Here is a 115343-nt window from a genome sequence, read left to right as displayed (position 1 = left end):
CGATAGCAAATGCTCGGCGGCCATCTGTCCGATCGAACTATCGTCGTCCCGAACCACGTACGCGTCGGACGTCACTGGCTCCGCGTGCGTATAAACCGTCGGAATATGCAGTTCGGAGATCTCTCCCTGCATCTGGGTGTCGGTCGATCCCAACACCACGCACCCGTGACCCTCGAAGTCGGCCAGCCGGTGGACCGGGGCATGACCGAACCACACGTTCGAGAAGATCTCGACATCGCTGCGTCGGCTGAACACCTTCAGGACGCCAGACAGCGCCTCCCATGGCACCCGCCCGACCGGCATGAAGACCGCAATACGCTTTGATGAGCTATTGGGTATCACAACAGTCCAGTATCACGAGGTTTAACGACCGCCTGCCGCACGCCAGCCGCCGCGGCCCAGGCAGCCGGTTTCGCATAGGCGCAATTAGTTTGCGCGGAATCGTATAGTTCCACAAGTTGTACGGGGTATTCTTCCCTCGTCATCAATTTCACATCTAGCGGAGGCGGATTCATGTCAGACGCAGGGAAAAAGCACTTGATCGGGCTGCTATGCGCGGGAATCACACTTGCTCTCGGGACCGCAGCCAACGCCACGGTCATCGCACAGGCGGAGTTCACAGACGGAAACGGGACGTCGAGCGCCGATCAATGGACCGGTGTGGCGGGTGGCGGGTGGTCTACTGCGTGGGCCGTGCCCGTCAACCAAGATAACCCCGCCCCCATGATGTCAGCCACGATTGTCAACGGCGCGCCCTTGAACGGGGGTGGAAACTACCTGTCCGTCGCCAACCAGCCTGGAGCCGCGCTGACTGGTCCTAAACAGTCGCACGTGACGCGAGGGGTCGACTTCGCATCAGTGGAAAACTCCGCCGCGGTGACCGGCGTCTCGTTTACCGTCCGTTTTGATGAGTTCGCGGGCGGCGCCGACTGGCTGGCCTTCTACGACGTGACCGGCAGCACGTACCTCAATGCGCCGCAAACCTCTTGGAAGGTCACGATGGACAATGGCTTCTGGGGTGCGTTTTACGCATCGGCCTCGAACGCCCGCACGGCATCGAACGTCGCGCTGATCCTTGGCGATACCTACACCGTAGACATAACGCTGGACTATGCCGACGGGACGTACGCCACGACCTTCACCAACCTCGATTGGGAGACCGGCGACGCGGGGACAGCCAGCGCCACCCTGAGCGACCTCACCCTCACGTCCTCGACCGGGTTCGGTGAGAAGTTCGCCATCGGCGCTCGCGTGGCGGCCAGTGCCACTGCCTTCGAGGCGCTGAACTACAGCCTTGACGCGATCGAGATCAGCACGGCGGCGGTGCCCGAGCCGGGGACCGGACTGCTGGCGCTAGCCGGCATTCTAACGATGGCGGCGCGGCGTCGGCGGCCAGCGCGCTGAGTTCGACGAACCGACCGCCGTGCCGCGGAACGACAAGTGATGGGTTGCCCGATCGCAAATAGATCGCCGCAACCCGTTTGAATCGACGACGCCACCGACGATGTGGCCCCTGCAAGGAGACGGTCATGAACGCTCGCCCAACCGTGCGCAACGGATTCACGCTGGTCGAACTGCTCGTCGTCATCGGGATCATCGCGCTGCTGATCTCCATTTTGCTGCCGGCGCTGAACAAGGCGCGCGACGCGGCCCAACGGGTGACGTGTGCCAGCAACATGCGCCAGCTCGCCATGGTGGCGAAGATGTACGAGGTGGAATACAGGGGGTGGCTGCCGGCGCAAGCGTGCAAGGCCGACGGCAGCAGCGACAACGCGCTGCGGGTTGATAATCGGTCGGCCGTCACGCAGATCATCGCCCACTACAACCGGCAGGTGGACGTCGATCCGGGCCTCGAGAAGAAGCCCAAGTTCCTGTTCTGCCCTGCGGATCGGGATCCGGCTCACTGGACCACCAACAGCGATCCCCGCCAGATCAGCTACTCCTACAACGCCAAGGCTTGGGATGCCGCCGTCCCGCGCAACCCGGACAATACGGCGAACCTGCTCCGGGCGGCGCGCGTGTCCAAAATGCAGCCGCGGAGCAAGCCCCGGATGCCATCGAGCGAGATGATCTTCTTCGGCGAGGTCTGGCGCGACGGTGGCGGGCTCCTGCACTACACTGGGATCCTCGATCCCAAGCCGCACGGACGCAACGTCCAATGGACGTTCTTCTTCCGGCACGGCAAGGACAACGTCAAGAATCTCGCCTTCATGGATGGCCACGTCGAGCAGGCGGAATACGTCAATCAGGCCGTCTTCAACAGCCCCACCTACAGCGGGCCGCTCGCCAGCGCGAAGCTGTCGAACTGGTAAGCGTGCTCCCTGCAACCATATGGGGCCGACCCGGACTCGCCGATTGCCCGTGGATCACGGCGCGTCGCGCGCGTCCGCTGGGGTGGCATGTCACGTGCGGCGACTGCGTACTTTATCGAACCATACAACACGAGACCCTCGCATGACCAATCTTCTTCAACCGGTTCACCGCGTCCTGCTACTTCTAATCGTCCTGCTGACAACGGCGGGATCGGCGGCCGCCCAGGAGGGGAAGTCGATCCTGGTGCCGGAACTGGATGGGCCGTGGATCCAGATTGCCCCCAACGCGCCGGACGTCGGTGAATACAAGACCGGCAAGGAAAACGCGTGCGACTTCACCATCTTCAAGAGCGATGACGGCAAGTGGCACTGCATCTCGTGCATCCGCGGCACGTCGCACTTTGGGCAGCGCCTGTTCTACCACTGGACCACCGATCACTTGGCATCCCCCGATTGGACTCCCGTGGGGATGTTCGAGAACATTGAGCGCGGCACGGTAGGCAAGGGGGGGGCCACCGTATCCGTTCAGGCACCGCACCACGTCAAGCACGGCGACAAGCACTACCTGTTCTACAACTCGTATTACGCATACTGCCTGATCAGCGACGACGGCACAAACTGGAGCCAGCACAAGGACGTGAAGGGCGACACCGCGTTCTTCCGGATGGGCCGCGACATCTACGTGATGCACGACGAGGACCGGAAGCGATGGATAGCTTACTACACTGGCGCATACAAGGACGCCGACGGGAAACGCCACGACGGGATGGTCGCGCGCACGGCACCGACGCCGGAGGGCCCTTGGTCGGAAGACATCATACCGGTGCGCACCAAGGGCAACCCCGAGAGCCCGTTCGTGGTAAAGCACGACGGTCGCTTCTACCTGTGGCAGCAGATGTCGGTATACGTCAGCGATGATCCGCTCGACTTCAACGACGACGAATCGCTGATCGCGCACATGACCGGAAAGTGGTTCGACGGCAAGTACGCGCCCGAGGTGATCCGCGACGGCGACGACTGGTACGTCACGGGGTATTCGCGGGGCATTCACTTGGCGAAGATGAGGTGGGTCAGCAAGCCCGAGTCGGAACTGGCAGCATGGCGGCCGAAGTGGAGCGCCTACCTCGCCGAGCAAGCCAGGTTGCGGGAGTCGCAAGCACCGGCAACGACATCCCCCACCCAGTAGCTTGAGCAGGGGTCGCCACAACGACCTCAGCGGAGCATGATGGACTGCCCCGGTCCTCTTACAGTGGCGTCACGACGGTAGGCGATGATCGAACTTCTCATTCGCGGCGACGATAGCGGTGGAAGCGTTAGCGCGAATCGAGCGGTCGTCGAATGTCATCGCCACGGCGTCCTGAACAACGCGTCCGTGATGGCCGTCGGTGGTGATGCCGCGTTGCGCGACGCCGTGCAACGGTTCGCGGGGCTGCCAGCGCTGTGCATCGGCCTGCACCTGACCTTGAACTCCGAGTGGACGGTTCCTCGCTTCAGGCCCTGCCTTCCTCCCGAGCAGGTCCGGAGTCTGCTCGACGGCGACGGCACGTTCCTGCCGTCGCCGAGCCACATTGCCGAGCGCGGCGTCGACCTGGACGAGATGATGAAAGAGACGCGCGCCCAACTGAGTTGCCTTCGCGCTGCGGGCTTGTCGCCAACCTACCTGGACGAACACATGGGGGTCGGTTGGTTGCCGGGCCTTGCCGACCGACTGGCGAGGATGTGCGAGGTGGAAGGCTTGGTCTGGGCCCGCGACCACGCAGCGGCCCTGCCTCACGCCGAGCCGTCCGCAAAGCCTCACGCGAACCCCGGTCGTGCGGAGGGGTGGCTCCGGCGCCTCGAGGCGGCGCTGCCGGGCCGGTACGTGCTGGTGACGCATCCGCTTGTCGATGACTCGGAGGCCCGCGCGATCCACCGGCCGGCGGACCCACCGGGTGCCATCGCCGCCGATCGCGATATGGACCGGCAGGCACTGCTCAATCCCAACTTCAACGCGTTCTGCCGATCTGGACGAGTCCGTCTACAGCGATACGACGACTGAGACGACAGGTCGTCGCGCGACGCGCCAACGGGTGGCGCATTGGCGACCGCTCCGGGAAATTCCTATTTACCTCAACCAGGGTGAACACCATGGATAAGCTGTCTCACAAGATCGTATCTCGTCGCGGGTTTCGCGCTGCCCTGCTGCTGGCGCTGTTCGCTGCGCCGGGGATGATGTTCGGCCAGGCAGCGACGCGCCTCACGGTCACCGATCGCGTGCTTCGCAAGGCGGTGGACGTCGAGCCGCTCGGGCTCAACGGCTTCGGCGACGTTGGGGGGACCAAGCACAGCGCGGGCAACATTATCTTCAATTCCGGCTTCGAACCGGTCACGATGCGCAACCTCTACCGCGTCATCGATAGTGGGCAGGACAAGGGGCGATATTGGGTCACGCTCGACGGGCCGGGCACAAGCAACTACCTGCTGTATGCCACCGGCACCTACAGTGGCGCCGCCTTTCGCGCTTACCGGTTCGTCGACGCCGAAGGCAAACCGCTCCCCTACGAGGACGCAGCGTGGGCCCAAGGTGGGAAGGTGCTCGACACGTCTAAGGGCACCCGTTGCCTCCCGTTGTTTCGCACGACGGTCACGGCCAAAGGTGCGACGCGCGAACTGCCCGGCGGTGGCTGGACCGCCGACGGCGTACCCGACGATTTCGCCGCTTGGACGGCCCTGTCCAAGCCCGAGCAGGAAAAGATCGCCCAAGGCTGGCGCGTCTACTATGAAGGCGGCGAATTGCTGCGAATGGACGACGTCGTGATGGTCCAACGCACCTTCGCGTGGCCTGACCCCGCCGAGTTCCACCCGCGTGTCGGTAAGGGTGGCGTGCGATCCAACTGGGATGTCGTCGCCGGCGCCGTGCGCCAGGTGCCGCTTGCATCCGATGTCCCGATCGATATGAACGGCGATCATGGCGCGCTCGAACTTACGCCGGAAGGTGGCGTCGCCCAGGTCTGGAACAAGCTGTTCGGCGGCACCGGACGCGAGGACTCGTTCTGGTATAGCACGCTGGATGCTGGAGTAACCCATCGCTACGAAGCGTGGGTGAAGCGAGACGGTGGATCGACGGGCAAGGTCACGCTCGGCTTTGGTGGGAACGGACCCAACGCGCTCGACAGGGGATACTTTGGCCAACCCATCGCGCGCGAGTTCGACGTCACCGAACAGTGGCAGCGAGTCGGCTTCGAGTTCACCGCGCCCGACGTGCCCGCCGACGGTGGCATCGAAGGGGCCGTGATCCGGTATGCCGGTGACGGCAAACTGCTGCTCGACAACGTGAAACTGCAACCGGTATACGAGCCCGGCGACGCCGACAAACCGTTTGTCGTCCACCGCAAGCTGTTCGACGAACTGATGAGCACGCAGCCCACCACCGGCCGAAAGGGCGCGGTGCGCATCTGGGCGGGCCTTTCCCAGGGAACCATGGAAGCGCTGTGCAGTTGGACGCCCGACACGACGGTGAAGGTGAGCAGCACCATCAACGTTCAGAACAATCAGGCGACCACGCTGCCGAAAGCGCTCACCATCCTCGAGCGCACCGGTGACGCGCCGGAGAACCGTGCGGTGCCGTGGATCATGACGCAGATCACGCACACCGAGGATGAGTACCGTCAGTTGATCGAGTACCTATGCGCGCCCTACGACGCCGCTCAGGACACGCCGCAGGCGAAACCGTTCGCGTTCAAGCGATTCCAACAGCGCGGACACGGGCGGCCCTGGACGAGCGACTTCCGCGAGATCATCATCGAGTTCGGCAACGAGAACTGGCACAACCGCGCGATGGACGACTGGATCGGCCTTGGTCGCCGCAACACCGTAAACCGGGCCGGGCGCGATTTTGGCTTGTGGGGCAAGTACATGATCGAACAGATGCAGCAGAGCCCCCACCTCGATCGCGCCGTGATCAAGTTCTGCTTCGGTGGCAACTACAGCGCCGGCGTGACGGCGGACGGGTCCGTCACCGGCTACGGCCAGGAGGCCACCGTCGCCGCCGGTGGAGCCAACGATTACCACAGCCACGCCACCTACATCGGCCCCCGCTGGGAAACCGGTGAGGCCAGCCAGACCAGCATCGACGACGCCGGCGTGCAGAAGACGCTTCTGTCCTATCGCCTGGATAAGGAGGAGGAGTGGGCCCGACAGGCCAAGGCCCACCAGCGCCTCCGCAAGATGGGGTTCAACGTCCGCATGAGCGCCTACGAAGGCGGGCCGTCCGGTTTCGGGCTGCGGGCCAAGTCGAAGGAGGAGGACCGCGCCGGCGAGTACTACGGCAAGTCCCGCGCCATGGGCGTCGCGATCCTCGACGCCTGGCTCGACGCTTGGGGCAAAGGCTGGACCTACCAGTGCTACCTCAGCTTCGGGCAGGGTCGCTGGTGGAACAGCCACACCTCGTTCGCCAACGGCTTCCGACCCAGCCCGGGCTTCCTGGCCCAGACATTGATCAACCGCACGATGGCCAACGCCGACCTGGTCGAGGTGACCGTGAGCGGAAGCCCATCGATGGAGATGGACCTGCCCCGGTCGCAAGCCGACCTTCGCCGGAACACGCCGCCGAAGAAGCGGTCGACGCAACTCATCCGCGCCCACGCCGCCGTTGGCGGTGATCAGACGGCGGTCGCGGTGGTGAACCTCGACCTGCGGTCGGCCCACGAGGTGCAACTCGTCGCCCCCTTCGCTGCGACATCGATCACGCGCTACGGCTTAACCGGTGACCCGCGCGACACCAACCTCGACGAAGAGAAGGTAAAGCACCACGAGGCCCTGGTCGATTTGGCCTCGCTCGCCAACGGCACGCTCACGTTGACGCTAGAACCGGGCGATGTCGCCATAATCGTTTTCCACAAGTGACGGCCGGCGATACAAGTTTGGAATAGGCGCCTGCTGGTGGAGGCGGGGAACGTGACGGCCGTCTTCGCCGGGCACATCCACCGCATGCGATACGACGCGAAGGACGGCATCGAGTACGTTACGCTCGCGTCGACCGGCAGTGGCCAGAACGGCGCGGTCCCCGAGGCAGGGTGGCTTCATCACTATCACGTCGTGACTGTGCGCAAAGCCCAAGTGGCGATGGCCGCGTTCCCGGTCGGCACCGCGATGGACGTGCGCGAGATCACCGGCGAGCTTACGGAGCAGACGCTGCGCCTAAGCCGGGCCGAGCCCAAGCTCGACGCGCCGATCGCGATGGGGCCGGACGGATCGGCCCAGCAACTCGTGAAGGTGCGCATCGTCAATCCCACGACCCGATCGGTCGAATATACGATCGTCCCGGAGAGCGACGATAGCCGCTGGGGCGCGGCGCCGGATCACGAGCATGTGACCTTGGCTGCCGGTGGCGAGGCGACGGTCCCGTTTCGCGTCCGCCGTGTGGCGTCCCCGTTGGATGACAGCACGTTGAGGGCGTTGGAGTTCGTCGTTGATGCCGATTATCTCGCGCCGAGCCACCGCTACGCGGTGCCAACCCGGCGCGTGCCGTTGCCGATGGAATTCGACGCGGCCGTTGCTCAACCGAACGCGTTGGACTTGAGCGGCAACGCTGCCCTTCCAGTGCCGCCGACGATGATGAGGCTGCCCGGCAAGCAGTTCACCTTGGAGACCCACTTCCTGGCCCGCTCGTACAAGGATCGACAGGGCCTGCTGAGCAAGATGCAGAACAGCGGGTACGGCATCTTCGTGAACAATGGCCGTCCCACCGCGAGCGCATTCATTGGCGACAGGTGTTTGACCGTTCGGGCCCCGCGACGCTGCGCCTGGACACCAACTGCTGGTACCACGTCGCATCGGTCTTCGACGGTCACGAGCTGCGACTGTACGTCGATGGGCGCCTCGTCGCGCGTGGGAACCGTGAGGGTGAACTGAAGGACAACGAGCTTCCGCTGATCGTCGGCGGCGACGTTGGCCGCGGTGGGTCGGCGGTTGACGCACTCGACGGACAACTGGATAGCGTGCGCATCAGTTCGATCGCACGGTACGCGAGCGAGTCGTTCGAACCCGAAGCCCGCCCCGCCGCGGATGATCAAACGATGCTGCTGCTGAACTTCGACCGAAGGGTGGGGCCGTATGTGTTAGACGAATCGCCACACCGGCATTTCTTGTCGACGGAAAAGGAACTGACGTTAACTCCGACCGGTCGCACGCAGTAAGCGCCCGGCAGGCCTCAATCGCGACGCGACGTACGCCGCCGTCGCTGCTCGACCGGACAAACGTTTTCTGGCTGCTGTTAACAGAATCGGACAAATCATGGATGGTTTACGGAATGTCGTGATCTGTAACAAGGGCACCGTTAGCCGCAAGTCGTTCCTGCGATACGTGGGCGGCGGCACCACCGGTGCGTTTGCAGCAAGCGTAGTTGCCCGGTTGGGTTAAGTGGTCAACCACGCGGCCACCCCGATCACGCCCGCCGCACAGGCCGGGCTGTCGTGGATGGACGCGACGGGTGCGCCACATTGGGCGCCCGTCCTGCTCTGTCTTGTATCTTAAATACGCACCGTAAATCTGGTTCAATGGTTTCCGGTGCGTCGCCAGCGGACGAGCCAACCGAGTCGCTGGCGGCACGCCCGCCGACGGCAGATCGAGCCTGTCTGGGCCGCGAGGCCGTGGTCGAGCCGGATCGTCGTCGGCGTCGTGGTCCAAGCCCGAACAGCCGCCAGAACGCGGGACGCCTCGCGGCGGCGGTCCGCAGTTCGCATCTGCAAGGCAGGGATGTTTCCATGACCGATCCTTCATCACCGGTATTTGTCGGCGTCGACGTCTCTAAGGACACGCTCGACGTCCACCTACGCGTCGGGCCGTCACGCCAGGCGGACCCGACGCTCTCTTTGCCCAACTCCGAGGAGGGAATCGACGCCCTGTTGCGCCAACTCAAGCCCCACGCGGTCCGCCTCGTGGTCGTCGAGTCCACCGGCGGCTACGAACGCCGGGTCGCCGTCGGGTTGCTGACGGCGGGCGTCGCGGTGGCGGTCGTCAACCCGACGCGCGTCCGACGCTTCGCCCAGGCGATGGGCACGCTCGCCAAGACCGACCGCATCGACGCACGCGTCCTCGCGGAGTTCGCCATGCGCCTGGAGCCGCGGCCCAGCGAGGTCCCGTCCGCGCAGCAGGTTCTGCTCGACGAACTATTAACGCGTCGACGCCAGCTCGTCGCCATGCGCACGATGGAGGTCAACCGTGCCCAACGGGCCGTCGGCGCTTTGGCCGTGCGGCAGGTCAGGCAGCACCTCAAGCACCTGGACAAACAGGTCGCGCAGATCGACGCGGCGCTCGAGTCGCTGATCGACAACGACCCGCAATGGAAGGAGCGCGTCGCGTTGATCGACGGCGTGCCGGGCATCGGCAAGACCATCGCCTTCCGCCTGGTCGCGGACCTGCCCGAACTGGGCAAGCTCAACCGGGAGCAGGTCGCGTCCCTGGCCGGCGTCGCGCCGATGAACCACGATTCCGGCAAGCAGCATGGGAAACGCATGATCCGCGGCGGCCGGCGGGACGCCCGCAGCGCGTTGTTCATGGCCGCGTGGGTGGCCAAGCGTCACAACCCGACGATCAAGGCCTACGCCGACCGGCTGACCGCCGCCGGCAAGGCATTCAAGGTGGTCATGGTCGCGTGCATGCGAAAGATCCTGATCATCCTCAATGTGATGCTCAAAACCAAAACCGCGTGGAACGAAAATCTTGTTCTCGGAGCTTGACGATGAAGACAGCCGCTCGACCCTCCGCCAGCAGCATGATGTTGTGCGTCAGCACGCGGAGCAGCAGCTCGTGTCGCCTGCCGACCGCGCTGCGGGCACGCATGGCCGAGCCGAGGTTGCGTTTGATCATGCTGTTGGCCGTCTCGGCCTGCCAGCGTTGGCCGTACGCGCGGGCGTCGGCCTTGCGTTTGAAGCGGTGGTACATGTTCCGCCGCATCGGTTCCGTCGGCAAGTTCGCCGTCGGGCGGCCGGCCTTGGCGGGATGATCGAACGCACGCCCATGTCCCGCCGCGCGATCCGGTGGTTGTCCTCCGAGTCGTAACCCGCGTCGGCCACCACGCACCGCACGCGGCCTTCGGTCCGCCGCCACGCGTGAAACAGCAGTCCGTTCAGGTACGGCTGGTCGCCGCCGGCCCCGGTGCTGGCGATCGCGGCGAGCACGACGTGCGACGCGGCGTCGACGGCCAGCGACAGCTTCGGCAGCCGACGCACGACCGTCCGCCGCCGTCGGTTCACCGGCCGGCCCCACGAACCGCCCCTTTTTTACGAGGGTTCGGCGACGTCTTCGACTTCGTCGACCGACGCTTGCCGTCCTGCTGACGCCGCTCGAAGTGCCGGCTGACGTGCCGGCTCTCGAACATGCTCGAGTCGAGCGTCAACGGCTTGAGCCCGTCGCCCCGCAACAGCTTGCGGCTGGCGGCGAGCTTCGCCGTCAGGTCGAGCATCGACTCGGCCAGGCCCGGCGTGACGAACGCGTTGAACGCGCGCGACAGCGTGTTGTGGTCCGGGGCCTTCGTCAAACCAATGTCCGCCAGCCACTGCGGTGAGTCGACCAGCAACGCCTCTATGCCGCGGAAGCTCTTTCGCTGATGTTCGCGCAGGACGAGGCACGCGAACAACTGCGGCTTGGTGAACCCGTCGTGCCGGCTGAACGGGCTGAAGTACGAGGGCAGCACGTCGAGCCCCAGCTCATAAGCCAACTTCAAGACCTTCCGCGGCGATTTGCTGGTGACCATCCCTTAGGATGTAACCGCCGCGAAGCGGCCGCGCCACCGAACGAGCGCCGAACATCGAGGGGGTTGAGACAGAGCATGTGCGTCCGCATTTCACGGCCCTAACGTGCCGCCTCAGCTTCCCTTTTGCCGCTTCCTGTTTGGCAGCGGGCGTTGTCGACTTCGTGTCGCCGACGGCGGGACGGATCTACCCACTCCTTTTGTTGCGACCAGCCGTAAACTCGTCATGGATCGCGCGGCAGGCATTGGCGACGAACTGAGGGTTGCGACGAACGCAGTGATCGCTGGCGCCGGGCAGCCGGAGACCGGCAAGCACGCGGGCTTGGTCCAAGCTGATGCGGCAGGCGACCGTAAAGCCGGCATCACGGATTCTGCCGAAGGTCACGTCCTCGGGCTGACCCGAATTTCCTCGATACTTGCGCCAAGCCTCAAGGACGCTGAATGTCGTGTAACTTCGCACTCGCGTGTTGAAGACATATTCGCCGGGCCGGTCCAGATTGTTCAAGGCTTCGACCGTCTCGGGCCAAAGGACGGCCACCCTGCTCACGCCGGTCTTCGTTCGACGGGCGACGATCTCGCCTCGGTCCAGGTCGATCTCCTGCCACTTCAACTTCGCGACCTCGCTGCTGTAAAACGCGCCGTTTAGAGCGGTCAACATGAGGGCGGCGAAGACCCGATCGCCGGCCCCCGCGGCGGCGTCGTAGATGGACCAAAACTGGTGGGGCGTAATCTGCCGCGGGTCGAGTGGCGTGTGGTCCCGCACTTCCAACATCGCGGTGATGTCGAGGGCCTTACGGCAATCCGCGACGGCCGTGCCGCGTTTGATCGCGTAGGCCAGGATCGTGCGGACTTTCCGGATCCGGTGCAGGATGCTCTTTGGTGCGTACGTGCCGCTCTGGATGACGCGTTCGTAGACGACGACCGCGTCGTGCGTGATGTCACTGATCCGCTCGGCTCCGGCGGCGCGGGTAAACTCTTTCGACATTAGCTTGGATCTGCTCGCCTCGTTGGCGCTCAGACCAACTTTAGCCGCGTAGAGGTCCCCGACCTTCTTCAATGTCTCAGAGGTGCGAGGCCTCTTCAGGTCTCGGATGTACCCAACCTGCTCGACGCCAACCTGCTCAGCGACCCACTGCGGCCGCTCGATGATCTGGTGCCTGAGCCAAGCCCACTGTTCGGGCGACAGCGTGTGGTCGGTCACCGCCCAGCCGCCGGTGCCTTCCCCCGCTAGCTTGACGGTCGCCGAGAGCGATCCGCCTGCGGCGTTGGTGCGGCGGGCGATGTCGATCATCGCCGCTTCGGCCGTCGCGTGGACCGCAAGCTGGCCGAGGTTCCCGCCCTGATGCTTTGCCTGCCATTGTCGGAAGCGGGCGACCGCGAGCATCTCGTCGGGTTCCACGAACGTCTGGCGGGTCGCCGAGATCTTCCAGCGGCCATCGGCCCGGCGTAGGAGGCCGTGGATTCGTTCGCCCGTGGTGGTCAAACGGTATGATGCCTGTGGCCGGCCGCGTTTCTTGATGGTCTTGAGCATGGTGCTTGGAGACTACCGGTTGAACCGGACCTGACCAATGGTTTCGGGCGCAATTTCGGGCGCCAATTCAGATACGGCTGATATTCTAAATAGTTTGGTAGTGGTTCGGCTCCCCTTGGGGGTACTGAAATGGCCCGTTTTTCGTGCCTTTTTCATGCGCTGAAAGCTCTATTTGTCGCAATTATTGTTGTGTTTTTTCGCTCGAATTCCGGGCCAAGCCGGGCTGCCAAGCTAGTTGCGCCCTTTCACGTTCCTTCGATGGCCCAGTCGCCGGTCGTACCATGCCGCGATGAGTTGCGCTCGGTGTATCGTAATTGGAGCGTCGGCTCGTGGCTTCGGTGTTGAAGGACTTGGTCCGTGTGTCGCCTAAGGATTTGCCCGCCACCGTCTTCGTCGTCCTGCACATTCCGCCGGTTGTCGCCAGCGCGTTACCGCAGATCCTGAGCTGGTGCGGGACGTTGCCAGCTGTCCACCCCCAAGATGGGACGCCCATCAAGGGGGGCACAATCTACGTCGCCCCGCCCGACCATCACCTGCTAATCGAGAAGAAGCACCTGACCGTGAAGAAGGGGCTGAAGGAGAACCGGTTTCGGCCGTCGATCGACGCGCGGTTTCGGTCGGCGGCGTAATCGTACGGCGAACACGCGATCGGCGTGATGTTCGCCGGTGTGCTGTCGACGTTCCTTCAGCACGTGATTGCGGTCGACCTTGGGCGCTCGGCCGGCGTATCGCTGGCGCAGGTGGGCGTGCGGCTGACGACGGCGAGGGGATCAGCTGACCGAGAGTCCCGCTAAGCTGGCTACAGCTGCCACCAGTTCGGTCGACTCGGTGGGCTTGGAGAGGTGTACGTTGTAGCCAGCCCGCATCGCCCGGGTGCGGTCTTCGGTCCGCGCAAACGCGGTCAGGGCAATAGCGGGCGTGCGACCGCCCTGAGTCGCGGGCAGCGACCGCACCTGGCGCATCAGCTCGTACCCGTCCGCGCCGGGCATGCCGATGTCGCTGACCAAAACGCGCGGCCGCCGCTCCCGCAGCAGGGCCATCGCCTCGTCGGCCGAGCCGGCGGTGACCACGGCAGCCCCGCAGGCCCCAAGGAACCGCCGCACCAGTTCCCGCGCGTCGGGCTCGTCGTCCACCACCAGCACGGTCACGCCCGCCAGGTCGGCCTCCTCGCATTCGACTTTGTCTGCCTCCGCGGTCGCCGGGTGGACCCGTGGCTCAGAGGGGCTGTCGCCGTTCTCGTGCAGGACCAGCAGCGGCAGCATGACCATGAAGGTCGAGCCCTTACCCTCGCCAGGGCTCTTGGCCCAGACCGTACCACCGTGCAGTTCGGCGATCTGCTTGACGATCGACAGCCCCAAGCCCAGCCCACCGTGGCGGCGGGTCGTGGACGCGTCGGCCTGACGAAAGCGGTCGAACACGTGCGGCAGGAACTCGGGCGGGACGCCTTCACCGGTGTCGCTGACGACGATCTCCAGGTGCGAGTTCACGCGCTCCAGGAACAGCTGCACGCGCCCGCCCCTAGGCGTGAACTTCACCGCGTTGCTGAGCAGGTTCCAGACGACCTGCTGCAGCCGGCTCGGATCGCCCTTGACCGGCCCGGCGATCGGGTCGAGCGTGACCTGGAGGCGGATGCCCTTGGCTTCGGACGCCGGCCGGATCGCCTCCACCGCCGCCTCGATGACCGGTTGCAGCTCCACCCGCTGCACGTCGAGCCGCACCTTGCCGGAGATGATCCGGCTCATGTCCAGCAGATCCTCGATCAGCTGCTTCTGGACCCGCGCGTTCCGCTCGATCACCTGAAGCCCGTTGCCGAGTTCGTCGGCCGGCGTGCGATCGTGCTGCAGCAGCTGCGCCCAGCCGAGGATCGCGTTCAGCGGCGTGCGCAGCTCGTGGCTCAGCGTTGCAAGGAACTCGTCCTTCATCCGGCTGTTCCGCTCGGCCTCCACGCGGGCCGCGCGTTCGCTCTGCAGCAGCTCGTCGCGTTGCTGTTCGGCCTTCCGGCGCTCCAGGACCTCGCGCGACAGGTCGGCGATCTTGCGGTTCAGCAGCACGAACTGGTCGGTGGCCTCGGCCTTCGGCCGGCAGCGGACGAACAACATGGCCGGCAAGGCGTCGGTGCGGGGCGCGATCACCACGCCGTCGCACCGCATCTCGAGCGGCTGGACGCGGCCGAGCCAGGTGAATGAGCCGGGGACGAACTGGCGGCTGCGGGCGCACAGGCGCAGGAAGTCCTGCACCTTCTGCTCCGGATCCGCCATCAGCGTCGCGAGCCGCGTGCCCTTCAGTGCCACCGCCTCGACGCCGGTCATCCCGGCTGCCGCCGCGTTGGCCAGCAGCACTTCGCCCGCGCCCGACACCAGGAAGCAGGGCTCGGGCAGCACCCGCACGAAATGTTCCAGTTCCGGGTGCATTCGCGGCTCAGCCCTTCACGTATTCGCGGCCGTCCGCCGCTTCGCTCTCCGGCGTCTGCTTCAGGTACACGACCACGCGGCACTCGCTCGCGCCACTGGCGATCGTCTGCTGCAGCTCGACCTTGGAATAGCCGAGGTTCCCGGCCGCGATGCTGCCGAAGACGTTCGACGTCATCATGCATAGCGAGGGCCGGCCCTCGACCTTGTCGGCGAAGGGGCAGGTGCGGTTGCCGAAGACGATCTTCTCGTCGCTCTCCTCGACGATGAAGAAGTCGCCCTGGATGCGCCGCTTCAGGTCCACCAGCACGTCGGCGACCTGTTCGCGGCTGAGGTTCGATACCTGCAGGGCCGTCTTGTACTGCCCGTCGATGTACTCCCCGACCCGCTGGCCGACCACGCTCACGAAGCCGGATGCCTCCTGCACGCCCACCACGTCCTGCAACGTCCCGGCCAGCTCGCGGATCAGCGTCCGAAGAAATACGTCCCGTTCCAGCGGTAGGTCCAGCACCGCGAGGTCTTTCCTCTCTGTCGTCGGCATCGTCGTCTCCTGTCCTGTGCCCCGAGTTGCCCGGCCCGCCGCAGGAATTCCAACACCTTGAACTTGTTCAGCCGGGGGGCGTGGTGACGTCGGGCAGCACCAAGCCCTGTCGTCCATCTCCACGTTTTCGGTGCGGCTGGCAAGGCCCGGTGTCTCTCGGCTTCTCCCCGCGGCCCGTTGGCATCATGGCATTCTACTAGCTCTGGGATCGAATGACATGGCTTGGGCGCATAGCGCGAACCGGCATCTAACAAATTATGCAAATGCCGCTGCCCTGGGTCGACCATCTCTGTATGCCACACACCAGCGATTAATTCCAGCGGATGTTTTAAGGTGATCGGCAAAGTTAGCCAGTTCGCGGTTATGGCCAGCGTTGTGGCGAGTCGAACGGCACTCGCTAAGATCGTGGCGCCCGGCGCACGCCGCTCTTCAGCGGCAGGGACGACGGCGCGGAGCTGCAATCGGATGAACTGTTCAAACTTCGCTCATTGCTGGCCACGCACCGCCTTCGTTCAACTGCTGCCCAGCATCGTGCTTTTGATTGCCACTGTCGGCTGTGCTGCCAGGACTGATCCTACTGCTGGCCCGAACGTCCTACAGCCTGCGGTCACGACTCCGGAGGCACGTACCGCGACACAGCCTACCGCCGCCGCCGCGCTGCGTGCCGGCATCGCGGTTTATGTGGGGGATGAACTGCTAAGCGACTACCGGCCGGACGCTGGACTCGTGACGAAGACAACCCGCGTCGACCGGCCAAAGTTTCCGGTGACGGACATCCACTGTCATTGGACGCTCAAGCAGGACCCGGCGCGCATGCTCCGCGCGATGGACGACCTCGGCCTGCGGCGGGCGGTGAACCTGAGCGGTGGCTGGGGTGATGGGCTCGACCAAATGCTGGCCAAGTTCCACGCCGTCGCGCCGGACCGCCTGCTGATCTTCTGCAATGTCGACTTCGACCAGATTGACGATCCGCGCTTCTCAGCCGACACGGTGCGCTTTCTGGAGGATGCACACCGCAAGGGCGTCGCGGGGCTGAAGATCTTTAAAGGGCTGGGGCTGACCACGAAGGACAACGCTGGCAAGACCATTCCGGTGGACGATCCGCGGCTCGATCCGATCTGGGACACCTGCGGTCGGCTGGGCATGCCCGTGTTGATCCACTCGAGCGACCCGGCGGCGTTCTTTCGGCCGGTCGACCGGCGCAACGAACGGTGGATGCAGCTGCGCCGCCACCCGGGCTGGAGCTTCGACGGCCCGGAGTTCCCCAGCTACGAAGAGGTGCTGGCGCAGCACCTCCGTGTGATCCAGCGGCACCCGCGAACGGTCTTCATCAGCGCCCATCTGGCCAACAGCGGCGAGGATTTGGCGAAGCTGTCGACGTGGTTGCGGCAATGCCCGAACCTGTACGTCGACATATCCGGCCGCGTGCCCGAGCTTGGCCGTCAACCGTACGCCGGACGTAAGTTCCTCATCGAGTTTCAGGACCGCGTGCTGTTCGGGACCGATCGCTTTCCTGGCCGCCCGGATCAGCCGCGCGAGCGGATCTACTATCGGTACCTCGAGACCGACGACGAGTACTTCGACTACTACGACAACCCGTTCCCCACGGAAGGCGAGTGGCGCATCTACGGCGCCTACCTGCCCGACGACGTGCTGCGGAAGGTTTACGACGGCAACGCCGACCGCGCGCTGCGCGGCCTGATGCCACTGGCCCCGAACGGTGGCGCCGCCGCGCCGGCCACCACGCGAGCAACCCGATGAACCACCCCGCGATGCACGCGATCCTGCTGGCGGCCGGCCTGCTCGCGATCGGGCTGCTGCTCCGCATGCGGCTGCGACTGCTCAAGTGGCTGTACATCCCCGCGGCGGTCGTGGCCGGGATACTGGGGTTCGCGCTGGCCCAAGTCTTCGTAAACACTGCATTCGCGGCTCAGGCACCCGGCGTGGCGGCATGGGGACAATCGGTGCTGGCTGAATGGCAGTCGTGGCCCGCGACGTTGATCGCGGTCGTCTTCGCCGGCCTGTTGATCGAACGGCCGCGCAACGCTGGTTCGCTGGCGTCGGCGGCACGGCGAGGGCTGCGGTCGGGCGTGTTGGCGTGGGTGATCATCCTGGGGCAACTGCTCATCGGGCTGGGCGTTTACGCGCTGGCGGTACGTCCCGTCAATCCAGACATCCCACCCACGTTCGGCCAGCTGCTCGAGATCAGCTGGGCCGGTGGGCACGGGTCGGCCGCCGGGATGGGCGCGATCTACTCGGCCGAGGGCTTTCCCCAGGGCCGAGATCTCGCGTTCTTCGCTGCAACGGTGGGACTGATCTACGGCGTCATCAGCGGGCTGGCATTCGTCAACCTCGCTATCCGCCGTGGATGGGTGGGGCAACAAAAGGATCAAAAGACCCATGATTCAGGCAGTGAATTAGCGGTTCCACAAATGGATCCGGATGCCGCGCCGACGGCCACGCCGATTCCCCCCGCCGTCGCGGAACCGCTCGTGGTGGCGGTGATCGCGCTGGCGGCTGCGGTGGCGGTCGGGCTGGGGCTGAAGCTGGCGTTCCTGGCGATCGTGGGGCTCGTGGTAAACGCCGACGATCCGATCATACGCAATCAGCCGATCGACTATGCCGACAACGTACCGCTGTTCCTGTTCACGCTACTGGGCGGGTGGATCGTCCGCCGGTTCGCCGAGTTGACGGGCACGGCACGGTATGTGGACGCGGTGGCAATCCAGCGGTTGGTTGGCGTGGCGATGGAATTCCTGATCATCGCGGGACTGGCGACGATGCGGATGGAGTCGATCAGCCAGTTCGGTTGGCCGCTCGTGTTAATGCTCGTGCTGGCCGCGGCCTGGTCGGCGTTCTGCCTGCTCGTGCTGGCCCGGGCGCTGTTGCCGCGTGCGTACTGGTTCGAGTTGGGGCTGCTGAACTACGGCTTCAGCACCGCCAACACACCGCAGGGGCTGATGCTGTTGCGAATCGTCGATCCAGACCTGCGCACCCGCGCCGCCGCCGACTACGCCATCGCCGCCCCGCTGTCGGCACCGTTCATCGGCGGCGGCATCGTGACGTTCCTCGTCATGCCATTGTTGCTCAACCGGATTGGCTTGGCGCCCGTGATGATCGTGGTCAGCTGCATCCTGCTGGCCCTTCTGGCCCTCGGCCGTGCACTAGCGCGGTCGCGGGACGAGTAAATTGAATTTGTTCACCCATCGGTTGCTAACGCGGGTCGCGCAGATCGCCGATGGGTACTCCATACCACCGCATGAGCGCCCCGGGGGCCTCGGAACCAGACGTTGAGTGGTGGTCAATCTGAGCAACTGACGCCGCGCGACGACGAGGAGGACGGCCATGGACTCGAAAGCGAACCTTGACACGATTTGGAAGCTGGCCGCCCTTGAGCAGGGACGCTCCGTCGGCACCGCCGCTGACCACTTCAGATCCCTCGCTAGCCGTCTGGCCTACCTCCATCGGAAGCGTGAAGCGGCCCCCAGCGACAAGGCGCGGGCGTACTACGGGCACGAAATCGACGCGCTGTTCTGGTTATTGGCGCAGCACGAGATCGCGTCCGGCCTGAACGTCCAGGCCCGCTTCCAGGTATTCAAGGCCGGGCATGCCATCGACTTCGCGCGGTACGACGTGATCCTCATGCAGGTGCGTGCCGCGATCGCACGCACGGCTCCGCGCATGATCGCTGCGTGACCGCGGTAATCAAGGTCCTCGCTACAAGCCTGCGGGCAAATCTTGAAGACGGCTGGGGCGGAAGCGCTGGCGGTACTCGGTGGGTGAACAGCCGTTAATCTTGCGGAAGACGATGCCGAGGCGGGTATAGGTCGCGAAGCCGCTGGCCTTGGCGACGGCCGGCATGGGTAGGTCGGTGGACACCAGCAATTGCGCCGCGCGCTCGACGCGCACGCGATGGATCTCGGTCAAAATCGATCGACCCAGCACCTTGCGGAATCGCTTTTCCAACGGCCGGCGCGACAGTGGCACCTCGGCCAGCACGTCGTCGACCGTGATGTCCGACGCCGCGTGTTCACGTATGAACCGGACGGCGGACGACACGTCGACATCCGGCAATGCCAGCACATCCGACGACGCCCGCGCCACCACGCCCAGCGGTGGCACGCGCACCGGCTCGGTCGGCGCGGGCTCACCGGCCATGATGCGCTCCAGCAATCGCGCCGCCTCGCGGCCGACGGACGTCGCGTTGGAATCGACGCTGGAGAGCGCGGGCGTGGTCATCAGCACGGTCATGTCGTCGTTGTCGACCCCCAGCACCGCCAGGTCTTCCGGTACGTGCCGACCGGCGGCGCGGGCGTCGTGCATCACGATCTCACCGATCGAGTCGTTGCCCGCCAGCAAGCCCGTGGACTTCGGCAGCCCCGCGAGCCAGCGCTGGATTGGATTGGTCTCCAGGGTTTCCCCTCGCTCGGCCAAGTTGTAGACGTCGTGCGGACAGTTCAGAACTTCGATTCCATGCTCGGCGGCCACGGTCGAGAACCCCTCGAGCCGCTCCAGCGACCAGCGCGAGGTGCGCAGTCCCACGTACGCCAGGCTGCGGATGCCGCGGTCGACGTAGTGCATTGCCGCCAACCGCCCGATCGTCTGGTTGTCGCAGACGGCCGACGGCCAGTCACCGTAGGCGTAGGAACTGGAGATGTTGACGGTCGGCACGCCCATCTGCTGCACGAACGCGGCCATGCCTTCATCGTGAATGGAGGCAATCAGCCCGTCCACCTGCCAACCGAGCATGTCGGGCAGCGCCTCGAAGAACCAGCCCGTGGGCTTTTGAAACTGCCACCCGCACCCCAGTCCGTACGCCACGATGCCGCGCAGGATGCCGCGCCCGTGGGCGTAAACGGGATCAACAATTACCCCGATCCGCGGTGGCCGCGGCCGCGTAGTAGTGGGAGTGGCACCCATTTGTGCCTTGGCATTGAGGACCATTGAGGCATCGTCCATATCCGTACCATATCACTGCCGACGACGAACGCAAATCGAAGCACGATAGACCCGAAATGGAGTGGCTGACGGTTTTTCTCGCTGTATGTTTCCACCATGAACGCGGCGACGTTAGCTGCGATCACACTTCAAACGGTCGCCCCAAAGGGAGTATCGATGGTCACCTTCATCTCCAACCGTGCCCGCCCCACCGGGTCATCCCGCCGATCCGCGTTCACCTTGGTCGAACTGCTGGTCGTCATCGGCATCATCGCGCTACTAATTAGCATTTTGCTGCCGTCCCTGAACGCAGCGCGACGTTCAGCGCAATCCGTCAAGTGTCTGTCGAATCTCCGGCAGATTGGGATTGGGCTGCAGATGTACATGACGAGCAACAAGGGCAAGCTCATGCCATCCCAGTACCAGGGTGGCGGTGGCTCGGCGTATAACACCACTTGGCCGGCGATCCTTGTCAGCCAGAAGTTGATTACGGCCCCACTCGACGGCACGCCGAACAGCGCCTTCATCTGCCCAACTGGCTCCATCGACGGCTCGTCGGTTCCGTTCAGCTTCACTCCCACGTCACGCACGCAAGACCTTGGTTTCGCCCTGTTCGACGGCATCACGCCGCCTGTCGGCTCGGAACCTGGCCAGAAGATCGCGGTCAATTACGCGGTCAACGGCATGGACTGGGGTGGTACTGCATGGTGGGCGCCGCGCCCCTACACCGAATGGTTTCCGTTCGTCCTCTACCACCGAACCAACGCTTTGAAGGCGGTGAGCGACAACATGTTTAAGGTGAAGCAATCGGTCCGTATCCCCCTCGTGTTCGATGGATTCTGGACGCATAGTCTGAACCCAAATAAGTTCACCCTCCGCCATGGCAAGACCAACGGTTCGGAAAAGGACCGTGCTTGCAACGTGGTATTCCTTGACGGCCACGCTGCTCCTCTCTACGGAAACGAACTGCCCCGGACCGGGGACAACCTGTACGACCGCCCCACGCTTAATACCGACGCTGCCGGACGGTGGCAGGTCACGCTGATCACGAAGCCGGTCCCGTAAGCGGGCCCGCCCCTCGCCCCCTCGCCCCGTTGTTCCTCAGGATCGCCGAGCCATATGCGGCTCGGCGATCCTGAGGAACGGAAGTGAACCCATTTTCAGCTTGCTGACCCAATGATCGGACCGGTGGTCCGCCCGCGGATTGGCACGCCCACGCTCATCGTCCACAGATCGCCCGCCCCGCCGGCAATGTGCCGTCGAGCGTTTGCGAGCGAAGCGAATCGAACTCGGAGAGGAAGAAATAGATGCAACGCAGCAGAATCTACACGATCGCCGCAGTCACCGTCGCCAGCCTGATGACGTCCTGGTCGAACGCGGCGACCGTTCTGATCAACCACGACTTCACCAATGCAGTTCGCAACGTCGGCGCGGGACCAACGTTCAGCGTCAATGGGATCGACATCGACGGCGTGACACCGCTGACCAACGACTACGTCATCTCAACCAATGGCAACGCGAACATGGCGACCGGTACGTCGGCCAGCAACGTCGGGCCAGGCATCAATGGCAATTCGCTGTTCGTTTTGAACGAGGCAAACGCTTTCAGCGTCACGGCTCGATTCGCCAACACGAGCCTGGCGGTGGGAGACAGCCTTTCGCTGACGGCCACCATCCGAACCTCGGGGGCCGCGCCAACGACAGGTGCGAGCGCGTTCCGGATCGGCTTGTTCGACCGGGGCACAATCGAGACCACGAACAACAGCAACGCGTTCGGTGGCGCTACGGGCGGTGCAACTTCAAACGGCTATTCGGACGACACCGGCTACGTAGCCAATTACTCGCCGACTGCAGGGTCGCCGGGATCGGTGTCCGTCAAGGCGCAGAAGCGTCCGGTGGCGGCAGGAAACCTCTTCGCGGGCGTGAGCGACATCCCCGGTGGAGCCGGGACATCATCCGCGAGCAATTTTGCGGCCGACGTGAATTATCCGGTCGTTTTCACGCTGACTCGCACTGCCTTGGGCTCGGTCAGCATTTCCAGCAGCGTGAATGGTGCAGTGCTGGCCACGTCCGATTCGACTTCGCCGTTCACGACATTCAATGAACTCGGACTGTTCTTCGGCAGCCAGTTTGGCAATGCCACGACCCCGCGAAGCAACTTCATCGATGACGTCGCCGTCACCTTCACCCCCGCCGCCGTCCCCGAACCGGCTGCCTTGGGCGTGCTGGCGCTGGGCGGACTGGCCGCCCTGCGTCGTCGGCGGATCTGATCGTGACCGAGCACCCGCGCACCCCGATCGCGACCCCCGCGAGTGGCCACGGCGCCCCCTGCCGGTATCCGCTCGACGTCGCGACGGGGGGCGGTGCACAGACGAAAGCGCGTGGGGCCGGCGCAACACCTTGGAGACCGCACCGATGAACAAGTCCCCACGCCCCTCACGCCCGCTGTTCGAAACGCTTGAGAACCGCTGTCTGCTCACGAGCTATTTCGTCGACGCCACGGCCCCGGCCGGTGGTACCGGCACCGCGATCGCACCCTTTCGCACCATCGGCGCCGCTGCGACGGTCGTGGCGGCGGGCGACGTGGTGAACGTGCTGGCTGGCACGTACTACGAAAAGGTGTCGGTCACCCGATCCGGCACCGCGGCGGCGCCGATCGTGTTCCAAGCCGTGGGGGGTGACGTAACGGTCACCAACAACACCGTCGCGCAGTGGAACGCCCTGATCGACATCCGCGCAAACCACATCAAGTTCGACGGCATCGACGTTCGCGACAGCGGCTGGTACGGCTACAAGGTCGAGGGCGCGTCGAACGCAAACCGCGCGACCAACGTCACCATCACCAACGCCCATACCCTCCGCACCAATGCCTCGGGCATCTTCGTTGCCCGCAGCGCCCAGGTGCTGCTGCTGAAAAACAAGGTGCAGGACGCCTGCATCTCGACCGTGGCGGGTCAGAGCGTTCACGAGTGCATCACGATCGGTGAGACCGACGGCTTCGAGGTCGCCGAGAACGAGGTGTGGAACAGCGTCGGTCATAACGGGCCGGCCAACGGTGGCGAGGGCATCGACGCCAAGGGCAGCAGCAAGAACGGCCTGATCCGCAACAACACGGTCCGCAACCTGTCGCGCATCGGCATCTACCTCGACGCCGGCAGCAAGCAGGGCACGGGGACCGTCGACGAGAACCCGATGTCCAACATCATCGTGACGCGCAACGTCGTGCGCAGCTGCAGCGACGGGATCGCCATCTGCAGCGAGTTGGGCGGGCTCGCCCACGGGCTGACGATCACCAACAACCTCATCCACGACAACAGGACGAACGGCATCACCGTGGCCGACTGGGCAGACGACGGCCCGCGGGCCAACATCCTGATCGCCCACAACACGGTGACGCGCAACGGGTTCGGCAACAGCCAATCGACCTGGGGCGGCGGCATCGACATCGCCACGACGAACTACACGGACATACGCATCATCAACAACGTCGCCAGCCACAACGAATCGTGGCAGATCGCGCGCACGCGCTCGGGCACCGTGCCGGCCGGGCAGATCGCCGCCAGTGGGAACGTGTCGTTCGGCACGGCGCTGAGCTACTGGAACCCGATCACCGGCACGCCCGGCCGCAATGCGGATCCGCGGTACGTCAACGCCGCCGCCAACGACTTCCGCCTGCAGCCGACCAGCCCGGCGATCGACTTCGGCACCGCGACCGAAGCGCCGACGACCGACTTCCTGAAGAACACGCGCGTGAACGCCCCCGACGCCGGCGCGTTCGAGTATCGCCCGGTGACGCTCTCGTCGGTTGTCAGCCGTAAGGTGCATGGGTCGGCTGGCACCTTCGACCTGACGCTGGCGATGGGTGGCGCCAACAGGACCGTAGAGCCGCGCCTTAACGGCGCCAGCCAGCTCGTCTTCACCTTCAGCGAGCCGGTGAAAGCTGTTGACGGCACGCTGAGCGGCAACGAGTTCTCAATCACCAACGCCACGTTCGCCTCGGCCAGCGTCAGTGGCAACACGCTCACGCTGAACCTGAGCAGCGTGGTCAACCAGCGCTATTCGGCCATCACCTTCTCGGGCCTGACCGGCCTATGGGGCAACCTGTTCAGTGGCGCGGCGACGCTGTCGGTCGGCAACCTTTTGGGCGACGTGAACGGCAACCGCAGCGTCACCGGATCCGACCAACTGCTGGTGAAAAACGGCCTGCTGCAACCGGTGACGAAGGCGAACTTCCTGATGGACCTGAACCTCAGCGGATCGATCACCGGGGCCGATCAACTGCTGGTCAAATCGCGATTGCTGGACCAGCTGCTCTGATCACCGAATGCCGCCACTGTTGGCTGCCTGTGCGAGAACATCATCATGGGAACGAGCGACATGAACGACACCCTTCGTCACCACAACTACCGTTCTCTGCTGTTCTGCTGTGCGCTGATCGCCGTGGCGGGCGCACCGGCGGCAGTGAACGCAGCGCCCGCGCTGACGATGACCGTCGCTGGCTCGGGGGCGACGAGCGCGACGATCACGCAGGGCACGGCGTCGATCACGCTCGGTCTGTCGGTGAACACGGACGGCTTACCAATCGGGTCGCTCCTGTACCACATCGAAACCGCACCCGCGGCCGCGGCTACCTATGCCTCCACGAGCCCGATCATCGCGCCCGGCACGCCCTTCACAGCCGCCGACCTTTTTCTCGGGCTAGCGCCCACGCCCGGCGCGTTGGTGCAGGCCGGCATCGCTGGTAGCACGCAGTGGGTCAAGTCCAGCGTCGGTGACTACGCAGCGTTCAACGGCGAGATCGCGTGGTACACCTTCGATACCTCGGCCATGACAAGCGACACTTACGTGTTCACTCCCGTTGGGCTTGAGTTTGCAAACGATGCGTCGGCGAGCGACCCGACCGAACTCTTCGCGGTGCCCGGCAGCTTCACGCTCACCGTGACGGCGGTGCCGGAACCGGCTACCGCCGCGACCGTCGTGCTGACGCTGGGTGCCATGGCCATGACGCGGTCACGGCGACGCCGGGCGACAGGTGTTTCGTAGTCGTGGCCCACGTAGACAGGAGGATCGAGTTCGTCATGTGTACCGAACGCGCCATTCCGCTCATCGAGGGACCCTACCTGCGGGACCTCCTGCTGCAGCCCGATAGCCTGCGCGCCGCGGTGGCCGGCGTGGCGAGCGCAACGAGCGCGGCGGCAGTGATGCGCGACGTACACAGGGGCCGGTTTAGCCGGGTCGTGCTCACCGGCATGGGCAGTTCGTTTTATGCGCTGTACCCGCTGCACCTGGCGCTCTCAGACATGGGCCTGCATTCGGTGTGGGTAGAGACGAGCGAGCTGCTACACGGCTTTATCGGCACCGGCAGTGGAGGCGACGACGCGCTGCTGGTGGCCGTCTCCCAGTCGGGCGAGAGTGCAGAGATTGTACAACTGACAAGCCGTGCCCGCCGATTCGGCCACGTGATTGGCATCTCGAATGATCCAAGCTCCACGCTTGGCCGCGCCGCCGACACGTTGTTGCCGCTGAACGCTGGGCCCGAGGCGACGGTGTCGTGCAAGACCTACATCGCAACGTTGGCCGTTCTTCATTGGCTGGCTCGGGCCATGGAGCATGATGATCTGACAGGCACATTGGCCGACCTGGAAACCGCTCGCATCGCAGTGGCCGGACACCTGGCCAACTGGCGCGACCACGTGGCGCAGTGGCGTCAGCTGGTGGACGGCGTAGACGCGGTCTTCGTCACCGGCCGTGGCGTGTCGCTGGCCACCGCAGGCACGGGTGGGCTGATCCTGAAGGAATCGACCGGCCGACCCGCCGAGGGCATGAGCTGCGCCGCGTTTCGCCATGGTCCACTGGAAATGGCGGGCAATCAGACTCTCGTTCTCATCTTCGCTGGCGATCCGATCACGGCACCGCTGAACGCAGCGCTGTACGACGACATCATTCGCGGCGGTGGGCACGCGGCACTCATCCATAGCGCTGCCGCCGACAACGACAACGGACAGACGTCACCGTTCCGCATTCCAGCCGTCGCGTCCGCATTGCGACCGTTGGTCGAGATCTTGCCCGTGCAGATGCTCTCGCTCGCGATCGCGGCACGCGATGGGCGCGAGGCAGGTCGTTTTACGCGCGCGTCGAAGATCACAACGGTGAACTAACTTTGAACAGGATCGACTGAGACTCGCGCAGCTTGCAAATTGCACCGATCCGACGCGGTGGTTTGTTAACGCCATGGATCAATGAGAGGTCAACCATGAACGAGCAGACGAAGATAACGCCCCCTCCGCGGCGCAGGCGCGGCGCGACGGTCGCAGCGCCGTTGCCGGCTGTCGACATGCTGGCTGCTGCCGAAGCACGCCCGCGGCTGTGCGCGTCGCCGCTTATTCTGGGCGGGCACTCGTTCATCGAACCGCTCGGCCGCGATCCTGAGCCGTCGTGTGAGCAGAAGCGTGCGATTGTGAGCGGATGTCTTCAGCGCGGGATGCGCCTGTTCGACACAACTTATGCGCCGGAACGCACCGAACTGGGTCGTTCGCTGAGCAGCGAGCCCGCGGAAGTGCGCGACGCCGCCTGCCCGATCATCTGGAACTTCTTTGGCCCCATGACCGACCCGCTGCCCGAGCCGTGCGCGTGGACGGAAGCGCGGTTGTCTGAAGCGACGGCCGACCTACGCCCATGGACGGGCCGGCCGATCGTGGTCATCCACGCACTGGGTGAGCCGGCGGCCGACCGACGGCAGTTCGAGGCGGTCTGCGGATGGAAGCGTGACGGGCGCGTCGCGGCCCTAGGGCTATGGCCGGGCGATCTGGACGGGTGGTCCGCTGAAGACGTATCGGCCTTGGATTTCATCGTGGCTCCCTGGAACTTCGCCAGCGTCGTCAAGACGCGGCCGCAATTCAAGTTGGCCCGGGCGCGCGGCCTCGTCACCGTCGGCGCATCGCCCTTCACCCGCGGGTGGGAGGTCGATCGGCTGGCAAAACGGTTGGCGGTGCTGGAACAACGTCCGGTAGCCGAGGCACGGATGCGCGTGGCCGATGCGTTGCTTCGCTTCGCGGCATTCTCGCCGGAAGTGGATCACCTGATCGTGGCGATGCGTGAGCCGGACTACGTGCGCGCGAACTTCGACTCGCTCTCACGGGGCCCGTTAACTCTGCGCGAGCAGCGGTGGATCGAAGGGCTCGGACGCACGATGTCGCTTAAGTACCAACGGTGAGGGGTCGCCGCACAGAGCGGGTAGGCGACGCGTGACGTACGATAGCGAACGAGGATGAAGCACCCATGACCAAACGATCGTTCATCTTGGCGGGCGTCACCCACGTCGATCTGGCGTGGAAGTGGGGCGCTGCCGAGATGACCGAAATGCTTGAGGTGGTCGCGGTGCGACTGCTGGACGCGTTGGATTCAGACCCCACCTTCAAGTACACGCTTGAGCAGGTGGCCCCATATCGCGTGCTGGCACGGTCGCGGCCCGACCTGGTGCGCCGGCTCGGCGAACACGTGCGCGCTGGCCGGTTGGAGATGGCCGGCTGTATGGCGTCCACGCTCGACACGAACGTGCCCAACGGCGAGTCGTACGTGCGCAACCAACTGCTAGGCATCCGCTGGGTGCGCGAGAACTGGGACGTCGAACCGCGCACCGGCTGGCTGATGGATACCTTCGGCATCAACGCGCAAGTGCCGCAGATCCTGCGCCAGTTCGGCCTTCGCCATCTGGTCGGCAGCCGATTCGGTGGCGACAAACGCCACGACGCGTTCACAGCCCGTGGTTTGGACGGTTCGCAGATCACCGTGATCGGCCGCGACGTCCACAGCCTGCAACTGCAGCCGCGGTACGGCGCTATTGCCTGCTGCCGCGATTGGCGTGACCTGGACGCGCTCTTCGCCGAGGCCGACGCGCTTCCAGGCGACGGCCCGTTCCTCGTGCAACCGCTGACCGAGAACGAACTGCTCATCAGTCTGCGACCATACCGTGATGCGGGAGCGCGGAACGTATCGCGCGACAACGAGATGTGGACCATCGGCACCTATGCCGACTTCTTCGAACAACTGGACCGATTGTCTCCCCGATTACCGATTGAGCACGCCGACCTCAACCCTGAGTTCACCGGCTGCTTCTCGCTTCGTCCCACGCTCCGTCTGCGCAACCGGCGAGCTGAAGCGCTGCTGATCGATGCGGAGAAGTGGGCGTGTTTTGCAGGGCCGATCGAGTTGCCGAACTTGGCCGACGCGTGGTGGGACATGTCGTTCGTGCAGTTTCACGACGTTTTTACCGGCTCGCATCCCACGCACGTATATCACGACGTGCTGGCGACGCTGGACCGGATCGACGATGCGGCCATGCAGGGTTTATTGATGGCGTCGCAATCGCTGCTCGCAAAGAACGCGGCCGACGATGTGAAGCCGGTCATCTCCGATGCAGGAACCGAAATGCTCCTGCTGTTCAACGGGTTGCCATGGCAGCGCCGCTCGCCGGTCGAGTTGACTGGCATCAAGGAGCCGCAGCATATCATCGACTTCACCGATTCGCGTGGGGAAGCGGTCGCATTCGAAATGCGAGGCGACGCACTCGTGGTGGCACCTGCCACGCCAGCCTGTGGCGCCGCAGCCTTACGGATACGACGCGCAGCGCCCCCCACCGCAGCGCCGGCCGCAACAGCTGTCGAGTCAACCGTGCTTGAGAACGAGTACCTCTCGGTACACCTGACTGCCGGTGGCGGCATCGAGCAGATCGTCTGGAAGCCCACGGGCCGCGTGCTGGTCGAGGCGGCCGGCGGTCTGCTGGTGGCTCAGCGGGACGATGGCAACTTTCAAATCGAATCCCCCAACGGATGCGAGGTGCCAGCTATCGCGGGTACGCTTACACTGCAACGCGTGGCCGACACGGCATTGGGTCGATGTGCAGTGCTGCAAGGAGCGTTTCCAAAGCTCGCCTGGGCGGGGCCGGACGCACTACTGCAGTGGTCCATCGAACTGTCGCTGCCCTTTGGCAGCCCCAGCCTGCGCGTCGATGTGCGCTTCGATTGGAAAGGCGAAGGCACGCGTGTGCGGCTTCGACTACCCACGACGATCGATTCGGCCGCTGCAATCTACGAGGTGCCGTTCGGCACGGTGTCGCGCAGACCTTACGGCGTCCGTGACACGGCGCGCGGCGAATGGCCGGCGCAGCGTTTTGTCCTGTTGCAGGACGGTTCGCACGGTGTCGCTCTTGCCAATAACGGGGCACCTGGAGTCGAGGTTCTCGGCGGCGCGATCATCACGTCGCTCGTGCGGGCGCCAAAAGCGGTCTACGCCGGCATGATGCCCGACGATACGTCATCAGGGCACGGCCGACACCGGTTCCAATTCGAAGTGGTGCCGTTCGAAGGAGACTGGGAAACGTCGGCGGTTCTGCGGGTGGCACAAGAGCTAAACGCACCGGCGCATGTCGTGGACAGCGATGCCAACGCTTGCCAATCTGACGTGCCGTCGCAACTGTCGTTGGAGCCGTCGACCGTCGTCCTGTCGACCGTAAAGCGGCCTGAGGACGGTGTCGCTCGCGCGGCCATCGTTCGGGTGTACGAATCGGTCGGCCGAGCGACCGACGTCGTCCTGCGAATTCCGGCGGCCACGTCGGCGCAGCGAACGGATCTGCGCGAGTGGCCTGGCGATGTGATCCCCATCGTCGAGGGCGCCATGCGTTTCCACATCAGGCCATTCGAAATCGTGACGCTGAGGGTTCGAATGTTCAGTTGAGCCCGTCGCGCTGCGAGGTAGAAGCCGTTTCCCGTTTTCCGAAGGAGTTTAATCATGCAGCTATCGTTCGCCTGTCTGCTTGCCGCCATCGGCGTCTTCGCCGTGGCCGCAAACCTTACCGTCGCTGCGCCACCGCCACCCGTTGCGTCGTTGGACGAGGCGCTGACGTCGAAAGCACCGATGAACCTGTTGCCCGACGACCTGCCGAAGGAGATGACGTTTCAGGATAGGGCCGAGTCGACCCCGTCACCGACGGCCGCCTGGTCCACGTCTCAGGGTTCAGCGCCCGTGCTGCGGGTGGAGTCGTTCAACCGGCCCAAGTGGACCGACCACGTGAGCGTGCGGTGGGCGAACCGCATGCCGATCAAGCGTGGCGACGTGATGCTGGCGCGGTTCCAGGTCCGGGCCGAGTACGCCCGTCAGGAATCGGGCGAGGCGCTGTTCGAGCTGGCGGTGCTGCAACGGACGCCTGAATACACGCCGCACATCGTACTGCCGTTGACGGCCGGACCCGACTGGGCGCTGATCGAGGTGCCGTTCTCCGCGGCGCGCGACGCCGACGCGGGCCAGTGCGAGATCCAGCTTCGCTTCGGCACGATCCCCCAGGCCGTCGAGATCGCCTCCTTCTCAGTGCTGAACTTCGGCGACCGCGCGACGATCGCCGAGTTGCCGCAGACGCGCTTCACCTATAAGGGCCGCGAGGAGGGCGCCGCGTGGCGTAAAGAAGCGCTGGCGCGCATCGAGAGGATCCGCACGGCGCCGCTCGACATCCGCGTGATCGACGCGACGGGCAAGCCCGTCCCCGACGCGGCGGTCGCGGTGCGGCTCGTACGCCCGGCGTTCATCTTCGGCAGCGAGGTCAGCGCCGGCACCATCGTCGAGGACAGTCCGGACGCCGAGCGCTATCGCCAGACCGCCTTGGAGATGTTCGACACGCTGGTGATCGGCAACGACATGAAATGGCACAAGTGGAGCGGCAGCGCCGCCGTCCGCGCGATGTCGCTGAAGGCGACTGGCTGGATCGAGTCGCAGGGGCTGCGCATGCGCGGCCACTGCCTGGTCTGGCCCGGCGACCGGTTCGCACCCAAGCGCATCGCGGCCATGCCGGCCCCGCGCGCCGAGATGTCCCCGTTGATCAAGGAACACATCCGCGACATCATGACCGCCACGCGCGGGCGCATCGTCGGTTGGGACGTCATCAACGAGATGGTCCACGAGCGCGACTTCTTCAAGTACGTCCCCGAGAGCGAGGCCGCCGAGTGGTTCAAGGTGGCTCGCGAGACCGACCCCCGCGCGAAGCTGTTCATCAACGACTACGGCATGCTCAACAGCCGCAAGAGCCCCGATACGATCGCGAAGTACGTCGACATCGTCCAGCGCCTGCTCGCCGCCGGCGCGCCGATCGACGGCATGGGCATTCAGGGCCACGTGGGGCGGCAGGTGCGCAATCCTGAAGACGTCCTGACCGATCTGGACCTGCTAGCTGTGCCGGGGTTGGAACTGCAGATCACCGAGTTCGAGATCAACACGACCGACGAGTCGCTGCAGGCCGACTACACGCGCGACTTCCTCATCGCGCTCTACAGTCACCCGGCCGTCACGGGCTTTACCAAATGGGGCTTCTGGGAAAGCCGGCACTGGAAGCCCGACGGCGCAATGTACCGAAAGGATTGGTCGGAGAAGCCCAACGCGGCGGTGTGGCGCGACCTCGTGCGCAACCAGTGGCGCACGAGCGCCGACGTCACGACCGACGCGCAGGGCAAGGCGCAGACGCGCGGCCACCTGGGCGACTACGAGTTCACCGTCACCTGGGGTGAGCGGACGGCCCGGCAGATGCGCACGCTCACGTCGAACGGCACGAGCCTGACCATCCAGTTTCCGTAATCGCGCGTCCCGTCGGCCGTGGATGTCTGTCTCGTCCGGTCGTCATCTTCATGGAGTTCAACATGCTCAAGTGTTTACATGCTAAGGTTCTTCTCGCCGCAACCACGATCGCGGCATCTCTGGGGTCGCCAGCGATCGGTGGCGTCATCTTCCGGTACGACTTCGAGGGGGCGAACCCCTGGATGTCCGCATCGTCAGACGTGATGCCGGCCACGCCGCTGCCCGTGGAACCGACGATCGAACACGCCCCCATTGGCACCATCGTTCAGGCCGGCACCGACAAGCCCTCCGGTGGGATCCTGCTCACGGCCGAGGTGGGCGAGGCAAACGGTGAATGGCACGCACTGTTCACCAGTGGCCTGCTGGCGGCGGCCAACACCGAGACGAACCTCGGCAAGCTCACTCTGTCGTTCGACCTGTCGACCTCTATCGCCCGACCCGTCACCGTGCGGTTCGAATCGTTCGATGCCAACAAACGCCGCACCGGCGGATTGGAAACGGTCGTCTACCCGGCGGCACCCGACTTTTACGTTCGCTCGGCGATTGACCTTTCAACCATGAAGCGCTCTGGCGAGGGCACGTTCAATCCGGCCGACCCGTTCGTGCAGATCTCCTACGTCATGTCCGGCCCGGCGTTCCCGGCGTCGGCGTCGCACTCACTGCGCATCGACAACGTCTGCTACGCCAGCCCGGCCTACTACGTGTCGCCCACCGGTTCCGACGACAACGACGGCCTAACCGAGAACACTCCCTTCAAGCTGCCGCAGAAGGCCGTCGACCTCGCCAAGCCCGGCGACATCGTCCTGCTGATGGACGGCGAGTACCACCGCACGGAGCCAAACACCGTCCAGGACGGCATCATGCACATCGAGTCGGCCGGCGAGCCCGACGCGTGGATCGTCGTGAAGAACTACCCCGGCCACACGCCCACGATCATCAACGTCGACTCGTGGTGCGCCATCCGCATCGGCGGCACCGTGCGGAACGAGAAGTACAAGGACACGCCGCCCGCCTACCTCGAGCTGCGCGGCCTGCACGTGCGCGGTCAGGCCGACCGGGTGATGGCCAACTATAAGGACGACATCGGCAAGCCGCTGCCCACCACCAATGGCAACGGCATCAGCGGCAACGGCCTGCGCGGCGGGAAGGGTCCCCATCACGTGCGCATCGCCGATTGCCTTGCCGAGTACTGCCCCGGCGGTGGCATCGGCCTCACCGACGCCGACTGGGTCACCTACGAGAACAACGTCAGCCGCTACAACAGCTGGTTCACGATCTACGCCACCTCGGGCATGGGCACGATGGGCACGTTCAACTTCGACACGACCAGCAACGTCTACAAGACGCTGCTGCGCAATAACCGCGTGAGCTGGAACCGCACGTACATAATGTGGAAGCACATCGGCAAGGTGTCGGACGGCAACGGCATCATCATCGACTCGATCGTCATGCCGACCCAGAACGCCGCCTACCTCGGCCGCACGCTCGTGCAGAACAACGTGGCGACCCACAACGGCGGGTCCGGCATTCACGCGTTTAAGGCGCACCAGTTGGACATCATCAACAACACCGCCTTCATGAACGGCGCCAGCCCGGAACTGCGATGGGGCCAGATCTTCCTGCAGCGCACGAACGATGCGCGCGTCATCAACAACGTGATGTGGGCGCGCGACGGCCAACCGGTGAACACGGTGAACAAGGATGGATCGGACAAGGGAAACACGAACATCACCCGCGCCAACAACGTCTACTTCGGTGGTGGCTTTCCGCCCATCATGGGCACCGACGACGTGGTGGCCGACCCGCTGTTCGTTGACCCTTGGCTGACCACTTGGCAGGAACCCTCGATGACCAACTTCCGCGTGAAGCCCGGCAGTCCGGCACTGGGCAAGGGTCGCTGGGAGCCAATCACGCCGCTAACCGATATAGACGGCAATCCGCGCCCGCTGAATGCGGCACCCGACGCCGGCGCGTTCCAGCATTAGTTCGCCAACCGGCACGATCAGGATCCGTTGAGGCCCCGCGAATCAGACTCGCGGGGCCCCATTTTTCGCCGCGGTCGCGACGGGGTCGGCGGCCGGTGGAAGCAGAAGCAAACGAGCGGCCAGCTCGATCGGGTGCAAGGCGTGTCGACCGGTGCCGTCCTTAATTTGATGACGGCAGCTGGTGCCAGGTGCGCAAATCACCGTATCCGGATCCGCCTTCCGCAGCGGTGGGAAGACCGACAGTTCGCCGATTGCCATCGACACGTCGTACTTGTCGGCGCCGTACCCGAAGCTGCCGGCCATGCCGCAGCAGCCGGAGTCCAACACTGTCACGCGTCCGCCGGTCAATCGCCGCAGCAGGCTGGCGCTGGTGCCGTCGCCCCATAGGGCCTTCTGGTGACAGTGCCCGTGCAGCACGATCGCCGGCGCATCGACCGGTATCGCGGGCTCGTTGGGGTGCGACGCCCAGAAGCGGTCGACAAAGTCCTCGATCAACATCGCCTTCGCGGCGACCCGCTTGCGGTCCGCCAGCGGCGTCGACAGCTTCAGTTGCAGCCAGTCATCCGTCATCGCGGATAAGCACGACGGCTCACCGACGACGATCGCCGCCACGTCATCGCGGTTGGCGTACGGGAGCAATGTCGCCATCGCGCGGTCGGACGAGGCGATCGCGTCGGGCAGCAGGCCGGTCGAGATCATCGCGCGACCACAACACGCCACCGGAGGCAGTTCGACCGCGTACCCCAGCGCTTCCAGCACCTGCACCGCCGCCCGGCCGATGTGCGGGTCGTTGTAGACCGTGAAGCAGTCGCCGTACAGCACCACCGTTGGCCGCCGCTGCCGCCCACCTGCCGCCACTGCCCCGCCGCCGTCGCGTTGCCGACGCTTGCCGAACCACCGGTACAGGCTTGGCCCAAACGCCGGCAGCGTGCGCTGTGGCGCGAGCTTCAGCACGCCGTTCATGATGCCGCGCACCGGCGGCAGGTTCGAGACGAAGTTGGCGACGGCGGGCGTGACGGATCCCAACCGGTTCAACCGCCGAACGTGGCCGAAGACCCAGGCGCGCAGCGGCGGCTTGCCGCGGGCGCGCCAACTCTGGGCGAGGTACTCGGCCTTCAGCCGCGCCACGTCGACGTTGCTCGGGCACTCGCTCTTGCACGCCTTGCAGCTGAGGCACAGGTCCAGCGTCTCGTGCGTGTCCGGGTCGTCCCACGCAGGCCGGCCGGCGGCACTTAGACGCCCGCGGATCGCCTCGCGCAGCGCGTTGCCGCGGCCGCGCGTGCTGTGGCGCTCGTCAAACGTGGCGCGATAGCTGGGGCACATCGTCCCGCCGGCGGTCTTTCGGCAGAAGCCGGCGCCGTTGCACTGCTCGACCGCGTGGTCGAAGTCGTCCTGATCGCCGTAGTCGAAGTACGTGTCCACCGGTGCCCGCGCGGTCGCAGCGCGCTCTGCGGTCCGCAGGTGATCGGTAATCGTCTCGACCGGGCCCGGGTCGACGAGGATGCCCGGGTTCAGAATGTTGACCGGATCGAACAGGCGCTTCACCTCGCCGAACGCCGCGACGAGTTCCGCCCCGAAGAACCGCTCGAGCAGCGGCCCACGCACCCGGCCGTCGCCATGCTCGCCACTCATCACGCCGCCGCAGTCGCGGGCCAGGTCGGCCACCTCCACGGCGATCGCGCGCATGCGTGCCAGGTCTGCGGGATCGTGCAGATCGAGCATCGGCCGCACGTGCAACACGCCCACGCTGGCGTGCGCCCAGTACGACGCCTGCGTGCCATGGCGGGCGACGATCTCACGGAATCGCCGCACGAATTCGGGCAAGCGCTCCACCGGCACGGCGTTGTCCTCGACGAACGTCTGGGGCTTTCGGCGGCCCGGCAGCCCGTGCAGCAGGGCCTCGCCGCTCTTGCGCAACACCCACGCCTTCAGCATCGCCGGCTTGTCGCGGTACGCGGCGATTGCCACGCCCGGCAGCGTCGTGGTCAACCGCGCCAGTCCTGCCTCCACGTCGGCGGCGTCGGCGCCCTGGTACTCGACGTACAACACGGCCGCCGGCTCGGCACCACCCGTGGTGCGTGGCAACAGGTCGACGTACGGCCGGCAGACCTCGTTACCCTTGGCGGCCCGCAGCACAACGTCGTCGAGCAGTTCGACGGCGCTGGGCCCAGTGGCCAGGATCGGGTTCACCGCGTCCATCGCCGCGTCCAGCGACGGGAACGACGCGATCGCCAGGGCGGTCGCGCGTGGCGCCGGGTGCAGCTTCAGCTTGGCGCCGACGATGATCGCCAGCGTGCCCTCGCTACCGCAGATCAGGCCCGACAGGTCGAGGTCGTCCACCGCCACGCCGCGGTCGAGCTGTTGCAGAACCATGTCCAAGCCGTAGCCCGCGTTGCGACGGATCGTCTTCGGGAAGCGCTCGCGGATCAGTTGGGCGTGGCGCACGCAGACGTCGGCGACGCCTTGCGCCAAGCGCTGCGCCACCGCGCTGCGTCGGCCGGCCCCAGGTTCGAGCCAGCATCGTTCGCCAGTGCTCAGCAGCACCTCGACGCCAGCAAGGTTCTCGCTGGTGCGGCCGTAGCGAATCGACCGCCCACCGGCGGCGTTGTTGCCGATCGTGCCGCCCACGGTTGCCTGCGCCACCGTGGCGGGGTCGGGCGCGTACAGCAGGCCCGGTGCGCGGGCCTCGAGTTGTCGGTTCAGCTCGTCGATCGCGATGCCAGGCTCGGCGTGGCATAAGCAGTTGGCGGCGTCGACGTCGAGCAGCCGCCGGCACAGCGACGACAGGTCGAGCACGACCGCCCGGTTCGTGCACTGGCCGGCGAGGCTTGTCCCACCGCCGCGCGGCAGCAGCGCGATGCGATGCTCGGCACAGTACCGCACGGCGGTGGCGACGTCGTCGATGTCCGCGGGGATCACCACGCCGATCGGTTCCACCTGGTACGGCGAGGCGTCGGTCGCATACAGTGCTCGATCGTGCCGGCCGAAGCGCACCTGGCCGCGCACCAGCCGGCGCAGATCGGTGGCGATCGCCTCCAGGTGCGGGTCGGTGCTGTCGCTGGGGCCGCTTGGCAGCACCGGCAACGAAGTGCTCGCGCGGCCACTGGATGGTGGCGTCGGTGGCGTCGGACGGGCGGGATCGGCGTAGGTCGTCATGCGATGTCTTATCGTTAAGGCGCGGCGCGATTGGTCACTGCGGAGCCGAAGAGTCGCTGAGGAAGTTTAGGTTAACTTGAGCCTTGGCGACCGTGCGGCGTCCAGCACGCAGGATGATGCCACCGTCGCCATCGTCGGCCTCAACCGCTGTTACCGGCGCGCACCCGCGTGGCACGGGAGCGACGGCCATGATCGAGTTTACCACCGTCGGCCAGCGGGGCGACAAACGCAGCGTCGTCGGCCAACCGGCGCGGCTGAACGGGTTGGGCGACGCCGATGCCGCCAGCCCTTCATGGAAGTAGCTGGTGACGTCCTCGATGCCCATCACGTCCACGTGTCGGCCCGACCACGGCGCGTAGTGCCGGCCACCGTTGCTGATCCAGAAGATCGTCTGCCGCAGCACGCGCGGGTCCTTCAGCGTCAGCCAGACGTACCCCTCGGCCGCGAACGTGACGGCCGTCCAGGCGAACCGCAGCGCATCGTCATGTACGACGGTCGCCAGATCTTCAAACCCCCGGCGTGCGGGGTAGCGCGACAGATCGGCCGTGCTGCCGTCCAGCGCCGGCACCTCGGCGAGCGACGTGAACGTCGCCCCCGGCCGCAGCGACTGGTAGCCACCCGTCGCGGGGTTCTCGAGCGGACCGGGGTAGACCTGGCCGTGGACGAACGGGCTGGTCGCGATCGCGCCCGTCGCATCGCCCGCCGGGAAGCGCAGCATCGCTTGGTGACCGAGGTTCATGGGTACGGACGCGCCTTCGATCACGTGTCGCGTGTAGACCGCGTCGTGCCCGTCGATCAAGCGTACGACCTTCGTCACGGTCGCCGGTCGCACGCGCGTGCGTAGGGTCAGCTGTAGCTCGGTGCGTCCCTGTTGCTTGGTCAGCGATCGAAACGACCACGCCACGTTGGCCGTCTCACCGTGCGGCGGGTGCTGCTCGCCGCGGTGCGGGTGCTCGTTGCCACCGAACGGCATGCAGAAGAAGTCGCCGCGCAGCGTCGCCAGCATCGGCGGCAGCCCGCGCGGGTGCGGCTCGGTCGCCCATGGCGCCACCGACAGTGGCCGGATGCGTCGTCCGCTTCGGTCGAACGTCACAGGCCCGAGCTGCCCGCCCGTGCGCGTGACGAAGGCCTCGACCGTCGACGACGCGACCCGCCACGACGGCTGGCCCTGCACGACCCGCAGGGGCGGCGGCGGCGGTGGCGATGGCGATGGCGATGGACGTTGAGGGCGATCGGACATGACGGCTCCTCGGGCTGCGCTTAACCCACGCGGCGGATGTTCGGATCGGAGAAGACGTCCAGCTCGTCGCGGCTCGTGCTCGAGAACTCGGTGACGATCGCTCCGGCCGGGCCAGCTTGGAACCAGTGCAGCGTGTCCGGCGGGATCGTGTACTGCTGCCCGGGCCGCAGCGCGACCTCGTGCCACACCGTGTAGTGCTCGGCGCTGCCCGCCGGCGCAGGTGCTTTCGGGTTGGGCGTCGGCGTGCCTTCGACGTATACGAACACTTGGCCCCAGCGGCAGCGGAAGGTCTCCATCTTGCCCGGATCCGTCCGCCCGTCGGGCAGCGGCACGGGCGGGTGGCGGTGCTCTGGGCACGTCTGGTGCGGGAACAAGACCAGTTCCTTGCCGCAGTATCTGTCGGTATTGGCGTAGACGACCAGCGACAGGCCCTGGCGATCAAAGTCGCTCAGCCCGAAGTCCGCCAGTTCGATCGATGCCGCCTCGTCATCCGTCAGCACGATACCGGCGTTGCGAAGCATGTCCGCAGCGCGCTGGCGGCGTGCCTGAGGCGACGAGGGATCGGGGGTTCGCGAGATGCCCATGTTCATGGATTCACTCCTGCTAAGACGGGCTAAGCCGTCTGAACTGCTGATCCGACGTCGAGCGTAACAGGCCACCGTTGCCAGCCGCGCCGCACGCGCTCGGCCACCACGGGCCACGACGGCACGCCGCTGGTTGCATCGGCCGCCTCGACGCTACAGGCGCCGACCGCAGTGGCAGCATCGGCGGCCTGGGCGGGCCCGTCGCCGCGCAGCAGCGCTGCCACGAAGCCAGCAATCGTGCAGTCGCCCGACCCCGTCGTCCCCACCACCCGTTCGACGCGGAAGCAGGGGCTGAGCGCCTCCTTGCCCGACCACTCCATGCGGTCCAAACCAAGACGGCTGCAGAACGCCGCGACCCGCGCCGGGTCGGTGCTCGTGCGCACGTATAGCCCGTGCTCGCCCAGCTTCATCGCCACGACCGCCGCGCCCATCGCAAGACATTGGTCGGCGATGACCGCGAGGCGGGCGCGATTCATCACGGCATTAAGCGTTTCGCCGCCGGCCAGTCTGTCGTGGGTCGGGCGGTCGAGCATGTACAGCAGCTCATCGATGCTCGGCAGGAACACGTCCACGAACGGCAATGTGCCCGACAGCAGCTGAACCCAATCGAGGCGCCCCGCCTCGCTGGCCGGGTCGGGCTGGCACAGGTCGAGGCTGGTTGCCAAGCCCGCCTCGCGCACGCGCCCGAACATGCTGCGCAGTTCGCGGCCGCCGTCGGCGTACATCTGTCGCATGATCGGCGGGTAGCCGAAGTGGAACAGCCGCGCGCCGCTCAGCAGATCGTAGTTCACGTCGTCAGCGGTGAACGTGTCGTTGGCGCCGCTGCAGTGCATGAAGCTGCGGTCGACGTTCGGCGGGCTGATGACGATCGAGTAACTGCTCGCCTCGCCAGTCGCGACGCGCATCGCGTCGGCCAGACGCGGGTCTTGCCCACGCAGCACGTCGAGGATCGCACGTCCGAACAAATCGTCGCCGACCTTGCCCATCAGCCGCACCGGCACGCCCAGGCGGTGCAGCGCGATGCCGGTGTTCGCCACCGCCCCACCGGTGCTGACGGCGGCGGGGCCGATCTTCACCAGGCGGCCCGGCTCGACGCGCGCCGGACCGGTCAGCTGCGGGATCAGGTCGAGGCAGATGTGCCCCGCCACGATCACCTGCGGCAGCCGTGGGTCGGTGGGCGGGTTGTCGCTTGCGTCTGCGATCATGGTCGGTCTCACTCCCACCGCGGCGCGACGGCCGTCGACCGCTCGTGCGACTCTAGCGCCGCCGTGAAGACCGCGTGGCTGCCGGCCGCCTCCTCGGGCGTCGCGCAGTACAGCGGTTGGCGCATGCCCGTGCGCCCGTGCGCGACCTCGTCGCAGAACGCGGCCCACATCTGCACGATCGAGTCGCTGAAGCCGAACTCGAAGATGTTGCCGGTGATCGTCGGGTAGGCCGACGCGTACGGCACGTCCACCACGTGCCAAGCCTGCTCGCCGCCGGGCACGTAGGGCAGCGTCGCCAGGCGCTTCGGGTCCTTCGTGCTGAACTCGGCCGACAGTTCGGTGCCGGTGATGCGGATGAACCACGTGTTGTTGTGGCCCGGCGCGATTCGCTTGGTCGACAGCAGCATCGGGAACCTGTACTGCCCGCCGGGCGCATCTACGTCACAGGCGAGCGTGGCGTTGTCCCACGTCTCGCACAGCGCGCTGCCGCCCTTCCCGTCCGGCCGCGTCTCGACGACCTTGCTCAGCAGCGCCCGCACCGTGCGCGGCCGCCAGCCGAATCGCAGCGGCAGGTGCAGCACGTGCATGCCCAGGTCGCCCATGCAGCCGTAGGCGCCGTTCGTCGCTACGCGGCGCTTCCAGTTGACCGGCTTGAGCGGGTTCAGGTCCGACGAGTGCCAAAACCCCGCCTCGACCTCGATGATGCGCCCGAACCGACCCTGCCTCACCATCTCGGCGATCGCATAGGCGCCGGGGTAGAACGGGATCTCGCTCGAGCAGCGGACGAGCACCTCAGGTCGTTCCTTGATCGCGGCCAGGATCGTGCCGTTGGCGGACCAATCAATGCCGAACGGCTTCTCGCCCAGCAGGTGCTTGCCGGCGCGAACGACATCGGCGTAGACGCTCGCGTGCAGGTTGTGCGGCACGGCAGCATAGACCGCGTCGACGTCCGGGTCGGCCAGCAGTTCCTCGTAGTCACCGGTCGTCAGCCGTACGCTCGGCACGTGATCGGTGAACCACGCGATCGCCGCGGGATTGGGGTCGCAGACGGCCACAATGATCGGTTGAACGTCTTGGTCCAACAGGTGGCACCAGCGCGCCGCCGCGCTTGCGAACTCGCGGCCCATCAGCCCCCCGCCGATGATGCCGAACCGGATCTGTTTACGTGCCATAGGTCACCTTGTTGCCTTCGTCGAGATGGACTTCCACCGGAGTTACTTGATCATCCCCATCGCCTGCTCGGGTGAAGCCCCATCGTGCACGACCGCCATCAGCGCCCGCGTGATGCCGCCGGGGCTGGCGTGCTGGATCACGTTGCGACCGTAGACGATGCCCGCAGCCCCAGCCTCCATCAGCGCGGCGGTGCGCTTGAGGATCTCCGCATCAGCCACCTTCCCGCCGCCGCGCACCAGCACCGGAATGCTCCCCGCGGTGCGGATGACCTCGGGGTAATCCTTCACATCGTCGGTCGGGTCGGCCTTGATGATGTCGGCGCCCAGTTCGACCGCCTGGCGCACCAGCGGCACGATCTTGGCCGGGTCGCCGTCCACCATGTAGCCGCCGGCCTGCGCGTTCGACTGGAAGACGAGCGGCTCGATCATCAGCGGCATGCCCCAGCGGTCGCACTCGGGCTTGATGCGCAGGATGTTCTGCACGCACTGGTCGGCCACCTCCGGCTGCTCGGGGATGCGGAACAAGTTTACTACGACGCACGTCGCGTCCAGCCGCAGCGCCTGACCGACCGGGTCCTCGATCATCCGGCTGAACAGGTGGCGGGGCAGATCCTTTCCGTAGACGTTGGCGACGTCCGTGCGCAGCACGAGCGAGGGCTTGTGCCGCCCCGGCAGCGACTGCAGCAACGGCGCCTGGCCGGCCGTCAGCTGGATCGCGTCCGGCGCCGCCTCGACGAGCGTGCGCACGGCGGCGGGCAGGTCCTCAATGCCGGCGAGGAAGCTGCTTTCATTGAAGAACCCGTGATCGACGGCGACGTCGAAGCAGCGTTTGCTCTTGGCGTTGAACAGGCGGTTCATCCGAAACTGCTTGAAGCTTGCGATTGGCATGATTGGGACCGGTTTACCCTTCCTTTGCGACGATCACTTTTACCCCGGCCGCCTCGGCGGCGGCACGCGCCGCCCGCGGGACGGCGGCGTCGACCACCCACGTGTCGAAGCGCCGCCACGCGGCGAACCGCACGGCGGCGGGCGCATCCCACTTCGCGGCGTCGGCCACGAGCACAACCTTGGCAGCGCGGTCGGCGATCGCCTGCTTCACGCCCGCCTCGCTCAGCTCCGTCGTGCTCACCCCTTCAGCCGTCACCCCCGAGGCCGCGACGAACGCGACGTCGAAGCGAAGTTGCTTAAGCCAGTCCAGCGTTAGCGCGCCCACCACTGCCTGACTGACCTTGCGCACCTCGCCGCCGACGAGCACGACGCTCGCCGGCGCATCGGACGACGCGGCGTCGGCGGCGAGGCGCAGCGAATGAGTGAAGAGCTTCACGTCCGGCCGCAGCAGCAGGCGACGCCCGACCTCCAAGCTGGTCGTCCCCGCGTCGAGATAGACCGAGGCATTGTCCGCAACGATCGCCGCGGCCGCCGCGCCAATCGCGCGCTTTGCCGCGACGCCCTGCTTGCCGCGGCGGTCGAACGTCGGCTCGCCCTGAAGGAAGTCGCGGTGAACGACCCCTCCGTGCACGCGGACCACGTCGCCGCGCTCCTCCAACTCCAACAGGTCGCGCCGCAGCGTCGAGCGGCTGACCCGCATCTCCCGCTGCAGCTGCGTCACCGTCCACCGCGGCCGACGAGCCAGCCGGTCAACGATCTCTCGATGCCGGTCGTGAACGAACATGAACAAATGTTAACTAATCGTTCACCATCGTCAAGGATGTTCACGTGCAACTTGCCACCTGCACTGGCGTCGAACCATATATGTCTCCGGAGCTAGTCACGGGCGGCGCGACCTGTAATCATTGCTGACCGTCGGCGACAGCACGTTAAAACGAGAAGCCAAGCGAGAAACGAGAGGAACGCAAATCCATGAAGACCGTGATCCATGTCATCCCGAACGCGCATCTCGATCCGGTCTGGCTGTGGGACTGGCGCGAAGGCTTGAACGAGGCGCTGACCACCATCCGCACCGTCCTGAACCTGATGGACGAGTTTCCGGAACTGACGTTCGTCCGCGGCGAGGCGGCGATCTACCAGCACGTGGAACGCCTCGACCCGCACGCGTTCCGGCAGATTCGCCGGCGCATCGAGGATGGCCGGTGGGACGTCGTCGGGGGGACCGTCGTCCAGATGGACACCAACCTGCCCTGCACCGCCGTCATCGACCGGCATTTCGAGGCCGGCACGCGATACTTCCGCGACCGGTTCGGCAGGGACGTCACGGTGGCGTGGGCCGCCGACAGCTTCGGACATTCGGGCGGGTTGCCCGATATCCTGCGGCGCCACGGCATCACCGCGTTCGCCTGCACGCGCCCGGCGGTGGCGCAGTTGCCAATCGAACGGTCCGTCTTCCACTGGCAAGGGGTGGGCGGCGACCGCGTGATGGCGTACCGGCCGCGGCAGGGATGGTACGGGTGCGAACGCGCCGAGGTGCCTGCACGGCTTGACCACTGCCTGAAGGAGGCGATGGATCAAGGGCTGCAGAACGTCGCCTGCTTCATGGGCCTCGGCAACCACGGCGGCGGGCCGACGCGCCGTCAGATCCTCGATTTGCTCGCGTGGCGCGACGCGCATCCGGGCGTCACCGTTCGGTTCTCGGGCCTGCACCAACTGTTCGACGCGCTACGCGCCGAGCTCCAATCGAAGCCGGACGACTTCGTGCCGGTGGTCGCCGGCGAACTGGGATTTACCCTGCGGGGATGCTACAGCAGCGCAGCCACCTTCAAGTTCGCCTACCGCCGCGCCGAGGCCGCCGTGCTGCGGGCGCAGAAGGTGAGCGACGCTGTCGCCGATGTCGTCACGGACCCTACGTCCGATGCTGGCGCCGCGCACGCGCAGCTCGCACGGGCATGGGACGGTTTGCTCTTCAATAGCTTTCACGACATCCTGCCGGGGACGTCGATCGAACGGGCGATGGACGAGCAGCGTCAGTGGGTTGGGGGCGTGCAGTACGACGCGGCGGCGGCGGAGTTCGCGGCCATCAACGATCTGCAAACGCAGGTCGACACGCGCAACGTTGAAGCGGCGGTCGGCGACATGCCGGCGGCGGTCCCGCTGTTGCTCTTCAACCCGCACGACGAGGCGTTCGCCGGGTACGTCGAGCTCGAGGCCGCGGTGGATTACCGTCCCGTCTTCGCCTATCAGGATCGTGCCGACCTTCTGCCATTGCAGCTGATGGACGGGTCAGGCAGGGCCGTTGCGTTCCAGCGGGTCGCGGTGGAGAACGCGTTCATGCGGAACATCCCGTGGCGGCAGCGCGTCCTCACGTTCGCGGAGCTTCCGCCGCGAGGTTGGACAATCTATGACCTGGCATGGGTCGAGGGCGCCGCGCCCATTGGCGGTGAAGGCGCTGCGCGCACGACGGGCGAAGGCACAATCGCCAACGACACGCTCACCGTCACCGCCACGCCCGGCGCGGCCGGCGTTCAGATTTGGCATAACGGTCGCACGCTATTGGCAGATCCTGGCCTGACGTTCGCGCTGTTCACCGACGGCCAGGGATCGTGGGGTGACATGACGGAACGAGGCACGCACCAGAGTGACGAAGTGGAACAATGGACCGTAAAATCGAGCAGGGTCATCGAGAGCGGCCCGTACCGCGCCGCGTTGGCCGTCCACTTGGCCGGTGCGCGGTCTGAGATCGATCTGACGCTGGCGCTGTGTCATGGGAGCAACGTGGTGCAGGCATCAGCCCGACTCTTCTGGAACGAGCGCGGGCCGCGGTTGAAGCTGATCCTGCCCGCCGGCGACCGTGCGACGTTCGACGTGCCCGGTGGACAGATCACGCGCGGGCCGCTGGGTGAAGTGCCCGGCGGTCGCTGGGTCGTCATTCATGGCCAGCAAGGCGACGTCGGTTTTGCCTCCGACTCGCTCTACAACTTCGACAGCAGCGACGGCGTCACCCGCGCCACGATCGCCCGCTCCACCCCATACGCTTGCGACGCCGTGCCTGCCAACGCATCCAGTGACCGGATGCCGGTCCAGGACCGCGGCGAGCACGCCTTCCGGTTCTGCATCACCCCCGATGCCAGCTCCATCGCGCGCGAAGCCTTGTTCCTCGAGCAGCCGCCGATCTTACAAACCGTGCCACCTCACCCTGGCCGGTTGCCGCGGTCTGGCACTATCCCATCCAATGGCGAGCAGTAAGGATCCGGTGGCCGCCCGCCCCTTGAAGAAGTGGACGAAAAGTTAGACGAATAGGCATTCGTCCGCCCGAAATCCCCCGAAAATCCGTCTTTCTGAATGCAGGAGAGGGGGGTCGAACCCCTACACCTTGCGGTACGGGAACCTAAATCCCGCGCGTCTGCCAATTCCGCCACTCCTGCAGGGTCAGCGGATTACAGGCGCTGCAGCGATAGTTGTCAATCGGCCGATAGCCCATAGCGGGCTCGGCCGGTCGATGGATTGCCGCTGTGGGTGGTTTAGCGTTGACCGGGGCCGGAAAGGGTTGGATAATCATTAACAGTGGTAAACTTCCGGATTGACACCTTGGCGGCCCTAAGTCGGCAGATGGGTTTTACCCCCATTGATGTCCGACAGGCGCAGCTCGGCAACGCGGAGTCACTGCTACACACCGTCGAATCCTGCAAAGCCTATCCGTCCGACTTTGTGATGTATCGCATCACCGGCTACCGCCCCAAGAGCGTGTCGGAAGACATGCTGGCCGGGGCGGCCTTGCAGCACGATCTAGGGCTGCTGATCGAACGCGTCAGCGACACGCTCGAACTGGACGTCGCCAGCCAACCTGAGCCCGTGCTATCAATCGACGATGTCACCGAACAGTTCAACGTTGCCAGTAAGACTATCCAACGGTGGCGCCGCCGGGGGCTGCCGGCCAGGCGGTTTACGTTCGCCGATGGCAAACGACGCGTGGGATTCCTGCTGAGCAGCGTCGAGCGGTTCATCAACGCCCAGCGCCAGCAGGTGATGACGAGCGCGAACGTGTCGCTCGTCTCCATGGTCGAGCGTGAGCGGATCGTCCGCCAGGCACGGCGATTGGCGGTGCGGTCGCGGTGCTGGGAAGACGAGATCGCCCGGCGGCTCGGGCGGCGCATGAGTCGGTCGCCATTGACGATTTTGCACACGCTGCGGAAGTGGGATGCGGAACATCCCGCCGATGCCGTTCTGCCACTGGCGGCCGCGCCACTGAGCGATGCGGAGCGGGCGCGAATTTCGCGCGGCGCACGGCGTGGGCGTTCGTTGAAAGCGATCGCGAGGCGAATCGGTCGGCCCCGATGGGTCGTGTATCGCGCGCTGATGGATCGGCGGATCGACAAGGTGTCGGCCCGCAAGGTCCGCTTTATCGACGATCCGCTCTATCACCAGTCGGACAGCGACGAGATCATTCGGGCGATCACCGGTGCGGATGGCGGGATGACCGCTGCGCCGTCGTCGCCGCTCGATAGTCGCGTGCCGCGTGATCTGCCCCCCTACCTGCAGGCGTTGTACCGCACGCCGTTGCTGTCGCCGCAGCAGGAACGGGCGCTGTTCCTGAAGTTCAATTATCACAAGTATCGTTTCGTACAGGCCCGGCGAAAACTTGAGCCGCAGATGGCGCGATCGCGCGAGTTGAGGACGCTGGAATCGCAACTGGCCAAGGCGACCGAGACGAAGAACGCGATCGTGCAGGCCAACCTGCGGCTCGTCGTCAGCGTGGCCCGCAAGCACGTTCGGCCGGGCGTTTCGATGATGGAACTGGTGAGCGATGGTAACCTGTCGCTCATCCGCGCCGCTGAGAGCTTCGACGTGCACCGCGGCAACAAGTTCTGCACGTACGCGACGCTGGCGCTCATGAAGGGCTTTGCCCGCAGCGTGCCACGGATGCAGGCCGCCGGGCCGTCGGTCGACCTGGCACATGGGCTGCTTCAATCGCTGCCGGATTCCCGCATGGCGTCCAGTAACGACCGCCTCGCACATCGCGATGAGGTTGCGCAACTGCTGCAGCGGCTGAGCGGCCGGGAGACGCAGGTTCTGATGTCGCGCTTCGGTCTCAACGAACGGGGCCTCCCCGTCGCGCCGGACGAGATCGCGGTGACCATGGGCATCTCCGCCCAACGCGTGCGCCAGATCGAACAAACCGCTTTGGCGAAACTGCGGGCGGTTCGCGGGTAGAGATGCACCGAGCCGCTCGGCGTCTCCTTGCCCATCATTGCGGCTCGCACCACAACCGATACAATTCTCCCCGGGCATCCCTGCTGCTTCTCGACCGTTCCCGTTTGTCCGGCGTCGCAGGGCCGGATTTCGTTCATCATTCGTACCCCACTTTTCAGCGCGCATGGAAACCACCGAACCGTCAATCGATGAACCGCAGACGCCCGTCGAACAGGCCATCGGCAAAGAGGCCCCCGCTGCCGAAACCACACCCGAGGAGCCGACTGCGGAGGAAGGCACGGCCGAACAGCGGGACGGCGCGGTGGAGGCCGATCTACAGGACGCGGATGCTTCGCCGGAAGCGACTGCCGAGCCGATCAACACACCGTTGATTGAGGCTCTTTTGCTGGGCACGTTATCACCGTTGACCGCAGGCCGACTGGCGGACCTGATGGGGCTGAGCTCGACCAAGCCGGTGCGGGCAGGCGTCAAGGCGCTGAACAAACAGTACACCGAGACTGGCCGGGCGTTCCGCATCGAACAGGTCGCCGGTGGCTATCAGATCCTCACGCTACCGGAGTTCGGCGAGCACCTGAAGAAGCTGTACCAGAAAGAAGTCGATGCGAAGCTGACCAAGGCGGCGCTCGAGTCGCTGGCGATCATCGCTTACAAGCAACCGATCCTGCGCGCCGACATCGAAGCCGTCCGCGGCGTGGCGTGTGGTGAGACGATCCGCTCGCTGATGGAAAAGCACCTGGTCAAGATCGCCGGCCGGGCAGAGGAGCCGGGGCGGCCGATTCTGTATGGAACGACGAAGCGATTCTTGGAGTTATTCGGGCTGAATACGCTGAAGGACCTGCCACAGCCGGAGAATTTCAAGGCGCCGAAGTAGGAGATGCTAAGGGAGCCGCAAGTGGAGTCGGTGGTCGGGTGATTCTTCGCGCTTGTAGCCCGTACTGTAGTCGATCCGTAGACCAGTGGCCTGTCATCCCTTGGCGACCTGAGGGATCTCCAAAGGCCGAGACCGTCCGCAATTTGAGATCCCTCAGGTCGCCAAAGCTCCCGTCGGGATGACAAGTGCGCACGAGGCGACAGGGTTTCGTCCGCTAGCCTTAAGGCGAATGAGGGATGACACTTTCAGTGTTGCGCTCGTTCGCGTCTCTCGATCTGATCCGCCAGACAGTGCTGAAAGTGCGACCTACAAAACTTTCTCGCCGCCTTCCGTTTATCTAACCAAGCCCCTTACACCGTCCCCGACCAATCCGGCGGAATCATCAGCACCGGAATCTTCGTGTTCTTAATCAGTTCCACCGGCACGTTCCCCGCCAGCAGGCGCGCGAAGACGTTCTTACCGGTCAGTCCCAGCACGATCAGCGACACGTGATGTTCGGTGGCGGTGTTGAGGATGGCGCGGGCAATGTCGTCGCTGAAGAGCAGGAGGGATTGGACCTCGACGCCCATCGATTGCATGCGTTCGCGAAGCAGGGAGATGGCGGCCTCGCCGTCGGCTTGTTCCTGCTCGCGCATCTGGCCACCGCTGGGACGCGAGACGTGGACGACTAGAACCTCGCTACCCATGCGGCTGGCGAGGTCGGAGACGGTCTCCACCACGCGCTCGGCGGCGTAGGGGCTGCTGACTGAAACGAGGATTCGGCTCATAGTTCCGTCGGTTGAGGGGTCGAGGCCATCGCCTGCTGTTGCGTCGAGGGCGTCATCGGCAGGAACTCCTGCATCAGCGAGCGCAATCGCCGAAGGGCTTTGCCACGGTGGCTGATCTCGTGCTTCTCAGCCGCCGTCAGTTCCGCGGTCGTCCGGCCCAGCGCCTGGACGAGGAAGAGCGGATCATACCCGAAGCCGTTGCCACCGCGCCCCCCCGAAAGCAACCGGCCCTCGATTGTGTCCCGCGCCGTCAGCACGATCCGCCCCGCCGGGTCGGCCAGAGCCAGCACGCAAACGAACCGGGCGGTCCGGCGTTCTTCGGGAACGTCGATCATCTGCTGGAGCAGCAAAACGTTATTGGCGGCGTCGCCCGAGCCGGCGTCGTGCAATTCAGCCCAGCGGCTGCTGACCACGCCGGGCTTGCCATCGAGCGCGTCCACTTCCAGCCCACTATCATCAGCCAGAGCCCAGGATTGCGCCGCTCTGGCATAATAGGTTGCCTTCAAGCAGGCATTGGCGCGAAAGGTTTCGCCGGTCTCCTCAGGCGTGGGAATCTCGGCGTCCAGCGAAGAAAGGGCGACGCAATCAAAGCCGGTGGAGCGCAGGAGGTCTGCGAACTCCCTCACCTTTCCCGCGTTCTTCGTGGCGACGAGCAACTTCATCGATTTTCAATCCTCCAGGCCCCGCAGATGGTTCACACCACGCTGCCGGCTTGTACCGCTGGGATTGATGAGTTGCGGCGCCGCTGGCTGCGGACGGTCGGCAAGGGCCGAGCGCGGCCGGTCGATCTCCACGATCACCGACGGGTCGAACACCTGCACTTCACGCCCCGTGCGCTTGTGCCTGGCGCGGGTCATCGTCTGTTCCCCGTTCACCGAGTAATGCGGGAACGCCTTCATGGCCGCGAGCAGGGCCGGATCGACGGGTTCGACGCGTGGTGCCATCACCTGGGCCTTCACCCTGCGCCCGCCTTCGTTGACGTAGAAGTCGCCCCCCGCGCCAGCGGGCAGCGGAGCGGGCAGGACGACGATCGGTTGGTCGGAATTTTGCGTTTCGGCCGTCGCGGTCTCCTGTTCGCGCAGCGCCTGACGCGGGTAGGCGCCAATGCACACCGAACTAACGCTCTGGCCGTGATGATAGTAGGCTTCGATCCCCTGCTTACGCGCCTCGCGCACCGCATCGACCGCGTACTGCTTGCGAAGCGGGCTGTCCTTGTAGACGGCGATCTGCAGCGTCCACATGCGGTCCGCGGGCGTGTTTGCCAGGTTCCATTCCGGTGGCCCCTCGGGGTCGGGCGTGCTCAGGTCGACGAACGCCGCCCCGCGGAACGGGCGGTCGGACCTGGAGTCGCGAAACGACACGATCTTCGCCCGGTCGGCCTCGGCCCGCTGCTTCTCTTTCGGGTTGGCGCTGCCGATGAAGTCCTTGTAGTAACCGTAGTAGAGGATGCTCTCGGTCTCGCCGTGGATGATGTAGAAGTCGTTCCAACCGGTGCGCTCGATGAGCTGGCCCTTCAGCATCTTCGATTGCGCGACGTGATCGATGCCCGGAATGGCCAGGCAATACAGCGTCAACCGCGCGTCGGCCGGGGCGACGGGCGTGGCGGTGACGTTGCTGACGACCTTCCCCTTGGTCGGCTGTGCCGCGGGCGCGGCGAGCATCGACTGCTTCGGGGGCGTGGCGGTCGCAGGGGCCTTTTCGCCACAGGATGCGCCAAGCATGGCAACGGTGATAGAGACGGCGACAGAGCGGTACATCATGGGTGTTCCTCGCAGGGGCCGACGATTGTAACAGGATGGCGCAAGCCTGTCCGCAATGGCGCACGCGGACACTATCGCACGCGCCGTCGGGCATCGGAGACGCGCTGGCGTTCGGTGGCGCGCTTCAGCGTATTGCGGTCGCTACGGCTGAGGCTGTTCATGCCGTGCTCGTGCACCTTCTGCAGGATGCGGTCGATCGCCTGCTGTTCGTCCTGCTCCATCCGGCGGCTGCGTTCTCGGCGGTAGTCGGTGAATCGCTCTGTCAGGTTCCAGTCGAATCGCTGGCCGATCAAGGGAACGATGAAGCCAAACGCCAGCCCGCCCAGGTGCGCCACGTTCGACATGTTGCGGTCGTGCAGGATCGTCAGCACGTACAGTACAGCGTACAGCAGCGCAAGGATGCGCACGGGAATGATGCCAAAGAACATGATGCCCGGCATCAGCGCCGCCACTGCGCCCAGAACTGCTAATATGCTTCCACTGGCGCCGATGAGGATCGAGTGGCCCCACACGTAGCTCATCACTGCATAGGTTAGCCCCGCCGCCACGCCACCCAACGTGTAAAAGCCGAGCGTACGCCGCCAGCCATAGGTGCGCTCCATCAACGGCAGGATGAAGTACATCGACAGCATGTTCCAGAAGATGTGGCTGCCGTCGCCGTGGATGTACTGATAGGTGATGAACCGCCAGGGTTGCCACCACCCCCTTCCTCCGTCGAATCTCAGCGAGCCCCACTCACGCAGGAACGGGCCGATGCCGAAGATCTGCAGAATGAAGATCCCCAGCACGGTCAGGATCATTACCAGCGCGAGCCCCCGCGGCTTGTAGTCGGACAGCCGCGGACCGATCGTGTCACCACCGCCGGTGTTGTAGGTTCTGTCTTGCCAGCCCATGAACGTCTTTCGGTTTGCCCGTCGTAATCGATCCAAGTCAGTCAGGTTGCTTCGACCGCTTCCGGATCATAACTTGGCGCGGAAGAATCGGTCGTACAGCAGGATGGTCGCGATCGTCTTGGCGTCGGCGATCTGCCCAGTGCGGGTCCACTCGATCGCTTCGTCAAGCGGCGTTTTCTGGACCTCGATCTCCTCGCCATGCTCCAGCGCCTGGCGGGTCTTCTGCAGATCGTAGGCAGCGAAGGCGTACATCTTCTCGCTCAGGATGCCCGGCGAGCTGAAGAAGCTGCCGACGATCTGCAACCGCCCCGCCAGATAGCCCGTTTCCTCCTGCAACTCCCGGCCGGCGCAGTTGATCGGATCCTCGCCTTTCTCCAGGGTGCCGGCGGGCAGCTCCAGCAGAATTTGCCCGGTGGCGTACCGGCGGTTGCGAATCAGCAGGATCGTTTGATTGTCCACGATCGGCAGGATCACGACCGCGCCCGGGTGGGCAACCACCTCGACGTTGTGGCGACGCCCCTCGTCGTCCTCCAGATGATGGATCTCCAGCCGCACCTTGCGGCCGTCGAAGATCACCTGCTTGTCGATCAATCGCGATGCCATCGTTCCTCCGGCCGGGGATTATAGCGCGAAGGCGCGCGGCGTGCATCTAAGGAAGTCGGTCACCCCATCTGCGACACGCGCTCCGTGTGCCAATGGACCGTCGTACGACACGCTACATCACGCGCTCGATCAGAGCCGGTAACACCACCGATGCATCCAGATTCTGCTCGGCGACCCGCCTGGCCGCTCGGCTGTGGTGATCGTAGTCTGCGGCGATCGTGTTCAACGCAGCCGCGGCCTCGTGGAGAGATCGGAACGAGAACAACCCGTCCCCTGTCGGCAGCCAGCGATCGAACCCGCTCGCCTGCGTCACCACCGGTCGGCCACTCGCGAGGTAGGCGCTGGAACGGTCACTGAACCAGCCGCTCGGCAGGCCGGTGTAGATTTCCTTCGCCACGGTAAACTCGCCGGCGCTGTCGCGGATGAAGTCACCGAACGACTGGCAGCTCAGCGTGGCGGCCTCGGCGTCGGTCCAACGCCAGCCATGCGACTCGAACTGCCGCAACACGTCGGCGGGCATCGATTGCATGCCGAGCGTCATGTCCCAAGTCGTGCGCGACGGCAGGTCGAGCATCTTCATCCATTCCGGCCCCTTGCTGCTCAGGAACCGCCGGCCGTTGAACTCGACGTGCCGTTCGGCACTGTGTTCCCACTTGCCGATCGTCGAGAACCGCCGCGACGGCGTCGGCACCACCGGCCAATGGGGTAGCGCGATCGGTTGGCGGGTAGGAATCCAATTGAACCCGTGGGTCGGCAGTTCACAGTGCGGCTGCCCGATCTCGGTGCCGAACGTAGCGTGCGCATCGAACGCGCGGTAGTAGTCCATCAGCCCCGCGTCGTGGCCCATGCGCAGTTGCGTGAAGACCGGATCGGTATCGATAACCGCGGTACGTCGTGGCCGCGGGCGATCTACCCGCATCGGTGTGACACCGCTGACGCATAGCAGCAGGTCGGCGCGTTGCAGGAGGTCGTTCAGCTCGTCCTTCTGCAGGCCGTAATAAGTGTCCCAGAACTGCGAGTAGTAGCACCACCGCAGGGGCAAGCCGTACTGCGCGAACGTGGCCTTGAGGTAGTCGATACCGTAGGTTGGGTCAGGATCGCAGCGCCAGGTCGATGGGTTGTACGGCACGGCGTATTCGCCACTGTCTTCGAGGAACCAGACCTCGTGGCCCAGCGCGTGGAGGCCGAGCAGGTAGTTGAGGTGGTGCCACGTCATCCCGCCCAGCGGAAAGCCGACGATGTACCCGCCGACAACGATGGTGAGCGGCTTCGTCACAGCGAGCGCACCTCGCCGGCGGGCTCGGTGGCCGGTGGCGCTTCAACCGCGGCGTCGGCACGCTTGGCGAGCAGGTCGAGGATGAGGTCGTCGATGCCGAGCGGGTGTGCCACGCGGTGCGTCGTATTGGGGAACTTGGTCGCTGCCGCTCGGGCTAGATCCGGGATGTCCTGCGACCAATGCTTGCCCGGGCCCAGGAAGAACGGGCAGACGATCAGGTGAGCGGCCCCACGATGTACGCAGCGCTCGTAGGCGGTTGCGATAGACGGCTCGGCCAGCTCCATGTGGGCTGGCTCAACGAGGTCATACCGGTCGCCAAAGCGCGCCGCGAACAACTCCGCTACACGTTCGAGCATCGCGTTGCTCTCGCGCATGCGCGATCCGTGATCGACAAGGATAATCCCGATTTTCTTCGACATCGTTTACGTCGTCCTTTGCTGGCCGTTGCCTCGCCACCATGGAGTCTACGCACGGAACGGCTCGCTCGCAAAAAAGGCGGCAGATCGGCGAGGTTTTGGGTTGTCCGCCCTGCGCCAATCAACGACAATTCACCGCGGTATGGCATGACTTCATCGGATGGTGACATCTCGTGGGCGAACCTCCGCGAGGTCGTGCGGCAGTCCTTCGGGACCGCGGCCGACCTCGCGGAGGTGACGCCGCTGAAGGGTGGTTGCATCAACTGCACGCTGCGGTTGACGATGACGGACGGGTTCCAGACCGTGCTGAAGGTATCGCCCCACCGCGTCACGCACGCGTTTGTCCACGAAGCGTATCAACTCGAACAACTGGCCGCGGCGCAGATGCCGGTGCCGAAGGTCCTCGCGACGTCGGTCGGATCGCTCGATCACCCGTTTAGCTACCTGTTGATGGAGTTCATCGACGGCATGCCGCTCTCGGCGGCGCGCAGCAAGTGCACGAGCCAGGAATGGGACGGCCTGCAGGCCGAACTGGCGCGGCTGCTCTGCGAACTGCATCGCACGCAGGGCTCGCAGTTCAAGCGTGTCTCGCCCAACGGTGAGCGTGGTTACGATTGCTGGGCCGAATTCTTCCAGGATTTGTACGACGACATCTGGGCGGACGTGCAAAAGTCGAAGTTACTGCCGGTGAAGAGCCGCAAGCAGATCTGCCGGATTCACGATCGCCTGAAGACGCTGCTGTCGCACGACGACCCGCCCACCCTGGTCCACTGGGACCTGTGGGGCGGCAATATCATGGTTCGCCCCGGCGAATCAGGGTGGCAGTTGGTCGCGTTGATCGACCCCGCCGCTAAGTATGCCCATGCCGAGGCGGAGCTGGCCTATCTCGAACTCTTCCGCACGGCCACGCCCGCGATGTTCAAGGCGTACCAATGCGAACGCCGATTCCCGCCTGACTATCACGCGGTGCGGAAGCATGTCTATCAGCTATATCAACTGTTGAACCACGTGCGGCTGTTCGGGCAGGAATATGTGAAGCCGACGCTCGGCGTGCTGGACCGCTTGCGCGCCGTGGCGTGAGAGAGGTCAGTTGGTGTCAGCCGAACTCCACATCTTCATCCCCCGGCCAATGCATGACAGGTAGCGGTCCAGCTGCAACCATTGATTCGATGCGCAACCGTGATCGATCGGCGCGCCTAAACTTCCCTTGATGCCCACCGCTGTTGAGAACCGCGCAGCTCTGCGTCAGATGCTGCGCAACCTGATCAAGATGTACGGTCCGCGACCTTCCCACTTTCGTGGCAGCGGGCTCGACGTGCTGATTGAGGCGATGCTTGCGCAGAACACGAACATGGCCAACGCCACGCGCGGCTACAAGCGCCTTCGCCGTGATTTTCCGTCGTGGACGAAGGTGATGAACGGCCCGGTCGAGGCCGTTCAACGTTCGATCGCAATCTGCGGTTTAGCCCGCATGCGGACCCGCCGACTGCAGGAAATGCTGCGGCGGATCAAGGACGAGCAACGCAAGCTCGACATCTCATTCCTTAGCGAACTCGACGTGCCAACTGCCTATGCTTGGCTTACGCAGTTCCACGGCATCGGCCCGAAGACGGCCGCGTTCACGCTGCTCTTCGGGTTCAGCAAACCGATCTTGCCGGTCGACAACGGGGTGTTGCGCGTCGTGAAGCGCCTGCGGCTAATCCGCCCGAACGCGCGCGACCGCGAGACCGAGCAAAAGCTGTCGCCGTTGATCAAGCAAGGCGACCACTACGCCACGCACGTGCTGCTGTTCCGCCACGCCAAGGAGCGCTGCCGGCCGAGGAACCCCAAGTGCGACGAGTGCCTGCTGCTGAAGATGTGTCCGTACGGCCAGCGACGCGTGCGCCACAAGCCCGCCCGCGATCCCGCACGCGCGCGGCCACGAATCGCGGCGCGCTTCATCTCCGGGGGCGTTTCGAAGAACGGGACGAACGAGGACCTTTAGGTCGTGCGAGCCACGATGCGGCGCGCACCCGATGCGAACTTTACCCAAGGCATTCGGATCACTTCTTCTGGCTCGGCGAGGCCACCATTAAGCGAGTCCAATCGCCGTCACTGACGTTGTAGTAGATCCGTTGGCCGTCGGCGGTGAAGACGGGGTGAGGATGGTTGCGGCGCCAAGAACGTGCCCCGCCGTTGTTGAGGAACCGGGTCACGACGACGAACTCGTCGCGCTCGAGCGAGCCTACGACGATCGCCTGCTCACCAGGCCGCCCCGTGGGTCGACGCGAGTAGTTTCCGTCGGTGACGAACAACCGGCCGTCAGGCCCGACCGAAGGATGATCAGTAATCGATTCCCCGCAGTGCTGGCGGTTCCCGGTCGTCTCCAGGTTGAACAGGACGTTGCCCTTTTCGAAGATCTGATTCGAGTCTGGGTGCCATGACGGGTGACCCCACTGCGTGAACATGCGAACGAAGCGCCGCGACCGGAGGTCGTACACCAGGTTTCCCTGCCGCTCGCTGGCCTTAGGCGAGCGGAAGTCGTCACCGCCACTGGGGCGGGCCATCTTGAAGAAGACGCGATTGCCGTCGGGACTGAGGATGGGGAAGAAGATCGAGAGATCGTCGGTGCCGAAGGTCTCGTTGGTCCACTCCCGGTACTCGGCGATGACGGCGGCCGATGTCACCGCGGCGCGGCGTTGGCCGGTGCGCACGTCGATCAACTCAAGGTCGCGGTTGGGGCCGGGGTTCCAGTGACAGCCGTACACGGGCACGAGCGGCTGCGTCGGCGAGCCAAACCCGATCTGCCGATCCTCGGCCAAAACCTTCGTGGCTTGCGTCTCGATGTCGACGGCCATCACGAACCAGCGACGGTCGCGGTGGTCGTGGTAGACGACGGTCCGGCCGTCGTTCACCCACTGCTGGCAGGCCACGCGATGAGCATCCTCGGTGGCCACGCCCGAAGCGAGGGCCGTTTCCTTGCCGGTGGCCCGTTCCAAGATGCAGATGTCGCCCGATTCTCCCTCGGGGTCGGTGGAGCTGAAGTACAGCACGTGACGGCCGTCTGGGCTCTCGGGGCAGGCGTTGAAGTACGAGTGAGTCGTGTGCCGCGATCCATCGGGCGCGACGGGCCGTACCTCGGCTTGCGCCCAGTGGGCTAAATCGAATTCAGGCAAAAGAGATGCGCTCATCGTCGTCGCCGTGAAAAGGGAAAACGTGATCAACCAAGTGAATTCCGGAGTACGCGGGCCCGATGCACATTATCCACCCGAACACGGCAACAAGCCAATTCACCGCCGACTGGCAAGTCGAACGGTGCTGCTGCCTCGCATTTGTTCCACATTCCAGTCCGTTGACGGCGGCGTCTGCTTGGGCATTCTTGCGAAAGCGCTGCTTGTGACCCCCGCACGGCACGACTATCATCCACAATTCGCGCAATCGCAGGAGTAGAATGTCGCCTCTGGTCGTTGAACATGCGGTAAAAACCTTTCGCCAGGGCGACCGCTCGGTGGATGCGCTGCGCGGCATTTCGATCGAGGTGCCGCAGGGGCAGTTCCTGGCCATCATGGGCGCCAGTGGGTCGGGCAAGAGCACGCTGCTGCACCTGATGGCCGGGTTGACGACCGCCAACGCCGGTAAGGTGCTGGTGAACGGCACCGACCTCACGACGATGAACGACAAGACGCTGACGCTGTTTCGGCGGAAGCACATCGGGCTGGTCTTCCAGTCGTTCAACCTCATACCCACCCTCAGCGCCGAAGAGAACGTGGCGCTCCCGCTCATGCTGAACGGCCGGCTGACCCCGGCGCACAAGGCCAAGGTGGAGGAACTGATGAAGGCCCTCGGCATCGCTGGCCGCCGACATCACCGGCCCGACGCCATGAGTGGCGGTGAACAGCAGCGCGTCGCGATCGGACGGGCGCTGGTCACCGACCCCGCCGTCATCCTCGCCGACGAGCCCACGGGCAACCTCGACAGTGCCAACAGCCGTGGCGTGTGCGAACTGCTGCGCGATTTGTCGGTCATTCATAACAAGACGATCGTGCTGGTCACGCATGAACCGAGCGTCGCCGCGTACGCCCAAGAGGTGGCCGTCATTCGTGATGGCAATCTCGTCGACCGCTTCAGCACCGAGGGCCTCGGCAGCGGGCAGGAACTGGCCGCGCGGTATCACGAGGCGATGAACAACGGTGTCGCGGCGAGCGATCGTAAGGATGCGACGTTCCAGGACCAATGAATGACGCGTGTTGCATTCGTCAGAAGTGTCACGCGCTCACGTTGATTTGTCATCCTGAGGTACTCCGAAGGATCACTTCTTCCCCGAACCCCATACGGGGGAGATCCTTCGGAGTACCTCAGGATGACGGATCGTGCTGGCTCGTCTGTCAAAGACATAAACGCGTTTAAGTCAAATCATCATGTTTCTTCCCAAGCTCGTCCTATCGCAGTTGATCGCCCGCAAGGTGCGGACGCTGCTGACCGTGCTCGCGATCACGTTCTCGGTCAGCCTGGTGGTGGCGGTGACGAGCGGCTACGAGACGATGCAGTCGGTCGCGATGCGCTACCTCGAGCAGACGATGGGGACGAGCGACGCGCAGATCACCAAACAGAACGACCCGCGCGGCGGCGTCGACCAAGGCATCATCTCCGACCTTATGGCCGACCCCGACGTGCAGAGCGTCATCGGTCGACTGGAGACCGAAACACGCCTGCCCGCCCGCCCGACCACCGGTCCTGCCACGCAAGGCGCGACGGCCGATGCCGATGAGGAGGCCGATGAGGACGCGTTCGGCGACGGCCGCCGCGGACCGCGAAAGGCACAGGTGATTGGGGTGCGCCGGCCCGACGACCGCGACGTCGACCGCCTCCGCGTCACCGGCGGGCGATGGTTCGAGTCGTCCGACGTGCGCGAGGTGGTGATCGACCAGGTCGTCGCCGAGCTGCTGCAACTGGAGATCGGCGACACGCTGACGCTGCCCGCCCTGGGTCGCAAGCTGGAACTGACCGTCGTCGGCACGGTGCACAAGCCGGGCATGCTCGCGCAGCACATGCCGACGATGTACGTGCCGTTGACGACGCTTCAGGAGTTCCTGGCGCCCAACAAGCCCGGCCAGTTGAGCCGCGCGTCGATCGTGCTGAAACGCGGCTCCGACGCCATCGCCTTCCGCGATCGCTGGAACGCAAAGCTCGAACAGATCGACCCCGCTCTTCGCCTGCGCCTTACCAGTGAACAACGGCAATCGATCGCAAAGAACCTCGCCACCATCGAAGCCCTCAGCTACCTCGGCAGCATGGTCTCGATGACGGCGGCGGCGTTCATCGTCTTTTCGACGCTGGCGATGGGCGTCAGTGAACGGCAGCGCACGCTGGCGATGATGCGCGCGATCGGCGCGCTGCGCAACCAGGTCGCGTGGCTGGTGGTCATCGAAGCCATCACCCTGTCGGCCATCGCGGTGGCGATCGGCGTACCGCTGGGGCTGCTGTTCGTGAAGATCCTGATCAGTTTGGATCGCTTCAAAGACATCTTCGAGCACGCTGGTGTCACCGTCGACCAAGGTGGCCTGCTATTGGCCGCCGGTGGGTCGGCGGTGACGGCGATCCTCGCCAGCTTGCTACCGGCTTGGCAGGCGACGCGCGTCGACCCGCTGGCCGCCATGACACCCCTGGCCACTACCGGCCGCAGCCGGTTCCCGTGGCTCGCGATCGTGGGCGGGCTGCTGCTGATCAGCATCGATTCGCTGATCGTCTTCTTCCCCTACGTCGCCGTAGGGCAAGCCCTCGGCATCGCCAACCCGGAAGACCTTGGTCGTACGTACGGGTTCTACACGCACATCCTGCTTGGCCTGCCGACACTGATGCTCGGGTTTTTCCTGCTGGCGCCGCTGTTCGTCATCGTGATCGAACGCGTTCTGGGACCGGTGGTTTCGGCAATGTTCGGACTGCAATACTCGCTGTTGCGCCAGCAACTGTCCGGCGGCCTCTGGCGCGCCGCGGGCACGTGCGCATCACTCATGGTGGGCTTGGCCGTGCTCACCGTGCTGCAGGTGCAGGGCAATTCGGCGTTGAACAGCTGGAAACTGCCTAACAAGTTCCCCGACGTCTTCATCTTCAGCCCCAACGCGCTTGGCCCGCAAGACCAAGCCACGCTCCGGCAGACGGAGGGCATCCGCGGCGACCAGGTGATGCCCATCGCGATCGCATCGCCGCAGTTGGGCAATCAGTTGGTCGGTATCGGTGCGGCGCTGCAGTTCTTCCCCGATGCCACGATGTTCTTCGGGCTCGAACCTGACCTGATGTTCGAGATGCTCGAGCTGGACTTCCGCGACGACGAGGGCCGCAGCGTTAGCGATTCAGAGCAGAAGCGCATGTCCGAGGAAGCGACGGCCAAGCTGAAGCTCGGGCGGCACATCATCGTGACCGACGAGTTCCGCCAGCTGAAGGGCCTGAAGGTCGGCGACAAGTTGCCGCTGCGCACGTCGCGGCATGGAACGGTCGACTACACGATCGCGGGCATCGTCTGGTCGCCGGGGTTGGACGTGATGGCCAGCACGTTCGACATGGGCCGGCAAATGGAACAGCGGACGGCCGCCAGCGTGTTCGGCTCGCTGACCGACGCGAAGGAAGACTTTGGCATCGACTTCGCCTACCTGTTCGCGGCCAACCTCGACTTTTTCACCGAGCGTGAGGCCGTCCTGAAGCGCCTGAAGGACAACCTGCGGCAACAGAACGTGAACGTGGCCGACGTGCGGCAGATCAAGGCGCGCATCGAAAAAGGCCTGACCAACCTGCTTATGCTCGTGAGCACCGTTGCCTTCGCCGCGATGGCAGTGGCGAGCCTTGGTGTGGCGAACACAGTGATGGCCTCCGTGCGCAGCCGGCAATGGCAGTTCGGCGTGCTGCGAAGCATCGGCGTCACGCGGACCCAATTACTGCGTCTGGTGGTCGCCGAAGCGGTACTACTGGGGCTTGTGGGCGTCGGCCTCGGCTTGGCTGCGGGCATGACAATGGCGTTCAACGCGCGGCAGCTCAGCCGGATCACGCTCGGCTACTCACCCGACATGGACGTGCCGTGGGACATCATCGGCCTCGGTTGCGGCTTGGTCATGGCCATCGCGATCGTCGCCAGCCTCTGGCCCGCCATCGGCACCGCCCGGCAACAGCCACTGCAACTGCTGGCAGCCGGTCGTGCATCTGCATAACCCGCTTCTCGAAAAGTGAGCCCTGCGATCGGCGAACGTGCGCACACTCACGCGGTCTCGGTCGGCATGTCGTCCGTATCGCGCCCATCTTGTTCGATCATGCGATGCCGCTGGAGGAACGTCGCCACCAGCCAGAGCAGGATCGCCCAAGCCAGGCCGACCACCCACCCCGCCAGCACGTCGGTCGGCCAGTGGACGCGCAGGTACACCCGGCTCACCCCCACCAGCACGGTGATCAGCACGGCCAGGCTCAGGAAGTAAATCTTCACCTTGCGCGACTTCGCCATGCGCGCCAGCAACACGCCCAACGTGAGATAGACGGCCGCCGACAGCATCGCGTGACCGCTCGGAAAGCTCTTGCTGATCTCGGCCACGGCGCGGCCCTCTTCAGGGGGTCGGTCACGGCCGATGAAATGCTTCAACCCCGTGTTGAGTGCCGCCCCGCCGATGGTCGCGACCAGCAGCAGGACGATTACGTGATACTGGCGCACCAGCATGAAATAGCCCGCCACCACGAGCGTCATGCCGGCCAGCACGATCACGCCGCCTAGCGCAGTGACATCGCGCCCCATGATCTGCAACCAGCGCGGGCCCGTGTTCTCGTGCATCCAAGCGATCGCGCGTTCGTCAAAGTGCGTGGTGTCGCCCTCCTGGACGTCGTCGGTCAGCTCGATAAAGCCGTAGACGCTTGCAACCACCACCAGCATGCCCACGAGCACCAGCGGGGAGTACGACCCGAGATAGCTCGCCACTCGACGAATGAAGTCCATAGGCGACAAGTTACGGTCAAGCGGGCGGATCGAACAACCACCGATTTCACGGTAAGCTGTTCGCACCCTTATGACCGACGCGAACCACCCCCAATCGATTCCACTCTGGGCAGACGCTGCTCCCGGCGCCCTTAGCACGCGCGACGAGGACGTGCCGACGCTCACGCCGTTTCTGCCGACCTCGCGACCCGCCAACCCCACCGCAGCACGGCCCGCGATCGTGGTCTGCCCGGGCGGTGGGTACGGTCACCTAGCGGGCCACGAGGGCGAGACGTACGCCCAGTGGCTGAACATCCTCGGCATTGCCGCGTTCGTACTGAAGTATCGCCTGGGCACAGATGGCTACCGCCACCCGACGATGCTGCACGACGCCGCCCGCGCGGTGCGGCTGACGCGTTCCATGGCATCGAAGTGGAACATCGATCCCCGCCGCGTCGGCATCATGGGCTCATCGGCGGGCGGGCACCTGGCGTCCACGCTGTTGACTCACTCTGATGCCGGCGACGCGCGATCGCCTGACCCGATCGACCACCATAGCTCGCGGCCCGACGTCGGCATCCTCTGCTATCCCGTCATCACCATGGGCGCGCACTCGCACTCGGGCTCGCGGGCGAGCCTGCTCGGCGAGCAACCGTCGGCAGAACTGGTGACGCTGCTCTCCAACGAGCTGCAGGTAACGACCGACACGCCGCCGTGTTTCGTGTGGCACACGTGGGAAGACGCGGCCGTCCCCGTCGAAAACAGTATGGACTTCGCCGCCGCCCTGCGCCGCGCCGGCGTGCCGTTCGACCTGCACATTTATCAGAAGGGCCGCCATGGCATCGGCCTGTCCGACAAGCCACCCTTCGCGAACGTGCACCCGTGGGCGCGGGACCTGGCGTTTTGGTTGAAGGCGAACAACTTCACGACCAACTGACGGTCAATCAGCGATCGGCCGTCACCTTCGCGTAGATCCGCACGTCGCGCAGTCGGCCATCCGGGCCGCGATCGTCGTTGCGCAATGTACCTTCGAGCGTGAAACCAAGGCGCTCGGCAACGCGCCAGCTACGCTCGTTGAGCGGATCGACACGAATCTCCACCCGCCGCGCCCCCAACGTCGCCAGCGCCAACTCGGCAATCGCCGCCGCGGATTCTGTCGCGTAACCCTGACCCGCGCGGCTCGTCCGCATCCAATAGCCGATCTCGCACTTCGGCACAGCCCAATCAATCGCGTGCAGCCCGCTGGACCCGACTAACGCGCCCGAAGCTTTGTCGTACAAGTGCAGCCGCAGGTCTTCACGTGCGGCGAACTTCGCGACGGCGGCCATGACGTTTTCCTCAGACGCCTCCGGCGTCGGCACCTCTTTCGCCCAGATCATCCACCGGTGCAGTTCCGCAAACGACTCGCGGACCGCCTCGTTCACCGCTGCCCCATCACCCGGTCGGGGTGGACGAATGATCAACCGCTCGGTCTCAATCGTCTCCGGCAGCTCGAAAGACACGTTTGCCATCTCACACTTCCCTATCCACCGCGGCGGCGACGCGCTTGATGCTCTTCATCACCTCGGCGAACTGCTTCAGGTTCAGAGATTGCGCGCCGTCCGTCATCGCGTGTTCCGGGTCGTCATGCACTTCCAGAATTAGCGAATCGGCGCCGGCGGCGACGCTGGCGCGGCACATGTCGGGCACGAGGTGGCTCTTACCCGTGCCGTGGCTCGGGTCGACCACCACCGGCAGGTGCGATCGCTTATGAAGCTCAGGCACGATCGCCAGGGGCAGCGTGTTGCGGACGTAATCCGTCTCGAAGGTGCGGATGCCACGCTCGCAGAGCATGACCTGCGAATTCCCACCCGCCAGGATGTACTCGGCAGCCAGCAGGAATTCCTCGAGTGTCGCGCTCAGCCCGCGCTTCAAAAGCACCGGCTTGCGCGTCTGGCCAATCTTGGCCAGCAGATTGTAGTTCTGCATGTTGCGCGCGCCGATCTGCATCACGTCGGCGTACTCCACGACGGCGGGGATCTGGTCGATGCTCATCACTTCCGTGATGATCGCAAGGCCCGTCTGCTCGCGCGCTTCAGCCAGGTACTTCAGCCCTTCCTCAGCCAAGCCTTGGAACGCGTACGGACTCGTGCGCGGCTTGAACGCCCCGCCGCGCAGGCCGACGGCACCGGCCTCTTTCACGGCGTGCGCGATCTCCAGGATCTGCTGCTTCGATTCGACACTGCACGGCCCGGCGATCACCGGCACCTTCACGCCACCCACCACGCCACCCAGCGTGCCGCCGAGCGGGATCTGCGTGCGATCCTTCTTCACCTCCGACGACGCCATCTTGTACGACGCCAGAATCGGCACGACCTTGTCGACGCCACCGGCCAGTTCCAGCCGGCCCTTGTCCTTCGCGCGGTCGTCCCCAAGGCAGGCGATGACCGTGCGCTCCGATCCCACGATCACCTGTTCCTTCAACTTCATCTCGTTCACCAGTCTCACGACATGTTCGACCTGTTCCGCGGTCGCGCCCGGCTTCATCACGACGATCATTTCGTACCTCGCTTCGCTGCTCGCCAACTAAACATGGGACAACCCAAAACGAAAAAAGCCCCAGGACCGCGTCCTGAGGCTCAGTAGATCAATATCAACTTAATGCCAGTTCAGAACGCGCAGTTTCGCAGCGGATAAAAATAACCGCTAAACCAAAACGAGAACGTGGCGAACGAATGCTTCACTGCTCTATCTATAACACCGATCGGACCGGAGTCAAATGCAATCCGATCTGAACCGCCTATTCGGTCCGCTGCTGGGGATGCAGAGCGTCATGGTCGACATCGCCACCCGCGGCAACATCACCAACGTGGAATTCCACCTGGCCCCCATCGATCGCCTGCCGTTGGCGGAGGCGAGCGTAGACGTCGTGATCAGCAACTGCGTGATCAATCTCGCGCCCGATAAGTCAGCCGTCTTCCGCGAGATCGCGCGCGTGCTGCAGCCCGGCGGTCGCGTGGCGGTAGCGACATCGCGCTGAAGCCACCACTCCCGGCCGACCTGCGCGAAAGCGTCGTGGCCTACGCTGGCTGCATCGCCGGCGCGATCCCCATTGCCAACTACATCACCGCCTGCGCGACACCGGTTTCAGAGACGTCGCCGTGGTCGACAGCGGCGCGAATCTCAACGCCTATTCAAAGGTCGACAACCAATCCGCCTGCTGCGCTCCACCGGCGGTCACGTCCTCCCCGCTCACCCTCCTCCCCGCGACGAACAGCAGCGTTTGCTGCGGTTCCGAGGTGTCGTCCGTTCACGATGGCCTGGCCGATCTGGTGCGCAAGCACGACGTGAACGCCTACGCCGCCAGCGCGAAGGTGTATGCGATCGAGCCTTAAGTGTAAATTGATCTGATAATGGCTATTCCCCACCATCTTGACCCATTGGCTAAGCCGGTTACGATATCGGCCGTGCGGGTGTAGCTCAGTTGGCAGAGCGTCACGTTCCCAACGTGAATGTCGAGGGTTCGACCCCCTTCACCCGCTTCGAAACGAACGCCGTTGGCCCGTAACGAGGCCAGCGGCGTTTTTGTTTGCGTAACGATGTTGTTGGCTTTGCCTGGTTTTGCCGACGGCAGGATTCGTATTGGAGAATGGGCACGAACGGGACGATAGCGTTCTTACACTTTGGCTGCGTTCGGGGTCACTTGCCCGAATACGTAGCCGCTGTTATCTTGCGAAATTCGCGGCCGGATACCCAAGCGGACTAAGGGGACGGATTGCAAATCCGTTATTCGTGGGTTCGAATCCCACTCCGGCCTTTCCACCTTCCTCAACTTCTAAAACCACATGAGCTTGATCGAACTGGTTAATCCGTTGCAGGGCACGGACAGCCGTCATTCGTTTTCCACCGGCAACACGTACCCGGCCGTCGGTGTGCCGCGCGGCACGGTCTACTGGACACCACAGACTGACGACAGTGGCTTCCTGTTCGATCGGCAAGCGGTGAAGCTGCAAGGTTTCCGCGCAACGCGGACGCCATCGCCCTGGATGGGGGATTTTGGGCACTTCGATGTGTTGCCGATCGTCGGTGCGATCGCCCCAACGCCGGCAGAGCGGGCGAGCGGGTACGACGCGCGGCTGTCACAGGCGCAGCCGAACGTCTATCGCACTCGATTGCTTCGCTACGGCGTCGATGTCGCGATGTCCGCAACGCGGTCGTGCGGCGTATTCGAGTTTCAGTTCCCGGCCGATGCGGGCGAGCAGGCGGGCATCGTCATTCAGACGGGCGAGGCACAGCACACCGCGGGCGCGATGGAGATTCGCCAGCACGCCGGTCACACTCGCGTGTATGGGCGGTCGATGAGCAACAGCGGTGGCGTGACGGCGAACTTTGCCTGCTACTTCGTCGCCGAGGTGCGCGGCGCGGATGTCGTTGGCGTCGGTACCCTCTCCGATGCTGGCCTCCAGGAAGGTTCACAATCGACAACCGCGCCGCGCGCCGGTGCGTACTTGCGCCTTCGAACCGCGGGGCCGGTGTCGCTGTGCATTGGCACGAGCCTGATCAGCTTCGAACAGGCAGAACTCAACCTGTCGCGCGAGGTGGGCGATCGAAGCGTTCAGGACGTCGCCGCTGCAACCGGGCAGCGATGGGAGCGTTGGCTGAATCGCGTGCAGGTTGAAGGCGGCAGTGAGCGTGATCGTCGAACGTTGTACAGTTGCCTGTGGCACGTCGGCCTCTTCCCCATGGCTGGTCACGAGTTCGATGCCCAGGATCGCCCGGTGCATTACAGCCCGCACACGGGGAAGGTCGAGCCCGGCGTCTTCTACACCAACAACGGGTTCTGGGACACGTATCGCACGGTCTACCCGCTGTTGGGCCTGATCGACCGCGCGGGCTTCGGCGAAATCGTCGATGGCTACCTGCAGCACTACCGGCAAGGGGGATGGCTGCCGAAGTGGTGCAGCCCCGGTTACCGCGACTGCATGATCGGCTCGCACAGCGACGTCGTGATCGCCGATGCGGTGATGCACGGCATCGGTGGGTTCGACCATGCCGAGGCGTTCGACGCCATTCGCAAGAACGCCTATGAACCGATCGACGGCACCCACGGCCGGTATGGTCGGGCGGCGTTGAAGGACTACCTTGAACTCGGATACGTGCCGGCCGACGCGAGCAAGTACAGCGTCAGCTGGACGCTGGACAACGCGCACTGCGACTGGGCGATCGCGCAGGTGGCAGCCAAGCTCGGCCGAAATGAAGACGCGGCCGACCTGGTGCAACGCAGCAAAAACTACCGGCACCTCTGGCACGCCGGCAGTGGGTTCATGCGACCGCGCAATCGCGATGGATCATGGCAGAAACCGTGGAGCGAGTTCGGCTGGGGCGGTGCGTACGTTGAAGGTGGGCCGTGGCAGCACTCGTTCCACGTGCCGCACGATCCGCAGGGGTTGGCAGAGCTGTCCGGCGGCGTCGATGGGTTGATGGCTCGACTGCAGCAGATGTTCGACACGCCGCCGCGGTACGAGGTGGGACATTATCCGCAAGAGATCCACGAGATGACGGAGATGGCGCTTGCCGTCGACGCGGACGGCAAGAGCTTCGGGCAGTACGCGCATTCGAATCAACCGGTGCACGCGTTCCTCTACCTGCCGGCGCAGTTGGGCCGGCCGGAGATTTCGGCCCGTTGGATCGAGCGCGTGATGCGCGGACTTTACACGCCGGAGACGTTGCCCGCCGATGAGGATAACGGCGAGATGGGGGCGTGGTACGTGCTGGCTGCACTGGGTCAACTGCCGAGCCCCGCGGGGAGTGGGAAGTATGCGACGGTTAAGACGAACGTGTTTGATCGGGTGACGGCTAACGATCGATAGGCGGCTTTCTTGTCGGTTCCTCCGGGAGAGGGCAAGTCACTGCCTGTCGGACTAGATCCCGCGACGCGAGACGCGCCGGGTGTCATCCCGAGCGGAGCCTAAAGGCGACGGGAGGGAACTCGATTGGCAAGAATTCTCTCGGCAGTGGGAGATCCCTCAGGTCGCCAAGGCTCCCATCGGGATGACAACTTAGCCTGCGCCGTGCCCTGCACAACCGTGCCCTGTCCGGCCCTGCCTGTGCCGCCCCGCTTACACCGCCCGATAGATCTTCGCTGCCAGCGGCTCAAGCGTCAGTTTTTTCTGGGTCAGTTCACCGGTCTCCACATCCTGAAGTTCGCCGGACCGAAGCGTGATCTTCTGTTTTTCGTCCGAGAAGTTCATGAGGAAGATATATGCCTCATCCCCCGCACCGCGCAATTGAGCCGTGACGCCCGCGGGAAGATCGGCATCGATGATCGGGGTGACGCCGTTGTCCGAGATCAATTTCTGGTACAGCGAGGCGCTGGCGGTGGCATCCAGCCGTGTGCCGAGGAAGTAGGCTTGCCCCTTGCCGAAGGCATGGTGCGTGACCGCAGGCTCGCCGGAATAAAAGTCCTCAGCGAACGTGGCGATGGGCGTGGCGCCGGTCAGATGCATGAGGGCAGCGACGTCGCCACCGGAGCCGGGCAGGCCGCTGATGGCGCGCGGCGTACCGTGGGCATGGCGGTCGACCTCTTCCACCCACAGGCCAAATACGTCGCCCAGCCCTTCGCCCGGCCATCCGCCGAGCAGCATGCGGTTGTGCGCGTCGGCCATCGCCGTGTCCCACGTTGCGACGACGGTGCCGCCGGCCTTTACGTACGCGCGAATCTTGGCGGCGAAGGTTGGCGTCATCATCCAGTGCATTGGCAGGACCACGATCTTGTAGCGCGACAGTTCGCGGTCGTTCGAGATCACGTCGACCGGGATGCCGCGCTGCCAGAATTGCTCGTACTGCTCGGTGGCGATTTCGTCGTAGTAGTGCAGCGTGTTTGCCTGCCAGTTCGGCGTGCTGACCCCGGTGCCGCCAGACAACTGCTGAGCCCATCGGCTTTCCCAGTCGTAGACGATCGCCACCTGCGGACGAACCGACGTCCCGAGCACCGCGGGTAACTTGTCGTACGTGTCGGACAGGCTGCGCAGCTCGCGGTAGCGGCGCGTTTCGGTGTGTCGTTCGGTGCCCCAGTGTTCGACGACCGACCCGTGCAGCTTCTCGCACGAACCGCGGCCGGCGCGGAACTGGAAGTAGCAGGTGCCATCGGCGCCGTGGGCGATTGCCTGCAGCATTTCCAGCCGATGCACGCCCGGCCGCTTGGCTTTCTGCGGCGTGCGCCACTGCACTGCGCCGGGGCACGATTCCATCAGCATGAACGTGCGCTCGGGCTTGAAGCAGCGGTACAGGTCCTGTTTCATCGACCAGTACGCCGCCGACCGCGCGAAGCGCGAGTTCGATGGGTCGTAACCGGGATACTGGTCGTCGGCGACCACGTCCACCACGCGGCTGATCGCCTGGTAGTTCAGGCCATGCGTGGTCGTCATGAAGTTCGTGGTGATCGGGATGCCGGGCGTGATCGGCCGCAGGATGTTGGCCTCGAACTGGTACCAGTCGATCAGCTGTTCGTTAGTGAAGCGCATCCAATCGAGCGCCAGCCCGTCCATCACCTCGTCCGTCGGCTCGGCGTGCCGCCATTCGAACGACTGGTGCGACCAAAAGTAGGCCCAGTGGGCGTCGTTCATTTCCTTCAGCTTGCCGTAACGTTGCTCGAGCCACGACGCCCACCAACCACGGCACAGGTCACAGAAACAGTGGCCCGACAGCTCGTTGGAGATGTGCCACATCGACAGCGCCGGGTGATCCTTGTACCGCTCGGCGAGCTTCGTATTGATGACCTTCACCCGATCGTGATAGGCCGGCGACGACCAGCAGTGGTTGTGCCGACCACCGTAGTGAGCGCGGAAACCCTTGGCGTCCACCCGCCGGGCCTCCGGGTACTTTTCGGCGAGCCACGTCGGCATGGCGCCGCTGGGCGTGGCCAGGATCACGCGGTTGCCGATGCCGGCCTGCGCATCCATCACGCGATCGAGCCAGTCGAACGTGAACGTGCCCTCGGCCGGTTCCAGCGAGGCCCAGGCGAAGATGCCGACGCTCGACGAGTTAATGCCCGTCTGCCGCATCAGCTTCGCGTCGTCGTCGACGATCGTCGGGACGGTCGACAGCCACTGGTCGGGGTTGTAGTCGCCGCCATGGATGATGGCGGTCTGGTTCTCGAAGGGGGTGCGGACGCGAGACGACGGCAGGAGATTACGCATAGGGCGCAATCTTCGGCGGGCGCTCCGGGGTGTGCAAGGCGGTGGGCAACGTCCACGCGCAGGGGCAGACTCATGGGCCTGCCCCTACCCACGTGACGCATTGATCAAACGGTGACGACGACGTCCCCCTTGGCGTCTACCTCGACCGGGTAAGTCATCACCTTGCTGTTCTTGTCATACAGGCCCTTGCCGCTGGGAATATCGAACTCCCACCCGTGCCACGGGCAGCGCAGCACTCGGCCGTTCAGCGCCGGCTCGAACTGGTGCACCTCGGCGGGCTTGTGCGTCGCGTGGACGCTGCCCTGGCATAGCGGCGCGCCGTAGTGCGGGCAGACGTTGCGGATGGCGTGGAACTGCCCGTCGATGTTGAACACGCCGATCGAGTGGCCCGGCACCTCCACGATGCGCCGCTTGCCCGGCGGCAGTTCGCTGGCGGCGCACACGGTGACGCGCTTGCCGTTGCGCGCCTTGGGGGGTTGCGCCTCGAAGGCAACCTTGAACGCGAAGTCGATCGCCTTGTTTTCCGTGCCGTACGACGTGTCGATCGGCAACGGTTTCTCGTTGGGTTTGGCGGTGCTCATACGTTGGCCCCCTGCATGCGAGCGATCGCCGCCGCCGCTGCGGCCGCGCCGGCGGCAGCGGCAGACGCGGCGGTGTTCGAGGCGGGCTGTTGCGCGTCGGCCTTCGGCAGGCCGTACAGTTCGGCGGCGTTGTCGTAGAAGATGCGACGCTTCATCGCCGGGTCGATCGCCCGCGGCAACGTGCGGGTGGGCTCGTCGAAGTCCCAGTGGGGGAAGTCCGTCGCGAACATCAGCGTGCGCTCGGCCTTGATGATCTCGAAGATCGACAGCAGCTGCTCGGGGACCTGCGGTTCCTCCAGTGGCTGGGTGGTCAGGCGCACGTGGTCGAACACGTACTCGCTCGGCGCCCGGCGGAGCCAGGGCGTCGTGCTGCGCAGCGCTTTGAAGTTCTTGTCCATCCGCCAGATCGTGTGGGGCAACCACGCCACGCCACCCTCGCACAGCACGAGCTTCATCTTGGGGAACTTCTCGAACACGCCCTCCAGCACCAGGCTGACCAGATGCGCTTGGAACGTGAGCGGAATAATCGTGTGCCACTCGAAGTACGTGCTCGGCCGGCCGACCGGCGTCGCGCTGTTCATCGACCCTTCCTGGCCAGGATGCAGGCAGAGCGGCAGGTTCATCTCCGACATCGCCTCGTAGATCGGGAAGTACCGCCGATGACCGTACAGGTCGCGGCTTTCACCGCTCACGTTCACCTGCACCATCTGCGGATGAGCGCCCGCCCGACGGATTTCCTTCACCGCGGCCTGCGGGTCGTTCACGTTGATGCACACGCTGCCAAGGATGCGCTTGTCGGCGGCGAGCCACGTGTTGATCTGCCAGTCGTTCCAGGCACGGGCGATCGCGTTGGCGGCATCGGGCTGATTGGTCAGGCTGGCCTTCATGCCCGGCGGTTGCAGGATGCCGTAGCGAATGCCGTACTTATCGAGGTGGTCGACCCCGATCTTGTTCGGATCCTTGCACTCGGCGTCACGCCGCGTCACACCGAACGGGTTGGAATAGCCCGTCCCAGGCGAACCGCTGAGCCCCTGGCGCATCATCTCGCGCGCCTCCTCGGGGACGAACGGGTCCAGTGGGTTGTCCTTCGTTGCCTCGGGGTGAATATCACAATCGATAAGCGGGATGGCATTGGACATAAGATCGAGCACCTTCCGTTGAGCCGTTCGTTCCAAAAGACCTGCATGCCGCATCGGCCGCGATCTGGTGCTGTAAATCTGCCATAAATGCTGGACATCGCAAGGCAAATATCGTCTTATCTATGCTCTGATCGTCGCATGCCCAAAGCCGCTTCCGCTTATGTGATTACCCGTACGCTGGCGTTGCCCGCGCAGGGGGTGCCGTACCTGGCGATCGCCCAATTGGGCACCGCCAAGTGGCACCGGGCCCACCAGCACGCCGAGGTGCAGGTGCTGTGGGCGTTGTCCGGTTCGATGGGCATTCGGTTCGACGACGACGAAGAGGTGACGCTCGAGGTCGGCACGGCGTGCGTGATTCTGGCCAACACGTGGCACGTGGTGACGCAGATCCCCCGGGTAGACCCAACCGTGCAGTTGATCGACCTGCGCATCACCGATGATCCCAACAACCCCTTACGCCAGTTTCTGGCGTCCCTAGGACGAGACCGTCGGTTCGACACGCAGAGCAAGGTGGTCGAACTGGCGGCGCATCGGTTGCAGTCGGCGGCGTCGCGCGGGGGGCTGGCCCGGCACGCGGGCATTATGGCAGCGTTGTGGGAACTGCTGGGCGCGCTGGCGGACGAGAAAGCACCCCGCCGTGCCGATGCCGACGACGCCACGCCGGCGACGCGTGACCGGCGCATCGAGGAGGCCGAGGAATTCTGCCGCCATCAACTCTCGTCGCCCCTCACCGTCGACGACATCGCCAGCGCCGTTGGGTTATCGCGCAGTCAGCTAAGCCGGTTGTTCCACGAGACGTACCGCATCGGCCCGGCGGAGCGATTGAGGCAGTTGCGCGTCGAACTTGCGCGCCACCTGCTGTCGACCACCACCCTGTCGATCAAGGAAGTCGCCCATGCTTGTGGTTTCGCCCGAGCCAACCATTTTGGGCGCGTCTTTCAGCAGGTGACCGGCACCACCGCTGGCCAGTTTCGACGCGGTGTGCAGAACACACGTGTTTGATTCAAGTAGAACGTCCAGAGACCCCTCCCGCTTCCACCTGAGCCCGCTTTAAGAGAATTGCGATTGATTGCGTACCTGCTTGATAAAAGTGTGGCACAATATTAAATACGGTGGCGCAACTGTGATCGATGGGGCAGCAGTAGAAAAGCGTCGGTCGCAGTTCCTGGAGCAAGGTCTGCACTAACCACTTCCCGTCATAAGAGTCATACACACTACCGGCGGGGGTTCCGCCGCTTTGGAGAAATACGATGAACGCTGTTTGTAAATCGGTCGGCCGTGGTGCCGTTGTTGGTTCGGTTCTCGTGTCGAGCCTCCTCATGGGCTGCTCGAGCAACAAGGAAGCCGCCCAGCGCGACGTGCTGACCGAAAACGTCGGCAAGTACCCGCCGGCGCCGCAGGGCGTGAACCGCCCGCGCGTCGGCGTGCCCCCCTTCAACGTGAAGGCCGAAGGTGGCATGGCTGGCGGCGGCCTCGACACACTCGCCGCCGACCAGATGACGACGCTGCTGGATCAGACGGAGCGATTCCAGGTGATCGAGCGCGCCCAGCTGGAAAAGCTGCTGGACGAGCAGAACCTCGAAGGCATCGTGAAGTCCGATGAACTGGCCAAGACCGCGCAGGTGCGCGGCGTCGACTACCTGCTGCTGGGCAAGGTGACCAACCTCCGCGTGAAGACCGAGCGTAACGAAAAGGGCTTTGGCCTGGCGCAGGTCGGTGGTGAGTTCTTCAACGCCGGTGGCCTCGACATCAAGAGCAAGAACGTCAAGCTGACGACCGAGGCCGGCGTGGACATTCGCCTGGTCGACCCGACGACGGGCGCGCTGCTCGTCTCGAATTTCAGCGAGTACAAGAAGACCGACACCGCCGGCGCGATGGGCGTGGACATCCTGGGCGCCAGCGCCAACGCCGATGCCGACATCGAGGTGTCGGAAGATGACAAGGGCAAGATCCTTCGCCTGGCCCTGGACGACGCCGTCCGTAAGAGCCTGCCGAAGATCGACCGGTTCCTGACGAACCAGCCGGCCAAGCCCGCCAGCGCCGCCCCGGCCGCCGCTCCCGCCGCCGCTGCTGCTCCCGCGGTTGCCCCGGCTGCCGCCACGGGTGGTGACGCCCAGGCCGGCAAGAAGTTCTGCCCGAGCTGCGGCGCTGCGCAGCAGGCCGGCGCGAAGTTCTGCCCGGTCGATGGCACGAAGATCCAGTAACGGGAATGCTCTGACATCACCCGCGGCGCCGTTAACGCGCCGCCGCGGGCTTTCGCAGGTCGGCGTCGTGATGTGGGACGCGCCGGAGCCTGCCGCCGGGGAGCATATCCGTACGTGTGCCGCGCTCCTCGTCGACCGGGTCGCGTGAGACGACGTTGTGCCAACAGCCCAACCCGCGCGTCGCGGCGAACAAGACATCCCACGCCCGCATTACGCCGCCCAACAGCGCGGTGGAGCTTTGACCATGCAACTCTCAAACGACTTCTGTTCCCGTCTGGCCCGGTTTACGTTCACCGTCCTCATGACCGCCGCCTGGACCGGCTTCGCGACGACCGCCCGCGCCCAGCCCGCGCCGGCGGCCGGTGACGACGCTGATAGCACGGCCGAAGTGAAGCGGGCGGTGGCCTTCCTCGAGCAGATGACCAAGGTCGCCAAGGTCGAACTTCGTCAACCGAACGCGTCGCCGAGCGACGTCACCGCCCGCGCCGCGGCGCTGGGGAACGACGTCGACAAGATGTTCTCGTACGTCCGCGACCAGGTCCGCTACGAACCGTACCGCGGCGTGCTGCGCGGTTCGCGCGGGGCGCTGGCCGCCCGGGCGGCCAACTCGTTCGACAAGAGCCTGCTGCTGGTCGAGATGCTGGCCGCCGGTGGTCATGGCGCCCGACTGGTGCGCGGCACCCTGCCCGCCGACGCCGCGCGCACGCTCGTCGACCAGTACCTCGCCACCGACCCGCTCGCCGGCCTGCTGGGTGAACTCGTTCCTACCAATGCCCCGGCAACCGAAGGCGTGCCCGCCGACTTCGCGGCCCGCGTTGGGCTTGAGAAGGCCTACCTCGACGGGCTCATTGCCGATCAACAGGCCGCATCGCTCGACATCATCACCCAGGCCGAACGCGCGACCCAATCGGAACTGAAGTACCTGCAGGACCAGATCGCCGCAGCCGGCATCAAGCTCGGTCGCCCGCACGACAAGTGGGTCGCCGAGCTGACCGACCGCGCCACCGACCACGTGTGGGTGGAGGTGAGCGATGGCCAGGGTGGCTGGCGGGCGCTCGACCCCAGCTTCCCCGGGGCCACCGATGCCGCTCGCGGCCAGAACGGCGCGGCGATGGACGCCATGCCCGCCGAGTTGCAGCACGCCGTGCAGTTCCAAATCGTTTACCGTCATGGTGAGCCGGGCAGCGAGCAGGAGACGATCGTCGGCGAGATGCCCATCATCGCGGCCGACGCGTTGTGGGCCTCCCCGGCACTGGTGATCGTCCCTGGTGAGGAGATTCCCTCTGCGACCGAACTCCTCGAGATGGACCCCGAAGCCGCGGTCAAGCAGCTGATGTCGATCAAACGCTTTCAGGCGGTCATCAGCCTTGGCGCGCGAAACTTCTCATCGCGGGTCTTCGACCTGAAGGGGAACGTCTTCGAGATGACCACCGACGGCCGGGTGAAGGGCGCCGCCGAGATCGGCCAGGCGACCGGTGGCATGTTCGGCGGCCTGATGGGTGGCGGTGATGACGCCGCCGCCGAGCCGGAATCGACGTTCGTCGATCTGGCCGTCCGCATGACCTTCACCTCGCCCGGCGCCGAGCCACGCGTGCAGTCGCGCGTGCTGCTGACGAAGGCCGACACGACCGGTGAGCACCGGCTTAGCCCGATGCTGTCGTGGCAGATGCTGTTGCAGTCGCACCTGCTCGACCCCGCGGTCGCCGCGCACGACGCGCTGAGCGAGTCGGTGAAGATGATCGACGCCGTGCTGCCGATGCTGCAGGACGGCGAGACGACCAACGAGGAGCTGAACAAACTCTCCACGACGCGCGGCAGCACGTTCCCCACGTTCCTCGCAGGCTTCGCGCAGGTGCGGCAGGCGGGGCTGGCGAGGTTGGTTCGCGAGAACCCGCAGGTCGCCCCGCTTTGGGACCGCCCGCAACTGGTGATCGCCGAGCGCCGGTTCTGCGGTCGCAAGGACGGCGCGCACGCCTGCGCGCGGTTCGGTATGGACATCGTCGACAACGGCCTGAGCTTCGTGCCACGCAACGCCGACGCCACCGCGACCGCGCCAATGGCGGCGCTGCGGCAAGGCGTGTTCGACACGGCGGCCGAGGCGGTGTTACCCGAGACGTCGATCCAGTCGGGGATGGGCCGGTCGGCGCTGGTGGACACGCAACGACTGCGCCTCGCCGGCAGCACGATGGTGGCGTTCGACCCCCGACAGGCCGCGCCGCAATCGGTCAGCGCGACGCTCGCCGAGTCCGACCGCAACTGGATCAGCAAGCACGAACCGACCGGTCACCGCGTGCTGGCGTTCACCGCCCCCGCCGCGGGAAATGACATCGACGCGGCCGACCTCAGTTGGTGGTCTTTGGATCCGGAGACCGGCACTATCCTCGGCCGGCGTGACGGGGGCCGAGGCAGCGCGATGGTCGAGTACGGCATGCAGATCTTTATCGTCGGCGTGTGCCTGATCTTCGTTATGGTCCTGCAGCAATGGGAGATCGAGAAGCAGGGTGGGGGCAAGCTGCAGGGCAAGGCCCGCAACGCCAACGCGATCCAGATGCTTGGATGCTTTCTGGGCCTGGGAACCGGCGCGCTCGGCGTTAACCTGGCCGGGCGTGCGGCGCTGTCGGCCAGCCAGAAATTCGTCGTCGGACAGGCGCTGGGTGTGATCAACGCCGCGATCGGTGGCGGCATCAACCTCTGGGGTTACAAGGCTGCCGAGTAGCGAGTTCGGCTCTCGCGGCGAGCCGCGCGAGCGTGTTGGCATGGAAGGTCGGAGTTTCGGGAGATGACGATGCGAGGTTCTGCAGTCGCACGGATGTGTTCGCGCTTGTTCGTACTTGCCACGACGGTGTCCAGCCCGCTTTGGGCGCAGGCGGTCAATGGCGAGCCGGCCGGCCCACCGCTCATCGTCACCACCGCCGGCCTTGCCGCCGCCGCCGAGGGCGACGCGCCCGCGGCCATGCTGGCCGGTGGTGGCGCCATCGGCCCGCATCGCGTCGACGCCGCCGACCTTAGCGCGGCGTTCACGATGCTGGGGTACGAGGCCGTGAACCTCGGCGCCGTCGATTTACGCTCGGGCGCCGATGCCGTGCGCGCCGTGGTTGAAGGTTCGCACGTGCCCGTGGTATCGGCCAACGTCTACCGGGCCGGTGGGCAGGAGCGCATCGCCAAGCCGTTCGCCGTCGTGGAGACGGGCGGCAAGAAGCTCGCCGTCACCGGCATCACCATGACGTCGTTCGCGCCGGCGCCGGGGTTAGCCATCGGCGATCCGCTCAAGAGCCTCTCCGACGTGATCGAGTCGGCCAAGGAGCAGGCGGACGGTGTGGTCGTGTTGGGGTGGGGCATTGATGTCGGCCTCGCCAGCGAGATTGCCAAGGCCTATCCCGCTGTGCAGTTCGTCGTCCGCTCGGGCCCCGGCCTGCCCGACCCCCGCCCGATGCAAGTCGGCAACGCGTGGATCATCCAGGGCCCGGCCAACCGCTACACGATCGGTCGCACATTCGTCACGAGCGACGCGAAAGCGCCGGTAAGGCACGAGCTCGTCGCCGCCGCCGTCACGCCTGATGCAGCAATCGACCTGTCGGCCGCCACCGCGGCCGCCGACCCAATTGCGGCGGCCAAGCCAATCACCACGACTGCGGTCGCCCCACCGGTATCGTTAGCCGGCGATGAGTCGCAGCCCTACGGTGCGACCGCTGGTAACCGCGCCGCCCACTTCACTGTCCATCGCCTCGCTGCGCGCAAGGAGTACGGCCCGGTGAAGGCCGCTGAGGGTCGGTCGCTGCTCGTGCTTGAGGTGGAGTTCGAAAACATCATCCCGCTCACGCTCGTGCGCGAGCGGCAAACGCCCACCGAATACCGAATCCCGCAGCTCGGCGACCACCTGTACGTCGTCGTCAACGGGCGGCAGACCGCGCGATTACACCCGCTGGCCAACGACCTGCCGGGCCACGTGCCGGCGGCCGACTTCAGCCTGGAGCGCATTGGCTCGACCGTCCGCGGCAACGCCGTCTTCAAACTGCCGGCGGGCGAGGTGGAGACACTCGAGGTCCGCTTTTACGATTACGCCCACGGCCACTTCACATTGCCGTTGGTCGTGCCCGCGGGTGGCTCGCTCGCATCGACGGAAAAGCCGCTTGCGGAACCGGTGAAGAACGAGGTGCTGAACGCGGCCGTCTATGGCATCCAGAAGCAGCCGAAGTTGGCCGATCGCACGGCGCCGCCGAGCATGCAGTACATCACGGTCGACTTCCGCGCCACCAGCGAGTTCGCCACCGAGGCCGACGCCAGCGCGTTCGACCCGAAGGCCAAGCCCGGCGCGAAGATGAAGGTCGGTACCGTCGCCGACTGGACCGATGCGATGAAGTACGCCACGCTCGTCGTCGACGGAGAGTACGGTTACGCCGCCATTACCGAACTGTCACCGCTGGGCGAATCGCCCCGCTTTCTGCCCGACCTGCCGACCGGCGGCACGATCGCGTTCCTGGCGCCGGCCGAGACCAAGAGCATCGAGCTGCGCTGCGACGTTCCGAACGCCAAAACGCCCGAGGGGAAGGTCATCCGCCCAAAGGGGCTGACGCTCCCGATCGAGGGCACGCGCCCCGCGCTGGTGGAACGCAAACCGATTTCCGAAGCGATCTCAGATGAGATGTTCCGCCTGGCCGTGACCGGGAGCGCCGCGGCGCCGGAATTTGGGGGGCAGAAGGCGCCCGAGGGGCAGCAGTTCCTCGTGCTGGATGTCAGCGTGAAAAACGCGGGGACGGATGGTGAGTTCCTCCAGGCGAAGGAACAGCTGAAGTACGCGACGTCGGCCGGTGAACAGGAGGCGTACGCCGACGTGACGACGCAGGGCGTCCATCAGCCGGCCGAACTGCACTGGGTGCCGGCGGGCGAGACGCGCAGCTTTCAGGTCGTCTACGCGATCGACGCGGCCGAGGCCAAACCGCGGCTGGCGTACAACGGGTTGAGCCTGGCGAAGATCATCGACCTGCCCGCATTGGGTGCTGCGGTCGCGGATGCAGGCGCCAAGCCCGATGCGCCCGCGACCGATAAGCCAGAGGCGACGCCCGAACAGGTCGCGACCGCCACGCCCGCCCAACCCGCAGTAGAGCAGCCGGCTGTCACGCAGAAGCCGGCCGAGCCCGCCAAGCCGTTGAAGGCTGAAAAGGGCGTGACGATCAAGGTGGGCGACAAGCTCTTCCCGGCCCGCGTGCGGGCCAAGCAGGAGCGCCAGCCGCAAGGGCTGGAGGGCGTCGGGCTAACGCCCGCGATGGTGAACGCCGCCATCGATCGTGGTGCCGAGGGCCTCTGGAAGCGAACGATCGAGCGTTTGAACCGGGAACGCGAGCCGTTCGGCGCCGAGGACAACGACATCCTCGTGGCGCTGGCGCTCGTCCACTCGAATTATCACAAGAAGAACCCAGCGTTCGATGCCCACCTGCGTGGCATGCTCGCAAAGTATGAGTTAGCAGCTCGGCACAGCACCTACGAGATCGGCATCGTCTGCATGATCATCGACTCGTACGGCGACCCGGCGTTCTCGTCGAAGCTGCGCGAGTGCGCCCAGTGGCTGCTCGACCAGCAAGGCTCGGACGGCACGTGGAACTACGGCCGCCGCGAACCCGTGCCGGGCCTGAACGCACAGGACCGCCCCGCACGCCGGACCCTGATGGTCGCCGGTGGCCACCCGCCCGGCGAGCCCCCCGCCGGTGGCGCGCCGTTGAAGCGCCGCACTCCTTGGGAAGCGGGACAGAGCGGTGACAACTCGGTCACGCAGTACGCGCTGCTTGGCCTGCATGCGGCAAGCCGCAGTGGAGTGGCCGTTCCACCCGAGACGTTCCAGCGCCTGCTCAAGGAGAACCTGGAGCGTCAAAGTGATATCGACGGTGGTTGGTCTTATCATGGCAGCAGCTACGGCTACGGCAGCATGACCTGCGCCGGCATCTGCGCCACCGCCATCACGCGTCATGAACTGGGCGAAGCACAGCCCTGGGACCATGAGTCGGTCGAGCGTGGTCTGGCATGGTTAAACGCCCGCTTCATGGTCGACAACCATCCGGAGAACAAGGACGACTGGGTCTACTACTATCTGTACTCGCTCGAGCGCGTCGGGCGCATTCTCGACACCGAGTTCATCGGCGAGTACGAGTGGTACCCGCTTGGCGCAGAGTGGCTGCTTCAGGGACAGAAGGAGACGGGCCTGTGGTTCTGGCCCAGCGGGCCCGAGAGCGAGCTGCACGCCGAGATCCCCACGAGTTTCGCGCTGCTCTTCCTGACGCGCGCCACCGAGTCGCTCGGCCATACCGAGAAGACGGGCCCCGGCCTGCTGAAGACCGCCGTCGAGGTGCCGCCGGGCAATCGGCTGTACGTCATCCTGGACTGCTCCGGTTCCATGCTGGTCGAGATGGCCGGCCGGCAAAAGTTCGAGATCGCCAAGGACGCCGTCCGCGCGCTGCTGGAGGCGCTGCCGGACAACAGCGAGGTCGCGATGCGCGCGTACGGCTATCGCCTGCGCGCGATCGAGGAAGGCGCCAGCGAGGACAGCAAGCTGCTGGTCCCGATGGCGACGCTGGACCGCAAGAAGATCGGTGACATCGTCAACGGCCTGCGCGCTCGCGGCAAGACGCCGCTGGCGTTCAGCCTGGAAGAGGCGGCCAAGGACCTGGCGCGCATGCAGGGCACTGAAGCGTCGCCCATCACCTGCGTGCTGCTGACCGATGGCGGTGAGGACTCGCAACCGCGACGCGATCCGATCAAGGCGGCTGCGGAGTTCGGGAAGCTGTCGAACGTGAAGCTGCGAATCGTCGGCTTCGACATCAACCGCGCCGACTGGAGCGAACAGCTCCAGGCGATGGCCAAGGCGGCCGGCGGCACGTATCTGGCCGCCAACAACAGCGAGCAACTCGTGCGCGAGCTGAAGTCCTCGGTCTTCGGCATTCCGGAGCAGTACGAGCTGTTCGACGAGCAGGGCAACCCGCTCGCCAAGGCGCCATTCGGAACGGAGAAGCAGTTGGAACCTGGCAAGTACACGTTCGTGACCACCTTCGCCGGCAAGCGGTTCGCCGAGCCGTTCTGGGTGAACGCCGGTTCGACGACGTCGATCACGTTCGACCCGGCCAGCATCCCCGTGGAAGCACTGGGAGACAGCGCCCCCGCCACCGATGCGCCCCCCGCGACGCCCCCCGTTGCCACCCCACCGGCGCCCGATGCGCCGACGACACCGGCGGACGGCGGAAACGTTGCGAAGAAGTTCTGCACGAACTGCGGCGCGGCCCTGGCGCCCGGTGCGAAGTTCTGCACGACGTGCGGCGCGAAGGTGGAGTAGCCTGGATTGATTGATGGCCCGCGCGCATTCCGGACGCTGCGCCAACCGTCATCCTGAGGTACTCCGAAGGATCTCCCCCCGTATTCGCTGTGCGGCCGGAAGAGAGCCTTCGGAGTACTTCAGGATGACGAGCACGCGGGGGGTGTTTCGCCTCCCACACCGCCACTCTTGACCGAGTTCATCCCTCACCCTACAGTTTGAAGTCAGAAAATTTAGCACGGCAGCGCACGAACGGTTGCCAGGGCGATTTGAACGCAGATTGCGGCCCGTGAGCCTTAGCTCACATCAGCTAAAGCGCGGCAGAGCGTCTCTGCCACGGGCCATGCCGACGGGAAGAATTTGCTTCCCCACGGGCATGGTTTTTTCGTTTACGAGGGCTCATGCAACCACGAATCAACTTTCCGCAGATCGCGCCGAAGGCGTACCAGGCCATGTCCGGGGTCGAGGCGTACATCAACGGCAGCGGCCTGGATCACGGCCTGATCCACCTCGTGAAGCTGCGGGCGTCGCAGATGAACGGCTGTGCGTTCTGCATCGACATGCACTGGAAGGACGCCCGGGCCAACGGCGAGGCCGAGCAACGGCTCTACGGGCTGGATGCTTGGGCCGAGGCACCGTACTACACCGACCGCGAACGTGCGGCACTGGAGTGGACGGAAGTGCTGACCCGCGTCGGCGACACGCATGCGCCCGATGCGGCTTACGAAGCGATGCGGGCGCACTTCAACGAAAAGGAAGCCGTCGACCTGACGTGGGTCATCGCCGCGATCAACGCATGGAACCGCATGGCCATTGGGCTGCGATCACCGGCGGGGTCGTATCAACCGGCGAAGAAGTAGCGCGCGACGGACCACGAACGTCTCAAAAGAATCAGACCACGAGAACACCAACATGAGCACACTCCCCAACCTCACCAGCGAACAAGTCAACCGGTACAAGCGCCACCTGATCCTGCCCGAAGTGGGCGTGGAAGGTCAGAAGAAGCTGCTGAACGCCAAGATCCTCTGCATTGGCGCCGGTGGATTGGGATCGCCCATCAGCCTGTACTTGGCCGCTGCTGGCGTCGGCACGATCGGCATGGCGGACGTGGACGTCGTCAGCCCCAGCAACCTCCAGCGGCAGGTGCTGTTCGGCGTCAGCACCCTGGGTGAAGACAAGGTCAAAGCCGCGGCCAAGCGGTTGAAGGACCTGAACCCGGACTGCAACGTCATCGAACACAAGACCGTCGTGAACTCCGAGAACGTCCTCGGTTTGATCAAGGACTACGACGTCATCATCGACGGCACCGACAACTTCCCCACGCGATACTGCGTGAACGACGCCTGCGTCATTCTAAAGAAGCCGAACGTCTACGGCTCCATCTTCCGTTTCGAAGGCATGGTCACCGTCTTCGCGCCGCATTTGCCCAACCCGCTGCGCGCTGGCGAACAGGGGCCGTGCTACCGCTGCATGTATCCCGAGCCACCGGATCCGGGTTCGGTGCCGAGCTGCGCTGAAGGTGGCGTGATCGGCGTGCTGCCGGGCATCATCGGCACGCTACAGGCCAACGAGGTGATCAAGCTGATCCTCGGCATCGGCACGCCGGCGATCGGCAAGCTGACAACGTTCGCGGCGCTCGATCTCGAGTTCAAAACCTTCAAGGTTCGCCGCGACCCCACCTGCCCAGTGTGCGGCGACAATCCGACCATTACCGAACCGATCGACTACGAGCAGTTCTGCGGCTCGCCGATCCTGGACCCCAAGTCATTGGCGGAAACGGAAGCCGAGGTGCAGAACGCCAAGTCCGGCAACAAGCCTCAGCCCGACCCGTCGCTGGACGACAAGGGCTTGCCACCCGGCTACGCGTTCAAGCCCGATTGGGAGGTAACGCCTCGCGAGGTGAAGGCCAAGCTCGACAAGCATGACAAGTTCGTCTTCATCGACTGCCGGCTGCCCAACGAGTTCGAGATCACGAACATCGAAGGCGCCAAATTGATCCCGCTGCAACAGCTGGCCCAGCACATCGGCGACCTGAAGCCGCACAAGGACGAAGAGGTGATCGTGCATTGCCGCAGTGGCGCGCGGTCGCTTCAGTTCGCCCAGATCCTGCGCGGCCAGGGCTTCAAGAACGTCAAGAGCATGGCCGGTGGCATCCTGCTGTGGAACAAGGACGTAAACCCGGGTGGGCCACAGTACTAAACGCTAGCGGATAAAACGGCCGCGCAATGCCCAACCTGTCATTCCGAGGCGAGTGGTAGCGACCCGATGGATCTCCAACGGCCGGCGTCGCCAGATACACGAGATCCCTCAGGTCGCTACCGCTCCCTTCGGGATGACATGGGGTCTTGTCCGCTCCGCTTCGGCGCTCAATTTAGGCGCAGGCCGCCGTGCCTTCCCCTACGTGCGTCTTGCCAAGTCGACGAGCCACGCCATAAATCGTAACTCGCCTCACAAAGCCGCTGACCGTACACGGCTTATCGCCTATTCTCCGTAGTTGACCCATCGTTTTCCCGCATCAACATCACCTTTCGGCCCTAGCGCGTTCTTACCGCGTCCCTGTCCAAAGTTTCGTCAACCCCGGTGGGTTTTATCGAGTATGATGAATAGGTCCGAACAGGGAGGACACGGTGGAAGGCCAAGATTTATCCACATTGGGTTTCGACGGATTGACCCAACGTGAATGGCTGACGACGAACGGCATCGGCGGGTACGCAAGCTCGACGGTGCCCTGTCTGAACACACGCAAGTACCATGGCCTGCTCGTGGCCGCCATGACGCCACCGGTGCGGCGTATGGTGTTGCTGAGCCGGGTTGAGGAAACCGTTTCCTTTGCTGGCAACGCGTGGCCATTGGCCAGCAACGAATACCCCGGCATCATCCACCCGCGCGGCATCGAATTTCTGCGCTGCTTCAGCCGATCTCCCGTTCCCCGCTGGGCTTATCAAGGCGATGGTTGGACGATCGAGAAGACGCTGCGCCTGGTTCGCGGGCAGAACACGGTCTGCATCAGCTACACGCTGTTGGCCGGCGATCATCCGGTGGAACTCGAGATGCGGCCAATGCTGGCGCTGCGGCCGATCCACGAACTGATGTACCAGTGGAACGGTCGGTTGATCGTCGAGAAGCGCGGCAAGCTCCAGTACCGCGTGCCCCCCACCGCCCGCACGCCCGAGGTGTTCTTCGCCCACGATGGCGCGTTCGCCAGTTCGCCCGCGTGGTACCTGAACTCGATCTACCGCCGCGACATGGAACGCGGCTACGCGGGCTTGGAAGACGTCTGGTCACCCGCGACCCTCCGCTGGGCGCTTTACCCGGGGCAGACCGCCAACTTCATCTGCAGCGCCGACACGATCGACTTCGACGCAGCCCTGTCGCAGGCCGACCTGCAGTGCGACAGCGTCGCCTTTGACGACACCACCTTTGCCCCCGTTCCCGTGCCCGCGCCACTGAAGCGTTCGCTCTGCCAGTTCAGCTGTACCGTGCCCACCGAGGCCGCCCGGCAGCGCGGGCCCGGCATCACGCAGTACCCGTGGGCGCCGCCATCCGTGCGCGATGCGTTGATCGCGTTCAGCGGCACGTACCTCGTCACCGGCCGATTTGCAGACGGGTTAAACTTGCTGTGCACAATCGCCGGCACGCTGAAGGATGGGTTGATCGCATCGTCGTACCCCGAGGACGGTTCCGGCCCGCGTTACGACGGCGCCGACGTCTCGCTGTGGTTTGTGAACGCCGTCCACCAGTACCGCCAGCACGCGCACGATGTCGACCCGGCCGCCATGCGGCCACTGTTCGACGCGGTCCGCAAGATCATCTCCGCCTACAGCGAAGGCACGACGCCGTTGGCCATTTCGGTGGATCGCGACCACCTGTTGCAGACGACCGATGACACCCGCGCCACAACGTGGATGGACGCCCGACCGCTGACTGGCGTGCCCCTTACACCGCGGGTCGGCAAACCAGTGGAACTGAACGCGCTGTGGTACAACGCGCTCCGCATCGGCGCCGATCTCTGCGCATCCGACGGCGACGCCGCCACGGCCACCAACCTGCGTGCTCAGGCGGACGCGACCCGCGACGCCTTCAACGCGTACTTCTGGAACGATGTCATTGGGGCGTGCTTCGACGTGCTGACGCCGGCCGGTCCCGATGCGTCGCTGCGTCCGAATCAGGTCCTGGCGGCCAGCCTGGCCCATCCCGTGCTGGCCGCCGACCGTTGTAAGCAAATGCTTGAGCGCGTGCGCGATGAGCTTCTAACGCCCTACGGCCTGCGCACCTTGGCGCCCTCCGACCCGCGGTACTGCGGTCGCTACGCCGGCAGTGTGAGCGAGCGGGATCGCGCGCAGCACAACGGTACAGTCTACCCATGGCTGCTCGGCCCGTTCGTCACCGCATGGACGCGCGAGCACGCTCGCGATGACGCCGCGATCGCCACAGTTAACGATTGGCTGCGCCCCTGCCTGAACCACCTGAACGGCCCCGGAATCGGCAACCTCCCCGAGCTTTTCGACGGTGAAGCCCCGCACCACCCCGGCGGCGCGATCGCCTCGCTGCTCTCGGTCGCCGAGATCGCGAGAGCCTATGTCGAAGACGCCAACGGCGCCGCCGTCGACCTGCCCCCCTGGGCCCGCGTCGAACTGGATCCCCCGGCCAGCCGACCGAGCGCGCCCTCGGCGCCCGTGTAGGCCAAGCGCTGTCGTCCAACGGGATAGCTTCTTCTGTAGGACAGGCATTCCTGCCTGTCTCTCCCCCCGTCCGCCTCTCCCCCCGTATTCTCTTCTGTGGCACAGGCATTCTTGCCTGTGTCTCCCCCCTATCTTTGCCTTGCTCAGTGGGGCGGACACTCTTGTCTGCCACGCGGCGAAGCCGCGAGCAAAGAAGACACAACGACGCGAAGGAGGACACAAGAATCTTCGCGTGTGTTGCGCCGACTCCACCTCAATCGCGCAGCGCGACCGTAGAAATGGATAGCGTGTTCTTTGACAACCGAATAGCAGACGTCGTGGAGTTCAACTCCCCGGTCGCGACCAATCAATGTTGCACAATGGTGCAAAATGGTGCACGAATTCACGTTTTGCCTTACCCAGACCGCCGCCGGGGCATCAAGTTGTGGAATCTCCTTAGCGATGGCTCCGCGCCTTCGTGCCTTCGCGTCGCTTTTGTATCCAAGGAGGCGCAACTCTCTCGAAGAGAGACAGATAAGAATGTCCGTCCCACCAGAAGAGACAAACTGAAGACAAGCAGAGACACAGGCAAGAATGCCCGTGCCCACAGAAGAGAGAATACGGGGGGAGAGACAGGCAGGAATGCCTGTCCTACAGAAGACGAACACGAAAGCACCGCACACGGCCGGCAGTGCTACGCCTTGAACATCGGCAGCGTCTTGAACTGCTGGCCGAGGATTGGCTTGCTCGGCGTCTCCAGCCATTCTTCGAGCACGGTCGCGTAGACGCTGCGGAAGTCGATGTTGTGTTTGAGGTCGCCTTGGTCCAGGTCGGTCAGCGAGGGGTGCTTGCCGATGACGCCCTGTTTCAACTTCGGGCCCATAACGAACATTGGGGCCGCGGCGCCGTGGTCAGTACCGCCGCTGGCATTTTGCTGTACGCGCCGGCCAAACTCGCTGAAGCTGAGCATCAGCACGCGGTCGCTGTTCTCCTGCTTGAGCATGTCGGCCCAGAAGGCCTCGGTGCCTTGAGCGAACTGCTGCATCAGGTTGTCGTGTCGGCCGCGCTGGCCGGCGTGGGTGTCGAAGCCACCGAGCGTGACGTAGTAGACGCGCGTCGACAGCCCGCCACCGATCATCGCCGCCACGGTGCGCAGTCCATCACCGAAGCTGCCGCGCGGATAGGTGCCGGCCGCCTGGAACTCGCGCGTGATCTTCAGCAATCGATCGCTGGAGACCTGCGCGTCCATCGCGGTGCGGCGCAGGAAATCCAACTGCTGGTCGGCGGTCGCGACCTCGATCTCCTTCTTTTTCGGCTTGATGATCGGCTTGTGCTGCGCATCGCTCGCCATCGCGGGGTCGATCGCGCTGCCGTCGTACTGGTTCAGGGCCAGGTAGCGCTCGCGGTCCTTGCCCTTGTAGCGGTAGCTGTCGGGCCGCTCGAACGCCAACGGCGTGATGCGCTCGCCCTTCATGGCCAGTGGCAGGTTCTCACCGATCGACACGCCGACGTGCGGGTCGACGCCTTCGCAGGTGTTGTCGAAGAACTTGCCGACCCAACCGGTCGCCGCCATCTCGTCCTGCGGGTTGGCGGTCTGCCAGATGTCCATCGAGCGGAAGTGCGAGCGGTTCGGGTTGGGATAGCCGACGCCCTGAATGATCGACAGCTGCCCGTTGTCGTACATCTTCTGCAACGGCGTGAGCGTGGGGTTCAGGCCGATGTAGTCGTTGATGCGCAGCGTATCTTTGGCGGCAATGCCGATCGCCGGCCGGGCGCGGTAGTAGGCGTCGTCGGCGTAGGGGACGACGCTGTTCAGCCCATCGTTGCCGCCCGACAACTGCACGACGACGAGGATCTTACCGTCCTTGCCGCTGGCGCGCTGAAGGCGATTGCCATCCAGCGGCTTGTCCATCGCCCACACGGTGCGATCGAGGAACGCCGGCACCGTCGTCGCGGCCGCGAGCAGGCCGAGGCCGTTCTGGAGAAACGCGCGGCGGGTGGAAAGATGATCAGACATCGGTTTCTCCTGCGTACCATGGGCGGCTCGCCCGTCTCTTCTCTTCAAACCGGAACATGGGCCGGGCACCCATGGTACCACTAAGTCTTAGCACAGCTGGTACTCTGGCATCGACACGATCAGCTGGACCATTCGCCGTACGTTCTCTTCGCGGTCGGGTCGATCGCCGAGCGCTTCGCGCAATAGCTTCCTTTGCGAATCGCCAATCGGCCGACCAATGAGCGTGGTCACCCACGCATCCACAACCGCATCCGCGTCGCGGCCACCGTCGGGCTTGAAGTTACTCTGACCACGCCGGCGCATTGCCCGATCCATCAACCGGCGACCCGGGGCGACGGGGATCTCGCCACCGGCCAGCCAGACGGCGGTATTGTAGCGGACGAAGAGCGTGCTGGTGTTCACCCACAGGCGCCCGCCGGGCCAGCCCTTCACGTTCGGCGGCATCAGTGGCACCTGGCCCATCTGTTCCAGCGCGCCGCGAAGCTGGCCGACGCTGGGCATCTCAAGCCCAAGCTGGCGAATCGTGCCGACGACCAGCTGCACCGGGCTCTTGATCTGGCTGCCGATGACCTTGGGATCGTAAAAGCCCTTGCTGGTGAAGATCGTGCGCAGCAGCGGTCGCACGTCGTACCTCGCGTCGTACAGCACGTCGCCGAGCGCCGCGGCCAGTTGATCGTCGACGGGCTCGGCGACGAAGTAGGCCCAGACCTTGGCAGCGATGTAGTTCGCGCAGCGCTTGCGGGACAGAATGATCTCGATGACGTCCGACCCGTCCCACTTGCCCTTTCGGCCGAAGAAGACCTTGTCGTCGAAGTCGTGGTCGTACTTGCGGAAGACGAAACTCTCCCCCTCGTGCGCCCAGCCGGTGAAGGCGCGGGCGGCTTCCTTGATGTCCTGCTCGGAATAGTTGCCGATGCCAAGCGTGAACAGCTCCATCAGCTCGCGGGCGTAGTTTTCGTTGGGGCGCTGTTTCTTGTTCTGGGTGTTGTTCAGGTAGTCCAGCATCGCCGGATCGCGCGAGATGTTGTGGACGAACGCGCGGAAGTTACCACCCGCATGACGGCGGAGGCACTCGTTCTGTTCCCAGATCAACATGGCGCTGCGCTCGTCGCGGGCACTGGTGGTGAAGTGTCCATGCCAGAAGAACGTCAGCTTCTCCTGCAGCGGGAACGGCCCGTAGGCCATTCGGCGGACCCACCACGCCATCGTCTCACGCACCGCCTCGCGGTTGGCGGCCTGGAACTGCTGCTGCAGCTCCATACGCTCCTCGCGACTCTTCATGTCCAGCAGCTTGCGGTACTCGCGAAAGTTCCGCGGGTACCCCTCGACGCTGGTCAGGTCCGGCATGTCGTCCTGGCTCAACTCTTCAGCGGGCGCGTCCGGGAAATCAAGCAGCCAATCCACGGCGTTCTGCGGGCCCAGCTGCAGCACCCGTTCAAGCTCGGCAGCGGTGCCACCGAAGCCCGCGCGGTTCATCAGGTGCGCAGCCTTCGTCGCATCGAACGGGTCCGCCTGGGAGGGCGTGTATGTGGCGAGCTTTGGGTGCGTGATGGCCATGCGATTCCACGAGCTACAACGGCTAAGGTTACCGTCTATTGCTATCGGACCTCGGATTCAGACGTGCTGCCATACCATCATACCCCAAATGTCTTTCGGCGTTTTTGGGATCTGGTACCGAATTATCCCGAATACGCCGCCGCGCGGGCACCCGGGCACTCTCTGTACGACGTTGGCGGTAAGACGGTTACAACGAAATAGACAGGTGAACGATCAAATTCACCGCCGCAACGGCACCCCAGGCGACACGCCGGCCGCCCTCCCCCTTCGCGGCTTCCTCGCGCGCCGTCGGTCCCTCGCGTTTTCTTCCCCTAACTTTGCGGCAGCTTCTGCTTCAGTTTCAGCACCGGCTCGAACAGGTCCCCCAGCGCCTCCACGCGATTTAAGACAGCATCCGCATCGAACCGCAACGCGTCCGCGTCCTTGGTCGTGATGGCGGACTCCACCTCGTCCCAGGCCAGTGGCGTGCTGACGGATGGCGACTCACGGGCGCGCAGCGAGTAGACGCAGACCGTCGTCTTATGGCGGTCGTTCTGGCTCCAGTCGATGAAGATGCGCTTCGGACGGTCCGACTTGCTCATGGAGGCGGTCACGCGCTTGGGGTCGTCCTTCTCCAGCGTCAGCGCGACGGAATGGGCGAAGGATTTCGTCTCGTCGAACGTCGCGGCGCCGTTCAGAGGGATGTAAAGGTGGAAGCCTTTTCCGCCGGAGGTTTTTGGGAACGTTTGCAGCTCGAAGTCCCGCAGCAGATCGCGCACGCGGATCGCCAGGCGGGCGCAGTCGATGACGGTGATGCCGGGACCGGGGTCGAAGTCGAACGCCAGCGCGCGGGCGGCGTCGGGCTTGGTGGCGTGCGAGAGTGGCACGTGCAGTTCGATCGCGCCAAGGTTGGCGGTCCAGCGGAGGCCGTTCTTGGTGTCGATGACGCAGTGGTTCACCGAGTCACCCGACTTTCGGCCGGTGATCGTTGCAGTCTTCACCCAATCGGGCCGGTGGCTCGGGCAATTCTTCTCGAAGAAGAACGGCTTGTCGGATCCGTTCGGATATCGCTTCAGCGTCAACGCCCGCCCGCGCAGGTGCGGGAGCAGCACCGGTGAGATGCGCTCGTAGTAGTCGATCATCTGCCCCTTCGTGAAGCCCGAAGGGAACAGCACTTTGTCCAAGTTCGTCACCGGCACCGGGCCGGCCCGGCCGGACGATGTTCCACGTGCCGATTTTGCCGCGGTCGGCTTAGCCATCACGCTGACTTCCTTCGGCGAGGTGTGCGCGCGCTCGACACGACCTCACTCTTGGTCTTCGCGAGGCTCGCCTCCAGCGCCGCGATCAAATCGTTCGCCTTGCGCGGCGACGCCGTCGATTCGGGCCGGTTGACGACCTTCTGGCCCTTGGCCTTCTTCTCGATCAGTTCCAACACGCGCTGGCGGTACTCGTCCTTGTACTTGTCGGGCTTGAACTCGGTCGTCAGCGAGTCGATCAACTGCTGCGCGATCTTCAGCTCGCGGTCGTCCACTTTAGCCTTGTGATGCAGATCTGGCACCGTGCTTTCCGGCACTACTTCATCGTCGAAGTGCATCGTCTCCAGGCAAAGCGCGTCGCCCAGCGGCCGCAACGCGGCCAGGTATTGCTTGTTGTGCATCACGATGGTCGCGATGCCCACCTTGCCCGACTTCTGCATCGCCTCCAGCAGCAATCGGTACGGCTTGGCCCCCTCGGGCTTGGGCGCGACGTAGTATGGCCGATCAAAGTAGAGCGGGTCGATGTCGTCCAGCTCCACAAAGTCCTGAATCTCGATCGCCTTGCTCGCCTTGGGCATCACGGCCTCCAGGTCGCCCTGCTGGATTACGACGAAGCGGTCCTTCTCGATTTCGTACCCCTTCACGATATGTTCGGAGTGAACCTCCTTCCCGTCGGCCGGGCACACCATCTTCTGCTTTAGCGGCACCTGGTCCTGATCGTGCAGGCTGCGGAAGCTGATGCGCTGCTCGCGCACGGCCGTAAACAGCTTGATGGGGATCGTGACGAGCCCGAAGCTAATGGAACCGGTCCAAACCGGACGCGCGGATGATGCTTTTGCTGCCATGGGGACACCTTTGTTTGCTAGCGCGATCCGTCACGCGATTCCGTTGAACTCTTTGACCACGTCGGCGGGCTTCTTGTCTTGCCGTAGGCCTTTGAAGGCCCCCTGCTGCACCAAGCCGCCGTCCGGCCAGCGTCGGAACTCGATCTCGGCCACCAGCTTGGGATGAACGAATTGCACGCCCGCAAGCGGCACGAAGTCCGCAAACGGGCTGCTGCTCCGGCTGCGCTTCGCAAACTCGCGGAACAGCCGTTCGTGCCAGTCGGCGTTCAGTCCCGTGCCGATCCGGCCGGCGTAGCGCAGTTTGCCGTCGCAGTCGTGGTAGCCGATCAGCATCGAACCCACGCGCCTGGCGGCGGCCGATTCTTCCGGCACCCAGCCACCGATCACGAACTCCTGCCGATGCACGATCTTGATCTTGACCCACGCCGACGACCGCCGTCCGGGCTCGTAGGTGCTGTCGAGGCGCTTGGCGACGATGCCCTCGATGCCGTGCCGCCTCGCGGTCTCCAGCATGGTCCTGCCTTCACCGATGTGCGACGGGCTGGTCTGCCAGTTGGGGCCTTCGACGGTCAGTTCTTCCAGCAGTTCCCGCCGTTCGGGCAACGGCAAATGGGTCGTCCATTGGCCGTCCAGCCACAGCACGTCGAACAGGACGAACCAGACGGGGTACTGCTTGCGCACCTTCTCGACGGCCGCCCGACTACTGACCTGCATGCGCTGCTGCAGGTGGGGAAAGCTCGGATGGCCGGCGTCGTGCAGGCAGACGATCTCGCCGTCCAAAATAGCCCGGCGTCCATCCAACGCGGCGGCCAGGGGTTGCAGTTCGGGATACTTGAAGGTGATGTCCAGTCCGTTGCGGCTGTGCAGTTTCAAACCGTCGGGTTCTACGTACGCGATGCCGCGCACACCGTCCCACTTGTACTCGAACGCGTACTGGTCGAGGTCGACCGGCAGCACCCCGCCCGTGGCCAACATGGGTTGCACGGCGGCCGGCATGGGCGCGCGCGACGGCTTACGACGAGGGGATTTCAAATTGAATGACATTGGCGTCGCTCCGTCAGCGTCGTCCATGACGGAACAGCGCCGCTTCCAGCGGCGCGGGCGCACGATGTCCGCATCCGAGCGGTGCTCCAGATCGGTCGGTCGTCCTCCTGACGTACAGCAAGTTTGCCCGGTGTCATCAATGCAAGTGGCGCGCCGGCGCGCACTTGCGCGCGCCACGGGCGCGCAAGGCCCGCCCAGCGAACCTTTTATCGGACTGAAATCTGGGTAAGCGCCAATACGCTGCGGCAAGTTGGCCAATGCGTCGTGGCGTCGCGTTCTCTTCGGGGGTGCGGCACGCTATAGTTGCCGAACTATGCTCGACAAACCGTTCGCCAAGTGGTGGATGGGCCGCGTTGGCCCGTATCGCGATGTTCCCCCCGAAAAGCTTGCCGCCGAGCGCGAGGCGATGGAGCGCCAGCAGGATTACAACCGCAACTACGCCGATTTGCTGAACCAGGGCGTCCTGCCCGCGGTCGATGGCCTTGTGCAACTGCTGGCCAAGAACGGGATCGTGCATCGCGTGTCGACGTGGGGCAACCAACTGTCACTGCGCGTGCACCTCGCGTGGCGCTGGGGCGAACTGGTGATCACGCAGAGCCACGAGGACGCCGTGACGTTCGAGCACCACATCATCACCGAAGGTGAAAAGCGCGGTGACGACTCGGCCGAGGACCATAGCCACCAGTACGACCTGCGCGACCCGCTACCAACCGCGGTGGTGATGAGCGAGTTGCAGTTCTTCATGAGCCGCATGGCGCAGGACCTGGTCGAGCCGGAACAGGAACCGGAAATTCCGCCTGGAGAAAAGCCGGGGGTATAGCGAGGGTTCATTCCCCGTCCTTTGCCGCGGGCTTGCCCGCGACGGGTTCACATTCGATCGCGGCAAGCCCGCGGCTAAACGACGCGACGGTGAAAGGTGACGCGCCCTAGAATGCGATCATGCGGCTCATCGTCACTGCCGATCTGCACTACAACCATCCGGTTTCTCGACCGCTCGCGGACGAACTGATCGACCGCATGAACGCGGCCGGTGGTGATGTGCTGCTAATCGTTGGCGACACCGGCGTGGCCGACGGTGACGTGATCGAACGGTGCCTGTCGCGCTTCAAATTCGATGGGCCGAAGCTGATCGTCGCAGGCAATCATGAGTTGTGGACGCACCGCGCCGACAGCTACGCGTTGTTCAACGAGGAACTCCCTCGCCGGGTGACCGCGATGGGTTGGCAGTGGCTGGAGACGCAGCCGTTCGTCGCGGGTGATGTGGCAATCGTGGGCAGCGTCGGCTGGTACGATTATTCGTTTGCGCAGGCCTCGCTCGGCATCCCCGATCGTTTCTACGGCGCCAAGCTCTCACCCGGCGCCGCGACTTATCTTGGCGGATACGAGCACCTGTTTCAGCCGGACACGGACATCAGCGACGTCGCGCGCGACACCGTAGCACGGTGGAACGACGGCAAGTTCATCAAGCTGGGTCGCAGCGACCACGACTTTCTCACCGAACGGCTCGCCAACCTTGCCAGCGCGTGCGAGGCGAACGCCGGTGCCCGGCAGATCATCGCGGCCGTGCATCACCTGCCCTTCCGCGAGCTGCTGCCACCGCCAAAATCTGCCCAGTGGGACTTCGCCAAGGCCTACCTGGGCAGCGAGCAAATCGGCCGTACGCTGCTGCGCTATCCGAACGTCTCGACCGTCTACTGTGGGCACAGCCACATGCCCGGCGAGGCGACCGTCGGTCACATAAAGGCCGTTAACATCGGCAGTGGCTACCGGTACAAGACGTTCGGCCAGTTGGACTTCTAGCCCGGTTGCCAAACCTCGGGAATTGGTTCACACTGCACCGTATGCGCAAATGGTTATTGGCGGCAGTGTTCGGACTGATTGGAGGATCGATGGCGTCTGGTGAAACTTTCGTTGTGGTCGACAAGGCCGAGTTCGAGAAGATCATTCCGCCCCAGGCGGAGGTGGAGACGCTCGCGGGCGACTTCGGCTTCATCGAGGGACCGGTCTGGTTCAACACCGACAACGGTGGCTACCTGCTCTTCAGCGACCAGCCGGCCAACACGATCTTCAAGTGGTCGCAAGGCGAGGGCATTAGCGAGTGGCGCAAGCCGTCCCAGCGGTCGAACGGCAACACGAAGGATCTCGAAGGCCGCCTGGTCACCTGCGAGCAGACGCTGCGCCGCGTGACCGTCACCGAGAAGGACGGCACGGTCCGCGAGCTGGCCAACAACTTCGAGGGCAAGAAGCTCAACTCGCCAAACGACGTGGTGGTGAAGTCGGACGGTACGATCTGGTTCACCGATCCGCCGTACGGTGTGCCGCGTGGGGAGAAGCGCGAGATCGACACGCAGAACGTCTTCCGCTACGACCCGAAGACCGACACGACCACCGCGGTGCTGACCCACATGGACATGCCCAACGGGTTGGCCTTTTCACCGGACGAGAAGATCCTTTACGTCGCCGAGAGCCTGTGGAACGGCCCGAAGGACACGCAGGCGTTCGACGTGAACCCCGACGGTACGGTGAACGCCAACGGCCGCTCGGTCGCGGCGCTCGATCGCTCGCGCAAGGATGGCGTGCCCGATGGCATCCGCATCGACCGCGATGGCCGGATCTGGTCGAGCGCCGGTGACGGCGTGCAGATCTTCACCCCCGACGGTCGCCCGATCGGCACGATTCTGACGCCGCACACCGTGACGAACCTCACCTTCGGTGGGCCGGATGGGAAGACGCTTTACATGACCGCGACAAAGGCGCTATGCCGAATTCAGACGAACATGACGGGGGCGACGGACCGGTAACGTGACGCGGCTTGCTGGGATGGACAAGGTGAGGGGTGACAAGGTGAAAAGGTGAGGACAGTCGCTGCACTTCCAGCGCGATCACCACCCCCTCGCCTTGTCATCCCCCTTCCCAATTTACTTCGCTTCCTCTACATCCAGCTTCTCATACGGATTCTTCCCCGGCGTCACCGGGATCACTTCAATCTTCTCGATCACCTGCGGCTGTTCCGGCTTTCCGGTCGCGGGGTCGGCGAGCTTCGTGTCGGCGATGGCGCGGACGGTGTCCATGCCTTCCACCACTTTGCCGAACACCGTGTAACGGCCATCGAGCTGCTTCGTGCGCTCGTAGTCGAGGCAGACGAAGAACTGGCTGCCGGCGCTGGCGGCGAACTCGTAGCGCGGGGGAACGCCGGGCGCTTCGCTCGGGTCGCCCTGGCGGGCCATCGAAAGCGTGCCGGCGGTGTGCGGGCGGTCGTTGAACTCGGGGGGCAAAGAATAGCCCGGTCCACCGGTGCCATCACCGCGCGGGTCGCCACCTTGAATGACGAACTCGGGCACCACGCGGTGGAACGTCAGCCCATCGAAATACCCGCCGTCTGCGAGCGACAGGAAGCTGGCCCCAGTGTTCGGCGCAACGTCGAAGTAGAAGATGATCGTCATCTTCCCTTTTCCCGTTGTCGCCACCGCGTAGCGCAGGGGTTCGACCTTCGTCACGACCGGCCCACTCGGCGCGCCTTCGCGCTTATCTTGCCGAACACCGATCACGAGTGGAGTGCCGATAAATTCCGGTAGCGACTTGCCCTCCGGCACCGCGTACAGCAGGTACGTGCCCGGCGTGGCGACCTGCGGAAAAACCGCTTTCAGGTCCACATCCTTACCGGGCTCCAGCTTGGTCGCCCCGCCCGCTTCGATGGCCTGGCCGGTAAAGGTCGTCAAGACCAACGTGACGACTTCCTTCGAATCGTTCTTCACGTCCAGCGGCTGGTTGGGCGCGAACCACGACTTGGCGGGGATCAGGATCGAGAACAAGGTCATCAAGATCGGCAAGGCGGCTTCCATTCGTTGCTCCAGTTGGGGGTCGGGGATGGATGATAGGGATTGCGCGATAGCGAAACTAGCTCGGCCGGACCGCGGCGACGCGCAAGCGGCGATAGTCGGCGTGCCACATGTCGTCGCGGAACAGCGTCGGCCGCGCGAGGTCCTCGGCGCGCGACAAGAATGCGTCGCGCTGCCCCTCCGGCACCGCGGTCAGGTAGGCCGACGCGAACATGCGGATCCAGTTGCGCAGCCCGTCGGCCCCCTCGAGCTTTGTGAACCGCGGAAAGGAGGCGATCTGGCCGACCTCGAATCCCTGCGCCTCCAGCAGCGTCGCGTACTCACCTGGCGAGGGGAAGTACCACGGGCTCAGGCCGGTCGGGTCGATGCGCATCTCGCGCAGCGCCGCCTCCATCGCCGTCCGCACCGCCAGCACGTTCCGCTGCGCGCCGAACTCGGCCACGAACCGTCCGCCCGGTTTCAGCGCCAGCCAGATGGTCTCCACCGCCTCGGCCGGCGGGCGAACCCAGTGCAGCGTGGCGTTAGAAAAGACGGCATCCAACGGTGTATCGGTCCGGAAGCTTCGCGCGTCGGCGACCCGAAAGTCGAGCTTGGGAAAGCCGGCCCTAGCAGCCTCGATCATGGCGGGTGACGAATCGATGCCGAGCACGGTTGCGCCCGCACCGGCGACCCGGCTGGCGAGTGGCCCCGTGCCACAACCCAAGTCTAAAATCATCTCGCCGGGTTGGGGCGCGAGCAGATCGACCAAATCGGCAGCGGCCTGGTAGACGAAGGCGTGAGCCCGGTTATACAAACCCGCATTCCAGTTATCTGTGCCAGCGGTTACCATATCGCCTTGATACGTGGCAATGTGCGACGCGGCAACTTCTCGGCACCTTTGCAAGACGTGAAGTCGACCGACAGGCAGGTGAGGATTGGGGACAAATCGCCGTAAACCCGCGTGGGAACGGGGTTTCCCCAGTTTATCTTTTCTTGACAGCCCGCGAGTCGGCATTTAGCTTCCCGGTGAGCCGAGCCGATCAATACTACAGCAATGAGCCGATCCGACAGCAACGTTACCGGGATCACGACCAGCCTCGATACCGAGGTCGGCAAGGTCGTTGTCGAAGCGGGGCTAGCCACGCGCTCGGAACTGAGCTTCTGCCGTGAACAGCAGAAGCAGTCGTCCGATCCAAACGCGCGCAGCCTGGCCGATATTCTCGTCGAGAATAATTTCATCACGGCCAACCAGGCCAAGCGGTTGCGCCAGCAGGTTGAAGAGCGCAAGGCCACTAGCCAGCTGCCCGGCTACCAGCTGATCGTTAAAGTCGGCAAGGGGGCGATGGCGACGGTCTACAAGGCCCGGCAGATCTCGCTGGACCGCATCGTCGCCGTGAAGGTGTTGCCGAAGCGGATGAGCGAGAGCAAGGACTTCGTCGACCGCTTCTACAAAGAGGGTAAGGCCGCCGCCCGACTATCGCACAACAACATCGTGCAGGCGATCGACGTGGCCGAGTCGCCGGACGGGTTCCACTTCTTCGTGATGGAATTCATCGAGGGCAAGACGCTCTACGACATTATGGCTCCGCCCCCCAACGGGGATGGCAAGAGCTTCTCCGAGCGCGAGGCGATCGACACCACGCTTCAGATCGCCGATGCGCTGGCGCACGCCCATCTGCGCAATTTGATTCACCGCGACGTGAAGCCGAAGAACATCATCCTGACGCCGCAGGGCGTGGCGAAGCTGACCGACCTCGGTCTGGCTCGCGCGACGGACGACAAAGAGGCCGCCGAGAGCGAGGCGGGCAAGGCGTACGGCACGCCGTACTACATCAGCCCCGAGCAGATCCGCGGCGACGTCGACATCGACTTCCGCGCCGACATCTACTCGCTTGGTGCGACAATGTACCACCTGGTCACGGGCCGGCCCCCGTTTGAAGGTGACACGCCGAGCGCCGTGATGCACAAGCACCTGAAGTCACCGCTGGTGCCCGCCGACCACATCAACACCGCCCTGTCGGCCGGCGTCGCCGAAATCATCGAGTTCGCGATGGCGAAGGATCGCAACGATCGCTACGCCAGCACCGAAGACCTTGTGGAAGACTTAAAGTCGGTGTTGAACGGTGGCGCTCCCACGCACGCCCACCGGGCGGTTGATCTGGATTCACTGGAGAAGATCGAGGAGACCGGCAAGACGATCGACATCCCCACCAGCCGCGGTGAGTCCGTTTGGAGCCAACCGGCCGTGATGGCAGTGGCGCTGGCCGCTGGCGTTTCTGTGCTGCTGAACATCATCCTGTTGTTCGTCGTCGCCTCGCGGTAAGCGATGGGATGCGGTAACGGTCGTGTAGGGGCAGGCCTCCGTGCCTGCCCTCTTCCTTTCGATTATGGCGAAAAAGAGGAAGGGCAGGCACGGAGGCCTGCCCCTGCGATCGCGTTACGCGTGATGGTAATAGGTCGCGATGGCTTCGCGGATCTGCGTCGAATCGGCCCGAACGAAACGACACGTCTTCTGGATAATCTGCCCCACCTCGCCCGTACTCATCACGTCCAGTTCGGCGGCGGCGATGATCACCTCATCATCGAAGCTGCGCAGCGGGATCATGCTCAACCGGTTCGCCATTTCATAAGGCAGCAACGTCACAGCCTGGCAATCGACGGGCAAGCGCGACAGGTCGACCTTCTTGCCATCTTCCACATGCTGCTTTGCCCAGGCCCGCCACACGTGTTGCGGCTGACACAGGCCCCACGACAACGCAATGTCCCCGAACCGCCGCCCGGTCGCGCCCTGCTCTTGCAGGATTTCCTCAACGTCGTGCGCGCTCAGTTCGACTTGTTTGCCCAGCAATTCACCGATCAACGTATGCATTTCCATTCCTTCCCAGATGCTCCGACCAAGACGGTCCACCCGACCCCATCGTCAGGTGACAGCGACGCAACCGAAACCTACGATGCAGTTGCCGTGCCGGAAGCCGGATTGGCAAGAACCGGGCCAGCGATCGAACGGATAGATTGCTGACTGTGCGGCCTGTGCCGTTTGAAATGCATTCTATGCGACTGCTTAGCTACAACATTCTCGACGGCGGTACTGATCGGGTGCCTCAGCTCGCTGACGTCATCTCGACGGCCGACGCTGACGTGGTGGCGCTTGTGGAGGCCGATAACCATGATGTCGTGACGCGCCTGGCGTCGCGGCTGGGCATGGATTTCATTTTCGCAGAGGGTTCGGAACATTCCGTCGCATTGATGTCGCGTTGGCCGATCATCGACTCGATCAATCACACGGCCATCGATGCGAACGCGGGTCGCTGCCTGCTGGAAGCAACCGTTGTCGCCCCTAACGGCACTGAATGCCCGATCGGCGTGCTGCACTTGCGTGCCCATGCGACCGAGGCTGCGGAGCACGAACGCTGCGAGCAGTTAAACCGCATCCGGCACCGCTTCGAACGCCACCGACGGATCGGGAAGCCTCACGTGCTCTGTGGTGACTTCAACGCGAACGCGCCGACGCAGCAGATCGACTTTGATAAAGCGTCGCCGCGCACGCAGCGCGAGGCGAAGGAGAACGGCGGTGACGTGCCCCGCCGGGCGATCGCGCAAATGCTGGCACACGGCTACACCGACACGCTGCGCGCGTTCGACGCCAGTTACGCCGACGCCACCGGCACGTTTAAGACGCAGTACCCGCAGCAGCGCGTCGATTACATCTTCGCGCATTCATTGCCCGCCGACCGCATCGTGCGGGCATGGATCGACAACAGCGACCGCGCACGCGACGCGAGCGACCACTTTCCGGTCGGGGTGGAACTGCGGTGAGCTGGCGTCGACTTGCCAACTGGGCCAAGCACAAGCCGCTGGCACTGCGCCTGGCCGACCGCCTTGGGCGCAGCCGGGGTCGGCTGGCGATCATCGACCGGCTCAATCCCCCACCGAAGCCGCGGTTGCGCTTGGATCTGACGAACTGGCAATCGTACGAACTGGCCGCAGCGTGGATCGGGCACGCGACGGTCCTGCTGCGCATTGGAGGGATGAACATCATCACCGACCCGGTCTTCTCCGCGCGTGTCGGCGTGGGGCTGGGCATGTTCACCGCTGGTCCGAAACGCCTTGTTGCGCCGGCGGTGAAGCTGGCGGACCTGCCGCCGTTGGACCTTATCTTGATTTCACACGCGCATTTCGACCACCTGGACCGCCCCACGCTGGCGCGCCTGCCGAAGCGTACACCCGTGGTGACGGCCGCCGCCACGCGCGATCTGCTGACCGATCTGGGCTATCGAAAAGTGCGCGAGTTGCCCTGGAACCGCCAACTATCGGTCGGCAGCGTCATTATCAGCGCGATTGAATCTCGACATTGGGGCGCGCGCACGTTCCACGACATGAACCGCGGCTACAACTCGTATCTGCTGCGAGATTCCGCTGGCCGATCGATCCTGTACGGCGCGGACACCGCCTTCACGCACGCCTTCGATGGCATAGGACCGGTAGACCTGGCGATACTTGGCATCGGCGCCTACGACCCCTACGTCGCTGCCCATTCAACGCCCGAACAGGCGTGGACAATGGCCCAGCGCATGCCCGCCCGCCACCTGCTGCCAATGCACCACAGCACGTTCATCCTCAGCCACGAGCCCGCGACCGAGCCTATGGAACGGTTGTTAGCAGCTGCGGGCGACGAAGCAGATCGCGTCGTCATCCGCGAGATCGGCGGCATGTGGACGGGGTGAACCGCTTTTCACGAAATGGCATACGAACGGCAGCATCCCGCCCTTGCCTTCAGACAGACCCCGAGAGTTCCGCCATCGCGCCATAAGCCGCGCCGATGGCCCCTGCGTCGGAGCCAAGCGTCGGCTCCACAATGCGCACGCGATGTTCGAACGGCCGCCACTCAAATTGATCCAAGTAGTCGTTCAACGGCTTAAATAGCGCACTTCCGCTCTTAGCGATGCCACCACCCACGATCACCACCTCCGGGTCAACCGCGTTGATGACGCTGACGATGTGGGCCGCCAACGCCCGCACGCTGCGCAGCCAGATCTCGCTGGCCCGCGTGTCGCCTTGCAGGTGGGCCTCCACCAGTGCCTTCGTGTCTTCAAACCGCCCGCCAGTGCGGTCGGCGACCGAGTTCTGACCAATTTCGTACTCAATCGCGCCCGGCGTGCGAGCCAGGTCGGGTGGGCCGTCGAAATTGACCGACATATGCCCAAGATGTCCCGCGCGGCCCATGTGACCGTTCAGCAACTTGCCGTCACACATCACCGCCCCGCCAACGCCGGTGCCCAGCGTCAGCAACACGACGTTTGACGCCCCCTTGGCCGCCCCGGTGTGCACCTCGCCCAGCAGCGCGGCCTTGGCATCGTTGTAGACCGGCACCACGTCCGTTCGCTCAAGATAGGGCGCCCATTCGAAGCCCATCAGCGCTTCCATCTTCCCCAGCATCCACCACACGCTGCGCCCGTGGGGTGCGATGATGCCCGGACAGCAAACGCCCACCGCGTCGGCGGGGCGCCCGACGGCTTGCTCCATCTGGGCAACCAGGTTCTTCGCGTCCGACTTCCACTGGGCGCGATCGTCGTCGACCGTGGGTTGCTCGCGATCGTCCAGCACGCGCCCCGCGGCGCTGATGGCGATCGCCTTGATGTTCGTCCCACCCACGTCCAGCCCAATCGCGTATCGATCTGACACAAATGCTCCTTGGCGCTCGCTTGTCCTCGACCGTTCGCGGTGGACCAGGGCGCGCGCTGACACTACCCATTTTCGGTCCATACGTTACCCGGCGTTACCGCGGTAGAGAAATGGTGCCAAATCGACGGCGTTCGCACTGTCGAAGTTGAGGTCGGATGGCCGATAACCCTAAAGACCGTGTCATGCGCCGCCGCGCCCGCCCTATGCGCCGGGGGCCAACGCGCCTAAACCATGGAGAGCCCCGTTGGCGAGCCCGATTACCGTCAAATTGAAGCGACTGGCCAACGGGCAAGACCTGCCCCTGCCCATCCGCATGACCGCCCAAGCGGCCGGGTTCGACCTTTGCGCCGCGGTCGACGCCCCAGCCGTTATTCAACCTGGCGACATCTTCCTCGTCCCCTGCGGGTTCGCGATGGCGATACCAGTGGGCTACGAGGCCCAGGTGCGCCCGCGCAGTGGGCTGGCCAGCAAGTTCGGGGTTACGCTGATCAATAGTCCCGGTACGATCGATTCGGATTACCGCGGCCAGGTGCACGTGCCGTTGATCAACCACGGCAAGCAGCCGTTCACGATCGAGCGCGGCACGCGCGTTGCGCAAATGCTCGTCCTGCCCGTGCCGGCGGTCGAGCTGATCGAGGTGACCGACCTGGACGAAACGTCTCGCGGCACAGGGGGCTTCGGGCACACGGGACACTGAGGAGTGGTGATCGATGCGTGGTACCCGGCAGGAAGTGATTCCGCGTCAGGCACCACCCATCCGTCACCAGAATTTGTTTAAGAGGTGAACATTGCCGCGTAACGTCGAACCTGAGTTTGAACCCGAAGCCGCCCCGCGCGATCCGCACCTGCTGTTGCGCCGGGTGCTTCAGTTCCTCGCCTGCGGCGTGTGGTTGTTCGTGCTGCTGTCGATCGCGAGCTTCCACGACAGCGACTGGCCCAGCCACAACGTCTACCCGCACGGCACGACGCAGAACCTCTGCGGTAGCGCCGGCGCGTTCGTCGCCTACTGGACGTACGCCGCCATCGGTCAGGGCGTCTTCCCGATCCTGGCTTTCACCGGCTTCTGCTGCATCGCATTCATCTTCCAGGCAAAGGTCGGCGACTGGTGGATGCGCCTGATCGGGCTGACGCTAATCAGTGTCGCGTTCGCAACGGTCGTCCATCACCTATATCCGGGCTCGAACACCAGCTTCCCCGAAGGCAACGGCGGCTGGGTTGGCATCTCCTTCTCAACGTACCTTCACGGTCACCTGAACACCGTCGGCACCCGGCTGGTGCTGGGCGTGACGATCTTGGTCGGCATTCTGCTGGCCGCCGACGATTTGCTCGCCCGCGTGCCGAGCGTCGCCACCGCCACCGCCGAACAGCTGCGCAACAACACGGCTCGCTTCAACTTCCCCGAACTGCCCACCCTGCCGTCGCTTCCAAAGTTTCGAACGGTGGGTGCGGAAGCGACTGACCTGAAGCCGAGGGCCGCCAAAGCGCCGGTGCCGAAGATGCAGACGCGCCGGACGATGGCCGACATCGTGGACGACGGTGAATCGTCGTGGAAGCTGCCGGCCCTGTTGCGCCGTAAGAAGCCGGCTGAGAACCAGATCGATTTGTCGTACGACAATGACGAGCCGGCCGAGGAACACGCCGCCTTTTCCGACGACTCCGAACCCACGCCCGCGACCGCGGCGGTCATTCCGCCGGCGGCGCCTTCGATGGCCATTCCTGTGCACGCAGCGCCGGCGGTTTTCAATCCGACGGTCGAGCAATCGATGGCCGTCACCTCGACGCCCGCGCCCGACTACGTGAACGGCCCGAGCGTGACACCGATCGACGCCCCCGACGACGCCGAGGGCCCCGCGACGATCGCCCCACCGGAGATCCGGCGCGACATCAAGGTAAAGCTGCCGAGCATGGCCCGGCCGCGCCAGGTCTCCCCGCCACCCCGGCAGGAACTGGGCGAGTACCAACTGCCCGACTGGAGCGTGCTGGGCGACGCCGAGCACGGCTATGTCGAGTCGCAGGAGCAGTTCGTCCGCGAACAGGCCGCGTTGCTGGAACAGGCGCTGCGCGAGTTCAACATCGATGCGCACGTCGTCGAGATCGACACCGGCCCGGTCATCACCATGTACGAGCTGGCGCTGGCGCCCGGCATCAAGGTCAGCACGATCAGCGCGCTGTCGAACGACATCCAACGTTCGCTGAAGGCCGAGACGGTCCGCATCGTCGCGCCGATTCCCGGCAAGAGCACCGTCGGCATTGAAGTGCCCAACGCCGAGAAGGAAAAGGTGCGCCTGAAGGAGCTGATGCAGCAGGCCCCGGACGGCGCCGCCAAGGACGGCATCCCGATCTTCCTCGGCAAGGACGCTAGCGGTGAGCCGCTGATCGCCGACCTGACCAAGATGCCCCACTGCCTGATCGCCGGCACGACCGGCTCCGGTAAGTCGGTCTGCATCAACACGATCATCATGTCGATCATGTACCTTCAACGGCCGGACACCGTGAAGCTGATCCTGGTCGACCCGAAGGTCGTCGAAATGGCGCCGTTCAAGGACATCCCGCACCTCATGTGCCCGGTCATCAACGAGACCGGCCGGGCGACGAGCGTGTTGGACTGGGCCTGCGAGAAGATGGACGAGCGCTACGAGATCCTGTCCGAAGCGGGCGTCCGGAACATCAAGGACTACAACAAGCTGACGCTGGACGAGCTGAAGGAGCGCTTCGAGCCTTCCAACGAGGAAGAGGAAGCGAAGATCCCGAAGAAACTGCCGTACATCGTGATCATCATCGACGAGCTGGCCGACCTGATGATGACCAGCGGCAAGGAAGTCGAAAGCTTTATCGTGCGCTTGGCCCAGAAGGCCCGCGCGGTCGGCATTCACCTCGTGCTGGCGACCCAGCGGCCGCAGGCGACGGTGGTAACGGGCCTGATCAAGTCGAACATGCCGAGCAAGATCGCGTTCCGCGTCGCCAGCAAGATGGACAGCCGAATCGTGCTGGACCAGAACGGTGCCGAACTGCTGCTGGGCCAGGGCGACATGCTGTTCCTGCCACCGGGCGCAAGCAAACCCATGCGTGGCCAGGGCACGTATATTGACGACAAGGAAATCCGCGACAGCGTGAAGCTGGTCAAGAGCATGGCGGCGGCGCAGTACGAGCCGGAGCTGGTGCAGATCAAGGCCACCCTGGGCGAGGACGGCGACATGGAGCGCGACGAGCTGTTCGAGGACGCCGTCCGCATCGTGCTGGAGACGAAGCGTGGCAGCGTCAGCTTGCTGCAGCGTCGTTTGACGATCGGCTACAGCCGAGCCAGCCGCCTGATCGAGCAGATGGCCGCCGCGGGGCTCGTGGGCGACTACAAGGGTAGCCAGGCCCGTGAGGCGACCATCACGCTGGAAGAGTACGAGGCCGCCAAGGCCCAACAGCAGGCGGACGAGGAAAGCGGCATGACGGTCTAAGTTTTGCTTGTTCCTTGCGAGGCTTTTCCAAGCGTGCGGCCAGCGTATTGCTGACCGCACGCTTGATATTTTCTTCGACGCTCCACTTAAACGCATGCCATCGCTCCGCACCGCCATCCCCGCCCTTCGACGTTACGGTTTCATCGCGTTTGCGAAGCGCGTCTGGAATGAGGTAAACAACGACAACCTGCTCACGCTGGCCTCGGCGATGGCGTACTCGTGGCTGTTTTCGATCTTCCCGTTTCTGATCTTCCTGCTGTCGCTCGTGCCGCTGGTGATGAGCGACGACGCCCGAGGTACAGCGCGCACGACACTCATCAGTTACATCAACGAGTCTGTGCCCGGCGAACAGGCGGCTGCGCCAATCGTCGAAATCGTGAGGGAAGTGCTGAACGACAACAAGACCGAGAAGGTCAGCTTCCTCAGCATCGGTCTGCTCATCACGCTCTGGACCGCCACGGGTGGAATGAACATGACGATCTCCGCGCTCGACGCCGCCTACCAGGCGACGACCTCGCGCAGCCTCGTGCGGCAGCGCGTCCTTGCGCTGGCCCTTACGCTGGCGACGGCGTCCATGGTCATCATGGTGCTGGTTCTCGTGCCGGTCGGATCAGTTGTTTTGGGTTACCTGCGGAACTATGAGACCGGTTGGCTCGCCCGGCTAAACCTTGGCCCCAGCTGGCTCCTCTTCATCGACATTAGCTCGGACTTCATCCGCTACGGCCTGTCGTTCTTCCTGGTCTTCTCGATCACTGCGATCGTCTACCACTACGGGCCGAACGTGAAGCATTCGTTTCGGTTCTTCACGCCAGGATCGATCTTCTGTGTGGCCGTTTGGATTCTGCTGGCGATGGGCTTGCGCATCTACCTCACCGAGTTCGGCAACTACGACAAGACCTACAAAACCGTGGGCGGCGTTGTGATCCTGCTAATGGTCTTTTACCTCGACTCGCTCGTGCTGCTGATCGGTGCCGAGATCAATGGCGTGACGGATAAGATCATCCATGACCAGCGCGAAGCGCGGGCGTGACGACGGTCCGTTCGGGCTTTGTCTCGGTCGAAGAAGACCCCCGGCCAAGCCAGGGCTATGTTGGTGTACAATCAAACCACTCATGACCTTTGAACTTGGAATTATCGGCGCCGGAAACATGGCCGAGGCGATCGCCGCGGGCGTGCTAAGTGCTGGGGTGCTGCATGGAGAACAGATCATCGCGTCGAACCACAACGCCGACCGGCTCGGCGAGTTCGCCAAGCGGCTCGGGGGCCTCGCGACGACAAGCGACAACCGGCAGGTGGCGGCGCAGTCGCGCGTCGTGCTGCTTTGTGTGAAGCCTGCCAAACTGGGTGAAGTGTTGCGCGAGATCGCGCCGGCGGCGCACCACGATGCGATCTACGTCTCGGTAGCCGCGGGCATCACCACGCGGTTCATCGAATCGCAGTTGGGAGCAGCCGCCAACTGGCGGGCCATTCGCACGATGCCCAACACACCGATGGCCGTCGGTGAGGGAGCCGTCGGGCTGGCCCGCGGGGCGTTTGCGACGGACGCCGATGTGCTGGCCACCCGGCGATTGCTGGAATCGTGTGCGGACGTGATCGAGGTGCCCGAGGACAAGATCGACGCCGTCACGGCCGTCAGTGGGTCGGGGCCGGCGTACTTCTTCTTCATGGTCGAACAGATGACCCGGGCGGGCGTCGAGCTTGGCCTGACCGAGCCGCAGGCCCGCTCGCTGGCGGCCAAGACGGCGCTGGGCGCGGGCAAGATGCTCGTTGCGCAGCCCGGCGTCTCCGCGGCCGAGCTGCGTCGACGCGTGACGAGCCCGAACGGCACGACGCATGCGGCCATCACGGCACTGCAGGCCGCTGGGTTCGAGGAAGCAATTGTTAGCGCCGTGAAAGCGGCTGCGAAGCGCGCGAAAGAACTTGCAGTCTGACCTGTCGTTGACCGATAGAGCGAATGTGAGCGTGGGGTTCCTTCGTGTCCGGATCCCCTAAGAACTGGCCGCTGAAGCGGCCAGCCCGGCAAGTTTACTAGAATCCAGTTTCGGTGTTGCGACTTATGAATAATCCGCTTGCCAGTTTGTTTGCGATGAACGCTTCGTTGCTGCTTGCGCGGGCGTCGCTGGGCGTCTACTTTGTCATCGCGGGATATAACAAGATCACGGGGCCGGGGATCGAAGCGTTCGCCAGTAAGTCGGCTGGTCTGCTGCCTTCGTGGATGCCGGCGGCGCTCGGGAACGCATATCTGACGGCATTGCCGGTGGTCGAGGTGCTCGCGGGCGCGATGTTGGTGGTTGGCTTCCTCGGCCGCGTGGGCGCCGGGCTGTGCTGCCTGATGCTCATCAGCATCATTATCGCGCTGGGCGTCTGGAAGGATCCGGATGCGATGAACCGCCCGTTCCACGCCAACTACATCATGTTGGGGCTCGCGCTGGTGCTGACGACGGTCGGACCGGGCGCGTTTTCGGTCGACCGCCTGCTGTTCAACCGCAAGGCCGCGCCCGCTTCGAAGAAATAGTTGCTGCAAGCGCCGGCCACCGCATGACAAGGTTGTGCACAGCGGGTATGTTCGCCGCCACGTCGGCCACGGGCAGGTCGACGATCGCACGCCTGACCGTGGATACGACGACGTGAACGTTCTCGCAAAATTAGTCGCGGGCTTGGTCCTCAGTCTCGCCGTGGGTTGCGCCAACGTCACGCCCCCGGCGCAACGTGCGGCGGACCCCGTCGACGTTTACCTCACCGACTACGGCGTTCACTCCAGCCTCATTCTGCCGGTTGACGACGACGGGCTGTACGTCGAGTACGCGTTCGGTGACTTCGGCTACGCCGCCCTGAACCGTGATGGCCCGTTCGATGCGGTTGGCGCATTGCTGTTCAGTTGTGGTTCCGGCATCGGTAGGCAGTACCTCCGAGTGCCGCCGGGTGAGGATTCGCCCACGCTCATCTACTTCCCGAAGAAGATGCGGCGGCTATCCGCCTCGCGGCAGCGCGTTGACCAGGTGCTGGTGGAGATGAACCACCGATACGACCGCGCCGAGGGTAAGCCCGTCTACAACGATCTGACCAAGATCACCTGGCGGCGCGACCACCAGCACTACAGCCTGTTCAACAACTGCAACCAGCTCACCGCGCGTCAGCTGCGCACGCTGGGCTACGGCGTGCACGGGCCGGTCCTTTCACCTGCCTTCAAACTCAGCGTGGGTGAACTGGTCGACCCGCGGGCCGTGAAGGCGCCAGGCAAGAACCCCGGGGGCCTGTGGGGCTCGCGGTAGCCGCAAATCTGATCCTAATCCATCCAACGGGATGACCGGGTGCCACCGGCGGGTGGTCGGCACGTGTTCTGGGGCGTCGACCTGACGGAAGCGCACGGCCGGGTACGCCGCCTGTGGCACACTTGCACTCGCCTTCCCACAATTGGCCGCGGCGAGTTACACTACGCAACATGACGCAAGCCAACCCGTCCACCCCTGCTGCTGGTCCCGGCGCCTATACCGCCCCGAACGATCACGAGGTCGTCTACTTCGATGGCCGGCCCGTGCTGCGCGGCGAGGTGGGCATCGCCATCGCGATGGCGGTCGTCGGGCTGGCGTTGCTGTTGACGCCGGTGCTGCTCTGGATCTTGAACGGCCAGTTTCCCGGCGCGTTGGTAACGATCACTTGCATCGTGCTGGGCTTGGCGCTGCCTTTTGTGCCGTTGCTCTTCACGCGTACCCAGCGGTATCGCATCACCAGCTACCGCATCGACTACGAGCATGGCATTATTAACAAGCACGTCGACACGCTGGAACTGTGGCACGTGGACGACATCAGCTACTACCAGACGCTTGCCGACCGCATGCTGAATGTGGGGAACATCGTGGTGGTGTCGGACGACAAGTCGACGCCGCGACTGGAGATCAAAGGGCTGCCCAACGCGCGCCCGATCTTCGATTCGCTCAAGGACCGCGTGATCGCCGTAAAGCGCCAGCGCGGCGTGATCAAGTTCGACTCCGGCAACTGATCGTGCGGTTCGACTTTTCAAAGCTCGGCAACGAGACCTACGTCTTCACGCCCCGGTAGCAGACGCAGACGCCGAAGGTCATCGGGAACTGTTCGACCTGCGTAAAGCCGACGTCGCGGATCTTCGCGACCATTTCGTCGCGATCGATGAACGACTGGACCGACATCGGCAGGTACTTGTACGCCCCGCTCTTGTCGCCACTGATCCACGTCGCGGTGTGGGGCATGATCCTGGCGCAGTACAGGTCGTTAAAGAACCGAATCACCCGATTCCGCGGTCGCGAGAATTCCAGGATGATCACCCGCCCGCCCGGGCGCAGTACGCGATGAAATTCGCGCAACGCCGCGTTTACGTCCTGCACGTTACGGATGCCGAAGGCGATGGAGACGACGTCGGCGGAGGCATCCGGCAGCGGGAGGGCTTGGGCGTCGCCGTTGATGTACTGAGCGACAGATCTTAGCCGCTCTACTTCGAATTCACGCTTCACCTCGGGAGATGACTTTCCTACTGCTACGGGAAGCATTTCGTACGTGAAATCGATGCCAATCAGCTCTTCTCGCTTTGGTAGCACGTCGCCCCACGGGTCTCTACATGTCAAGGCATTGAAGAATGCCAAGGTTAGATCGCCAGTGCCACATGCGATGTCAACAACACGATCTCCAAGCTTAACGCCCGCTAGTTCCACCGCCTTCCGTCGCCACGCCTGATCGCGGCCGAACGAGTGCAGGCGGTTGTTGAAGTCGTATTTCGGCGCGATCGCGGCGAACATCTGCTGCACCCGCCGGCGCTTGTCGGCGACGGTGTGGGGGTTCTGCAGCAGGTTGTCGTCCCAGGCGGGTGAAGGGTTGGCCATCGAATTGGCCGATTATAGGGGAGCGGCCGCCAATCGCGATTTTCAGAACTGGCGGCAGGCTCGCTACACTGGCACGATCACTGGAGCCCAAGAACATGAATCAGGAAATCATCTGGATCAACGGCAACGTCACCCCGATGGCCGACGCGAAGCTCAGCGTCGAGGATCGCGGCTTCCAGTTCGCGGATGGGGTGTACGAAGTGGTCCGGCTATATGACGGCCAGCCCTTCACGATGACCGAGCACCTCCAACGCCTGCAGAAGAGCGCCGCGGGCATCGAGATCGAGCTGCCGATGACGGTCGGTGAACTGGCCGAGCATGTCCTAACCTTCCTGCCGCAAACCGGTGTGCGGGATGGCATGGTCTACATGCAACTGACGCGCGGCGTGGCGCCGCGGAACCATCTTTACCCCGCCCACATTCAGCCCACGCTGCTGTTCTACACCCGCACCCTGCCCTCGGTGCCCGAGCTTGGCACGGCGGCCGGCGTGAAGCTCATGAGCGCCGCCGACGAACGCTGGAAGCGCTGTTGGATCAAGTCGATCGCCCTATTGCCCAACGTGCTGGCCAAGAATAAGGCCGCCGCGGCCGGGTTTGATGAAGCGGCATTCATCGAGGACGACGTCGTCACCGAGTGCAGCGCCAGCAATCTGTTCGCGGTCATCGGTGGCGCGCTCGTCACGCACCCGGTCGGCCCGAAGGTGTTGCCGGGCATCACGCGGCACGTGCTGCTGCAGATCGCTGCGTCGTTGGACATCGAGGTGCAGGAACAGCCGTTGACCGTCACTGAGGCCTTGCGAGCCGACGAGCTGTTCATCACCAGCACCACGCGGGAACTATCGTGGGTATCTCAGTGGGACCAGCAGCCGGTCGGGCTAGGGCGTTGCGGTAACGTGACGCTGCGACTGCACCGGGCCTATCAGGAGCGCGTGCGATCGGAAACGATGGTCGCAACAGTACAACTGACGGGGTACGAGCTGGGAGCGTCAGCCCGGAACGCTGCCGCTCAATCCCGATAGTCGTCGTCCGGTCGCGTCGGGTTCTCCGCTTCCTTCAGGTCGTTCAGGAGGTCGACGAAGTCGTGGTCGTCCAGCTCGTACCAGTCAGGAATGGCCGCCGCCGACATGCCGCGGCGGTCGGCTAGCGCCTGGCGGATGCGCTCGCGCAAGTCGCGGTCGTCTATTTCGCGAATTCTGATCATAATTGAAACGCGGGAACTTTCCCGCGGGCACGCTAGAATACGTCGTGCGCATCGATAATTCGACCCTTGCCGCTTCCCCGCTCTCCTTCGTTGATCGACTGGCGACCTTCGCGCGCGACATCAAGCTGTCGCACTCGATCTTCGCGATGCCCTTCGCCCTGCTGGCCACGGTGCTGGCCGCCCACCGCACGCCCGATGGGCTGGGGCTGGGGCACGTGCTGCTGGTCATCCTTTGCATGATCTTTGCCCGAACGGTCGCCATGGCGGCCAACCGGTTGTTTGACGCGAAACTGGACGCGCTCAACCCGCGAACAGCTAATCGTGCCATTCCGAATGGCGCACTGTCGAGCCACTTCGTCCGCGCAACGCTGCTGGCAAGCTCGGCGGCGTTCGTGATGGCGACGGGCGGCTTCTGGTGGCTGTACGGCAACGCGTGGCCAATGCTGCTGTCGGTGCCGGTGCTGATCTACCTCTGCGGCTACCCGTTCATGAAGCGCGTCACGCGCCTGTGCCACTATTACCTCGGTGTTGCGCTGGCCCTGGCCCCCGTGTGCGCCTGGCTGGCGGTAAAGGGAACGATCGACGCCCCACCGCTCTGGATGGCCGCTGCGGTGTTGGCTTGGACGGCCGGTTTCGACATCATCTACGCCTGCCAGGACTACGCGGTCGACGTGGCCCAAGGCCTGCATTCGGTGCCGTCTAAGCTGGGCATTAGTGGCGCCCTTTGGGTCGCCCGGCTGACGCATGTGGTGTCGGCGGTGATGTTCGTCATGCTCGCGTGGACGACGCCCGAGTTCGGCGTGGTATTTGCAGTGGGCGTCTCGATCGCGATCGCGTTGCTAACGCTCGAACACCTGCTGGTCCGCGGCGGAGATCTGTCAAAGCTAAACGTGGCCTTCTTCACCGTTAACGGTGTCATTAGCGTGCTGGTGGGCGTACTCGGAATAATCGACGTCTTCGTAGCCAATCCGTAGCTCGCAGCGCTTATCTTTCCTGATTCTGAGCTTTCAAAATCCTGTCCGCTCCTCGAAGGAGATGGCCCCAGCCCCTATACTTGTAGCAGCATGAACGTCGCCGACCCCCTGCTCATCCCCATCCGCGACAAGGTCCTCGCTGGCGAAGTGCTGTCGCTGGAGGATGGGCTGGCGCTCTATGCGTCACGCGATCTTCATGGCATCGGCCGGCTGGCGAACGTGGTGCGCGAGCGGTTGCATGGCGATAAGGCGTACTACAACCGCAACCGCCATATCAATTACACGAACGTCTGCGCGCTCTCCTGCAAGTTCTGCAGCTTCTACCGCAAACGCGGGGAAGAGGGCGCGTACGAGATGCCCGTCGAACAGGTCGTCGCCACCGCGGTGAAGGCGCGCGACGCCGGGGCGACGGAAGTTCATGTCGTCGGCGGGCTGCACCCTTGGCTGAAGTTCGATTACTACACCGACATGCTCCGCGGCATCCGCGCCGCCTGCCCGGAACTGCACGTGAAGGCGTTCACGGCCATCGAGATCATCCACCTGTCCCGCATCGCGCGCATGACGGTCGCCGAGGTGCTGACCGCCCTGCGCGAAGCCGGCCTCGGCAGCATGCCGGGCGGCGGCGCGGAGATCTTCGACGATCGCGTGCACGATGAGGTCTTCAAGGGCAAGGTGCGGGCCGACAAATGGTTCGAGGTGCACCGCATTGCCCACAGCCTTGGCATCTACACGAATGCCACGATGCTCTATGGCCATGTTGAGACGCCGGCCGAGCGCGTGGGGCATCTGATCAAGTTGCGCGAACTACAGGCAGAGTCGCAAATTTCGTCACCTGCTTTTTTCAATTGCATGGTGCCGCTGAGCTTTATCCCTGATCAAAGCGAATTAGGGCACCTGGCCGGGCCGACCGGGCTGATGGACCTGAAGACGCTAGCCATCTCACGGCTGATGTTGAACAACATCCCGCACGTGAAGGCATTTTGGATCATGCAGGGCATCGGCCTGTCGCAGATCGCGCTCGACTGGGGCTGCGACGACCTCGACGGAACCGTGGTCTGGTATGACATCACCAAACGCGAAGGCGACCGCGGTACGACGCACCAGGAACTGCACGTTTCGGACATCCAACGCCTCATCCGCGAGGCCGGCCGGGTGCCCGTGGAACGCGACACGCTCTACCACCCGATCGTCCGCGAAAACGCGGATGCGCTCGCGATGGTTTATTGATCTCGAGCGTTCGGTTGCTCCTGCGTGACCCGAGCCTCCGGCCGGTGAAGTCTCCGGCAAATACCGCTCGGGCCAGCGGCCTAGTTCACGTGGCGAGCAGGCCGATTATTCGGAGGTGCGTTCGCACCTGCTGGATGGGGTCCGAATCGATCGCGATCTGAAACGCTCGCCAGCCCCGCCGCTGGGCGGCCGCCACGTTGTGGGGGAGGTCGTCGAAGAACACGATCTCATCGCCGCGGCAGCCCGTTTCCTGTTCGACAGCCGCATAGATCGCGTCGTCGGGCTTCCGCAGTCTCATCAGCTGGCTTGCGAAGCGGTAGTCGAGTTGATCCAGAGGCAGCGCGTTGGGATTCGCGACGTCGTTCATCAGCCGCCAATGGTTGGTGTTCGTGTTGCTGAGGCACGCGGTCATGTGGCCAGCGGACCTCAACTGTGCGAGCAGCTCGCGCACGCCAGGGTACGGGCCGAGCAAGTATGCGTCCGACAGTCGCGCGATCTGCGACGGCGTCAGGTCCAACAGCGGCGCGACCCGATCGCAGAACTGCTGATGATCGATAGCATCGACCTCGTTCAGTTTCACCAAGTTCAGCAAGGCGGCATCGCGCGTCGAATCCATTTCACCCGTGGGCGCTGAGATGCCTGCGACCGCACAGGCATGTTGCCAGCTATCGCAAATGCGGATCAAGACGCGGCCGAGATCGAAAATGATGATCTTGGGAGGCATGTTTCCGGGGTGGAAGTATCGATCGCTAAGGCGCGCGCTCCGCTGACGGATGTGCGCTATTCTTGTTGTTCGGGCGCGATTGATCGGGACAGGAGCCAGTCTAATGCTTCACCAAATTCTCTCAGTTCCATCGGTCGGTCCAAGGAATCGTTGTGACCTTTGCCAACCAGTGTGATCACGCGTCGAGGACCGGCGTAAGCCTCGAGGATCTTCCGCTGCAGCGCGGGGCGAACGAGTTCATCTGAATCGGACATGATGAAGATCGCAGGGACCGTCACCTGGCGAGCTTGGGCGACGGAATCGAGGCTAGCGGGGATGCTCAGAGCGACCGGGCCGGCGAGCAGCCACAGGTTCCACCAGCCGTGGTCGCGCAGGACGATCTGCCGCAGTGGAGGTGGATTCTGCAAGATTAAGCCGGCGACCGGGCGCTGGGTGGCGACGTGTAGCGCCACCGCGCTGCCCATGCTGTTGCCAGCCAGCACGATCGGTCGGCCCGCGGCCAGCTTGGCCAGTTCGTCATACGTCGCCAGCGCCGCCGGCCCCAGGGCTGCCAGGCGCGCGTCGCCCGTGCTGCGACCATAGCCGGGGTAGTTCATCACCCACGTTTCCACAGGTCGCTCGCCC

At 64.6% G+C, this 115343-nt stretch carries 96 protein-coding genes and 3 tRNA genes (2 of these 99 running past the window's edge); 58 read left to right on the top strand and 41 right to left on the bottom strand.

The window, feature by feature from the left end; genetic code table 11:
* Positions 1 to 342, bottom strand: partial view of a substrate-binding domain-containing protein gene (locus tag VGN72_13335; protein HEV7300344.1) — the start only. 843 nt of this gene lie to the left of the window's left edge; the window shows 342 of its 1185 coding nt (coding positions 1–342); its start codon is at positions 340 to 342; the stop codon falls past the left edge of the window.
* A 381-nt stretch (positions 343 to 723) separates the two neighbouring features.
* Between VGN72_13335 and VGN72_13330 the strand changes: the two genes are divergently transcribed.
* The 9 genes from VGN72_13330 (at position 724) to VGN72_13290 (ending at position 10296) form a co-directional block, all read left to right on the top strand.
* Positions 724 to 1404 carry a PEP-CTERM sorting domain-containing protein gene (locus VGN72_13330; protein HEV7300343.1) on the top strand — a complete coding sequence of 227 codons (681 nt, stop codon included), beginning with the start codon at positions 724 to 726 and terminating at the stop codon, positions 1402 to 1404.
* Positions 1405 to 1529: 125 nt separating this feature from the next.
* Positions 1530 to 2312, top strand: a complete 783-nt coding sequence (locus VGN72_13325; GenBank protein ID HEV7300342.1) for a prepilin-type N-terminal cleavage/methylation domain-containing protein — start codon at positions 1530 to 1532, stop codon at positions 2310 to 2312.
* A 142-nt stretch (positions 2313 to 2454) separates the two neighbouring features.
* Positions 2455 to 3498 (top strand): hypothetical protein, encoded by a 1044-nt coding sequence (locus VGN72_13320; protein HEV7300341.1) that lies wholly within the window; start codon positions 2455 to 2457, stop codon positions 3496 to 3498.
* Positions 3499 to 3582: 84 nt separating this feature from the next.
* Positions 3583 to 4350, top strand: coding sequence for a ChbG/HpnK family deacetylase (locus VGN72_13315; GenBank protein HEV7300340.1), 768 nt, complete (start codon positions 3583 to 3585; stop codon positions 4348 to 4350).
* A gap of 89 nt (positions 4351 to 4439) precedes the next feature.
* The gene (locus VGN72_13310; protein ID HEV7300339.1) at positions 4440 to 7196 is read left to right on the top strand and encodes a hypothetical protein; all 2757 of its coding nucleotides are present in this window, start codon (positions 4440 to 4442) and stop codon (positions 7194 to 7196) included.
* A 51-nt stretch (positions 7197 to 7247) separates the two neighbouring features.
* Positions 7248 to 8204, top strand: a complete 957-nt coding sequence (locus tag VGN72_13305; protein HEV7300338.1) for a hypothetical protein — start codon at positions 7248 to 7250, stop codon at positions 8202 to 8204.
* On the top strand, positions 8090 to 8488 hold the full coding sequence (locus tag VGN72_13300) for a LamG domain-containing protein (protein ID HEV7300337.1): 399 nt from the start codon (positions 8090 to 8092) through the stop codon (positions 8486 to 8488). Before VGN72_13305 ends, VGN72_13300 begins: the two co-directional genes overlap by 115 nt.
* Before the next feature lie 567 nt (positions 8489 to 9055).
* Entirely contained in the window at positions 9056 to 10030 is a 975-nt protein-coding gene (locus tag VGN72_13295) for an IS110 family transposase (GenBank protein HEV7300336.1), read from the top strand.
* 2 nt (positions 10031 to 10032) lie between these two features.
* Positions 10033 to 10296: a hypothetical protein gene (locus VGN72_13290; protein HEV7300335.1), complete on the top strand. Its 264-nt coding sequence runs from the start codon at positions 10033 to 10035 to the stop codon at positions 10294 to 10296.
* A 246-nt stretch (positions 10297 to 10542) separates the two neighbouring features.
* Here the strand turns inward: VGN72_13290 and VGN72_13285 are convergent, their stop codons facing one another.
* Positions 10543 to 11046, bottom strand: coding sequence for a hypothetical protein (locus VGN72_13285; protein ID HEV7300334.1), 504 nt, complete (start codon positions 11044 to 11046; stop codon positions 10543 to 10545).
* Positions 11047 to 11230: 184 nt separating this feature from the next.
* The gene (locus tag VGN72_13280) at positions 11231 to 12574 is read right to left on the bottom strand and encodes a tyrosine-type recombinase/integrase (protein ID HEV7300333.1); all 1344 of its coding nucleotides are present in this window, start codon (positions 12572 to 12574) and stop codon (positions 11231 to 11233) included.
* Positions 12575 to 12903: 329 nt separating this feature from the next.
* Between VGN72_13280 and VGN72_13275 the strand changes: the two genes are divergently transcribed.
* Positions 12904 to 13203, top strand: coding sequence for a chemotaxis protein CheB (locus VGN72_13275; GenBank protein HEV7300332.1), 300 nt, complete (start codon positions 12904 to 12906; stop codon positions 13201 to 13203).
* Between the two features lie 141 nt (positions 13204 to 13344).
* Here VGN72_13275 and VGN72_13270 read toward each other — a convergent pair whose 3' ends face one another.
* Both VGN72_13270 and VGN72_13265 read right to left on the bottom strand, forming a co-directional pair.
* Positions 13345 to 14985, bottom strand: coding sequence for an ATP-binding protein (locus tag VGN72_13270; GenBank protein HEV7300331.1), 1641 nt, complete (start codon positions 14983 to 14985; stop codon positions 13345 to 13347).
* Positions 14986 to 14992: 7 nt separating this feature from the next.
* Positions 14993 to 15523 carry a methanogen output domain 1-containing protein gene (locus tag VGN72_13265; GenBank protein ID HEV7300330.1) on the bottom strand — a complete coding sequence of 177 codons (531 nt, stop codon included), beginning with the start codon at positions 15521 to 15523 and terminating at the stop codon, positions 14993 to 14995.
* 465 nt (positions 15524 to 15988) lie between these two features.
* Here VGN72_13265 and VGN72_13260 point away from each other — a divergent pair, with 465 nt between their 5' ends.
* The 3 genes from VGN72_13260 to VGN72_13250 all read left to right on the top strand — a co-directional run bounded on the left by VGN72_13260 (position 15989) and on the right by VGN72_13250 (position 19219).
* The gene (locus VGN72_13260; protein ID HEV7300329.1) at positions 15989 to 17284 is read left to right on the top strand and encodes an amidohydrolase family protein; all 1296 of its coding nucleotides are present in this window, start codon (positions 15989 to 15991) and stop codon (positions 17282 to 17284) included.
* The gene (locus tag VGN72_13255) at positions 17281 to 18711 is read left to right on the top strand and encodes a sodium/glutamate symporter (GenBank protein HEV7300328.1); all 1431 of its coding nucleotides are present in this window, start codon (positions 17281 to 17283) and stop codon (positions 18709 to 18711) included. Before VGN72_13260 ends, VGN72_13255 begins: the two co-directional genes overlap by 4 nt.
* A gap of 157 nt (positions 18712 to 18868) precedes the next feature.
* Positions 18869 to 19219 (top strand): hypothetical protein, encoded by a 351-nt coding sequence (locus VGN72_13250; protein HEV7300327.1) that lies wholly within the window; start codon positions 18869 to 18871, stop codon positions 19217 to 19219.
* Positions 19220 to 19240: 21 nt separating this feature from the next.
* Here VGN72_13250 and VGN72_13245 read toward each other — a convergent pair whose 3' ends face one another.
* The gene (locus tag VGN72_13245; GenBank protein ID HEV7300326.1) at positions 19241 to 20482 is read right to left on the bottom strand and encodes a DNA-binding transcriptional regulator; all 1242 of its coding nucleotides are present in this window, start codon (positions 20480 to 20482) and stop codon (positions 19241 to 19243) included.
* Between the two features lie 156 nt (positions 20483 to 20638).
* On the opposite strand from VGN72_13245, the gene VGN72_13240 reads away from it, so the two are divergent.
* From VGN72_13240 to VGN72_13200, 9 genes are all read left to right on the top strand, one after another.
* The gene (locus VGN72_13240; GenBank protein HEV7300325.1) at positions 20639 to 21526 is read left to right on the top strand and encodes a prepilin-type N-terminal cleavage/methylation domain-containing protein; all 888 of its coding nucleotides are present in this window, start codon (positions 20639 to 20641) and stop codon (positions 21524 to 21526) included.
* A gap of 242 nt (positions 21527 to 21768) precedes the next feature.
* A complete protein-coding gene (locus VGN72_13235) occupies positions 21769 to 22731 on the top strand; it encodes a PEP-CTERM sorting domain-containing protein (GenBank protein HEV7300324.1) in 963 nt (320 codons plus the stop codon).
* A gap of 145 nt (positions 22732 to 22876) precedes the next feature.
* Positions 22877 to 24778: a right-handed parallel beta-helix repeat-containing protein gene (locus tag VGN72_13230; GenBank protein ID HEV7300323.1), complete on the top strand. Its 1902-nt coding sequence runs from the start codon at positions 22877 to 22879 to the stop codon at positions 24776 to 24778.
* Positions 24779 to 24838: 60 nt separating this feature from the next.
* Entirely contained in the window at positions 24839 to 25504 is a 666-nt protein-coding gene (locus VGN72_13225; protein ID HEV7300322.1) for a PEP-CTERM sorting domain-containing protein, read from the top strand.
* Between the two features lie 35 nt (positions 25505 to 25539).
* Positions 25540 to 26619 (top strand): SIS domain-containing protein, encoded by a 1080-nt coding sequence (locus tag VGN72_13220; protein ID HEV7300321.1) that lies wholly within the window; start codon positions 25540 to 25542, stop codon positions 26617 to 26619.
* Between the two features lie 95 nt (positions 26620 to 26714).
* Positions 26715 to 27674: a hypothetical protein gene (locus VGN72_13215; GenBank protein HEV7300320.1), complete on the top strand. Its 960-nt coding sequence runs from the start codon at positions 26715 to 26717 to the stop codon at positions 27672 to 27674.
* Between the two features lie 65 nt (positions 27675 to 27739).
* Positions 27740 to 30193 (top strand): glycoside hydrolase family 38 C-terminal domain-containing protein, encoded by a 2454-nt coding sequence (locus tag VGN72_13210; GenBank protein HEV7300319.1) that lies wholly within the window; start codon positions 27740 to 27742, stop codon positions 30191 to 30193.
* Positions 30194 to 30247: 54 nt separating this feature from the next.
* On the top strand, positions 30248 to 32077 hold the full coding sequence (locus tag VGN72_13205) for an endo-1,4-beta-xylanase (GenBank protein ID HEV7300318.1): 1830 nt from the start codon (positions 30248 to 30250) through the stop codon (positions 32075 to 32077).
* Between the two features lie 62 nt (positions 32078 to 32139).
* Positions 32140 to 34062 carry a right-handed parallel beta-helix repeat-containing protein gene (locus VGN72_13200; protein ID HEV7300317.1) on the top strand — a complete coding sequence of 641 codons (1923 nt, stop codon included), beginning with the start codon at positions 32140 to 32142 and terminating at the stop codon, positions 34060 to 34062.
* Between the two features lie 42 nt (positions 34063 to 34104).
* Here the strand turns inward: VGN72_13200 and VGN72_13195 are convergent, their stop codons facing one another.
* Genes VGN72_13195 through VGN72_13165 form a run of 7 tightly spaced genes read right to left on the bottom strand, consistent with a single transcriptional unit; the run spans position 34105 to position 43091 of the window.
* Positions 34105 to 37218, bottom strand: coding sequence for an FAD-linked oxidase C-terminal domain-containing protein (locus tag VGN72_13195; GenBank protein HEV7300316.1), 3114 nt, complete (start codon positions 37216 to 37218; stop codon positions 34105 to 34107).
* 34 nt (positions 37219 to 37252) lie between these two features.
* The gene (locus VGN72_13190; protein HEV7300315.1) at positions 37253 to 38458 is read right to left on the bottom strand and encodes a hypothetical protein; all 1206 of its coding nucleotides are present in this window, start codon (positions 38456 to 38458) and stop codon (positions 37253 to 37255) included.
* A gap of 20 nt (positions 38459 to 38478) precedes the next feature.
* The gene (locus VGN72_13185; GenBank protein ID HEV7300314.1) at positions 38479 to 39048 is read right to left on the bottom strand and encodes a hypothetical protein; all 570 of its coding nucleotides are present in this window, start codon (positions 39046 to 39048) and stop codon (positions 38479 to 38481) included.
* 23 nt (positions 39049 to 39071) lie between these two features.
* The gene (locus tag VGN72_13180) at positions 39072 to 40247 is read right to left on the bottom strand and encodes a carbohydrate kinase family protein (protein ID HEV7300313.1); all 1176 of its coding nucleotides are present in this window, start codon (positions 40245 to 40247) and stop codon (positions 39072 to 39074) included.
* A gap of 8 nt (positions 40248 to 40255) precedes the next feature.
* Positions 40256 to 41419, bottom strand: a complete 1164-nt coding sequence (locus VGN72_13175; GenBank protein ID HEV7300312.1) for a Gfo/Idh/MocA family oxidoreductase — start codon at positions 41417 to 41419, stop codon at positions 40256 to 40258.
* Positions 41420 to 41461: 42 nt separating this feature from the next.
* Entirely contained in the window at positions 41462 to 42307 is an 846-nt protein-coding gene (locus VGN72_13170; protein ID HEV7300311.1) for a hypothetical protein, read from the bottom strand.
* A gap of 13 nt (positions 42308 to 42320) precedes the next feature.
* Positions 42321 to 43091, bottom strand: coding sequence for a DeoR/GlpR family DNA-binding transcription regulator (locus VGN72_13165; GenBank protein ID HEV7300310.1), 771 nt, complete (start codon positions 43089 to 43091; stop codon positions 42321 to 42323).
* A gap of 188 nt (positions 43092 to 43279) precedes the next feature.
* Here VGN72_13165 and VGN72_13160 point away from each other — a divergent pair, with 188 nt between their 5' ends.
* A complete protein-coding gene (locus tag VGN72_13160) occupies positions 43280 to 45556 on the top strand; it encodes a glycoside hydrolase family 38 C-terminal domain-containing protein (protein ID HEV7300309.1) in 2277 nt (758 codons plus the stop codon).
* 97 nt (positions 45557 to 45653) lie between these two features.
* On the opposite strand, the gene VGN72_13155 is transcribed toward VGN72_13160, so the two are convergent.
* A tRNA-Leu gene (locus VGN72_13155) sits at positions 45654 to 45735 on the bottom strand.
* Positions 45736 to 45898: 163 nt separating this feature from the next.
* On the opposite strand from VGN72_13155, the gene VGN72_13150 reads away from it, so the two are divergent.
* Positions 45899 to 47521, top strand: a complete 1623-nt coding sequence (locus VGN72_13150; GenBank protein HEV7300308.1) for a sigma-70 family RNA polymerase sigma factor — start codon at positions 45899 to 45901, stop codon at positions 47519 to 47521.
* A gap of 163 nt (positions 47522 to 47684) precedes the next feature.
* The gene (scpB, locus tag VGN72_13145) at positions 47685 to 48392 is read left to right on the top strand and encodes an SMC-Scp complex subunit ScpB (GenBank protein ID HEV7300307.1); all 708 of its coding nucleotides are present in this window, start codon (positions 47685 to 47687) and stop codon (positions 48390 to 48392) included.
* A gap of 350 nt (positions 48393 to 48742) precedes the next feature.
* Here the strand turns inward: scpB and VGN72_13140 are convergent, their stop codons facing one another.
* The 7 genes from VGN72_13140 to VGN72_13110 all read right to left on the bottom strand — a co-directional run bounded on the left by VGN72_13140 (position 48743) and on the right by VGN72_13110 (position 54110).
* Positions 48743 to 49159, bottom strand: a complete 417-nt coding sequence (locus tag VGN72_13140) for a universal stress protein (protein ID HEV7300306.1) — start codon at positions 49157 to 49159, stop codon at positions 48743 to 48745.
* The gene (gene rdgB, locus VGN72_13135) at positions 49156 to 49821 is read right to left on the bottom strand and encodes an RdgB/HAM1 family non-canonical purine NTP pyrophosphatase (protein HEV7300305.1); all 666 of its coding nucleotides are present in this window, start codon (positions 49819 to 49821) and stop codon (positions 49156 to 49158) included. The genes VGN72_13140 and rdgB overlap by 4 nt, the downstream gene beginning before the upstream one ends.
* 6 nt (positions 49822 to 49827) lie before the next feature.
* On the bottom strand, positions 49828 to 50919 hold the full coding sequence (locus tag VGN72_13130; protein ID HEV7300304.1) for a hypothetical protein: 1092 nt from the start codon (positions 50917 to 50919) through the stop codon (positions 49828 to 49830).
* A gap of 71 nt (positions 50920 to 50990) precedes the next feature.
* The gene (locus VGN72_13125; GenBank protein ID HEV7300303.1) at positions 50991 to 51812 is read right to left on the bottom strand and encodes a rhomboid family intramembrane serine protease; all 822 of its coding nucleotides are present in this window, start codon (positions 51810 to 51812) and stop codon (positions 50991 to 50993) included.
* Between the two features lie 66 nt (positions 51813 to 51878).
* Complete coding sequence (locus VGN72_13120; protein HEV7300302.1) at positions 51879 to 52415, bottom strand: NUDIX hydrolase; 537 nt, start codon at positions 52413 to 52415, stop codon at positions 51879 to 51881.
* A 112-nt stretch (positions 52416 to 52527) separates the two neighbouring features.
* A complete protein-coding gene (locus VGN72_13115) occupies positions 52528 to 53691 on the bottom strand; it encodes a hypothetical protein (protein ID HEV7300301.1) in 1164 nt (387 codons plus the stop codon).
* Positions 53688 to 54110 carry a CbiX/SirB N-terminal domain-containing protein gene (locus VGN72_13110; protein ID HEV7300300.1) on the bottom strand — a complete coding sequence of 141 codons (423 nt, stop codon included), beginning with the start codon at positions 54108 to 54110 and terminating at the stop codon, positions 53688 to 53690. The genes VGN72_13115 and VGN72_13110 overlap by 4 nt, the downstream gene beginning before the upstream one ends.
* A 144-nt stretch (positions 54111 to 54254) precedes the next feature.
* On the opposite strand from VGN72_13110, the gene VGN72_13105 reads away from it, so the two are divergent.
* Both VGN72_13105 and VGN72_13100 read left to right on the top strand, forming a co-directional pair.
* Complete coding sequence (locus VGN72_13105; protein ID HEV7300299.1) at positions 54255 to 55187, top strand: fructosamine kinase family protein; 933 nt, start codon at positions 54255 to 54257, stop codon at positions 55185 to 55187.
* 130 nt (positions 55188 to 55317) lie between these two features.
* On the top strand, positions 55318 to 56091 hold the full coding sequence (locus tag VGN72_13100; GenBank protein ID HEV7300298.1) for a hypothetical protein: 774 nt from the start codon (positions 55318 to 55320) through the stop codon (positions 56089 to 56091).
* Between the two features lie 58 nt (positions 56092 to 56149).
* On the opposite strand, the gene VGN72_13095 is transcribed toward VGN72_13100, so the two are convergent.
* The gene (locus tag VGN72_13095; GenBank protein ID HEV7300297.1) at positions 56150 to 57277 is read right to left on the bottom strand and encodes a hypothetical protein; all 1128 of its coding nucleotides are present in this window, start codon (positions 57275 to 57277) and stop codon (positions 56150 to 56152) included.
* 260 nt (positions 57278 to 57537) lie between these two features.
* Between VGN72_13095 and VGN72_13090 the strand changes: the two genes are divergently transcribed.
* Both VGN72_13090 and VGN72_13085 read left to right on the top strand, forming a co-directional pair.
* Complete coding sequence (locus tag VGN72_13090; GenBank protein ID HEV7300296.1) at positions 57538 to 58323, top strand: ABC transporter ATP-binding protein; 786 nt, start codon at positions 57538 to 57540, stop codon at positions 58321 to 58323.
* A 181-nt stretch (positions 58324 to 58504) separates the two neighbouring features.
* Complete coding sequence (locus tag VGN72_13085; GenBank protein ID HEV7300295.1) at positions 58505 to 61285, top strand: FtsX-like permease family protein; 2781 nt, start codon at positions 58505 to 58507, stop codon at positions 61283 to 61285.
* A gap of 47 nt (positions 61286 to 61332) precedes the next feature.
* On the opposite strand, the gene VGN72_13080 is transcribed toward VGN72_13085, so the two are convergent.
* Positions 61333 to 62055 carry a phosphatase PAP2 family protein gene (locus tag VGN72_13080; GenBank protein HEV7300294.1) on the bottom strand — a complete coding sequence of 241 codons (723 nt, stop codon included), beginning with the start codon at positions 62053 to 62055 and terminating at the stop codon, positions 61333 to 61335.
* A 70-nt stretch (positions 62056 to 62125) separates the two neighbouring features.
* Here VGN72_13080 and VGN72_13075 point away from each other — a divergent pair, with 70 nt between their 5' ends.
* Positions 62126 to 62971 carry an alpha/beta hydrolase gene (locus VGN72_13075; protein ID HEV7300293.1) on the top strand — a complete coding sequence of 282 codons (846 nt, stop codon included), beginning with the start codon at positions 62126 to 62128 and terminating at the stop codon, positions 62969 to 62971.
* 7 nt (positions 62972 to 62978) lie between these two features.
* On the opposite strand, the gene VGN72_13070 is transcribed toward VGN72_13075, so the two are convergent.
* Both VGN72_13070 and aroF read right to left on the bottom strand, forming a co-directional pair.
* Entirely contained in the window at positions 62979 to 63545 is a 567-nt protein-coding gene (locus VGN72_13070; GenBank protein HEV7300292.1) for a GNAT family protein, read from the bottom strand.
* Between the two features lies 1 nt (position 63546).
* Positions 63547 to 64572: a 3-deoxy-7-phosphoheptulonate synthase gene (gene aroF, locus VGN72_13065; protein ID HEV7300291.1), complete on the bottom strand. Its 1026-nt coding sequence runs from the start codon at positions 64570 to 64572 to the stop codon at positions 63547 to 63549.
* Positions 64573 to 64792: 220 nt separating this feature from the next.
* Here aroF and VGN72_13060 point away from each other — a divergent pair, with 220 nt between their 5' ends.
* From VGN72_13060 to VGN72_13040, 5 genes are all read left to right on the top strand, one after another.
* On the top strand, positions 64793 to 65053 hold the full coding sequence (locus VGN72_13060; protein HEV7300290.1) for a methyltransferase domain-containing protein: 261 nt from the start codon (positions 64793 to 64795) through the stop codon (positions 65051 to 65053).
* Positions 65054 to 65174: 121 nt separating this feature from the next.
* On the top strand, positions 65175 to 65408 hold the full coding sequence (locus VGN72_13055) for a hypothetical protein (GenBank protein ID HEV7300289.1): 234 nt from the start codon (positions 65175 to 65177) through the stop codon (positions 65406 to 65408).
* Positions 65409 to 65482: 74 nt separating this feature from the next.
* Positions 65483 to 65555 (top strand) — tRNA-Gly (locus VGN72_13050).
* A gap of 201 nt (positions 65556 to 65756) precedes the next feature.
* Positions 65757 to 65830: transfer RNA gene (locus tag VGN72_13045), tRNA-Cys, on the top strand.
* A gap of 28 nt (positions 65831 to 65858) precedes the next feature.
* A complete protein-coding gene (locus VGN72_13040) occupies positions 65859 to 67883 on the top strand; it encodes a GH92 family glycosyl hydrolase (protein HEV7300288.1) in 2025 nt (674 codons plus the stop codon).
* Positions 67884 to 68132: 249 nt separating this feature from the next.
* Here VGN72_13040 and VGN72_13035 read toward each other — a convergent pair whose 3' ends face one another.
* The 3 genes from VGN72_13035 to VGN72_13025 form a co-directional block, all read right to left on the bottom strand.
* The gene (locus tag VGN72_13035) at positions 68133 to 70211 is read right to left on the bottom strand and encodes a beta-galactosidase (GenBank protein HEV7300287.1); all 2079 of its coding nucleotides are present in this window, start codon (positions 70209 to 70211) and stop codon (positions 68133 to 68135) included.
* A 104-nt stretch (positions 70212 to 70315) separates the two neighbouring features.
* Positions 70316 to 70792 (bottom strand): Rieske (2Fe-2S) protein, encoded by a 477-nt coding sequence (locus tag VGN72_13030; protein ID HEV7300286.1) that lies wholly within the window; start codon positions 70790 to 70792, stop codon positions 70316 to 70318.
* Positions 70789 to 71931: an amidohydrolase family protein gene (locus VGN72_13025; protein HEV7300285.1), complete on the bottom strand. Its 1143-nt coding sequence runs from the start codon at positions 71929 to 71931 to the stop codon at positions 70789 to 70791. Before VGN72_13025 ends, VGN72_13030 begins: the two co-directional genes overlap by 4 nt.
* A gap of 138 nt (positions 71932 to 72069) precedes the next feature.
* On the opposite strand from VGN72_13025, the gene VGN72_13020 reads away from it, so the two are divergent.
* The 7 genes from VGN72_13020 (at position 72070) to VGN72_12990 (ending at position 86114) form a co-directional block, all read left to right on the top strand.
* On the top strand, positions 72070 to 72933 hold the full coding sequence (locus VGN72_13020; GenBank protein HEV7300284.1) for an AraC family transcriptional regulator: 864 nt from the start codon (positions 72070 to 72072) through the stop codon (positions 72931 to 72933).
* Positions 72934 to 73235: 302 nt separating this feature from the next.
* Positions 73236 to 74135 (top strand): CsgG/HfaB family protein, encoded by a 900-nt coding sequence (locus VGN72_13015; protein ID HEV7300283.1) that lies wholly within the window; start codon positions 73236 to 73238, stop codon positions 74133 to 74135.
* A gap of 244 nt (positions 74136 to 74379) precedes the next feature.
* Positions 74380 to 76851 carry a hypothetical protein gene (locus VGN72_13010; protein ID HEV7300282.1) on the top strand — a complete coding sequence of 824 codons (2472 nt, stop codon included), beginning with the start codon at positions 74380 to 74382 and terminating at the stop codon, positions 76849 to 76851.
* A gap of 105 nt (positions 76852 to 76956) precedes the next feature.
* Entirely contained in the window at positions 76957 to 81453 is a 4497-nt protein-coding gene (locus VGN72_13005; protein HEV7300281.1) for a VWA domain-containing protein, read from the top strand.
* A gap of 380 nt (positions 81454 to 81833) precedes the next feature.
* Positions 81834 to 82292 carry a carboxymuconolactone decarboxylase family protein gene (locus VGN72_13000; protein HEV7300280.1) on the top strand — a complete coding sequence of 153 codons (459 nt, stop codon included), beginning with the start codon at positions 81834 to 81836 and terminating at the stop codon, positions 82290 to 82292.
* A 52-nt stretch (positions 82293 to 82344) separates the two neighbouring features.
* A complete protein-coding gene (gene moeB, locus VGN72_12995) occupies positions 82345 to 83631 on the top strand; it encodes a molybdopterin-synthase adenylyltransferase MoeB (protein ID HEV7300279.1) in 1287 nt (428 codons plus the stop codon).
* Between the two features lie 428 nt (positions 83632 to 84059).
* Complete coding sequence (locus tag VGN72_12990; protein HEV7300278.1) at positions 84060 to 86114, top strand: amylo-alpha-1,6-glucosidase; 2055 nt, start codon at positions 84060 to 84062, stop codon at positions 86112 to 86114.
* Between the two features lie 673 nt (positions 86115 to 86787).
* Here the strand turns inward: VGN72_12990 and VGN72_12985 are convergent.
* From VGN72_12985 to ligD (VGN72_12965), 5 genes are all read right to left on the bottom strand, one after another.
* Positions 86788 to 88110 carry a DUF1501 domain-containing protein gene (locus tag VGN72_12985; GenBank protein ID HEV7300277.1) on the bottom strand — a complete coding sequence of 441 codons (1323 nt, stop codon included), beginning with the start codon at positions 88108 to 88110 and terminating at the stop codon, positions 86788 to 86790.
* Between the two features lie 87 nt (positions 88111 to 88197).
* Complete coding sequence (locus tag VGN72_12980; GenBank protein ID HEV7300276.1) at positions 88198 to 89667, bottom strand: DUF1800 domain-containing protein; 1470 nt, start codon at positions 89665 to 89667, stop codon at positions 88198 to 88200.
* Between the two features lie 311 nt (positions 89668 to 89978).
* Positions 89979 to 90905, bottom strand: coding sequence for a non-homologous end-joining DNA ligase (gene ligD, locus VGN72_12975; protein ID HEV7300275.1), 927 nt, complete (start codon positions 90903 to 90905; stop codon positions 89979 to 89981).
* Positions 90905 to 91747, bottom strand: a complete 843-nt coding sequence (locus VGN72_12970) for a Ku protein (GenBank protein HEV7300274.1) — start codon at positions 91745 to 91747, stop codon at positions 90905 to 90907. The genes ligD (VGN72_12975) and VGN72_12970 overlap by 1 nt, the downstream gene beginning before the upstream one ends.
* Before the next feature lie 30 nt (positions 91748 to 91777).
* The gene (gene ligD / locus VGN72_12965) at positions 91778 to 92791 is read right to left on the bottom strand and encodes a non-homologous end-joining DNA ligase (protein HEV7300273.1); all 1014 of its coding nucleotides are present in this window, start codon (positions 92789 to 92791) and stop codon (positions 91778 to 91780) included.
* A gap of 313 nt (positions 92792 to 93104) precedes the next feature.
* Between ligD (VGN72_12965) and VGN72_12960 the strand changes: the two genes are divergently transcribed.
* The 3 genes from VGN72_12960 (at position 93105) to VGN72_12950 (ending at position 95592) form a co-directional block, all read left to right on the top strand.
* Positions 93105 to 93611: a hypothetical protein gene (locus VGN72_12960; protein HEV7300272.1), complete on the top strand. Its 507-nt coding sequence runs from the start codon at positions 93105 to 93107 to the stop codon at positions 93609 to 93611.
* 119 nt (positions 93612 to 93730) lie between these two features.
* The gene (locus tag VGN72_12955; GenBank protein ID HEV7300271.1) at positions 93731 to 94591 is read left to right on the top strand and encodes a metallophosphoesterase; all 861 of its coding nucleotides are present in this window, start codon (positions 93731 to 93733) and stop codon (positions 94589 to 94591) included.
* Positions 94592 to 94680: 89 nt separating this feature from the next.
* The gene (locus tag VGN72_12950; GenBank protein ID HEV7300270.1) at positions 94681 to 95592 is read left to right on the top strand and encodes an SMP-30/gluconolactonase/LRE family protein; all 912 of its coding nucleotides are present in this window, start codon (positions 94681 to 94683) and stop codon (positions 95590 to 95592) included.
* Positions 95593 to 95709: 117 nt separating this feature from the next.
* On the opposite strand, the gene VGN72_12945 is transcribed toward VGN72_12950, so the two are convergent.
* Positions 95710 to 96633 carry a peptidylprolyl isomerase gene (locus VGN72_12945; GenBank protein HEV7300269.1) on the bottom strand — a complete coding sequence of 308 codons (924 nt, stop codon included), beginning with the start codon at positions 96631 to 96633 and terminating at the stop codon, positions 95710 to 95712.
* Between the two features lie 55 nt (positions 96634 to 96688).
* Positions 96689 to 97423, bottom strand: coding sequence for a methyltransferase domain-containing protein (locus VGN72_12940; GenBank protein HEV7300268.1), 735 nt, complete (start codon positions 97421 to 97423; stop codon positions 96689 to 96691).
* 240 nt (positions 97424 to 97663) lie between these two features.
* On the opposite strand from VGN72_12940, the gene VGN72_12935 reads away from it, so the two are divergent.
* Positions 97664 to 98932: a serine/threonine-protein kinase gene (locus tag VGN72_12935; GenBank protein HEV7300267.1), complete on the top strand. Its 1269-nt coding sequence runs from the start codon at positions 97664 to 97666 to the stop codon at positions 98930 to 98932.
* Between the two features lie 114 nt (positions 98933 to 99046).
* Here VGN72_12935 and VGN72_12930 read toward each other — a convergent pair whose 3' ends face one another.
* Positions 99047 to 99478: a hypothetical protein gene (locus VGN72_12930; GenBank protein ID HEV7300266.1), complete on the bottom strand. Its 432-nt coding sequence runs from the start codon at positions 99476 to 99478 to the stop codon at positions 99047 to 99049.
* Between the two features lie 182 nt (positions 99479 to 99660).
* On the opposite strand from VGN72_12930, the gene VGN72_12925 reads away from it, so the two are divergent.
* The gene (locus tag VGN72_12925) at positions 99661 to 100425 is read left to right on the top strand and encodes an endonuclease/exonuclease/phosphatase family protein (protein HEV7300265.1); all 765 of its coding nucleotides are present in this window, start codon (positions 99661 to 99663) and stop codon (positions 100423 to 100425) included.
* Positions 100422 to 101333: an MBL fold metallo-hydrolase gene (locus VGN72_12920; GenBank protein HEV7300264.1), complete on the top strand. Its 912-nt coding sequence runs from the start codon at positions 100422 to 100424 to the stop codon at positions 101331 to 101333. Before VGN72_12925 ends, VGN72_12920 begins: the two co-directional genes overlap by 4 nt.
* A 49-nt stretch (positions 101334 to 101382) precedes the next feature.
* On the opposite strand, the gene VGN72_12915 is transcribed toward VGN72_12920, so the two are convergent.
* Complete coding sequence (locus VGN72_12915; protein HEV7300263.1) at positions 101383 to 102291, bottom strand: ROK family protein; 909 nt, start codon at positions 102289 to 102291, stop codon at positions 101383 to 101385.
* 244 nt (positions 102292 to 102535) lie between these two features.
* Between VGN72_12915 and dut the strand changes: the two genes are divergently transcribed.
* The 7 genes from dut to VGN72_12880 all read left to right on the top strand — a co-directional run bounded on the left by dut (position 102536) and on the right by VGN72_12880 (position 109740).
* The gene (dut, locus tag VGN72_12910) at positions 102536 to 102988 is read left to right on the top strand and encodes a dUTP diphosphatase (GenBank protein ID HEV7300262.1); all 453 of its coding nucleotides are present in this window, start codon (positions 102536 to 102538) and stop codon (positions 102986 to 102988) included.
* A gap of 91 nt (positions 102989 to 103079) precedes the next feature.
* A complete protein-coding gene (locus VGN72_12905; GenBank protein HEV7300261.1) occupies positions 103080 to 105740 on the top strand; it encodes a DNA translocase FtsK in 2661 nt (886 codons plus the stop codon).
* Positions 105741 to 105834: 94 nt separating this feature from the next.
* Positions 105835 to 106770 (top strand): YihY/virulence factor BrkB family protein, encoded by a 936-nt coding sequence (locus VGN72_12900; GenBank protein HEV7300260.1) that lies wholly within the window; start codon positions 105835 to 105837, stop codon positions 106768 to 106770.
* 82 nt (positions 106771 to 106852) lie between these two features.
* Complete coding sequence (proC, locus tag VGN72_12895; GenBank protein ID HEV7300259.1) at positions 106853 to 107671, top strand: pyrroline-5-carboxylate reductase; 819 nt, start codon at positions 106853 to 106855, stop codon at positions 107669 to 107671.
* A 125-nt stretch (positions 107672 to 107796) separates the two neighbouring features.
* Positions 107797 to 108255 (top strand): DoxX family protein, encoded by a 459-nt coding sequence (locus VGN72_12890; protein HEV7300258.1) that lies wholly within the window; start codon positions 107797 to 107799, stop codon positions 108253 to 108255.
* Positions 108256 to 108367: 112 nt separating this feature from the next.
* A complete protein-coding gene (locus VGN72_12885) occupies positions 108368 to 109012 on the top strand; it encodes a hypothetical protein (protein ID HEV7300257.1) in 645 nt (214 codons plus the stop codon).
* A gap of 170 nt (positions 109013 to 109182) precedes the next feature.
* On the top strand, positions 109183 to 109740 hold the full coding sequence (locus VGN72_12880) for a PH domain-containing protein (GenBank protein HEV7300256.1): 558 nt from the start codon (positions 109183 to 109185) through the stop codon (positions 109738 to 109740).
* Between the two features lie 37 nt (positions 109741 to 109777).
* Here VGN72_12880 and ubiE read toward each other — a convergent pair whose 3' ends face one another.
* Positions 109778 to 110593: a bifunctional demethylmenaquinone methyltransferase/2-methoxy-6-polyprenyl-1,4-benzoquinol methylase UbiE gene (gene ubiE, locus VGN72_12875; GenBank protein ID HEV7300255.1), complete on the bottom strand. Its 816-nt coding sequence runs from the start codon at positions 110591 to 110593 to the stop codon at positions 109778 to 109780.
* A gap of 95 nt (positions 110594 to 110688) precedes the next feature.
* On the opposite strand from ubiE, the gene dat reads away from it, so the two are divergent.
* Entirely contained in the window at positions 110689 to 111612 is a 924-nt protein-coding gene (gene dat, locus VGN72_12870; GenBank protein HEV7300254.1) for a D-amino-acid transaminase, read from the top strand.
* Here dat and VGN72_12865 read toward each other — a convergent pair.
* Positions 111600 to 111794: a hypothetical protein gene (locus tag VGN72_12865; protein ID HEV7300253.1), complete on the bottom strand. Its 195-nt coding sequence runs from the start codon at positions 111792 to 111794 to the stop codon at positions 111600 to 111602. The genes dat and VGN72_12865 overlap by 13 nt on opposite strands.
* Before the next feature lie 44 nt (positions 111795 to 111838).
* On the opposite strand from VGN72_12865, the gene VGN72_12860 reads away from it, so the two are divergent.
* Together VGN72_12860 and mqnE are read left to right on the top strand one after the other, a co-directional pair.
* Positions 111839 to 112768: a UbiA-like polyprenyltransferase gene (locus tag VGN72_12860; protein HEV7300252.1), complete on the top strand. Its 930-nt coding sequence runs from the start codon at positions 111839 to 111841 to the stop codon at positions 112766 to 112768.
* Positions 112769 to 112858: 90 nt separating this feature from the next.
* Positions 112859 to 113995, top strand: a complete 1137-nt coding sequence (gene mqnE, locus VGN72_12855; GenBank protein HEV7300251.1) for an aminofutalosine synthase MqnE — start codon at positions 112859 to 112861, stop codon at positions 113993 to 113995.
* An 85-nt stretch (positions 113996 to 114080) separates the two neighbouring features.
* Here the strand turns inward: mqnE and VGN72_12850 are convergent, their stop codons facing one another.
* Together VGN72_12850 and VGN72_12845 are read right to left on the bottom strand one after the other, a co-directional pair.
* Positions 114081 to 114719, bottom strand: a complete 639-nt coding sequence (locus tag VGN72_12850) for an HAD-IA family hydrolase (protein HEV7300250.1) — start codon at positions 114717 to 114719, stop codon at positions 114081 to 114083.
* Between the two features lie 56 nt (positions 114720 to 114775).
* Positions 114776 to 115343: the 3' portion of an alpha/beta fold hydrolase gene (locus tag VGN72_12845; GenBank protein ID HEV7300249.1), read on the bottom strand. It continues 320 nt past the right edge of the window; only the last 568 of its 888 coding nucleotides appear in the window; its start codon lies beyond the right edge, outside the window — the gene reads right to left on this strand; the stop codon is at positions 114776 to 114778.

The sequence above is a fragment of the Tepidisphaeraceae bacterium genome (assembly GCA_035998445.1).
Lineage (GTDB): Bacteria > Planctomycetota > Phycisphaerae > Tepidisphaerales > Tepidisphaeraceae > DASYHQ01.
This window is presented reverse-complemented; position numbering and strand designations above follow the sequence as displayed.

Bases quoted from the DNA above. Each gene is read 5' to 3' on its own strand.
- VGN72_13090 (HEV7300296.1), top strand. From the start codon at position 57,538: ATGTCGCCTCTGGTCGTTGAACATGCGGTAAAAACCTTTCGCCAGGGC.
- VGN72_12930 (HEV7300266.1), bottom strand. From the start codon at position 99,478: ATGCATACGTTGATCGGTGAATTGCTGGGCAAACAAGTCGAACTGAGC.
- VGN72_12950 (HEV7300270.1), top strand. From the start codon at position 94,681: ATGGCGTCTGGTGAAACTTTCGTTGTGGTCGACAAGGCCGAGTTCGAG.
- VGN72_13255 (HEV7300328.1), top strand. From the start codon at position 17,281: ATGAACCACCCCGCGATGCACGCGATCCTGCTGGCGGCCGGCCTGCTC.
- VGN72_13130 (HEV7300304.1), bottom strand. From the start codon at position 50,919: ATGATGTACCGCTCTGTCGCCGTCTCTATCACCGTTGCCATGCTTGGC.
- VGN72_13100 (HEV7300298.1), top strand. From the start codon at position 55,318: ATGCCCACCGCTGTTGAGAACCGCGCAGCTCTGCGTCAGATGCTGCGC.
- VGN72_13185 (HEV7300314.1), bottom strand. From the start codon at position 39,048: ATGAACATGGGCATCTCGCGAACCCCCGATCCCTCGTCGCCTCAGGCA.
- VGN72_13230 (HEV7300323.1), top strand. From the start codon at position 22,877: ATGAACAAGTCCCCACGCCCCTCACGCCCGCTGTTCGAAACGCTTGAG.
- VGN72_12935 (HEV7300267.1), top strand. From the start codon at position 97,664: ATGAGCCGATCCGACAGCAACGTTACCGGGATCACGACCAGCCTCGAT.
- VGN72_13085 (HEV7300295.1), top strand. From the start codon at position 58,505: ATGTTTCTTCCCAAGCTCGTCCTATCGCAGTTGATCGCCCGCAAGGTG.
- dat (HEV7300254.1), top strand. From the start codon at position 110,689: ATGAATCAGGAAATCATCTGGATCAACGGCAACGTCACCCCGATGGCC.
- VGN72_13270 (HEV7300331.1), bottom strand. From the start codon at position 14,985: ATGCACCCGGAACTGGAACATTTCGTGCGGGTGCTGCCCGAGCCCTGC.
- VGN72_13295 (HEV7300336.1), top strand. From the start codon at position 9,056: ATGACCGATCCTTCATCACCGGTATTTGTCGGCGTCGACGTCTCTAAG.
- VGN72_13160 (HEV7300309.1), top strand. From the start codon at position 43,280: ATGAAGACCGTGATCCATGTCATCCCGAACGCGCATCTCGATCCGGTC.
- VGN72_13290 (HEV7300335.1), top strand. From the start codon at position 10,033: ATGAAGACAGCCGCTCGACCCTCCGCCAGCAGCATGATGTTGTGCGTC.
- VGN72_12925 (HEV7300265.1), top strand. From the start codon at position 99,661: ATGCGACTGCTTAGCTACAACATTCTCGACGGCGGTACTGATCGGGTG.
- VGN72_13315 (HEV7300340.1), top strand. From the start codon at position 3,583: ATGATCGAACTTCTCATTCGCGGCGACGATAGCGGTGGAAGCGTTAGC.
- VGN72_13040 (HEV7300288.1), top strand. From the start codon at position 65,859: ATGAGCTTGATCGAACTGGTTAATCCGTTGCAGGGCACGGACAGCCGT.
- VGN72_13195 (HEV7300316.1), bottom strand. From the start codon at position 37,218: ATGACGACCTACGCCGATCCCGCCCGTCCGACGCCACCGACGCCACCA.
- VGN72_12960 (HEV7300272.1), top strand. From the start codon at position 93,105: ATGCTCGACAAACCGTTCGCCAAGTGGTGGATGGGCCGCGTTGGCCCG.
- moeB (HEV7300279.1), top strand. From the start codon at position 82,345: ATGAGCACACTCCCCAACCTCACCAGCGAACAAGTCAACCGGTACAAG.
- VGN72_12985 (HEV7300277.1), bottom strand. From the start codon at position 88,110: ATGTCTGATCATCTTTCCACCCGCCGCGCGTTTCTCCAGAACGGCCTC.
- VGN72_13310 (HEV7300339.1), top strand. From the start codon at position 4,440: ATGGATAAGCTGTCTCACAAGATCGTATCTCGTCGCGGGTTTCGCGCT.
- rdgB (HEV7300305.1), bottom strand. From the start codon at position 49,821: ATGAAGTTGCTCGTCGCCACGAAGAACGCGGGAAAGGTGAGGGAGTTC.
- ligD (HEV7300275.1), bottom strand. From the start codon at position 90,905: ATGGCTAAGCCGACCGCGGCAAAATCGGCACGTGGAACATCGTCCGGC.
- scpB (HEV7300307.1), top strand. From the start codon at position 47,685: ATGGAAACCACCGAACCGTCAATCGATGAACCGCAGACGCCCGTCGAA.
- VGN72_12850 (HEV7300250.1), bottom strand. From the start codon at position 114,719: ATGCCTCCCAAGATCATCATTTTCGATCTCGGCCGCGTCTTGATCCGC.
- proC (HEV7300259.1), top strand. From the start codon at position 106,853: ATGACCTTTGAACTTGGAATTATCGGCGCCGGAAACATGGCCGAGGCG.
- VGN72_13140 (HEV7300306.1), bottom strand. From the start codon at position 49,159: ATGAGCCGAATCCTCGTTTCAGTCAGCAGCCCCTACGCCGCCGAGCGC.
- VGN72_13330 (HEV7300343.1), top strand. From the start codon at position 724: ATGATGTCAGCCACGATTGTCAACGGCGCGCCCTTGAACGGGGGTGGA.
- VGN72_13010 (HEV7300282.1), top strand. From the start codon at position 74,380: ATGCAACTCTCAAACGACTTCTGTTCCCGTCTGGCCCGGTTTACGTTC.
- VGN72_13280 (HEV7300333.1), bottom strand. From the start codon at position 12,574: ATGCTCAAGACCATCAAGAAACGCGGCCGGCCACAGGCATCATACCGT.
- VGN72_12980 (HEV7300276.1), bottom strand. From the start codon at position 89,667: ATGGCCATCACGCACCCAAAGCTCGCCACATACACGCCCTCCCAGGCG.
- ubiE (HEV7300255.1), bottom strand. From the start codon at position 110,593: ATGGCCAACCCTTCACCCGCCTGGGACGACAACCTGCTGCAGAACCCC.
- VGN72_13240 (HEV7300325.1), top strand. From the start codon at position 20,639: ATGGTCACCTTCATCTCCAACCGTGCCCGCCCCACCGGGTCATCCCGC.
- VGN72_13200 (HEV7300317.1), top strand. From the start codon at position 32,140: ATGCTCAAGTGTTTACATGCTAAGGTTCTTCTCGCCGCAACCACGATC.
- VGN72_12945 (HEV7300269.1), bottom strand. From the start codon at position 96,633: ATGGAAGCCGCCTTGCCGATCTTGATGACCTTGTTCTCGATCCTGATC.
- VGN72_13210 (HEV7300319.1), top strand. From the start codon at position 27,740: ATGACCAAACGATCGTTCATCTTGGCGGGCGTCACCCACGTCGATCTG.
- VGN72_13080 (HEV7300294.1), bottom strand. From the start codon at position 62,055: ATGGACTTCATTCGTCGAGTGGCGAGCTATCTCGGGTCGTACTCCCCG.
- VGN72_13265 (HEV7300330.1), bottom strand. From the start codon at position 15,523: ATGCCGACGACAGAGAGGAAAGACCTCGCGGTGCTGGACCTACCGCTG.
- VGN72_13125 (HEV7300303.1), bottom strand. From the start codon at position 51,812: ATGGGCTGGCAAGACAGAACCTACAACACCGGCGGTGGTGACACGATC.
- VGN72_13220 (HEV7300321.1), top strand. From the start codon at position 25,540: ATGTGTACCGAACGCGCCATTCCGCTCATCGAGGGACCCTACCTGCGG.
- VGN72_13170 (HEV7300311.1), bottom strand. From the start codon at position 42,307: ATGCCAATCGCAAGCTTCAAGCAGTTTCGGATGAACCGCCTGTTCAAC.
- VGN72_12970 (HEV7300274.1), bottom strand. From the start codon at position 91,747: ATGGCAGCAAAAGCATCATCCGCGCGTCCGGTTTGGACCGGTTCCATT.
- VGN72_13175 (HEV7300312.1), bottom strand. From the start codon at position 41,419: ATGGCACGTAAACAGATCCGGTTCGGCATCATCGGCGGGGGGCTGATG.
- VGN72_13120 (HEV7300302.1), bottom strand. From the start codon at position 52,415: ATGGCATCGCGATTGATCGACAAGCAGGTGATCTTCGACGGCCGCAAG.
- VGN72_13070 (HEV7300292.1), bottom strand. From the start codon at position 63,545: ATGGCAAACGTGTCTTTCGAGCTGCCGGAGACGATTGAGACCGAGCGG.
- VGN72_13205 (HEV7300318.1), top strand. From the start codon at position 30,248: ATGCAGCTATCGTTCGCCTGTCTGCTTGCCGCCATCGGCGTCTTCGCC.
- VGN72_12880 (HEV7300256.1), top strand. From the start codon at position 109,183: ATGACGCAAGCCAACCCGTCCACCCCTGCTGCTGGTCCCGGCGCCTAT.
- VGN72_13285 (HEV7300334.1), bottom strand. From the start codon at position 11,046: ATGGTCACCAGCAAATCGCCGCGGAAGGTCTTGAAGTTGGCTTATGAG.
- VGN72_13320 (HEV7300341.1), top strand. From the start codon at position 2,455: ATGACCAATCTTCTTCAACCGGTTCACCGCGTCCTGCTACTTCTAATC.
- VGN72_13025 (HEV7300285.1), bottom strand. From the start codon at position 71,931: ATGTCCAATGCCATCCCGCTTATCGATTGTGATATTCACCCCGAGGCA.
- VGN72_13190 (HEV7300315.1), bottom strand. From the start codon at position 38,458: ATGTCCGATCGCCCTCAACGTCCATCGCCATCGCCATCGCCACCGCCG.
- VGN72_13260 (HEV7300329.1), top strand. From the start codon at position 15,989: ATGAACTGTTCAAACTTCGCTCATTGCTGGCCACGCACCGCCTTCGTT.
- aroF (HEV7300291.1), bottom strand. From the start codon at position 64,572: ATGATCGTCGTGATGAAGCCGGGCGCGACCGCGGAACAGGTCGAACAT.
- VGN72_13165 (HEV7300310.1), bottom strand. From the start codon at position 43,091: ATGTTCGTTCACGACCGGCATCGAGAGATCGTTGACCGGCTGGCTCGT.
- mqnE (HEV7300251.1), top strand. From the start codon at position 112,859: ATGAACGTCGCCGACCCCCTGCTCATCCCCATCCGCGACAAGGTCCTC.
- VGN72_13180 (HEV7300313.1), bottom strand. From the start codon at position 40,247: ATGATCGCAGACGCAAGCGACAACCCGCCCACCGACCCACGGCTGCCG.
- VGN72_12955 (HEV7300271.1), top strand. From the start codon at position 93,731: ATGCGGCTCATCGTCACTGCCGATCTGCACTACAACCATCCGGTTTCT.
- VGN72_13095 (HEV7300297.1), bottom strand. From the start codon at position 57,277: ATGAGCGCATCTCTTTTGCCTGAATTCGATTTAGCCCACTGGGCGCAA.
- VGN72_13250 (HEV7300327.1), top strand. From the start codon at position 18,869: ATGGACTCGAAAGCGAACCTTGACACGATTTGGAAGCTGGCCGCCCTT.
- VGN72_13325 (HEV7300342.1), top strand. From the start codon at position 1,530: ATGAACGCTCGCCCAACCGTGCGCAACGGATTCACGCTGGTCGAACTG.
- VGN72_13105 (HEV7300299.1), top strand. From the start codon at position 54,255: ATGACTTCATCGGATGGTGACATCTCGTGGGCGAACCTCCGCGAGGTC.
- VGN72_13030 (HEV7300286.1), bottom strand. From the start codon at position 70,792: ATGAGCACCGCCAAACCCAACGAGAAACCGTTGCCGATCGACACGTCG.
- VGN72_13035 (HEV7300287.1), bottom strand. From the start codon at position 70,211: ATGCGTAATCTCCTGCCGTCGTCTCGCGTCCGCACCCCCTTCGAGAAC.
- VGN72_13110 (HEV7300300.1), bottom strand. From the start codon at position 54,110: ATGTCGAAGAAAATCGGGATTATCCTTGTCGATCACGGATCGCGCATG.
- VGN72_12865 (HEV7300253.1), bottom strand. From the start codon at position 111,794: ATGATCAGAATTCGCGAAATAGACGACCGCGACTTGCGCGAGCGCATC.
- VGN72_13020 (HEV7300284.1), top strand. From the start codon at position 72,070: ATGCCCAAAGCCGCTTCCGCTTATGTGATTACCCGTACGCTGGCGTTG.
- VGN72_13215 (HEV7300320.1), top strand. From the start codon at position 26,715: ATGAACGAGCAGACGAAGATAACGCCCCCTCCGCGGCGCAGGCGCGGC.
- VGN72_13245 (HEV7300326.1), bottom strand. From the start codon at position 20,482: ATGGACGATGCCTCAATGGTCCTCAATGCCAAGGCACAAATGGGTGCC.
- VGN72_13075 (HEV7300293.1), top strand. From the start codon at position 62,126: ATGACCGACGCGAACCACCCCCAATCGATTCCACTCTGGGCAGACGCT.
- VGN72_12900 (HEV7300260.1), top strand. From the start codon at position 105,835: ATGCCATCGCTCCGCACCGCCATCCCCGCCCTTCGACGTTACGGTTTC.
- ligD (HEV7300273.1), bottom strand. From the start codon at position 92,791: ATGTCATTCAATTTGAAATCCCCTCGTCGTAAGCCGTCGCGCGCGCCC.
- VGN72_13235 (HEV7300324.1), top strand. From the start codon at position 21,769: ATGCAACGCAGCAGAATCTACACGATCGCCGCAGTCACCGTCGCCAGC.
- VGN72_13225 (HEV7300322.1), top strand. From the start codon at position 24,839: ATGAACGACACCCTTCGTCACCACAACTACCGTTCTCTGCTGTTCTGC.
- VGN72_12890 (HEV7300258.1), top strand. From the start codon at position 107,797: ATGAATAATCCGCTTGCCAGTTTGTTTGCGATGAACGCTTCGTTGCTG.
- VGN72_13060 (HEV7300290.1), top strand. From the start codon at position 64,793: ATGCAATCCGATCTGAACCGCCTATTCGGTCCGCTGCTGGGGATGCAG.
- VGN72_13000 (HEV7300280.1), top strand. From the start codon at position 81,834: ATGCAACCACGAATCAACTTTCCGCAGATCGCGCCGAAGGCGTACCAG.